This window comes from Pseudoalteromonas galatheae (assembly GCF_005886105.2).
Lineage (GTDB): Bacteria > Pseudomonadota > Gammaproteobacteria > Enterobacterales > Alteromonadaceae > Pseudoalteromonas > Pseudoalteromonas galatheae.
On record NZ_PNCO02000001.1, the window covers coordinates 2,306,787 to 2,422,129 of the forward strand.

Sequence of the window (115,343 nt, forward strand, 5' to 3'; positions counted from 1 at the left end):
AGGTTAGTCGCTTCGGCAATCTTATGAATACGTTTTTGACGCCACGCCCACACACTTGGGCTTACATATTGTATAGTTTTGATTCCAGCTGCTTTCAATGGCTTTTCAACCCGTAGGTTAAAATCTGGTGCATCAATGCCAATGAATACATCAGGTGGATTATCAATAAAGTAGTTTACCAACTGCTTTTTAATTTTTAGCAAGCGAGGTAAACGACCTAGCACTTCGACTAGCCCCATAACAGCCAGTTCATCCATGTCGAACAGGCTTTTACAACCAGCTTGTTGCATTTTAGGGCCACCGATCCCGACAAAATTGGCATTGGGGTAATGAAGTTTTAGCGCATTTATCAGGCCTGCCCCGAGTATATCGCCTGATAACTCTCCTGCGACCACGCCAATGGTGATATTTTTTTCGTTAGCCATTGTTATTTTTCAGTATAAAAAAACGCCATACAAAATGTATGGCGTAAGTATAACCTGTATTGCGGCTCAAGTTTAGCGGATCAAACCGCGATTAGAAGTCGCAATAAAATCAATCATTTGTTGAACTGCTGCGAACTCAGAAGCATCCTCTTTTAACGCTTCTAACGCATCTTCCAAACGCAGTCCCTTACGGAATAACGTTTTGTATGCGCGTCTTGTTGCCATAATTTCATCAGACTCAAAGCCGCGACGCTTTAAGCCTTCGGTGTTAATTGCAACGGGCCTCGCTGGCGTGCCAGTCGTTGTAACAAAAGGCGGCACGTCTTGATTCACACCAGAATACATGCCAATAAAGGCATGTGAACCCACTTTACAAAATTGGTGTACACCTGAATTACCCGCAAGGATAACCCAGTCACCAATATGTACATGTCCGGCTACACTCGCATTGTTAGCGAAAATCACATTGCTGCCAATAACCGCATCGTGTGCCACATGGGTGTATGCCATAAATAGGTTGTTGCTACCAATTCGAGTGATCCCTTCATCTTGAATTGTGCCACGATGAATAGTCGCACACTCACGAATAACGTTGTTATCACCAATAATTAGCTTGGTTGGTTCATCCTTGTACTTTTTATCTTGGCAGGCTTCCCCTACTGACGCGAATTGGAAAATGTGATTGCCTGAACCAATCTCAGATGGGCCTTTGATCACAACATGTGATTCAATCTTACAGTTATCACCAATGATTACGTCATTGCCAATATAACTATAAGGGCCTACAGAAACATTCTCGCCTAAACGCGCGCCTGATTCGATAATTGCGGTAGGATGAATAGCCATTAAAACTCTCTTCTAGCACACATAATTTCAGCTGAACACACCGTCTTGCCTTCAACTTTAGCTTCAGCACTGAACTTCCAAATATTACGACGTTCTTTTTCAAACTTAACATGCAAATGCATCGTATCACCCGGCAGTACAGGTTGTTTGAAACGTGCATTATCAATCGCTGCAAATAAGTATAGTTCATTCTCGCTACGATTCTCGACCGTTTTAAAACCAAGTAAACCGGTTGCCTGTGCCATCGCTTCTAGGATCAATACACCAGGAAAAATAGGTTGCTCTGGAAAGTGACCTGTAAAAATAGGCTCATTAATCGTCACATTTTTAATCGCGTGAAGATATTCGCCTGGCTTAAAATCTACTACTTTGTCAACAAGCAACATTGGGTAGCGGTGTGGAAGAAGTTTTAAAATCTCTTGGATATCAAAGCTGTTTAATTCGTTAGCCAAAATAGCTTCCTTATTCTACATCAGTCTCTTTAAGCTTTGCTGTCAACACCTCAAGTGCCTTCAGGCGCGACTTAAAGTCAGATAAATTGCGTAAGTGTGCAATAGACTTACGCCACTCTTTATTCGTTTGGTGAGGTAAACCAGAAGAGTAGATCCCCGGCTCAGTAATTCCTTTAGTAACCATGCTCATACCAGTAATAACAACCCCATCACAAATTTCGTTGTGACCATTGATTGCCGTCATACCACCAATTTGGCAGTATTTACCGATTTTAACACTGCCCGCCAGTACTGTGCAGCCTGCGATGGCTGTACCGTAACCAACCTCGACGTTATGGGCAATTTGGATCTGGTTATCTAAAATGACGTTACTATGAATAATGGTGTCTTCTAGCGCACCTCTATCAATAGAAGTACTCGCGCCAACTTCGACACGGTCGCCAATAATTACGGTGCCAACTTGAGGGATCTTAACCCACTCGCCTTTTTCGTTGGCGTAGCCAAAGCCATCACTTCCTATTACGGCACCAGACTGGAATAGACATTGTTCTCCTATCTGTACTTCATGATAGATAGTCACGTTTGCCCAGAGTTTAGTCTTTGCGCCTATTTTGGCATGTTTTCCAATGAAACAGCCCGGCCCTATCTCAACATCATCACCAATCACAGCACCATCTTCAATTACGGCATTCGCACCTACGCTGACGTTTTCACCAAGCGTTGCAGTATCTGAGATAACTGCTGTACGATGAACCCCTGATGCTGCGCTAGGGGTTGAATCTAGCTTCTGTGCAAGTTTTGCATAAGCTACATAAGGGTCAGCGATAATGAGTTTATTACCGGCAAAATAGTCCGCGTCCTTTTCACTCAAGATCACGGCCCCCGCAGTCGTATCTTCAAGCTGACCACGGTATTTGCTGTTGGCTAAAAACGCGATTTGGTCGTCTTTTGCCTGTGCGAGAGTGGCGATATTTCGAATTGATTTATCGCCATCACCTTGCAGCTGAGCACCTAGATACTCAGCGAGTTGAGATAAGGTGTGAAGTTTTGTCATTACTTATTGCTAACCGCTTTTACCACATCATCAGAAAGGTCGGCTACTTTATCAGGATTAAAGTAAATTGTCGTATCTTTTACTTTAACTTCGTCAAACTTACCTTTTTTAGCAACGGATTCAATCGCATCCACGATTAACTTTTGTACTTTTGCAAGTTCTTGGTTTTGACGTGCTTTAATTTCTTGCTCTAGTGGACGACCTTTTTCAGCAAGTGTCTTTTGCATGCCTTGGATCTTCTCACGAAGTGCTTCTTTTTGCTCTTCGCTCATTGTGGTCGCTTCGCGCTTGAACTTTTCCGCTTCAAAACGAATGTCACCCTGAATTTTTTCAAGCTCTTGACGACGCTCAGCAAACTCCGCTTGTAGCGTTTGTTCAATTTTCGCCATTTGTGGAATTTGCTTATACACTTCCTGCATATCTACGATGCCTACCTTATGTGCAAATGCGCTACCCGAAGCACCCATCATTAGTGCAGCTGTCATGGCTAGTGTTGATGATTTAATAAATTTTTTCACAATAAAACTCCTTAGAATGTATTACTGATATTGAAGCTGATCGTCTTGGTATCGTCTTCTTCTTCTTTTTTGAGTGGGTATGCAAAACTGATCAGCATTGGACCCATTGGTGAAATCCACTGAATAGATAAACCCGTTGATACTCTGAATCTTGTAGGATCAGAGAAGTCAGAAAGTAGATTGTATTGATCTTCCGTCAAGTTGCTGTAGCGATCAACATCAAATTCTGTGTCCCATACGTTCGCTGCATCTACGAAGAAACTGGTTCTTACAGAACTGGTGTTATCTTCGTCAAGGAACGGTGTTGGTACGATAAGCTCAAGACCTGCTAGCGCTTTCGCGTTACCACCAATACGACCACCAAGACTTAGCGTATCAAACTCAGGGTCACCGCCGATACAGCTACCCGCAGTACCATCTGGTTTAGGTGTGCCCGGAATACACTTAGGCGCACGCTGCACCGCTCGAGGTAGGATTGTGTTTCGGTCGAAGCCGCGTAGTTCTTGCTCTGAAATACGGAAGAACTCTTGGAATGGCAATACTTGCTCAAACCCATTCGTCTCGCCATAACCGTTACCATAGCCTAAACCTGCTCTCGCTGAGAATACCCAACGATGGTCATTACTAATCGGCCAATAGAAACGTGAGTCATAGTTAATTTTAAAGAAGTTCAAGTCAGAGTTTGGTGTAGTAATACTTAAGTTCAAGCTTTGACGAGAACCTGCTGTTGGAAACATACCGCGGTTAATTGTTACACGAGACCAACCTGCACTTAACTCATATTTAGTAAAGTCATAATCTGCATCTGGATCGCTTTCGTTTAAGAAACTCTCACGAAGCACTCGTGTTTGCTCAAAGTCTGAAATTTGCGAAAGGCTTTCTTCTATCCAGCGAATACCAAAGTTAACACGGTTAATCGCATTAATTGGGAAACCAAAGTTAGTGCCGAGGCCATAGCTCGTCGACTTATAATCTACGATACCAAATTCACTCGCATCAAACTTGCTGTAGAAGACACTACTGCCTTGCGACACGCCATCAGGTGTAAAGTAAGGATCGGTATAAGACACACTATAACGCTCTGAACCACGCGAAGTGTTTATATTGAAAGCAACTTGGTTACCAGAACCTAGGAAGTTAGATTCACTGACACCGATGTTAAACTGAAGGCCCGCATAAGAACCATAAGCAACACCTGCTTGGAAACTACCAGCAGGTTGCTCTTTTACTTTGAAGTCAACATCAACCTGATCTTCAACGCCTGGGATTGGCTTGACTTCAAACTCCACCGATTCCATATATGGCAAACGTTGAATTTGCAGCTTTGACCGCTCTAAGTTTTGGTTAGACAACCATGCGCCTTCAAGCTGCGTCATTTCACGGCGTAATACTTCATCCGCTGTATTTTGGTTACCGTTAACTACGATTCGACGCACATACACGCGCTTACCAGGGTCTACCGATAGCGTTAGTTGTACTTCTTTATTTTCATCATCAATTTCAGGAACAGTACGCACTTCAGCGTTAGCATATCCAAAACGCGCCAAATAGCTTTTTATGAAATCTTCAGTTGCCGTCACCACGGAACCATTATACAGCTCACCGGCTCGAAGCGGCACGATTTCCTTAATCAAGTCTTCACGGCCTAGCAAGTCACCAATAAAGTCAAAACCTTTAACGGTATACTTTTCACCTTCAGTGATATTTGCCGTAACATAAACAGACTCACGCTCAGGGCTTACTGAAACCTGCGTTGAATCGATATTAAAACGTAGATAACCACGGTCTAAATAAAAACTGCGGATCTTTTCTAAATCGCCTTCAATGGTTTGCTTTTGGTAGCGGTCATTAGAAAGGAAGCGCCACCATGGTAAGTCCTGTTGAGACTCAATCAGGTTAAGCAGCTCTTCATCTGAGAACAACTCATTACCAACAAGGTTAATTTGACGCACAGAAGCGGCATCGCCTTCTTCAAACTTCAGCATCAGTTTCACACGGTTACGTGGCAGTTCAACAATGCTCACCTCAACCTTAGCGTTATATTTACCAATACTGTGGAAAAACTCCGTTAAACCTTTTTCAATACTATCAAGTACGGTCTTGTCCAGCGGTTCGCCTTGGCGAATATTTTGCTGCTCTAAACTCTCGTTTAGCTGCTCGTCTTTGATGTCTTTGTTGCCATCAAATTCGATTGAGCTGATAGTTGGACGTTCTTTAACCTTAAAAATGATTTGATTGCCATCACGAAATACTGCGATGTTGTCAAAGTGGCCAGACTTATATAACGCCTTGATTGTGCGTGAAATGGTAAACTGATCGACATTGTCACCAACGTTGATCGGAATATGTGTCAATGCAGCGCCTAGTGCAACGCGCTGCAGCCCTTCTACTTTTAAATCTTCTACGATAAAGGAGTTTTGCCCTAAGGCAGCAAAACTAGCGCCCAGTAAACTGGTTACTGCAATGTGTTTTTTTATAGGCATTTTATTATCTTTATCCTTTACAACAATTTGGCGCGATACGCTAAGGCTCACTACATCACAACATTCAAACGTTACAGTTTTGTATTATGTTATCCGTTGTATGCTTGAACAATAATGCAAACATTTAAACTGCATATAATGTGCGCTTTTGAGCACCGCACGGCTTAAAGCCGAGAAACATCATTAAATAGTGCAAAAAACGTTAAGGCAAGAAGAAGCGCCGCTCCAATCTTAAACCCAAACTCTTGTGTCTTTTCAGAGACTGGTTTTCTGCGAATTAGTTCAATTAAGTAATACATTAAATGCCCACCATCTAAGACAGGGAGCGGTAATAAGTTAAAAACTCCTAAGTTTACGCTGATAAGCGCTAAGAAGCCTAAAAATGCAACTAACCCGTAACTAACACTATTTCCGGCACTCACCGCGATCCCCACAGGCCCGCTTAAGTTTTTAACCGAGACTTGGCCCGTGATTAAGTTGCCGATCATGTCGAAACTTAAGGCAATCAAGTCGTAAGTTTTACGAATGCCAAGCACCATACTATCTAGGATGCCGTATTGTCTAGTTTCAATATAACCATTTGGCCATTTTTCCATCACAGGCACAACGCCCAAGTAGCCTTGTACGACACCTTCTGGTGAGGTTTTTGCCTGAGGTGTTACCGTTAGGGTTTGTGGCTGGCCATCGCGCAGAATATCTATGCTTATGGCCTGATTCGCAGACTTTTGAACTCGGTTCACCAGCTGTTGCCACGATGCCAATTTGTCACCATTTATCGCAACCAGCGTGTCTTCGACTTGTAAGCCACCTTTGTCAGCAGCTGCACCTTCTTCGATATAACCGAGCTGCAGCGTCAGTGGCGGCCTAAATGGTGTAATACCTACTGATGTGAGAGGTGCTTCATCTTGCTTTTCTAATTTCCAATCACTCAAACGTAGCGTGCGAATCGCCAAGCTACCCTTTTCATCTTGTACTTTGGCAACCAACGATGGCTCACCTAAATGCGCCATTAACTCAAATGTGACGTCCTGCCATGAGTGCACTAGCTCATCATTCAGCGCAATGATGTGGTCGCCTGATTGAAATCCAGCATCCGCCGCAATACTCGTTGGGGCAACCTCACCAACAACAGGTTTTACTGATTGAACTCCTACCATATACATCACTGCCAACACGACAACCGCAAACAAAAAATTGGCAATGGGGCCTGCTGCTACCACAGCGATACGAGAAAGTACTGGTTTATTATTGAAAGCAAGATGACGCTCTTGCTCTGGCACATCGTCAACGCGCTCATCGAGCATTTTGACATAACCGCCAAGTGGAATTGCGGCGATAACGTATTCAGTTTGATGTTTGTCATACCACTTAACTAAAGGCTTACCAAAACCGATAGAAAAACGTAAGACCTTAACTCCGGCTTTTCTGGCAACCCAAAAATGGCCATATTCATGAACGGTAACTAAAATACCTAAAGCAAGAACAAATGACCCTAAGTGCCAGAAAAATTCAAACATGGTTACCTCAATGTAGCGATAATTTGCTGTGCTCGATGGCGTGCCGTACGGTCTGTTTCCATAATCGACTCGACGGATTTTAATACGCTTAGCGTACTTTGCTCAAGCGTTAAAGCATTGACTCGATAGATATCGCAAAACCCAATTTTACCCTCTAAAAATGCCGCGACGGCAATTTCATTTGCAGCATTCACTGTTGTTGTTGCGGCCTGACCACTACGGCATGCATCAATCGCTAATTTGAGGTTGGGATAACGATTAAAATCTGGTTTGGTAAAAGTGAAATCAACAATCTGAGAAAAATCTAATGGCTCGACACCGGCGTCGATTCTTTCAGGATAAGCAAGCCCATATGCAATCGGCGTTCGCATATCTGGTTGTCCCATTTGTGCCAGCACCGAACCATCGCGATACTGCACCATAGAGTGGATCATACTTTGTGGGTGGATCACCACCTCAATATCGTCAGCTGAGCAGTTAAATAACCACTTAGCTTCAATAAACTCTAGTCCTTTATTCATCATAGTCGCAGAGTCGACAGAGATTTTTCTGCCCATAGACCAATTTGGGTGCGCAACCGCTTCTTCGACCGTTACTGATGCTAAGGAAGCCAATGAACGCTGTAAGAAAGGTCCGCCAGAGCCGGTTAATAAAATCTTACTAACACCGCTGTGACTTAAGTTTGAAGATTGTCCCGTTTGTATAGTCGTTGGTAGGCATTGATAAATAGCATTATGTTCACTGTCGATAGGGAGTAAAGTCGCACCGTGCGCTTTTACTTTATCCATAAACAGCTGGCCACTCATTACTAACGACTCTTTGTTCGCCAGCAGCACTTTTTTACCCGCTTCGACCGCTGCTAAAGTCGGTAACAAACCCGCTGCACCAACGATTGCGGACATCACAATATCCACATCTACGTGACGAGCCATCTCAGCCATTGCTTCAACACCATGGAGTACTTCCGTAGTAGTGCCCGTCAAATGTTGAGAAAGTTGCTGAGCTGCCTGCTCAGAGCTCATAACCGCGTACTTGGGTCGATGACGTGAACAAAGCTCGGCCATTTTTTCCGCGTTTTGCCCTGCGACTAGGGCAAAAACACGATATTGTTCTTCATTGCGGCTGACGACGTCTAGCGTTGATAGTCCAATGGAGCCGGTCGCTCCTAGTACCACCAAGTTTTGCTCGCTCATAGCACAACCGTCCAAGCGTAGCAAAAAGCAAAAATGGGTGCTGCAGCCGTTAAGCTATCTATGCGATCTAGGATGCCGCCATGCCCCGGTAAACAACGGCCTGAATCTTTGAGACCTACCTCGCGCTTAAACATGCTTTCAAGCAAATCACCAACGGCAGAAAAGAGCGCGATAATGATGGTCATTGCAGCGTAGACTGGCCACATATTTAAATCAATCGCGGCGAAGTGACAAAACACTAGCACAAAAATAACCGCGGTTATCACACCACCGACTAGACCTTCAATCGTTTTATTCGGGCTCACTTTAGGCATGAGCTTATGCTTACCTAAGTTCTTGCCAGCGAAGTAAGCACCTATATCAGCACTCCACACTATGCCCAATACCACCATGATAAGGACTGAACCTATGTGCTCGCCATCTTCATATCCGGCACTACGCATCACGTTTAATGCAAGCCACAGCGGCACTAGTGTCAGTACACCTGCGATGGAGCGCATCATGATCCCTTCATTCCATGCACGCGCTGCTCGTGGATATTTAACCACCAAGAAAGTGGCAACCAACCACCACGCAAAAGCTAATGTAAATACATAATTAGCATCAGCGACTAAGCGCCCCTGCTGCCATAAATCCTGTATTGGCCAATGAGTGTTAAGCAATAGAATTAGCACTGCCATGACACCAACAAAAGTAAAACGCTGACGCTTTTGACAAAGGCCTGCAAGCGCCGACCACTCCCATGCACCAAGCAAAACGATTAGTGCGGCAATCGTACTAAACATTGCCAGCGGTGTATAAAACACCAAAAGTAGAGCCAGAGGTGCAAGCACCGCTGACGTTAGAATGCGTTGTTTTAACAAATTTGAACCCTTAACTTGTTGCGTCTTTCTCTGCGAGGAGCTGCTTTATTTGCTCTCCTGTGCATCCGAAGCGTCGCTCTCTAGACACGTAACAAGCAATGGCTTCAGAGAATGCTTGCTCGTCAAAATCAGGCCAAAGCGTGTCGGTAAAATAGAGTTCGGCATACGCAGCTTGCCATAGCAAGAAGTTACTGATGCGGAAGTCGCCTCCCGTTCTGATCAGCAAGTCGAGATTCGCTTGATCGGCCATCGTCATCTGCTCTGTCAAGGCATCTTCGGTTATATCACTTGGTTGCAACTCGCCCTCCGCAACTTGTTTTGCGAGGTGTTGTGCTGCCTGTGTGATATCCCAACGTCCACCGTAATTTGCTGCAATGTTTAAGTTAAGCCCTGTATTGTCCTGGGTCAATGTTTGAGCTTCACGAACACGCTGTTGGAGGCTGTCAGGAAAACGAGAAAGATCGCCAATAATGGTTAGCTTTACGTTGTTCTTATGTAATTTTTTAACTTCTTTAGACAACACATAAATAAATAACTCCATTAATGTGCTGACTTCATCTTCTGGCCTACGCCAGTTTTCACTACTAAAGGCAAATAGCGTCAGAGAATCTATACCTAACTTGGAACAGAATTGTACAGCACTGCGAACCGCATCTACGCCCTTCTTGTGTCCGAAAGCGCGCGGACGCCTGCGAGCTTGAGCCCAACGACCGTTGCCATCCATTATTATCGCAACATGTTTTGGCAATGATTGCTGCGAAATAACCTCTGCTTTTAAAACCATAATTCCAATTTTAGTGAAAAAAAACGCCGCCTAGTATACCCTAGGCGGCGCTTCAAACCTAATAAATTTGTCAGTTTACCTAGCCCCAAAAACGCTAACTGCTCAGAAACAAAGCAGTATTTTCTGCAATACGTAAACAGTGCGTAAATATAAACACTAGGGTAAAGACATTTAGATTTCCATTAACTCAGCTTCTTTCGCGCTAAGCTGTGTATCCATTTCTTTGATGAACTTGTCAGTCAATTTTTGGATATCATCTTCAGCTTGACGTGCTTCGTCTTCAGAAATTTCTTTGTCTTTTAGCAATGACTTAATATCACCGTTTGCGTCACGGCGAATGTTACGTACAGCAACACGACCACCTTCGACCTCACCACGAACGATCTTGATAAGATCTTTACGACGCTCTTCAGTTAATGGAGGAAGTGGAACACGGATCACAGTACCTGCTGACATTGGGTTTAGACCTAAGTCAGAAGACATAATTGCCTTTTCTACCGCTTGTGCAAGCGATTTGTCGAATACGCTAATAGCCAGTGTACGAGAGTCTTCAGTCGTAACGTTTGCTACTTGGTTTAGCGGTGTATCTGCACCGTAGTAAGAAACAGAAATACCATCTAGTAACGCTGGGTGTGCACGACCTGTGCGGATTTTAGAAAGCTGGCTTCCAAGTGCAGCCACACTTTTTTTCATACGCTCTTGAGCGTCTTTTTTAATATCTTCGATCACAATACTTTCCTAGTCTGTTCTTGTTATGCCAGATTATACTCGCAATTTAGAGATTCGCTACTTAACTGCGAGTTGCTGAAATAGTCGTCAGATTATTCTGCTGCTTGAGAAGAGATAAGGGTACCTTCTTCTTCACCCATGATGACATTTTTCAATGCACCTGGTTTATTCATGTTGAATACGCTGATTGGCATATTGTGGTCACGTGCCAATGTAAATGCAGCTAGATCCATCACTTTCAATTCTTTGTCGATAACTTCGTTGTAAGTCAACGTACGGTATAGCGTAGCGTCTGGGTTTTTCACCGGATCGTCGCTAAATACCCCTTCAACCTTTGTGGCTTTAATCACGGTATCCGCTTCAATCTCGATACCGCGCAAACATGCTGCTGAGTCCGTGGTAAAGAATGGGTTGCCCGTACCTGCAGAGAAAATAACAACACGGCCAGATTTTAATAGGCTAATTGCTTCTGCCCAATTGTACGCATCACACACACCATTTAGCGGGATAGCAGACATCAAACGTGCGTTTACAAAAGCACGGTGCAGCGCATCACGCATCGCAAGACCATTCATGACGGTCGCCAGCATTCCCATATGGTCACCCACTACGCGGTTCATGCCCGCTTCTGCAAGTGAACCACCACGTAAGAAGTTACCGCCACCGATAACCAAACCCACTTCTACGTCGAGCTCTACTAACTCTTTGATTTCTTGTGCCATACGATCCAATACTTTTGGATCGATACCAAAGCCTTCATCTCCCATTAAAGCTTCACCACTAAGCTTTAAAAGAACGCGTCTAAAAACAGGTTTTTTATTGATAGTCATAATATCCGGGCCAATTAAAAGTGAGGTAAAAAATAACCGCGCTTATGCTAGACATAAATGCGCGGTTATTTTAGAGAATTTTCAGCAATGACGCAAAGCTAATGTCAGCTTTTACGTCATTAGGCATCACAATAAGTGATTACTGGCCTTTTGCTGCAGCGATTTGTGCTGCAACTTCTGCTGCGAAATCTTCTTCTTTCTTCTCGATACCTTCACCTACTTCTAGGCGAACGAATGAAGAAACAGATGCATTCTTCTCTTTAAGGTAATCACCCACTGATTTCTTAGGTTCCATGATGAAAGCTTGACCAGTAAGAGAGATCTCACCAGTGAACTTCTTCATACGACCAACAACCATTTTCTCAGCGATTTCAGCTGGCTTACCTTCGTTCATTGCGATTTCAACTTGAACCGCTTTTTCTTTTTCAACTACTTCAGCAGGTACGTCTTCTGGGTTTAGGTAGTCTGGCTTAGAAGCAGCAACGTGCATTGCAACGTGCTTAAGTGTTTCTTCGTCAGCATCACCAGCTACAACAACACCGATACGCTCGCCGTGACGGTAAGCAACTAGCTTGTCACCTTGAATGTAAGAAACACGACGGATGTTCATGTTCTCACCGATTTTAGCTACTAGTGCAACACGAGTCTCTTCAAACTTAGCTTGTAAGTCTTCGATAGTTAGTTGCTCAGCTACAGCTGCGTCAGCAATTTCGTTAGCAAATGCAAGGAAGCTTGCATCTTTTGCTACGAAGTCAGTTTGACAGTTAACTTCTACTAGTGCAGCAAAACCTTCGCCTTGCTTGATGATGATTGTACCTTCAGCAGCGATGTTGCCTGCTTTTTTAGCAGCTTTAGCAGCACCACTTTTACGCATGTTTTCGATTGCTTGATCGATATCACCGCCAGTTTCTGTCAGTGCTTTTTTACAATCCATCATACCAGCGCCAGTGCGGTCACGAAGTTCTTTTACTAGGGCAGCAGTTACAGCCATTAGAATATCCTCAAATCTGAATTCAGTTCTTGATAAAACCAACCTTAGGTTGGCTGAATATCAAATCAAGTACAGCTCGCCTCAATTTGATAAAAATCCGTTATCTTTCAAGGTCTGCTTGGCAAACAACGGGATAAGCAGTTAATCGCTTATAAAGAATATCAAGTCTTCATCAATAATTTGATGAAGACTTGATGACAGCTAATACCTAATCAGGTAATTACTCAGCTTCAACGAAGTCGTCGTTTTCTGCTTGAGCAACGATGTTGCTTTCACGACCTTCAGTGATAGCAGTCGCTACTGCACCAGTGTATAGCTGGATTGCGCGGATAGCGTCGTCGTTACCTGGGATGATGAAATCAACACCATCTGGGTTAGAGTTAGTATCAACAACAGATACTACTGGGATACCTAGGTTGTTAGCTTCACGGATAGCGATGTGCTCGTGGTCAGCGTCGATAACGAAGATAGCGTCAGGAAGACCGCCCATATCTTTGATACCGCCAAGGCCTTTTTCAAGCTTTTGCATTTCACGAGTAAGCATTAGCGCTTCTTTCTTAGTAAGCTTCTCGAAAGTACCGTCTTGGCTTTGAGTCTCAAGCTCTTTAAGACGCTTGATTGATTGACGAACTGTTTTCCAGTTAGTCAACATACCACCTAACCAACGGTGATTTACGTAGAACTGCTCACTTTGGATAGCCGCTTCTTTAACTGCTTCGCTTGCAGCGCGCTTAGTACCTACGAAAAGGATTTTGCCTTTGTTAGATGCTACGTTCTGTAAGAACTTAAGTGCATCGTTGAACATAGGAACAGTTTTTTCTAGGTTGATGATATGAACGCGGTTACGTGCACCGAAGATGAACGGCTTCATCTTAGGGTTCCAGTAACGTGCTTGGTGACCGAAGTGAACACCAGCTTGAAGCATATCGCGCATTGAAACGTTTGCCATTGTATATTTCCTCTAAAAGTTAGGGTTAGGCCTCCACATATCCCATAGCACCAACACGAAGTTTTTATAACTGCATGCACCCAAGTGTATGTGTCGATATGTGTGTGTGTTAATATTAATAAGTGTGTTGCCTTAACTACAAACATTCATTCTCATCGTGTGAGGAAGAATTATTTGTAAAAAGACGGCGCGCTTTATACCATATATAAAGAATTAACTCAATCTTATGCGTAAAATTTGTGCATAATAAATGTTCATCTAAATTGACTTGGAGTCTAAATGAGTGCAGTGATCAAAACCCCTGAAGAAATCGAAAAAATGCGTGTTGCCGGGCGTTTAGCCGCGGAAGTACTGGAAATGATCGAGCCGTACGTTAAGCCAGGGGTGACCACCGACGAATTAAACACCATTTGTCACAATTACATTGTTGATGAGCAAGGCGCTGTTCCTGCACCGTTAAATTATCACGGCTTTCCGAAGTCTATTTGTACCTCAGTTAACCACGTTATTTGTCACGGAATCCCGAACGATAAACCGCTAAAAGAAGGCGACATTATCAATATCGACATCACTGTGATCAAAGATGGTTATCATGGTGATACGTCAAAAATGTTTTACGTCGGTACTCCAACGATCCAAGGTAAGCGCTTAAGCGAAATCACGCAAGAGAGTCTATACCTCGCGATAAAAATGGTAAAACCGGGCGTACGCTTGGGTGATATTGGTGCTGCAATTCAAAAGTATGCTGAAGGCTTTAACTACTCTATCGTGCGTGAATATTGTGGTCACGGTATTGGTAAAGAGTTCCATGAGGAGCCACAGGTAATGCACTACGGCAAGCCGGGCACTGGCGAAGTACTTAAAGCCGGCATGTGTTTGACTATCGAGCCTATGGTTAACGCAGGTAAGCGCCAATGTAAGTTACTAAAAGACGATTGGACTGTAGTCACTAAAGACCGTAGCCTCTCGGCACAGTGGGAACACACGCTGCTTGTCACCGATAACGGCGTTGAGATCTTGACGCTACGTAATGATGAGACGATTGACCGCGTTATTACGCATTCAGCATAATTGTAATGTGAATTTCAAAGCCAGCTGTTTAGCTGGCTATTTCCGTTAACATTAACGTTTTCCCACGACATCGCACACAAAACAGATCAGTAAGTTAGCCAAACCATTTGTACAATTTTTTACCAAAGTGATTTTGCATCACAGATATTCATGGGACATCCATATTCCGTCACTGTTAAAGTAATTCTGGTATAAATTACTCTATTGTCATCAAATCTACACTAAATAGCTATTAACATTAGTTATCAATTTAACTCGGCAATATTCAACGCTATTTCTGACGGCTATAATAGCCACGTAACATAGATTCTCTTCCTTACTCCAAACCCTTACCCCTTCAATCAAAAAACCCGTAAAAAACATTTAAAATCATAAATTTAACACCAATCACCTTTGATTTTCACGCTTGGCGTTCAAAGCAAAGCTAACGATGTTTTTTGAATCAACATTCAATGTAGTTAATCGCTACCCACTATAAATAATCAATTGATTAAATAATTTGACCATTGTGAAAAAAAAGACCATTATCACTTTAGGTAAACAAAAAACAAACATTGAATACAAAATGAAACAACCTGTTAAGGAAAGCAACAATGTCAAATACAAATAATGAGCTGATTGTCGTTACGTCCGCGATTGTGCAACTAAAAGCCGCTGCCAAATATAGAAACTTCAACCATGATACGTTCCAAAGTGTTATGTCATTCGCGAATACGGCGGGATTGTACATCGCTTTAATTAAGAAAAAAGAAAGAAGAATTATTTCAGATATGAACGTTTCTGCATGTAATCAATTAGTAAAAAAACTACAAAGTGCAATTTACGATGACGAGTTCGCACTGGAAGAGCTACGCAGTGTCTGCAGAACCAACAGTATATTGTCTGACGTTGCTCTATATGGGCAGGATGACCCCAGTGCTGCATTTATGTCTCTTGTCATTTTTCAAAATAGTCTGTCTAGTACACTGACACCCGCTTCATATCTGATTGACCTGATAACCCCCTACCTACACAAAGCCTATATCACTAGCTTAGAGCCTACATGGGCACAGAATCATCCGCTAGAGTCCCTTACAGCGAGAGAAAAAGAAGTGTATAACTGGATGTCGTCAGGAAAAACAAATAGAGAAATTGGACTTATACTTGGGATCAGTCAGTTTACAGTTAAAAACCATGTTGCTCGTATTCTTGAGAAGCTCAACGCACCTAACCGCTCTGCAGCCTTAGCCTTATGCAATTAATTGAACGATGAGTCCCACTAAAAACACTTAATGGGACTCTCTATAAGGGTCTACCAACCATTCATTACAGCAAGACAGGTATTGCTCACTTGAAGCCAGTAATATCTTTTAGCCATTCTCAGCAGCCCAAGCGATTAAAAACATCGCCCGTAAAAAACCGATATTAAGCTAGCTCTTGACGAGCATACTTGCCATTTCGAGTTAACGGTAATTGAGACCAAACTTGAAGCCTATCAACCAGCATGTACTTTGGTAATAGTTTAGCACAATGCATTTTCAACTCTAACAGCGTCGGCGCTTTATCTTTAATGGTAATATGCGCGTGTAACTGCTTGTCTTCATTGAGAACAACAACACATTCTGCAACATGTTTATGCTTATTGATCGCATGCTCAACCTCACCTAAGTGAATACGGTAGCCCTTTACTTTCACCATATGATCTTCTCGGCCGTTATACATTAGTTCACCAAACTCATTGTAGTAGCCTAAGTCACCAGTGTTATAATATTGGTTTTCCTGAGCTGGTTTACCCCAATAACCAGCAAATACTGTAGGGCCTGATACACAGATGAACCCTCGCAAACCTTGCGCAAGTTCTTCACCAGTATTATTCCTGATTGTAATAATGCTATTGCTAGCTGAAAAGCCAATAGGTAGTAATTCTGGGACATTCTCACCTATTTCATAATAGGTGCAAACATTAGTCTCTGTTGGGCCATAAAAGTTATAAAGTCGAGCTTGGGGTAATGCTGCCCTTAATACTTTTAGCGCTTTAACCTCAAAGGCCTCTCCTGCAAAAATCACGGTCGTTAGCAACTTGCAACGCTCCGCGAAAAGCGGCTCAGCTTCGAGCATTAACTTAAGAGCGGTAGGTACTGAATACCAGACAGTGATCTGCTGCTGCTCTATAAAATCAATTAGCTGTTTTGGAACGTAACTTAGTAATTCAGACACGAGATGAACGCTAGCACCCGCCAATAAAGATACATAGATATCAAATACAGATAGATCGAAATGCCAAGGTGCATGATTGGCAAATCTATCCTGTTTACTGGGCATTAGTTTAGCCTTTGCCCAGTTAATAAATGCTAAGGCATTCTCATGAGTGATTTTCACTCCTTTCGGCGTTCCAGTTGAACCAGATGTATATAACATATAAGCGACATCTTGATAGTCGACTACCGCAGGGCTGTCTGTTGGAACAGCCTTCATAGCTTCGTTCCAACAGGTTAACGAAGCGATAAAGTCGGCAGTGCCATAGTATTCTTCGTTAAGGACAATCACCCGACACTGAATTGATACATCATGAGTGCATTGATCTAGCTGCTCAGCTGAGGTGATCAATACACTTAATTGACAATCGTTTCTTATTTCTTCAACACGCCTTATTGGGTTTGCCGGATCTATCGGTACATAAATCGCGCCAATATGAGTAACCGCAAGCATCGCAGCTAGTGCCCTACAGGACTTATCCACCCACAGGCCAATCCGATCACCAGGCTTTACCCCCAAGCTACTCAAGTGGCCTGCGAAATGGAAGACAGCTTGGGATAATTCATCGTAATCCATACTTAATAGACCATCATGAACGGCTATTTTGTTTTCTCCGGCTGCGGACATTCCAGCTAGCAAAACCTCACTCAAATTTTTCATAACAAACCTAACCTATTACAAATTAGTTCACGTTGAATATCTGATGTACCAGAGAAAAGCACAGATCCAAGTGCATCTTTAATACTGCTATTCACTCCACCTTCGTCCAAATAACCAAGCGCTCCATGCACACGGATCACATCTAGCCCAGACTGTACAAAGGCTTCGCTGATGGCTAATTTGCTTGTCGCCACTGCTTTTGTATTGTCTACCTCTTTTGATTTTTGCCATGCAGCAAAATAAAGCAGCAACCTTGCACTTTGTAACCTAACCTCCATATCCGCGATACGGTGAGAAACAGCTTGAAACTTACTGATCGTCTTATCACCTTGTTTGCGCATATTTGCATACTCGATGCAAAGATCTAAATCGCGCTGCATCACGCCAATAAACAACGCAAATAAACAACAGCGCTCCCAATCCATTGAAGCTGCAAATATCCTAGCGCCTTGACCCTCATCACCGAGCACATATCGCTTATGTACCTTAACCTCATCAAAGAAAACTTGATTCAACTGAGCAGAGTTCAAACCCAGTTTTTTGTAGCTATTTCCAACTTCTATACCAGGTAAATCAGCGGGGATAACAAATGCAGTTTGTCCGAGATATCCAAACTTAGCGTTAGTCGTCGCATAGGCGATAAAATAATCAGCAACACTACCGTTAGTCACGTAAGACTTAGCGCCTTTGATGATGTAATAATCACCTTCTCGGCTCGCCGTTGTTGCTAACTTTGCTATGTCTGAACCTGCTTCAGCTTCCGAAATAGCATTCGCCGCGATTTTTTCTCCAGAGGTGAGTAGAGGTAATAACTCCCGCTTAATCGCTTCGCTTCCATGCTCATAAATTGGCATGACACAAGCAAAGGTATGTGCAGCACCGGCAAACAAAACGCCGGTATCCGCGCCGCCTTGTCCGAGTCCCTCCAGTACCTTTACTGTGGTTAAAATATCCAATCCCGATCCACAAGGTGAGTATTCACTATCAACAGGTAATCCAAAATAACCGAAGTCACCTAAAGATTTCCATAAATCGAGTGGAAACTCGCCCGGTTGATGGCTTGTAGATCGTAATTCTGACGAATAACTTAGAGCATGCTCAAATAGCGACAGCTGCGCCTCATTCCATTCAAAATTCATTTGTATTCCCCACTTATCCTATTTTTAATTATTGGACTTCAGTCTTAACTTGCCATCTGTTTACGGTCGTATTCTTCGATTGCATTTCTGAAAATAGCTGGCGCTTTCCAGTCCTTACAATCAAAACAACAACCGCCCAATAAGCGTATGACTTCATCCCTAAGATCAGGGTTTTGCATTTGATAGCCAAAGAAAATGGGGTAAATCCAAAAGTAGCGAATAAGATCTGCTGCGATTTGTTGACCTCCGTTGCTCCAATCTCGATAAGCGTAAAAAGGGGCTTTCCAGTCTTGACCATTAACAACCTGTTCAATCGCTTCAGCAGCTCTAATCCCTTCTTTCATTGCGAACGAAACACCGTAGGAGAAAATAGGGTCTAGGAATCTATGTGCGTCTCCAATGCAAAGCCAACCATCACCAACAAATGGTTCTATTCGGTAAGAAAAGTCAGCCATTGACTGAGACTCACCTTGACGTTCGGCATTTTTGAAGCGTCGCTTCAGCTCTGGGCTGATGTGCTCCATGCCCCATTCGATTGCATCATCTGGGTTTTTGCACTCTTTATAATAGAGATCCTTCGGTATAACGACTCCTAAGCTGTCCGTATCTGGAGAAATAGGAATGATCCAAGACCAATGATATTGCTTTGAATATAGGATGGTTGTATTGGTGGAAAACGGCGGTAAATCTCTTTCCACCCCTTTATAATGCGCAAATGAAGCAATTTGCTGAGAGAAGAATTCAATCTGGCGTTTTCCTGCAATGCCTTTTCTTGAAAGAAAGGTGTTTTGTCCACTCGCATCGACTAGCACCTTCGATCTTACTTGATGTTCAATGCCATCGGCTTTATACACAGCCCCAACAACCTTGTCACCTTCTCGAATAACATCAGTTACCATACCAAGTTGATATTCAACGCCGTGTTCAACCGCCTTTTGTTTGATCATATTGTCAAAATCGCTGCGACGCACTTGCCAAGTTGGCGCGAGAATTGGGATAAAGAACTCATTTTTTGATAATGAGCCTATAACGTTTACGCCGGGTTTGTCAGGAAATCCAGCAGCATCCATTGCATCTGCAAGGCCTAAGTCACGAATGATCTGCCCAGCATTACCAGTTAACGACTCACCGATGTGGAAACGAGGAAACTGCTCTTTTTCAATACATAAGACCGACATGCCTTTCTTACGGCATTCAATTCCACATAGGCTCCCAGCAGGCCCACTTCCAATTATTACAACGTCATAATGTGTAAATCCGTTCATTACATAGCCACCTTATTTAAGAAATCTTCAACTACCCAAACAAACTCTTCTGGTCGCTCTGACGCTGAGAAATGACCACAGCGAGACAAGCGTGTCACCGTTGCATTTTCGAGTTTTTCAGCTGCTTTTTCGCTCCACTCTGGAGGAATAATCTGATCATGATTACCAGCGATGAATAAAGTTGGTACCTTAACGCCGTCGAACGTGGTTGCCATTGATTTACGCGCATACTCGTCGAGGAATGAGTGATAAGCAGGTCTAGAAAGTACATCATTTAGTAGGTCTTCCAGCGCAGGAGTCATTTTTGGTGGATGGTAATATGCAGCAGCTAAAAACTGCTCAGGGTTTGAAGACATCTTCTTGAGATCTCCCCACCAACTATCAACGTCTTCCACCAAACCAAAGCCTGTACATACGAGCGCTTTCACCTTCTCCGGATAGCGGCGAGCTATTTCAGTCGCTATCATGCTGCCCGCGGAGTTAGCGACAAGTACCCATTCTTGCTCTTCTAATGTTTCTAAAAACTGTAATGTAAATTCCACATGATCTACATATGAAGGCGCATCGTTGCTACTTTGGCTTAGTCCAAATCCAGCTAAATCAAGCGCAATGGCATTGTGACGACCTTGTAATGAGCGTAGCGTTGAAGACCAAGATGTTGATGGGTTGCCAAGCGCTGGAAGCATAATCCACAATGGACCTTTACCTTTAACACGTAAGGTGTGCTGTTTGAATCCGTTACCGGTGTCTATCAACTCTCGCTGAATGCCATAACTCTCTTGTAAGCAAACCAAGCGCTCTAGCTCGGACACTTCAGCTGCACGCTCAGTTTCAACGATCCCTGATAGTGATTTAATCAGCATCGAAAGCGTCTTTATATTCTCAAAATGCACTGGTGTTATATTATTTTCAGGGATCTTTGCACCATACTTTTGATCAACATGTGCAAGCAAACGCACCATTGATAATGAGTTTAATATACCTAATTCAAGCAAGGGCGTATTTTCATCTAAATCGGGGGCGGCGCCTTCCAAAAGGTCGTTATTTATAAAATCGATCAGCTCTTTTTCCACTTTAATCTCCATTAATTTAAAAACAAGTCCCCACAAACAATATAGAAACAAGATAATAAAAAAATAGCTAAGTAGGACTATTAAATTAGTTAGATCGGACTATATGAAAAACCCCAGCAATGCGTAACTTATATATAACTAAATATCAAAACTAAAAAATGGAGTTATTATGCTAAAAATCACATTTGTACAGCACGACGGTTCAACAATAGATACTGAAGTTGAACCTGGAATGTCGATTATGCAGGCTGCAATAGAGAATCTAGTAGAAGGGATCGAGGGTGAATGCGGTGGCTCCGGAAGCTGCGCAACATGCCATTGTTATCTATCTGAACAATGGTCAGGTAAAGTCACGCAGCCTGATAATAATGAAAGCCAAATGCTTGAACTGGTGAACGACACAACCGCATTTAGTCGCCTTAGTTGCCAAGTAAAAATCACTCAAGAACACCATGGCTTGAGCGTTACCTTGCCTGAGTCTCAATACTAAAAAAGGAAAAATCATGAAAAGGTGTATCATCGTTGGAGGTGGCCATGCAGGGGCTGAGGCCGCTTTTGAACTGCGCAAAAGGAACTGGACGGGAGAAATTTTAATCCTCAGTTCGGAGAGCTATCTTCCATACCATCGCCCCCCTCTTTCCAAGACCTTCTTGACTGGTGAATCACCACTGAAACGACTTTACATTAAACCGCCGGCAGCCTATACAAAAGCAAATATTGATATTAAGTTAGAATCTTTTGTTGTCGATGTAATACCCGACGAAAACACCATCAAGCTCAGCTCAGGAGATACATTATCGTACGATAAACTGATCCTCTGTACAGGTGCTTCTCCAAGAAAACTAACACTGCCAGGTGCTGAGTTAGCAAACGTATTTTCGATCAGAACACTTGGTGATATCGAGCAGATCGCTAAGCAGGTAAATTACGAACAAAATAAAAAGAATATCGTTATGATTGGTGGTGGATATATAGGTTTAGAAACCGCTGCCTCGTTCAAAAAGTTGGGACATCAAGTTACTATTCTAGAGCGTAATGAACGCGTGTTAAACCGTATTGCAGCTGAGCCAATAGCGAGCTACGTAACCACCTTACATGCCTCCAAAGGCGTGACGATCCTCACCAATAAAGCAGTTGTATCATTAGCTGGAAATGGCAAAGTGGAGTCTGTTATCTGTGATGATGGGAGTAGTTTTCCAGCAGATTTGGTTGTTGTTGGGATTGGTGCTCATGCTAATTCAGATCTGGCAGATAAAGCAGGGTTAATTACAAAATGCGGCAGAGTGTTGGTCAACGACCAATGCCAAACTGCAGCACCTAATATTTATGCCGCGGGCGACTGCACCTTAGCTATAGAACCTTTCAGCGGTGAGGTAACTGCCATAGAATCCGTGCCTAATGCAGTTCAGCAAGCAAAAATAGCAGTAGCCAGTATTTGTGGAACAGCTCAGCCACAAAGGCAAGTGCCATGGTTTTGGTCTGATATCTATGATTGCAAACTACAAATTGCTGGGCTATATCAAGAGTATGACGCTGTAGTAGAGCGAGCATACAGTTCAGATAGCAAGAGTTACTGGTATGTAAAGGCTAACAAATTGATTGCTGTAACCTGCATTAATTGTCCAAGCGATTTCCAAGCTGCTAAGAAAATCTTAAGAGAAAATATAAATATTTCTCTACAGCGGTTATCGAATACAGCGACCCCTATTGCTATACAAGATACGCCGTTACACGCTTGATATTTTAAGTCTAACAATACTGGATGCTACCTTGCTGGCATCCAGAAAAAGTATTACTTTGCGCCGTTTAAAAATAAGTTATAAATATAGTCTGCCCACTCTTTTCCAAAGATCTGACTATCATTAATATTCCAAACATTCGTTCTGATATCATCAAGTAAAAAAGGAGAAATAATTAAAGAAACTAGGTTGAATGCAGCAAGCCCAGCTTTTTTTTCATCTTTAATAGAGGTCTCAGCAATAATAAGCTTAGGTAGTAATTCAGAAACCTTACCTGGAAAGGCATTAATAAAAGCATAACTTAGTGGTGTAGACTTAAACATGACTTCTTCTTTCAAGATAGAGACGACCGCTGGATTAAACTTCAAAATTTCGCTTACTGATATAATAAATTCATACAACGGTCTTTCTTCTTCTTCAATCTTCTCAAGCTTAGTGAGCAAAGGGGCCGATAAACTTTCAACTACTGAGATAAAAAGGTTCTCTTTACTGCCGAAATAATATTTAATCATCGCAGAGTTTAGCTGAGCTTCATTCGCAATGTCTCTTATTGTAATCTTACTATACGGCTTTTTATCCAGTAACGTTTTTCCAGCAATAATTAACTTGTTTCTTTGCCTGTTTTGCCTTTCACCGTCAACAGGACGACCTTTTTTTATATATTTCATAAGTTAATATCTTATTTTTATTATAAAACTAGTGATACTGTAGATAAATATGATAACTTGTTGAACCGACTTCAGCTGCAATTAATACAAGTAAAAAGCTAACTAGTTGCCCAACGCTAATTTTTGAGCAAACATATGCACCTAGTGGTGCGCCGACAACAACTACGGGAATGGCTGCTAAAAGATATCCTTGAATCTGATGATCAATAACATCTAAATACCACGCATTTATAACACTACCCAAAACCGAAGTAAAGGCCATCACTATTACAGACGTAGCTGTTGCTTTTTTCAAATCTGCGTTACAAAAAACAACCAAAAATGCGAATAATATTATATCTGAACCAGACCCCACCAGCCCACTGGCGATACCACCAATAAACGCAATGGCTGTGATATATCGCTTTTCTGGATTGATTGTTAAGCAAGTGCCTTGGTGGTGCATTTTACGTCTTATTCTGTAGATCATTGTGATCGCAAAACATAGAAGTAAAAAACTAAATATCGCCTTTACTATTGCGCCCTCAACTACCGGGGTAATTAAGATTAAACTAACCGCAACACCGACCGCCGACATAGGCAATGCGACTAAGACCTCTCGACCATAGAACGGGATCCCTCGGCATACAATAGTTAGCGCCGCCGCGGTCATCCCAAAACTCTGAATAGCCAATGAAAACACCTTAGCGGTATGAGGCTCAATGTTGAGTACTTTGGTCATGATGGGAAATGCGACAGCCCCACCACCAAGCGCAGTTCCACCAGCAACGAAAGAGCCAAATACCATAGTTAATGCAATCTGAAACTCATTCACAATTTGAAATAGTGCAGAGTTAAAGCCTTGTATCCAAATCAAAGACAAATAGACTAAGAGAGTAAAATACAAGGGCAAGAAACTTGCCCTATATAGCTTAGTTAAGTAAATCATATTTAAATTTAAAGGAGTTGGTATTTATTTAATAAACACTACACGATAAAATCAAATATAGAATAGTCAATTCGGACCATATTAGATAGATAATTATAAAAGCTCAAAAATTTAATTTAAAATTCAAATAAAACTAAAAATTCAGCTGTTATTTTTTCTGCTTCCGAACTTATCTGTTCATCTATATTCTCTATAGGTCGAGCCAAGATTGCGTTAAAAAAACTGGTACTTTTCGCCCGGGAGATAATAAATTCAGCTGCATACGTTGGATCAACTTGCTTCAAGCAACCCGCTTTAATTTCTATCGCCAGTGAACTTGCGAGCTTAGATACCCCTTTATGAGGACCATATACTAAGAACGCCTCCCCAACCTCATCAAAGTACCCCGAATAATAAATAGCATTCCTAAGTAAGTTAACATACCAAGGATCCGTTATGAACGTTAGATATTCAGTCACTTTCGCGTTGATGAATTCATCCAACGTTTGATCTTCGGCCCGTGGCTCAAACATCTTTTCAATTTGCTTTTCGCACTCACTACTCAAAATCGCAACAAACAACTTTTCTTTCGTTTTATACCTAGAATAGATGGTTGGTTTGCTCACTTTCGCTTCTTTTGCAATATCATCCACAGAAACTCTATCCAGTCCATTTTCTATAAAAAGCCGAGTTGCTGCGTCTTTGATAGCTTTATCTTTCTTTTCTGCTCGAGTACTCAAATATTTTCTTCTCTTGGTGGTGTGAGCTGTTGCTCGTTAAAGTCGATCTGGCTCTCTGTATCTTGTGCTTTTTCTTTGCGTGTTAAGATTTCATACAAGACGGGGATCACGAATAAGGTTAATGGGGTCCCTATCCCTAAACCAAACGCAATTGCAGTCGCCATGGAGAAGAAGAGTACATCATTTGCGACGATAAGCGGTAGCAATCCAACTATAGTCGTTATTGAAGTAATCAAAATAGGCCTCATTCTGACGCTTGATGCCTCTACCAGAGCATCTCTGAACGAAATGTCACTGCGTTTACGCTCTATATCAGCTCGGTCAATCAATACAATTGCATTGTTGATGATTATGCCAGCCAATGCCAACAAACCTAAAATAACAATAAAACCGAACTCTCCACCCATCATTTTCAAACCGCTGCCAGCGCCGAATACAACCAACGGTATTGTCAGCAATATAACAAAGGGTCGTCTGAATCCACCAAATTGAGAAATTAAAATCAACACTATGATACACAAAGCCAATGGAAAATTAGCAGCCAAAGCCGCTTTCCCTTTCTTAGAGTCAGCAATGATCCCATCAAACTCAATCGAGTAGCCCTCTGGTAAATGCTTGTTTAACTCAGTGATCTGTTTTTGCATCTTCGGTGCGAGATCTTCTGGAGAGTATTTCAGGTTTCTCCCTTCAATTGTGACTGTAGGTACACCATCTTCTTTTTCAATCACGGGAAATCCTGTCTCGTAATTTATATTGATAAGTTGCTCCAGCGGTATAGGCTCCCCTGAAATGGGCGAAATAATGGTTTCCGCTTTTAAAGCCACTACATCTAAGTGTTCTGCACCTCGAAGAACCACAGGAACATTATCATCATCCTGCCTAGATACAGAAACAACCGTGCCATTCAAAAACTGAGAAATAGTTGTCAGTACTTGAGCTTCGGAAATACCAGCTTGCTCGGCGAGTATTTTGTTAACACTGATATTCGCTCTCGTCGATAAATTGAACCAGTTTGACCAAATATGGATCATATCTGGGTACCCTTCAAATAGCTTTATCACTTGCTGCGAACCATTAAATACCTGAGCATAGTCCGGCCCTTTGTATTGCACTTGCAGCACGGTGGGATCCGAAGGTCCAGTAAACATACCTGACACTCTAAACTTTACATCAGGCAGTAAGATCCCTGCCACTTTTCTCAACTGTGTCAACGTCTCATCTACCGCTTCGCGTGACTTAACATCAATCAATAAAAAACCAACATTACTAGCAGGGTCTAAAGGCGCGAGAGAAAATATAAACCTAGGTCCTCCAAATCCAATATACGCCATAACATGATTAACGTGAGGAAACGCACCTTCATCACCTAATGCTTCTGTTAACTCTGTGATTGCGGCTTCAGTGACTAAGGTAGAGCTGCCAGCAGGTGTATTAACATAAGCCAATAGCTGATGGCGATCACTTGATGGGAAAAACTGTTTAGGTGTCGATGCGATTAGTTTTATACCTACGGCAAACAATGCGATAGCGCCGAAGATTACCCATTTTTTATGGTTTAGCGCGTAGACCAGTGTAGCTCGATACTTTATTTCTAATTTAGTAAAGACGGCGGTAATTGCCGTTTCCTTTGTCGGTTTATTGGAGACAAACAAATAGCACATAGTCGGTGTCACTGTCATGGCCAAAAGCCAGGAAATCCCCAAAGAAATCAATACAACAAGCGAGATATTACGTGTGAACTCGCCAGCACCATGTTCTGCCATCATCAAAGGAATAAACACAATCACAGTGGTAGCTGTGGAAGAAAGTAACGGCAGAGCAAGCTCTTTCCCAACTTCAGCAAGTGCTCGATATTTATCTTTATGTTCTTCATAGCGCCGTTTAAATTGCTCGGCAACGACAATCCCATTGTCGACCAGTAATCCAAGAGCAATCACCAAAGTCGCAAGGCTCATACGTTCCAACTGCATTTCAAACATTCCCATCACAGCAAGTGTCGCAAGCATTACACATGGAACGATAGCACCAACAATTAACCCCATTCGCACACCTAAAAACAGCATTACTACGGCAAGAACAATAAATAGGGTTTGCAAAACGTTTATAGATACCCCATACACCGCTTTTTCAACTTCGACGCTTTGCTTGGATACGATGTTAAGTGCGATTTCTGGTGATAAATTTTTGCGAATATCACTTAATGCTTCATCAAGACGTCTTGTATAGTTAATGACACTCTGTTCAGGCTGCATAACAACAGACAGTACGACGGCTCGTGAGCCGTCAAAGAAAGCGGCTTGCTGATAAGGACTTTTTGTGGTTTTTGTAACAGTAGCAACATCACCTAATGTAATAATACCATGTGGCGTTGTATTACTTTTATCGCGAATCAAAATGGGTAATCGCAGTAACTTGTCTTCCGTGTCTAAGCCCAGGTTCGCACTGACGAGAATCGAGTATTCGTTAGTATTAACAGCGCCAATGGCTTCATAATTATTGTTCTTTCTGATAATTTGCGAGACGACCCCTTTGGTCAATCCAAATGCCTCTAGGGCAGCATCGTTAAAATCAATGTAAAAAACCTCTTCGGGACTACCATGTAAACCAACGCGACGAGTACCTTCAATGAACACGAGCCTATCTCTGATACTTTGTGCAACATCATATATATCGTCTAGTGCCATTGATTTTGATGTCAGCGCAAAGGTCATCACCGCAACATCACCAAAGTCATCATTAACGATTGGTTTATGTGCACCTTGTGGTAGGCTGCGACTCGCAAACTCTACCGCTTCAGCCAGTTCATCCCATATTTGATCGAGTTTGCTATATTTATCTTCAACCTTGGCGTGAATAATCGACAGGCCATCCATCGATGAAGATCTCACTTCATCTAGCTCAGGTAACGTGACAATCGCAGCTTCTAGTGGTCTGGTTACTAGCCTTTCTACATCTTCCGCTTTCATATTTGGGAAACTTGTCGAGATCACCGCTTCTCTGATTATCACCTCAGGATCTTCTCTAGCAGGTAAACTAAAGAAGCTAAAAATACCAAAACACATTGCTAATAACACAGAAGTAAGTATCAAAGAACGTTGCTTATAAGCGAATACTGAAATGGACATAATTTAAGTCTCTCTTACGCTATGAATTGACTAATTCGACAACTTGCCCGTTCGCAAGTCCCTGCCCACCATGCATGACAATATTGCTATTTTCATCTAAGTCACCGCTAACAAATACCCGACCACTGCGGATCCGCTCGATAAGTACAACCTTCTTAAATACTGTTTGTGTTTTTGGATCTAGAAGCCAAACAAAATGATTATTGCGGGTATCGCGATAGAGTGCAGCAATGGGTATCGAATAGTTATTTCTAGCGTTTCTTATACTGAACGACACATTGACTGGCGCGCCTGGAACAACAAGATCCGTGAACTTATTATCCAATATGATAAGCGCCTCAATTAAGCCATTAGCACTGGCTTGACGATTGATACTCTTAATAACACCTGAGAGTAGGTTTTTCTCTAAGGTATACATAGATACCTGCTGACCTACCTTAATTTGATTAACGTGTTGATATGGGATCCGCGTTAGTACTTCCAATGTAGTATTGTCCGATTTCACAGACAAAACGGCTTGATTAGCTGAAACATGCTGGTTTTTTTGAGCGAACTTTCCTGTCACACTACCGTCGAAAGGCGCAATGATCTGCGTATCGGCCAAGCCTTTTTTAGCCGTATCTCGCTTAGCCTCCAGCAAGTTAACTTGGGCAAATGCACTATCAACCTTCAACTTCCAAAGGTCAACTTCGGTATCCGAAACCAAAGAGCGCTTGCTCAGCGCTTTTCTGCGCTCGAATTCAATCTTTGCATTTTCTAAATCGTATCTCGCCTGATTTAGACTCGCCTCGGCTTCTTTAAGAGCAAGTTTAGACGTAACAGAGTCTAGTCGAGAAAGCACATCACCTTTTGCAAAGCTATCTCCGATGTCCAAGTCTAACGATACGATTTTCCCTCTTCCTTCAAAGCTCAGCTCACCACGATCATGAGCTCGAACATACCCAAGATACGATTGCTCAATATAATCTTTGCCACGGTCAACTCGCGTAATACTCACCTGCGGCTTTTTCTCAGTATTTTCCTTACTTGGTGCTGCACTTCCGCATCCTAGTGTCTGTAGAGTTAAAAAACCAGCTAAAACACAACTACTTATTCTAAATAAATACATAATCCATACCTCACCCTCGTAAGTAAATTCCCTATCGCAAATTGTGGGAAGATTTGCTGTAGCGACACGACTCAAATTTAACGAACACAAAACTATACTATACGGTTTAGTTTAATTTGCAAATAGAACGTTTTTAAATTTCGTACAGGCAAATGAGCAAACTTTGATCATCTCTTTTTCGTCACTCGCAATTCTTATCTATTTAGTGTAAAACGGGGTTCTACTGATTTGCGCGCATGACACAGGATCCTAAGTGGCATTACCGAACAAAGTGAAGACGCTTCTTGATGAAGCACAAGAACTTACCGATTACCGTGATTGTCTTGCTTTTTTCTACAAATGGTTAAGCAATCAATTTGCCAAGCAACCCGTTAGAAATTTAATTAACTCTCGAGCCGAATTTATCGACCGGTTGTTGATTAAACTGTTTAATGAAACCGGATTGGCGCACCAACCAGACTTATCTCTCATCGCCGTAGGTGGTTATGGCCGCGGTGAATTGCATCCTTTCTCTGATATCGACTTTTTGGTGCTGACCAAATCGCCTCCCTGTGAAGAAGTAACCAGCTGTTTGGAGCGTTTTGTCACTTATCTATGGGATTTAGGTCTAGATATTGGTCATAGCGTAAGAACTCATGAACAAGTCCTAGAACAAAAACAAAATGACGTTCACTTTGCCACAAGTCTGCTAGAAAGCCGCCTAATTTGTGGTAACCACATTGAGTATGAACACCTCAAACGACATATCGTTGAAACCCCAATTTGGCAATCTAGTGACTTTTTTATCGCCAAGGTCAACGAGCAGAATATTCGCCATAAAAAATGCCACGGTACCGCCTATAACCTTGAGCCTAATATTAAAGAAAACCCCGGTGGCCTTCGCGATCTGCAAACCATTTTTTGGGTCGCTAAAAAGCACTTTCGCGCTGAAACTTTGGAAGAGTTGATCAATCACGGATACTTGACCCATGAAGAATATCAAGAGCTGTTAGAGTGCATAGAAAACCTGTGGAACATTCGCTTTGCGCTACATCTGGCTGCTGGTCGCAGTGAGAACCGTTTACTGTTTGACCATCAACCACATGCCGCTGAGCTCCTCGGTTTTGGCTCTGAGGGTAAAGCCTCGGTCGAGCGCATGATGAAACGCTTATTTAGGATCATGAGCCGAGTGCGCGAAATGAACCAGATGCTGCTCTCCTATTTCGAACAAAGCATTCTTCCCGAGCAGTTGGAACAAGAAGCCGTGCCACTCGACAGAAACTTTGAGCGTATTGGCAATAAAATTCGCGTTAAAAATCCTTCGGTCTTTTTTCGTCGAGAGAATTTGTTTGTCCTCTTTGAGCATATTGCGGACAACCCTAAAATCACTCACATTGACCCAAGTACCATCCGTACCATGCGCCAAGTAAGACGCCGTTTATTAGGTGATCTACAAGATTACGCAGGCTGTCGTGATGCTTTTTTAAGGTTATTGAAACACCCCAACGGCATGGGCCGAGCGTTTACGCTGATGCACAAACACGGGATCATCGCCGCCTATTTACCGCAGTGGCGTAATATTTTTGGTCAAATGCAGTTCGACCTATTTCACGCGTATACAGTGGATGAACATACCCATAAGCTCATCAATAACATCTACCGCTATTTCGATAAAGAGCATATTAGCGAGTTCCCTATTTGTTCTGAGATTGTTGCCCGCATGGACAAGCCAGAACTACTTTACTTAGCTGGGATCTTTCACGATATTGCCAAAGGTCGAGGTGGCGACCATTCCGAGCTTGGCGCAGTTGACGCCATGGCATTTACCAAAATGCACGGCTTTACGTCGTCGGATGCGAAGCTTGTCGCATGGCTGGTGCAAAATCACCTACTGATGTCTGTCACAGCCCAGCGTAAAGATATTAACGACCCCGATGTTATTGCTGAATTTGCACAAAAAGTGAAAAACGAGCGTCAGCTAGATTATCTCTATTGCTTAACGGTTGCCGACATTCGTGCAACCAACGACAATCTCTGGAACGACTGGAAAAACACCCTCTTACGCGAACTGTATTTGCATACTCAGCGGGCACTGCGCTTGGGCCTTGAAAATCCAATGGATATGCGCGATCAGATCCGTGATAAGAAACGTCAAGCCAAGCAACGGCTGATTAATTTAGGTTACTTCGAAGAGTATATTGACCTTATTTGGTCACGCTTTAAGGCTAACTATTTTACTGCTTTTAGCGAACAGCAGATCTCTTGGCATACTGAGCATCTTTTAAAATCTGATGACTTAAGTCAGCCAAGTGTGATCGTCTCTGACAAGCCTATGCATGGCGGGACGCAAGTATTCGTATACAGTCCTTATGAATCGGCGCTATTCGCCAAACTAGTCAGTGTAATTGGCTCTAAAAAAGCACAGATCCAGCATGCTCAGGTCATGACCACAAAAGATGGCTATGTTGTCTTTAGCTTTGTTATCCTAGAAGTGAATGGCGATCCGCTCAGCACCAGTCGTGCAGCGGGGATCAGAAGAGGTTTAGAGACGCTCCTAAAAGATCCAAAAAAGAAAATCAGAGTAAAAAAGAATCGCTCACAGAAGTTTAAAGATTTTAATATTAGGCCAAAAATTATCTTACGCCCTCATGCTAGAGCAAACCGTAGCCTTATTGAAATTCAGGCCATTGATATTCCGGGGTTGCTGACTAAAATTGCTGAGGTATTTCAGGCCTATTCACTACATATTCATGCCGCGCGCATTACAACCGTCGGCGAACGCGCAGAAGACTTTTTCGTCGTCTCAAACAAAGATTACAAGGCACTAGATGAAGTCCAAAAAGCCGAGCTTCACCGTGCTCTACTCAAGAAATTAAATGCTGAAACAGATTAACGAGGAATTTATGTCTGATTTAAAAACGACTATTGAAACCGCATGGGAAAACCGCGATACCATCACCCCAACCACGGTATCAGACGAAGTAAAACAAGCGATTGTCAACGCGTTAGAAATGCTAGATTCAGGTGCGGCGCGTGTTGCGGAAAAAGTTAGCGATGAGTGGGTTGTACATCAATGGTTGAAAAAGGCGGTGCTGCTGTCTTTTAGAATTCGTGACAACCAACCAATGAGCGATGGTGTTAACCAGTTTTATGACAAAGTACCATTAAAATTCTCAGACTACACGCCAGAGCAGTTCCAACAAGGTGGTATGCGCGTGGTACCAAACGCGGTAGCACGTCAGGGCAGCTTTGTCGGTAAGAACGTGGTACTTATGCCGTCCTACGTTAATATTGGTGCATATGTTGATGAAGGCACTATGGTAGACACTTGGGCAACCGTAGGCTCTTGTGCACAGATCGGTAAAAACGTACACCTATCTGGCGGTGTGGGCATTGGTGGCGTATTAGAGCCGTTACAAGCCAATCCAACGATTATTGAAGATAACTGTTTCATCGGTGCGCGTTCTGAAATCGTCGAAGGTGTGATTGTTGAAGAAGGTGCGGTCATCTCCATGGGTGTCTATATTTCACAAAGCACTCGTATTTATGACCGTGAGACTGGTGAAATCCATTATGGTCGTGTGCCAGCCGGTGCTGTGGTAGTGCCAGGTTCACTCCCAAGTAAAGATGGATCTCATAGCCTGTATGCAGCAATTATTGTGAAAAAAGTAGATCAGCAAACTCGCGAAAAAGTTGGGATCAATGCACTACTTCGCTCACTAGACGACTAATTGTCACGACAGTTTCGAAAAGGGAGCTTTCTGCTCCCTTTTTCATGTGTTACCAGCGGTAGTCCAATGACACTAGAATGTTTCTTGGTCTTCCTGGAAAGTACCTTTCACCACTAAATGAAGTGTAATCGGCACGCTCAGCGTAGCGTTCGTCGGTTAGATTTTTCACTCTCATCGTCAACGCCAAATGCGGATTTACCTGCCACTTTCCTCGTAAGCTCAGTACATCGTGACCAGAATAACGATGAAGATTTTCGGGGTCAGTAAAATACTCTCCTACATGATGCCAAGCTAAAGACCAACTGAGGTTATCTAGTGCTTGCCAGTATAATTGGGCGTTAAAGATGTTCCTTGGTGCTGAATCTAGATCGTTGCCATTAATATTGATACCACTAAGAATATTATCTTGTTCATAAGTATGCTTAGCATGGGTTGCGGCGAGATCTAGTTGCCAATGTGCTGAGAATGAATAACTCAGCTCCAACTCCACACCTCGGTGCCTTGAGCGACCATCGTTGATATAGAAAAAGTCACTATCTCGGAAGATCAAATTTTCTTTTTTCATATCATAAATCGCGATCTGATAACCAAGACTATCTGCTCTCCCCTTTAGTCCAAGCTCGATATTATCCGCCTTTTCCTCCTCTAGCGAGGCTTTTAACTGCGCTCGCTGCAATTGGTAAAGCTCAGCAGTTTGTGGCGCACGATAACCTTGAGACACGTTAGCATAGGCAATATGTCGCTCAGTGAACGCATAGCTTAGGCCAAATTTTGGTGAAAAATAAGCAAAGCTATCTTTGCCACTGGCTGGGCGACTATAACGACATCCTCCCATTGCACATACTGAGCCATCTTCTTTAGTACGCCCAGTAGGCAAAAAGTTGCGATAATCGTATCTCATTGACTCAAAACGAGCGCCCAGTTCAACTAACCAGTTACCTTGTCGCCAACTGAGATTTGCAAAAGGCGCGAGTTGCATCGCATCTACTTCATAGTCGTAATGCTTTCCTGTGGGAATAGTTGAACGCAAAAATGCAGAGCCTTCAGTCGGCGTAGGCTGATACTGCAACATCTCGCCTTGGGTATACTCCGTATCCACTCCCCAATCTAGTTGTATTGAGTCACCTAATTCAGTGTGTATAAGCGTTTGCAGCCCCACACCAGTTTGACCATTTTCTTCAAACGGCTTACCCGGCAAGAAATGCTTAACAAATTCCATCTCTTGCCAGCGAACATAAGGTTTTATCAGCACAGTGTTGCTATCGTCAAAGTACCCGGTTATTTCTGTCCAAGCTCTAAATGACTCCGCCTTTCTAAATGCTTCAGGGTTTTCGTTTTGCTTCGCCAATTGCTTATTTTTATAACTATCCACTCCTGTTACATAACCCGCAGTTTGCTGATCTAAGTGGGTGTATGTCATTCCAGATACGACACCAATCTTCTCGCCTTCATATTGGTGTTTGACGCTCAACTTTTGTTGCTCAACGCTTTCATCGTCACGATAACCCGTATCTTTTGTAAGGGTGAACGCGGCGCCCAAGCCAAGGGCATTATCGCCAGCTTGTATCCGAGTTCGGCTATAACCATAGGAGCCGATATCTAGTGCAACCCTAGGTGCTTTTTGAATATTATTTGAAGTGATCACATTAACCACTCCGTGCACCGCATTAGAGCCATACAACACGCTATTTGGCCCTTTTAGCACTTCAATACGCTCTGCCGCTTCATAGTGCGATTCAAATAGTTCATTGATATTACAAAAACCTGCGGCTCTGAGTGCAATACCATCTTCAGCCATTAAAATGCCGCCACATGCGCCTGCACCAGATAGCACTTGTGAGCGCAATGCAGGTAGATACTCTTGACCATTACCATGTTGTATATTTGCACCAGCAACAAGCCTCAACGCTTTTTCGATATGCGTGACGCCTATGTCATCTAACTGAGCTTCCGTGAGCAAAGAGAGGCTTACAGGGCGCTCTCCTACCGTCTCAGCTAACCTGGATGCCGTAGTAGTGATGATTTCAAATTCGTTGTTCTCTGTCGCTTCGCTAAGTTGTGGTGCAAGGGCACAACTTGCAAAGACCAACACCATTTTTTTCATTTTGATACCTATTGTATTAGGGCCTGTTGATCTTTGCTGTTTGATTTTTGTTCTCCTGAGTGTATTTTGGTCGCGACGCTCGACTTGCCGCCTAGTAATCTAGGCAAAAGTTGAGCAACAATGAACAAAGCCCACTCAGGTGAACCCAAAGGGCAGCGCTTGATTAGCATTTCTACTGTGTTCTCGCCTGACTCACATAGAATAACTATGCTACGCAGGCTCTGCCTTGTACAAATACCAATCAAACTGCTGCAAAAACAAACTTGAAAGGTAAACAGGCCCTAACTCGATTACAAGGCAAAAAGAAAGGGCTACACAGCCCTTTCGTTTTCTTTACCACTAAGCGTTATGCCTGTCTTGCCTCTAACATCAAACGCTTCATATCTCGTACAGCCTTTTCAAGTCCATCAATTGCCGCTCGAGCAACAATAGCATGACCGATGTTAAGTTCGTAGATTTCTGGCATTTGTGCAATCGGTTTAACATTATGATAATGCAAACCATGGCCTGCATTGACAATAAGACCTAAGCCATGAGCATACTTAACGCCTTCACGAATGCGTTCAAGTTCAGCGCTCATTTCGGTGTCGCTCTCAGCATCCGCATAAGCACCAGTGTGGATCTCAATGTAAGGCGCACCGGTTTGCTTTGCAGCATCTAGCTGCTTTTTGTCCGCGTCGATGAACAAGCTTACTTTGATACCTGCATCAGCTAGACGCTGAGTTGCCGCTGTGATCCTATCTAGATTACCCGCAACGTCTAAGCCACCTTCCGTCGTTAACTCTTCGCGTTTTTCTGGCACTAAGCAAACATATTCTGGTTTTACTTCGCAAGCGATGTCGAGCATTTCATCAGTTACTGCGATTTCTAGATTCATACGTGTTTGGATGGTTTTTGCCATCACGTAAACATCACGATCTTGAATATGGCGACGGTCTTCACGTAGGTGAATAGTAATGCCGTCAGCACCTGCGTGCTCAGCTACTGCTGCTGCATGTGCAGGATCTGGATAGCTAGTGCCACGCGCCTGACGAAGTGTTGCAATATGGTCTACGTTGACGCCGAGTAAAATATCTTTCATCGTTTATCCCTTGATAATATGACGTAGCAAGTGGTTAATCCACTTATTACTGCGATACCAATTTTTCGATTTATAATTTTGATCAAATTGGTATTATTTCTTTGAAACAAATAGTTCTCTACTTTTCAGCCCTTGCTTACCAACTAGCGGTGCCATTAACCTTCGTGTTAATTGCTTAGCCGCCCTCCTCACCGCAAGGTCTTGGAAATCTTGATTGGCAATAGCCAACAACATACTGCCCGGTATCGTATCAGGTTCACGACCGACTGCAATAAAACCATACTCAGATATATACTTATACGCGGTTTTTGGCTTCACTGGATTACCTTCTGCGTCAAACTCCAGTTCCACACCAAACCCAAGTTCACCCAATAATTGCAACTCAAAGCTGCGTAAGATAGGCTCGACATCTTCATCTTGGGCCAAACGCATTAAATGTAACTGATAGAGCGCAAAGATCTGCTCTAGCGGTTCGTTAGTTGGTACTACGCGTTGCGTTAGCTCATTGAGATACAAGCCACAATATAACTGCCGCCCAACGAGTTGGACTTGGTTGTCCGTGGGTTCAAAACGATTTACGTATTTAAAGTCGTATCTGCCTGCATATTGCAGTAAAAGTAATGAAAATGGCCGCAACTGGGCATTATGTTTGAGGGATTGCTTGCCCTTTACTCGGGCAAGCATTTTGAGTTGTCCAACGCCTTCGACCAGTACGTCAAGCAGTACCTGAGAATCGCTGTAAGGTCTGCGATGTAACAGATAGGCTCGTCGAAAGTCGCTATCCAATCAGTCTTCTCCGTACCCTAAGCTACGAAGAGCACGTTCGTCATCAGCCCAGCCAGATTTCACTTTAACCCAGCATTCGAGATAGACTTTGTTGTCTAGCATGTTTTCAAGATCTTTACGCGCTTCGCGGCCGATCACTTTAAGCTTTTCGCCTCTGTTGCCGATCACCATGCGTTTTTGCGATTCGCGCTCAACAAGGATCAACGCGTTGATCTGCCAAACGCCGTTGTCTTGCCACTTAAACTGCTCGATCTCAACCGTCACCGAGTACGGTAGTTCATCGCCCATAAAGCGCATCAGTTTCTCACGCACGATCTCTGCCGCCATAAAACGCATTGAGCGATCGGTAACGTAATCTTCAGGGAAATAGAATTCACATGCAGGTAAACGCTTGTGCACTTCTTCTCTGATCATATCAACGTTCTTACCTTGCTTCGCAGAGATAGGTACGATCCCGATAAAATCCCCCTGCTCACTCAACCACTGAATATGCGGCATCAACAAGTCTTTATCTTTTACCTGATCGGTTTTATTCATCACCACCAAGATAGGACGGCCGCTGTCTTTAACTTTAGCCAGTACCATTTCGTCATCAGGCGTCCAATGCGTCCCTTCTACAACGAAAATAACCAATTCAACGTCGCCGATTGAGCTTGATGCTGCTCGGTTCATTAACCGGTTAATTGCACGCTTTTCTTCAATATGAAGTCCTGGCGTATCAACGTACACCGCTTGATAGTTACCCTCTGTATGGATCCCCATGATGCGGTGACGAGTAGTTTGTGGTTTACGCGAGGTAATACTTACCTTTTGCTCAACCAATTTATTTAATAGTGTCGATTTCCCTACGTTAGGTCTACCGACAATGGCAATCATGCCGCAATGTGTATCAAGCGTCATTCTTTAATATCTTAAGCGCTTTTTCGGCAGCTTTTTGCTCAGCTTTACGTCGCGAGCTGCCTACTGAAATTATACTTTCCATCCCTTCCACTATACATTCGACCGTGAATGTTTGGTTGTGAGCTTGCCCTTTGGTATCTATTACAGTGTAGCCCGGTAAAGGTAATTTTCGAGCTTGTAGATACTCCTGCAGCAGCGTCTTCGGGTCTTTTTGATTATGACCAGGTGAAATCGCAGTTAAGCGTGATTCGTACCAACTTAGTACCAAATCTCTGCACACGTCGATGTCAGAGTCTAAGAAAACGGCACCAATTATGGCTTCTACTGCATCTGCGAGCGTTGACTCACGGCGAAAACCGCCGCTCTTTAGCTCACCTGGACCTAGGCGCAGATAATCACCCAGCGCGAATTCCACACCGAATTCCGCCAGCGTTTGACCACGCACTAACGTTGAGCGCATGCGGCTTAAATCACCTTCACGCGCTTTTGGAAACTTGTGATACAAAGCATTTGCAATCACAAAGCTTAAAATAGAGTCGCCCAAAAATTCGAGACGCTCGTTGTGCTGGCCTTTGTGACTGCGATGCGTCAAAGCCTGCTCAAGCAGCGCCTTATCAGAGAAGTTGTACCCTATTTTATTATAAAGTTCTTCTACGTTTCTTTTCATTTTTACTGAATACTACCTAGGCGTTCAAAACGAACACCAGTTGGAACCCACCCTGGCAAAATGCTGTCTGGGCCATTATCAAAATCAAAACTTAACCAAATAAATACCGCTCTTCCAACCAAGTTTTCATCAGGTACAAAACCCCACATACGGCTATCTTGGCTGTTATTACGGTTATCACCCATCGCAAAATAACTTCCCTCTGGTACAACCCACTCATCGCGGCGAGTACCTGGTTGTTGATAGTAGCGATCTGTTAACTCTAACACTTCAGGATTAATTAAAATATCATGTTCTACATTTGGCAAATGCTCTGTTAGACGCACTAACTGCATTGGGCCTTGCGTAAATTCGTCACGATTTACAATGTCTACATCAATCTTGTTATATTCGCCACACGTTAAGCCATTCGCTTCGCTCTGCCCGTCTTCACACTTAGGCTTAATGTAAAGCTGACGATTGCGATAAACAATGTGGTCACCCGGTAAACCAACAATACGCTTGATGAAATCAATACGCTCGTCTAGCGGAAACTTGAACACTGCAATATCACCGCGCTCTGGAGTGCCCGTTTCGACGATTTTGCTGCGCCACACAGGGTCTTTAATCCCGTAAGCATATTTTTCCACTAGAATAAAATCGCCATCCAATAAGGTTGGCATCATTGAGCCTGATGGAATTTGAAACGGTTCAAAAATAAACGAACGGAAAATTGTGATTGCGGCAATCATAGGAAAAATAGATTTCGCGTTTTCAACAATGGCAGGTTCAGGTGCTATTTCCGCTATGATGTCGGCATCTAACTGAGTGTCAGACGCACCTTGCGCAATAGCAAGCCTAGCTTGTCTTTTCGGTGCATACACCAAATGATCGATCAACCAAATAAGGCCAGAACCGACCGTGAGTAGCACCAATAAAATTGAAAAATAACCTGCCATTTGTATTTCCTGTTACTTACCTACTTTCAATATTGCTAAGAATGCGTCTTGTGGCACTTCAACGTTACCAAGTTGCTTCATACGCTTCTTACCTTCTTTTTGCTTTTGCAGTAGCTTTTTCTTACGGCTCACGTCACCACCATAACATTTTGCGATTACGTTTTTACGTAACTGCTTAACTGTACTACGCGCAATAACGTGATTACCAATTGCAGCTTGAATAGCAATATCAAACATTTGGCGAGGGATCAATTCTCGCAGCGCTTCAGCTAACTGACGGCCACGTGTTTGTGAACCATCGCGGTGAACAATTATTGCAAGCGCATCAACGCGATCGCCATTGATCAGAATATCAACACGCACCATGTCTGATGCTTCAAAACGCTTGAAGTTGTAGTCAAGTGATGCAAAGCCTCGGCTGGTCGACTTCAGCTTATCAAAGAAGTCCATCACTACTTCTGACATTGGCAATTCATAGGTTAACGCTACTTGCTTACCGTGATAGGTCATCTTGGTTTGCACACCACGTTTTTCAACACACAGCGTAATAACGTTACCTAAATATTCTTGAGGAACGAGAATATTTGCTTCAACAATTGGTTCGCGAATTTCAATAATGTCGTTTACTGGAGGTAAATCCGATGGATTATCGATTTTCACCACACCGTGCTTAGTTTCTACTTCATAGATTACCGTTGGTGCCGTGGTAATAAGATCCATATCATATTCACGTTCAAGGCGTTCTTGAATGATCTCCATATGAAGCATACCAAGGAAGCCACAACGGAAACCAAAACCCAGTGCCGTCGAGTTTTCAGGCTCGAAAAATAATGATGCATCGTTTAGGCTTAATTTATTCAGTGCATCGCGGAAGTTTTCATAATCATCAGATGAAATTGGGAACATTCCCGCATATACCTGAGGTTTTACCTTCTGGAAACCAGGCAAACGGTCTGTTGCGGAATCGCGAGCCATAGTAATGGTATCACCAACAGGTGCGCCATGGATGTCTTTGATACCTGCGATAACAAAACCTACTTCACCCGTTTTCAACACTCCGGTATTGGTCTGCTTTGGTGTAAAGATACCAACCTTGTCTACTTGGTGAGCTTGCTCTGTAGACATAATCTTGATCTTCTCACCCGCTCTCAATTCACCGTTTTTAATACGCACCAATGAAACTACGCCTTGGTACGGGTCAAACCATGAATCGATAATCAGTGCTTGTAGTGGCGCATTTGGCTCACCTTCTGGCGGCGGAATATCACGTACGATCACTTCAAGTACTTCATCAATGCCGATACCTGTTTTAGCGCTACAACGCACCGCTTCTAATGCTTCAATACCGACGATATCTTCAATTTCTTCTGCTACGCGAAGCGGATCGGCCTGTGGTAAGTCAATTTTGTTCAAAACTGGAATAACTTCCAAGTCCATCTCAAGTGCTGTGTAACAGTTCGCTAGCGTTTGTGCTTCAACACCTTGACCTGCGTCAACCACTAATAGCGCACCTTCACAAGCGGCAAGAGAGCGCGAAACTTCATAAGTGAAGTCAACGTGTCCTGGAGTGTCGATAAAGTTTAGCTGATACGTTTCGCCATCTTTTGCTTGGTAGTTAAGTGTTACACTCTGTGCTTTGATGGTAATGCCACGCTCACGTTCGATGTCCATCGAATCCAGTACCTGCTGCTGCATTTCGCGGTCTGTTAAACCTCCACAAACTTGGATTAAGCGGTCTGATAGCGTCGATTTTCCATGGTCAATGTGGGCAATAATAGAAAAGTTACGGATATGCTTCATATACTGGATTCAATACTTCTGTTAGTCACAAATAGAGATTAAGGGCTCGATTTTACATTTTATTTAGTACAATCACCATCTATTTGCGTTATTGGTAGGCTAATTGGGTAAATTTTTATCACTTTTACCTGATGTTTGAGCTTATCCCCTTGAACTCTGGCGAAAAATAAACCTAATGCTGCACTCATAAATGCGAAGAGGATCTGTAAAGGTTCATTAAGACCCAGCACGAGGGCTGCGATAAACATGCCGGCAAAAGCAAAAAGTAATGGCATCATGTAAACATAAAACGCATGTTTCACCACATTAGAGTCGTCTAATGCCAACTTAATTTTTTGGCCAATTTCGACAGGTTCCGTCAAATCTACACGGAATTGTTTTTTGTGGGTGCCAAAGAGTTTGGCGAATACTTGGGAGCCGCATTTGCCATTACAGCCTTCACAAGCGAGTTTTGGCTGTGCTTCTAAAAAGACAGTTGCGCCTTTTATAGCGGCAACTGTCAGAGTTTGTTCTATCATAAAGGTCTTTTCACAGACTCAGCGATTGCTTTTGCGGTCATTGCTGGAATATTTCCAACTACAGATACATCAAATGCACCTGTGTTGTGTACGTACACTGTTGTCGCACCTGACGAGAGCGCGCCACTTGGGCGCTGACCCGGTAAAGGACGTTGTACAAATACCGAAATATCAACAAGGCCGTCAGAAAACAAGTAGTAGTCTGCCAGCTCATTGTTTAAATCTAACTTATGTCTGTCGGATTTTAGCAGCTCAAAGCCTTGAGGTAACCAACCAATTTGCCAGTTGTTTTTTGTGCCGTTCTCAAGGGTCTTTAATAACCCTGAAACAGCTTCAGGAAACTGCTTTTGTGACAGTTCTAACAATTGCTCAGCTGGGGCTTCTGTCACGCTGATATGGGTAAGCTGAAGCTGTTCTAGTAACTCGCCTTGTTGGTTTACATAAGCGGATTTTAGTAACAGAGATGACTCTGTATCGATCCACAACCAGTAGTTGTACTTAGCGTCGTCCTTTGCTTCTAGTCTGACAAGCTGAGCAGGTCTATCAACAATCCGACCTTTGCCACCTAAGACAAAATCATAGCTTTCTTTGAGGCTGTCGATATTTTTGAATAAAACTTCGGGAATAGGACCTGCTATCGAGTCTGTTTGGATGGTGTAAGGCTCTGACTTTGGCTCAAAATAAGTCACTTTGTCACCAACGCGTATCATTTCAAGACCAGCACCATTGAGCAAACTTAAAAGCTCAAATTCAGTTCCGTTTTGGTTGCCATGAAGCCAACGGTAAGGCTCCATAGATTTTCCTTTCACCACCACAAACGACGCATCAAAATTTCTTTGATGCACCGCCTCGGCCATATCTTTTAGCAGTTGCTTGGCTGATACGCTTTCATTTGCCCACAGCCAACTAGAGAAAAATACACTTACTACAACTAACAGTGCTCTCATTTATTGCTCTTTTTCCTCTTGCTTTTCAGCGGTGTTGTTTTCACCAGATTGCTGCAGCGCATACGCCATGCGAGATTGTCTTTGGTGCTCTAAAACCAATGCACCAATGCGCTGTTGCTGTAACTCTCTAATGCCTTTAGCCGCTGATTCAAGCGCAGGCTCAGTTGATAAGCTCACAGGAGAAACACCTCCGGCAAAAGGAGTAGATTGTAACTGTAACGTCTCACCTGCAGGTATAGTTGCGTCTGTACTTAACGTATTAACACCTAGTACAGCGAATAGCGACACGCTTGCTGCAATAGCTACTTGTGCAAATGGCTTACGCCAAGCGCTTAGCTCAATCACATTGCTCTTAGGCGTCGTTTCTTTCACTTGCTCGGACGGCTCACTATATGTTTGCTCTTGTTCAAGTGCCGCTGCAAAGCTGCTGGTGATATCGATGCAAGGTGTGTCTTGCTTTTGACTACGCATTACATCACCAATCAAGGCATACCGAGCAAACTTTTGTTCGTCTAAACGAACATCAGTTTCAGCGTTGAGTGACAGATCACCGTCAAAGATTTGCGATGTCATTAAATCTTCTGTCACTTGTTTTTCAGCTTGTGCCATATTAAGACTCACCTATTAATGGGTTCAAATTGTTATCTATCGCTTCCCTTGCGCGAAAAATTCTCGAACGAACTGTACCAACCGGACAATCCATAATGACAGCTATTTCTTCGTAGCTCATGCCTTCAATTTCACGCAAAGTAATTGCGGTTTTTAAGTCATCAGGCAAGCGCTCGATAGTTTTGAAAATCACTGCTTTCACTTCGTCGCTTAACAATAGATTTTCCGGTGAAGCATTCGATCTTAATTGGTCTGCACCATCATAAAACTCTGCTTCTTCCGCATCTACGTCGTTTGCTGGCGGCTTTCGACCGAGCGCCACCAAATAATTTTTTGAACAGTTAACCGCGATTCTATACAACCAAGTATAAAATGCGCTCTCGCCCCTAAAGTTAGGTAACGCTCGATAAGCTTTAATGAACGTTTCCTGTGCCACATCTGCCACATCGCCTTGATTCGCTACATAACGAGAAATCAGCGCTGCGACTTTGTTTTGATACTTGGCAACTAACAGGTTGAATGCGTTTTTATCTCCCTGTTGAACGCGTTTAACTATATCTAGATCTAAATCCTGCTCGCTCATTCGAGCCGGTACTCCTCTTTTTGCTTTTCTAAATCGTATCTAGTTGCCATCATTCACAGCTACTCTGACTTAGTACTGAATAAAAAGTTCTGTTTTTTTGTATTTTTTTTTAAAATAAACGAATTCATCCATCTTTGCGTACTATTTCTTGGCTGCTTTTTAGCATTATTCCATTAGCAGTCACACAAAATGTTCTAAATGATTCTCATTAAACGGAACAAACTCTCTGCCTTCTATGATAGCAGATGTGGTATAAATAGCAGAATTAAACGCAAAAACAGTAAAGATCTTCGAATATGAAAAATACGACTCACCACAATACTGATGTAGTCATTATTGGCAGTGGCGCTGCAGGGCTCTCTCTTGCGCTCTCTTTAGCAAACCACTGTAAAGTTACTGTAATAAGCAAAGGAGCATTAAAAGAGGGTTCCACGCTTTATGCTCAAGGTGGCATTGCCGCAGTATTCGATAAGAAAAATGACAGTATTGAATCTCATGTCGAAGACACGCTTGCGGCGGGAGCTGGTTTATGTGACCGCGATGCGGTGCACTATACCGCATCAAATGCAAAAAATTGCTTGAAGTGGCTGATTGAACAAGGCGTACCATTTGATATGGAAGTGGATAGCAAAGGCAAAGAACGTTTTCATTTAACCCGCGAAGGTGGGCATTCACATCGCCGTATATTGCACGCAGCTGATGCAACAGGTAAAGCCGTTCAAACCACATTAATTAGCCAAGTACAGTTACACCCAAAAATTAATATACTAGAGCAATACAATGCTATCGATCTCATTAAAGATAAACATGGTGACTCCGGCGATATTAAAGGTGTTTACGTCTACAATCGCAAAGCAGATAGAGTTGAGAGTATCTCGGCCAAGTTTGTCGCTTTAGCGACTGGCGGCGCAAGTAAAGTTTACTTATATACCTCAAATCCAGATGTTTCTTCTGGTGACGGCATCGCAATGGCGTGGCGCGCGGGTTGCCGGGTAGCAAACATGGAGTTTAACCAATTTCACCCGACCAGCTTATACCATCCTGAGCTACAAAACTTTTTAATAACCGAAGCCATGCGTGGTGAAGGCGCTCTGCTTAAACGTCCTGACGGCACACGTTTTATGCCTGATTTCGATGAGCGCGAAGAGCTCGCCCCTCGCGATGTAGTCGCCCGTGCCATTGACTATGAGATGAAACGATTGGGTGCAAATTGTGTCTATCTGGATATCTCTCATAAAGACAAAGAGTTCATCATTGAGCATTTCCCTACGATTTATGCTAAGTGCTTAAGTGTTGGTTTGGATATCACTAAAGAGCCAATCCCCGTAGTACCGGCGGCGCATTATACTTGCGGTGGTGTGATGACTGACTTTAACGGTCGTACTGACATCGACAATCTATATGCAATCGGCGAAGTGGCTTACACAGGTCTACATGGCGCAAACCGCATGGCGAGTAACTCATTATTAGAATGCATTGTGTTTGCTCACGCTGCCGCAAAAGATATTTTAGCTAAAATTGATAAACGTCCTGAGCCATCTACGTTACCAGATTGGGACGAAAGCCGTGTCAGCGACTCGGATGAAGAAGTTGTGATCACCCACAATTGGCATGAACTTAGATTGTTTATGTGGGATTATGTTGGCATTGTTCGCTCAACTAAACGGTTAGAACGTGCGCTACGCCGTGTTGAGTTATTGCAGCAAGAGATCCACGATTATTATGCCAACTTTAGAGTAAGTAACAACCTGCTTGAATTACGTAACTTAGTACAAGTAGCTGAACTTATTATTCGCAGCGCGTTAGAACGTAAAGAAAGTCGCGGACTTCACTACACCATTGACTTCCCAGACATGGCTGAAAACCCCACCCCCACCGTTTTGTCACCGACAAAATAATAATATTTGAATGTAGAGCATGTGCTGATTTTTATCGCCATGCTCTCTTCATGTTTTTAATTCGCTTGAAGTGCAGTGCGACAAAGTAAACGCCAGTCCGCTTCAGGTATTGCCCGCCGAGTCAAAAATATTTGCTGCTTAGCTTGGTTCGAAGCCATGATTTTTAGCGCAATTTGACTGTCAAACCATATGGTGGCACCAATAAGCTGCCCTTTGAAATTTATCGTTTGCGACTGTATTTCAACAAAGTTTTCCTTCGGGAGCATGAGTACAGTACCCTCCCTTGGCGTACGAGATAGAACTGTTCGCCAACTGCAATAACCAGTAACGGCAGACACGATTGCGACTAACCACGACAGCATCGGAAACAGTAGAAAAAGGATAAAAGCGAGACAAGAAAAAAGAACCACAAAGAAGGTGTGGTTCTGAAGATTGTGTTGAAAGTCGATTCTATACGCGGATCCGATCAAGGATTAACTTCACCATACGTTTTAGCTCTGGATCTGGACATTCTTCATGACCCATAAACCAAGCAAATAAATCTGGATCCTCACAGGTAACTAGACGCTGAAACACGTACTTACCTTCGTCGGAAAGCGCGTCATAAGCCTGCTCAACAAACGGCCCCAAAATAACGTCCAGCTCTAACATGCCACGACGGCAAGCCCATTTAACTCGAGCTTTAGGCAGTAACTCAACCATAAACTGATTAACCCCTCATAAACTATTGAGAAAATTATACCCACTGCGCAGGACATATGCCATAAAACTTATAGAAATGGCACATTGAAATCACCCGTCCCTATCTCCACTTATGATTTTACGGTAACATTACGAAAACACTTTAATAGGGATCAACATTATGTCAATTGCTCGTGCTTATTCGCTTCCGTTCAAAGTTATTCGCATTTCAGGACAAGATAAACTTAGCTATTTGCACGGTCAGGTTACTCAAGACATCAACCTTATCAAAGAAGATAATTTTATGTGGTCTGGGCATTGCAGTCCTAAAGGCAAGCTTTGGTCTGTGTCGCGCTTAACTCAATATCAAGGCGACTATTTGATGCTTGCAGGTGTTGCTGAAGCTGAAGCATCACTTCGTGAGCTAAAAAAGTACGGCGTTTTTGCTAAAGTTGATATAGATTTTGCTGACTGCCAAGTCTTTGGCTTAATCACTCAAGACAGTGAAGCGCTTGTCAAAGCTTTTGGTGTTGAGCTTTCGTCTGACGCAAGTGCTGTTGATGTTACCAACGGCAAACTGTTAAAACTCACAGACGAGCGCTTTGCTTTCATCGCGTTCGAAGGCGCAAGTTTACCCGCGGACGTAGAACAACAAAGCAATCCAGCTCCCTTTATTGCGGCCAGCATTTTAGCAGGAGAGCCAAGTCTTGATGCTGATCACGTGGATGAATTTGTGCCACAAATGGTTAACCTTCAAGCCCTTAAGGGGATCAGCTTTAAGAAAGGTTGCTATACTGGTCAAGAAACCGTAGCTCGAATGCGCTATCTTGGTAAAAACAAACGTGCTATGTACATAGTGACAGGCAACACTGCAGAGCACATTGAGGAAGCTGACATTGAACTGCAGATTGAAGACAACTGGCGCCGTGGTGGCAAAGTTATTCAACAAACCTTTGATGCTAACAGCGGCCGTTATTACGCGCTGGCTGTGATGCCAAATGACACACCACAAGACGCGGTGCTAAGAGCAAAAAATTCACCAGAGGTGAGCCTTACTATTCAACCTCTACCTTATTCTTTAGAAGACAACTAACGGGATCTTATATGATTATTGGCCCTAACTCGGTAGTGACAATCCACTACTCAGTTCAAGACAAAGACAACAATACGATTGATAGCACATTTGATGATGAGCCAGTGATAGCGATGCTTGGCTCAGGCTATCTGATCCCAGGTCTTGATGATGCCCTACAAGGCAAACAAGCTGGTGACACTTTCAGCGTGACCATAGAGCCACAAGAAGGCTATGGTGAACGCTTTGACGAACTGACTCAGGCGGTTCCTAAATCTATGTTTGAAGGCATGGAAATCGAAGTGGGTATGCAATTTAGAGCTACCACCGACGAAGGCGACCAAATCGTTGTGATCATCGGTATCGAAGATGAAGAAGTCATTGTTGACGCGAATCACCCACTTTCTGGGATCACACTGAATTTTGACGTTGAAGTGCTTGAAGTACGTGAAGCGACAGCTGAAGAAGTTACCCACGGCCATGTTCATGGCGAAGGTGGTTGTGGCCACGACCACTAAGAATTAGTCGAACGACCAATAGAAAGCGCTGATCATTCAGCGCTTTTTTCTTGTTTAAGTTTACTTTCCATAGCCGAAACCAAATTTTCTTGATCATTGGTGCCTAAACGATATTTAGTTCCGTCCTTCATCACCACTTCAAGCGCCTTAAACCCAGCAACTGTGTATACCCAACCATCTGTACTGATCCGCATGCCAATGCCATGGCGTAAAGAATTAGTCACAGGTTGAACATAGTCGATATCGTCAAACTTTAAGGTCATTTTAGCGACTGAAGGTCCAAACCACCAGCTTAACGTTTGTTGCTCTTGGTTCACTTGAATAGTTAAACCATAAAAGATAAAGGCAACAATCGCTAGGATCACCAAAAAGCTAACAAAAGCGAGATTGCTACCTGTTAGAAAAATTGCCAATACGGTAAAACTGGCGATAAAGGCTAGAAACAACCATATAACCCATGCAAATTGTGTATTTTTATACATCGATAGTCTTCTTTAATCAAAGCTGTAAACTAATGTAGCACCAAGCTCGGTGTCTACTTTTTCTTTTTCATCTTCTGGCTGCGAGTTATAACGGTAAATAAACGCAAATTTCAACGCAATACCGCCTATCACTTGTGTTACTAGTGCAGATTCGGCAAACAGTCTCGAGTTTAAACCTGATAGTGAGCGCTCAAAACTGATATCTTGATTAAAGCGGGTGCGCTTTGAAACGTTTCTTTCCCATTGCAATGCCATTCGCAAAAGCTGGCCTTTTTCCGTTCTATCCTCTTCCGCTTCAAGCTCGACTTCATTATCCAGACGGGAGATGGACATACCTGGACCTATGTCAATATCTACCGTGTTCTTTCGTCCTTCGTATACACGGTTGCCATAACCTAGCGCAAATGTCGTGGTGTATTCCTTGCCATTGAATCTATCACGCTCGTAGTCACCATACATAAAGAACGAGGCGTTATCATCCCCTAACTTGTAGTTCCCTTGCGCTGAGCCAAAGTAACGCGACGCTGAGACATCTTCGACATCCGCTTCCGTATCCTGCTCGCGGCGATAAAGGCCATTAAATTTAAATTGATTACGCCACTTGGGGAAATCTTGGTAAAGATTACTTTTAAACTTAAATGACGTATTTTGCGTATTGCCTTTGTTGACGATAAAGCCAAATTCAACGTCACCGTAAAGCATTTCACCCTTGTGTTTTTGATGAATTTCATCATCGGGCATTTTGCCATATTCGTGAAAATCTTCGAATGGATCCGTAGCTTGGCTTGGTTGCGAAACCAAGCCAATTGCAAGTAAGGCGAAAGTTCTAAAAAATGGCACTGACAACTACTTTCCGGTTATTGCTTCCAAATGATATGACAAAACGGCGCATCTAAATCTCTGCTAATTAGAATTTTTGCGTACACCTGATCCGAGTCATCAAACTCGATACCAACCAGAACCTGAATGAAGTGTTCCGGTTCCGCTTCTTGTTCATACGCGGTTATGTTCGACCAACTATCATCCGGCTCACTTTCTTCAATGAAGCCACGATCTTCGCGATGTTCGTTGAACATATTAATATCGTGTTCTTCAAGATTATCAGGAGCCAACTCAAGGAAGATATCATATGCTTGGTGAGTGGCTTCTTCGATGCTACAAAGTCTTGCTGTCATGGACGCTAGCCTATTGTTTTAAAGTTGGCGCAATAATAGCAAAATGAGGTAAAACATAAATACATAGTCGCGATAATCAAACAGAAAATAACGCTAAATGACGAACAAATTATCGTTAAAAGTTGAATGTTACGTCGCTTTTAAGTTATTACTCTAAAACTATCGCATAAAACCGCAGGGAGCATCTCATCATGATTTTATTTTCCGAAGCAAACAACATCGCATTTGTGACCTTATCTCGACCAGAAAAACAAAACGCGCTGTCTGTTGAAATGTTTGTTGGTTTAGATAACGCGATAAAGAAAATTAGAAAAAATAAATCAATTAGAGCTGTTGTGATCCAAGGTGAAGGCGCACATTTTTGTGCAGGTCTAGATGTAAAAAGCGTGCTTAACAAACCTTCTGGGATCATCAAGCTACTTAAAAAGTGGTTACCCGGCAATGCTAACTTAGTACAAAGAGTCGTACTTGGCTGGCAAGCTTTGCCTGTTCCTGTTATAGCCAAGATCACGGGCAACTGTTTAGGTGGAGGCTGTCATATTGCATTAGGTGCAGATATTCGTTTAGCCGAAAGCAGTGCGCAGTTTGCCATTATGGAAGCCAAATGGGGACTTTGCCCTGATATGGGCGGCAGCTTGCTTTTGCCTACCACAATGAACAAGGATAAGGCACTGCTGATGACAATCCATGCACAGCGAATAGACGCCCTGCAAGCACTAAAGGATGGTCTCATTACCGAGCTCTGTGATGATGTTGACGCTAGACTCTCAGAACTACTCACTCAATTTACCGCTCGCTCGCCAGATGCCATTGCAGCAATAAAAAAAGTGTATAATCGAGCCTACAACCAACCTGCCCGTAAACTGCTATGGTTAGAAACTTGGTCACAAATCAAATTACTCGCGGCTAAAAATACCAAAATTGCAATGAAAAATGCCTCTCTAGCAGATGAGAATAAAAAGCCATTTTTGCCTCGCATGAAATGGTAACGCTTGATTGAATGCCTATTTGCCCAAAAGTATAATGGCCATCGCAATACGAAGGCGTACAATTAACCGTCAACATACATGCTAGAGCCACTGTAGCGCTGAGGATTTACATTTAATGGTACACAGAGCGAAGTTGATATTACGATTTGCACTAGGCTTTGCCATCATTTTGGCGTGCCTCTTCAGCGCTAAATGGATAATTCAGCTTAGTGATTTACAGATCCCAGCCGCCCTACTTGGCATGGTGTTTCTTGTTATACTCCTTGTAACAAAAGTCATTAAAGTAGAATGGTTAGCCCCCGCAGCTGAGCCCATTTTAAAATATATGGCGCTGTTTTTTATTCCAGCGGGAGTGGGCTTGGTAGAACATCTTAGTTTGTTTCAATCCCACTGGCTTATGCTACTGTTATTGCTAATTGGTGTACCAACAATAAGTCTTATATTGTTAAGCCCTATCGTTAAGAGCATCAAGTTTCGTGATTAATATGATTATGGCGTCAGCGCTCACCGTCCTGTTATTTTTTAGTGCTCGCAAACTATATCAGCGCATCTCCGTACCGATATTAAACCCTGTGCTGATCTGCATTTTGGCCATTTCGGCATGTCTGCTACTCACGAAATTTGACTACAAGGTATATCAACAAGCAACGCTACCAATTCATTACTTGTTAGAGCCAGCAGTAGTTGCACTCGCCTACCCCTTGTATAAACAATTTCACCAAATTAAACCGGTATTTTTTGCTCTATGCTTAACTAGTTGGTTGGGTGTTTCACTGTCTACGTTAAGCGCTTTTCTTATTTGCCAGTTTTTTGCAGCCGATCCGCAGCTTTCAGCTTCAATGGCGGCTCTGTCGGTTACAACACCAATCACCCTACTCATTAGTGATTATCTCGGGGGGATCCCCGCTATTGCAGCGATTATGGTGATATTGATTGGTGTATTTGGTGGTGTGTTTGGACTACATATTTTGCACTGGTGTAAAGTCGAACCTATGCAAGCGAAAGGCACAGCGCTTGGTGTTGTCTGCCATGCCATCGGCACAGCCACAGCGATAGAACATCATCCCTTGGCTGGTGCTTTTGCTTCAGCGGCGATGACAATTACCGCCATGATAACTGCACTTTGGGTGCCTTTGTTTTATCATTGGTTAGCTACTCTAATTTAATAACTCGGGATACGACTGTGATCAATCAAGAAATCGAGCAAATAGAACACTATTACAACATTATTCGAGAGTATCTGGTGACGTACAGCTTCCAACTACTCGCTGCGATATTCATTTTCCTTCTCGGTTTGTGGTTATCAAGAAAGCTGTCTAAAGCGACTGAAAACTTGATGCTAAAACACAATATCGATCCTGCTTTAACCAACTTTATTGGCAATGTGATCAAAGTGCTGATTATTGCCATGTTTGTGATTATTTCTCTTGGCAAGGTTGGCATCAGTATCACACCATTTGTCGCCGCCATCGGGGCTGCGTCTCTAGGTGCTGGTCTTGCGCTACAAGGGATGCTGGCAAACTACGGCGCAGGGCTTGCAATCATCGCTACCCGCCCATTTGTGATTGGCGATACCATCAGTATCAAAGGTGTTAACGGCCAAGTTAAAATGATTGAGCTTGGACATACCACGCTCATCAACGAAGACAAGGTAGAGATCACTATTCCCAATAAACATGTGGTGGGAGAAATTCTCCATAACTCGTTTGCAAACTCTCTGGTTAAAGGCGAGATAGGGATAGCCTATGATGCTGATCACCAAGGCGCATTAACACTTATCAATCAGGTACTCGCTGACAATACTAAAGTCAGTCAAGACCCTAAGCCTCAAGTCGGAATTGAGGAGTTTGCCGACAGCGCAGTGATATTGAGCTACCGCTACTGGGTGCCTACTACGTCACTTATCGAAACTAAATTAGAAGTGAATAAAGCGGTGTTTGCCGCGATTAAAAATGCGGAAATCGAGATTCCATTCCCGCAACGAGTGGTTAAAGTCATTCAGTGAGCAAACGGCTAGTACCCTAGCCGTTATTCTACCCTCAGTTTTCATCAGGCTTTTCCATAGAAAAGCCACTGCGCAAATGAAGATCGCGCTGTGGAAACGGGATCTCGATTTGATATTTTCGAAAGGCATCATCAATAGCCCAAAGGTAATCTGAAACCAGTGCTGTTGGCCGCTTTACCTGCTCAGGTTGCACCCAAACCCCTAACGTGAAATTCAAGCTACTATCACCAAACCCGGTCATCCATACCGTTGCTTCTCGCCCCGGCGTATTCAAGGTGTATTGGACATTTTTGGCCGCTTCCAATGCGGCACGCTTCACTTTCTCTTTGTCGCTACCGTAGGCTACTGAAAAAGGAATACGGAAACGACGATATTTGTCCGACATTGTCCAATTGGTAATTGTATTTGACACCATTTCCGAGTTTGGAATAAGCAGGTCGACGTTGTCATTTGTACGGATCCAAGTTGAGCGCATGTGAATGGCTATAACTTCCCCCACCACCCCGTTGGTCAGCTCAACAAAGTCCCCAACTTTGACGGTTTTCTCTAGCAGTAACACAAGGCCAGAAACAAAGTTATTCACGAGACCCTGTAGCCCCAAACCAATCCCAACGCCAAGTGCACTGGCCACAAGCGCCAGCTCAGTTATCTCAAAACCTAAGGCGGTCAGAGCAATAATAAGACCAATAAATAACACGATGTAGTGAATGATCCTGCCTATCACATAGGCGGAAGTATGCTGGATCACCCCTTGTCTTGAAGCGAGACGATTAAATGCTAGTCGCAGGATCTTAGAGATCACCAAAGTCGCAACGATCACAGCGATAAAGGAGAGTGCCTCTCCCACCTCTAGTGAAAATTTACCTAATGAAAATAGCTTTTGGTCAAGCCACGGAATATCTACGTCTATATCTATTGGTGCTTTTATCATGGTTCTATTTTTTGTTATCTCGTGAAGTTAAGTGTGTCTGCCATTTTTATTCATTACAAGTTTTTATATCTACTTTGCTCCTTCAAATTGAGCAAGTATTAAGAGTACTTAGTATTAGCTCTTCACTTGTGGATAAAAGGCAATAAAAAAGCCCTCACAGTGTTGTGAAGGCTTTTTTATTTTACATATACGCCATTTTTATTAAGCTTTACGCCAAGTCGTTTTACCCGCGCTATCTTCTAAAACAACGCCTAAGGCAGTTAGCGCATCACGCGCCTCATCCGCTGCGGCCCAATCTTTATTTTCGCGAGCGCTGCGACGCTTTTCAATCAATGCTTCGATTTGCGCTACTTCGTCGTCGTCTTGCTCACCTTGTAAGAAAGATTCAGGCTCTTGCTGTGCAATACCCAAGATTTCCGCCAGTTTCACAAGAATAAATGCGTGCTCACCAGCGGCTTTTGCGTCACTATCTTTTAAGCGGTTCACTTCTTTTGATAATTCAAAAATCACTGGCAGTGCTTCTGGCGTGTTGAAGTCGTCGTTCATTGCTGTCTCAAAACGTTCAGCGTAAGCATTACCTTTCAGTTCGACTTCCACTAGCTCAACGCCACGTAGCGCAGTGTAAATACGCTCAAGCGACGAACGTGCTTGTTCAAGGTTTTCTTGTGAGTAGTTTAGCTGGCTACGATAGTGACCATTGATCAAGAAATAGCGTACTGTTTCTCTATCAAAGGCTTTAAGCACTTCACGTACGGTAAAGAAATTGCCAAGAGACTTAGACATTTTCTCTTTGTTAACTTGTACCATGCCGGTGTGGATCCAAGTGTTCACATAACGGCCGTTATTTGCGCAGCAAGATTGGGCAATCTCATTTTCATGGTGCGGGAATTGCAGATCTGACCCCCCACCGTGAATATCAAAAAATTCACCCAAATGCTTTGAACTCATTGCGCTACATTCAATGTGCCAACCTGGACGACCTTCGCCCCACGGAGATTGCCATGCAGGCTCACCCGCTTTGGCTTTTTTCCACAATACAAAGTCGAGTGGATCATCTTTGTCTTGCGCTACTTCAACGCGCGCACCCGCTTGTAGCATTTCTAAATCTTGCTGAGATAACTGACCATATTGCTCAAACGTTGAGACATCAAACAATACATCCCCGTCTTTCGCAACGTAAGCATGGCCTTTTTCAATCAAGCGCGCGATCATCTCGATGATTTCGTCCATATGCCCTGTTACAGTCGGCTCAATATCCGCAGGTAACATGTTCAATGCGGTAAAGTCTTCATGCATGGCTTTAGTCATACGAACCGTTAGGTCATTAATCGACTCGTTGTTTTCCGCGGCGCGTTTAATGATTTTGTCATCCACGTCAGTAATATTACGCACATATGTGACGTCATAACCTAAATAACGTAAATAACGGTTCATAACGTCAAATGAAACATAAGTGCGTGCGTGTCCTACATGACAGAAATCATAGATAGTGATACCACACACGTACATATCAACCTTGCCTTCTTTGAGCGGTTTAAAAGGGGCTTTTTGGCGAGTGAGTGTGTTGAAAATCTGCAACATGTAGTTTTCTTCCTAAGTACGGTTCATTTTTTAACAAAAGTGCTTTTAATCATACCACCTGCATAGCAGCGCCTCTAGATTTTAATAACGAATTACAGCAGTTTTTTGATTTTTTACGCAGATTTTCAAGGAATGCTTTTTCACAAAAGCCCAGTTGATATAAAATAGGCTTTTATCATTCAACACGATGGACACTAACATGGTTGTTTTAGAAACAAATCACGGCGAAATCCGTATTAATCTTTTCGCTGACAAAGCGCCTGAAACGGTAGCTAACTTCCTAAACTACGTAAACAGCGAGTTTTATAACGGTACTATTTTCCACCGTGTAATCGACGGCTTTATGGTTCAAGGTGGCGGATTTGCATCAGGTATGGAACAAAAACCAGTTGAAGCACCGATCAAAAACGAAGCAAACAACGGTGTTGCAAACAAAGTGGGTACCCTAGCAATGGCACGTACGCCAGATCCACACTCTGCAACTGCACAATTTTTTATCAATGTTAACGACAATGACTTCCTTAACTTCTCTAGCGAAACATCGCAAGGTTGGGGTTACTGTGTATTCGGCGAAGTTGTTGAAGGCATGGACGTTGTAAATAAGATTAAAGGTGTTGCTACTGGTTCTTCTGGTTTCCACCAAGACGTACCGCTTGAAGATGTGATCATCGAAAAAGCATACGTTGCTGAGTAATATCCTACTTTTTATTCAAGGCCAGTATTTATGCTGGCCTTATTAGTTTTGAGGTCCCATGGGTAAAACCTATTTTATCGCCGACTTGCATTTAACCGAGCACCGCACTGATATCACCGACGCATTTTTCGCTTTTCTCGACCATCATATGACCGCTGATGTCGACGCTTTATATATTCTGGGTGATTTTTTTGAAGTGTGGATTGGAGACGATGAAAAAGACCCCTACGCCCTAAGTATTGCACAAAAACTGCGAAGCTTGAGTCACCTTGGCATTCAAGTATTTTTTATTCACGGTAACCGTGACTTTTTAATCAAACAAGCCTTTGCTGACGAATGCCAAATGACTTTGCTCCCTGAACAAGCGGTAATAGATCTATACGGCACACCGACGGTGATTTTGCACGGCGACGAGATGTGTACACAAGACGAAGCCTATCAAAAGTTTCGTAAGAAGAGCCGCGGTTGGTGGTGGCCAAGACTGATGCTTGCTATGCCACTTTGGTATCGTCGCAGAGTCGCTGCAAATGCAAGACGTAAGAGCATTGAAAACCAAAAAGGCAAGCCCCTCGAGATTTTAGATGTCACCGAAGAAGCGGTGGCAGACATGTTCGCAAAACATGGCGTAAACAATATGATCCACGGCCACACCCACAGACCAGAAGTGCACACCTACCAAGATGGCAAGGTACGTACTGTACTTGGCGATTGGTATTCACAAAGCTCATATATCGTCGTTGACGAAAGCGGTAAACAGCAGCTCCTTTGCCATCCTTTTGAATAAATGTAGTGCTTAATTAAATAGGCGCACCTGAGTGAAACTTGAAATCGGGGTCCGGTGAGCTGATAAGCTCGTTTTCCACTTGCTGAAATAGTTGAATGCGCCCAACTACGTCACAGCGCTTAGGATCGGTTGCGTTGGCAACTTGATGCGCTAAATCAATATAGTCTTGGTAATGTCTGGCTTCTGAGCGCAATAGCGACACATAAAACTTAGCAATTTCTTGATCTAAGTGTGGCGCAAGTTTAGCGAAACGTTCACATGAACGAGCCTCAATGTAAGCACCAATGATCAGTTTATCAACCAAGGCTGCGGGTTCATAAGTGCGAATGTGTTTGATCATTCCAGACGCATAGCGAGATGCTTGTACGTACTCAACAGGAATATCACGTGCCCTTATGATTTCTAGCACCTGTTCAAAGTGATGTAGCTCTTCTTTAATAAGCCTCACCATCTTACTCAAAATATCTTGATTGTAAGCATATTCAGGTCGTGCAGTTAGCTCACCTATCAATTCATTTTTACTGCCTGAAAACTCGCCATCACCAACACTGCGATAAATAAAATCTTCGTAAGGTTGCAACCAACTTAACAGTGTTTTTGCAGACGCATCATCTATTGCATATTTGCGAATTAAGAAGGCCGCGCTTTGTGCCGCTTTTAGCTCACAATGCATATGATCGATAAGCAATAATGGTAAGTGCTCGCTTTGCTTTGCTTTTTCAATCCAAGCTTGCGGGGTTTCACAACCCAAAAACTGGTTAATAGGCGTAAGTAAATCTGTGTACTTTTCTAACATAACAACAAAAGACTAATGTGTTTGCGCCATTTTATCATAACTTCTCGCTGCAAGGTGCACCACAAGGCTATTCCCCAAGAAGTTTTAGATCATTCTGAAAATAGTAATATTGCTATTCAACTACATTTTCTTGACAAAAATTAACTCATCTCTCATAACTTAATTGAATTGTACAAAAATAGTACAAACCTATATTTGAGGGGCTAACTATGATCTTTAATCATCTATGGGGCTTATATGCTCACCCGCACGAAGAGTGGCAAACAATTGATAACCGTCACGAAAGCATGTTTTACAGTTTGTCACATATCGCACTAATTGCGCTTATTCCCAGTATTATGGGCTACTATTCTTCCGTTTACTTAGGCTGGAGTGTAGGCACCGGAGAAGCTGTCTATTTAACTCATGAGTCGGCACTCTTGATTGGCGTTGCTATGTATTGTGCGCTCATCGCTGGTGTATTTATTTTGGCATATCTAGCGCATTGGATGGCCATTACCTTTGGTTCTACACCAACTTACACTCAAACACTTGAGCTTTCTGCCTACACCGCAACTCCGATGTTTATGTCAGCTTTTGCTGCGTTTTATCCTGAACTTTGGTTTGTGGTTTCAGTTGGCATGGTAGCACTTGCTTATTCGGTTTACCTGCTGTACACCGGTGTGCCCATTTTGATGCATATTCCAGAAGAGCGTGGCTTTATTTATGCAAGCTCAGTGGTTACTTGTGGTCTTGTGTTGCTGGTTATCATCCTTGCCGCTACCGCGATTTTGTGGACAAATGGCATCATTAGCCCAACTTTCACTTAATAGCCAACTTTCACTTAATAGCCAACTTTCGGTCAAAGTGATATTACGCGCTTGAGCTTAGGTATTTTAGTGAATTAAATAATTTTAATTTTCCATCTCACGCAAAAACGGTGCTCAGATAGCACCGTTTTTTACAAAAGCATTCGCTATATCAGCTCCAGCTGAACAAAAAAGCGCAGTACCTAAGCGGAGCTGCGCCTTTTCTACCAACTGGCTACGATTATAGCGCCTCGAATACTTCGTCCGTTTTAGCGGCACAAATAAAATCGTTCTTGTGCAGACCTTTAATTGAATGGCTCCACCAAGTCACGGTCACTTTACCCCACTCGGTAAGCAAGCCTGGATGATGGCCTTCTGCTTCAGCCATATCGCCCACCTTGTTTGTGAACGCAATTGCTTGTTTAAAGTTTTTAAACTTGTAAACACGCTCAAGTTGCATAATACCATCGCGTACTTCAGGTACCCAATCAGGGATCTGTTTGATTAGAACCGCTAGTTCTTCATCTGATACTTTAGGCGCATCCGCACGACACGCTTCACATTTTTGTGCACTTAAATCAGACATTGATAATTCCTTAACTTGCTAGTTTTTCTTTTGGCGGAAACTTAGGTTCAAATAACCCTAGCTCTTTTGCTTGTTCAACCAGCGACATGATATCCATTTTAGAGATCTCAAATAAGTCGTTGATTGAGTTAATTGTATAGTAAACAGGTTGCATAATGTCGATGCGATAAGGTGTACGTAACACATCTAACACGTTAAGCGGATTAATTTCTGGTTTGTCAGAGTAGACATATTGAGTCTCACCTGGACTTGACAGCACACCGCCACCATAAATACGCAGACCTTGCTCTGTTTGCATCAAACCGAATTCGACGGTAAACCAGTATAAGCGTGCAAGGTATACACGGTCTTTCTTCTCCGCGGCGTAACCTAGCTGACCATACTTGTGTGTAAACTCGGCGAATGCTGGATTCGTTAGCATTGCACAATGGCCAAAAATCTCATGGAAGATATCTGGTTCTTGCAGGTAATCAAACTCTTCTCTTGAGCGAATAAAGGTCGCTACAGGAAACTGCTTGTTGGCAAGCAATCGAAAGAACTCATCAAAATCAATCAGTGCCGGCACTGGCGCTACCTGCCAACCCGTTTCTTTCGCTAGTGCTTCGTTTAACTCACTTAGTTGTGGAATGCGGTCTTTTGGTAAGTTAATTTTCTCAAGGCCTGCCAAATATTCATCACAAGCTTTGCCTTCGATACACGCTAGCTGACGTGCAACTAACTCTGACCAAATTTGATTCTCTTCATCTGTCCAAGCAATAACACCATTTTCATCTGGCTGCTTAGATACATATTTACTTGCTTTAGCCATTTTACATTCTCACTTACTTCACCCCGAGTTGATGATCTTGCAATTTCAATTGCTGTCCTGTTGATGATTCGGAGCGCTTCAACTTGTGACTTTGATACTAAGTAAAAGTGAAGGAAAGTTTAATAGTGAGCACGTTTATCACATTTCGCACAACAAGCACTTTCGTAAACAATAAAATACACTCGCGTAAAATTAATATTACACACATAGTAAAAAGGGGCTAAACCCAGCCCCTTTGTAAAAATTAAATTACAGTTATATTTTATTAAACGCCTGCTTCAGATCGTCAATAATATCTTCTACGTCTTCAAGCCCCACTGAAATCCGAATTAGTCCATCAGAAATTCCCGCAGCTAACCTTTCCTCTTGTGTATAAGGAGAGTGTGTCATTGATGCCGGATGTTGAATGAGCGTTTCTGGGTCACCTAAGCTTACCGCTAACGTACACAGCTCTGTCGCATTGATAAATTGTTCCCCCTGCTCTAGCGAGCCGTTGATTTCAAAAGCAATTACCCCACCTGCTCCTTTCATCTGTTCACCAAGAAATTGGTAACCAGGATGCGAAGGTAAACCTGGGTAGTAGACTTTATTCACTTTAGGGTGCGCTTCTAGGAACTCTGCTACCGTTTGTGCGCTTTGACAGTGACGTTGTACACGCAAAGCTAAAGTTTTCAACCCTCGATTGATTAACCAGGCATCATGAGGACTGATTGTAGCGCCAATATCTTTTAACACGGTTAATTTGATAAGCTCTATGTGCTCTTTTGAACCGCACACGAGTCCAGCTACCACATCCCCATGACCATTTAGATACTTGGTTGCGCTGTGCACAATAAGATCAGCGCCATAATTCACAGGCTTTTGTAAAAGCGGTGTCATAAAGGTATTGTCAACGACAAACAAGAGCTCATGCTGTTTCGCGATCTCCCCTAACATTTTCAGGTCTAATACCGTCATGTTGGGATTGATCGGCGTTTCGGCAAACAATAGTTTTGTATTTTCCTGTACCGCATCACGTAGCGCTTGCTCATCGGTTAAGTCAATAAATGACACCTCAATACCAAATTTAGGCAACATATGCGCAAATAGTGCGAAGCTACAGCCATACAATGCGCTTGATGCAATCATATGATCGCCTTGCTGTAAAAAGCTCAGCACCGATGCAGACACGGCCCCCATGCCAGTGGCGGTCGCCGCAGCATCTTCCATTCCCTCAAGTCGAGCGACTTTTTCTTCTAGCTCTCGCGTCGTAGGGTTGCCTAAGCGAGTATAGATATAACCGGGCTCTTCACCAGCGAACCGTGCGGCTCCTTGCGCTGCATCTTTAAAGTGGAATGTTGAGGTTTGATACAAAGGAGCGGTTAACGCCCCATGTGGGTCATCAAAATGATTGGGTCCGTGAATACACTGACTGTCATCTCTTAATTTTTTCATACTTGCCTGCTGATTTTATTATTGCCAATCAAATAAACATGGTAGTGAATTAATTAGCGTCGTTTTTGTGTAATAATCAATATGTAGGGCAGTTTAGAAAAATAGACAAGCATGCCAGATGGGGAGACGGCTAGTTCACTTATTGTGACTAGCCAGTTTTACTTAAAGAGGTGTATAAAATTGTTGCCGTTTAATCTTTTTTGCTACGCCTTAATAGCACATCTACAACTGAGCTAATCGCATTTTTCAAAAGACTTTGTTTGTGCTCCAAACGTGGCAATGGTCGACAAAGTTCCATCGCCTTGTAGCCCAAGCGGGCTGTAAATATCCCAGCACTTAGACCCTGTGCCGAACGGGTAGAAAGCTTGCCAAGTAATTCAGCCCCCACACTGGTCGCAGCAAGGTCGCTTACCAGTTCACTTGCGCCAACAAATACCATTTGCTTCAACAACATTTTATACAAGGTGATGCGGCTGCGATACGCTAATCGAATACCATAATGTTTGCTGATCTTTTCCACCAGCACGACTCCGCGCCAAAGCACCGCCAGCATATCCACAAGTGCAAGTGGACTTAAAGCAACTAAGAGCGCCGATGTTGTCGCATGCTCCTGAATTAGTTTTTTAGCTTCAGCATCTTGACCTCGGAGCAAAGTTTTTTCATATAAAGTGATGACTTCTTTGTCTGTGTGGTGAGGCTGTAATGCCTCTTCAAATACGGCAACCTTTTGTTCTGAATGCGCTTTTAATAGTGGCGCAAGCCAAGCTCGCGCCTCGCCAATTTGATCACTTTGTAATAAGCGCTGGGCATCATGTTTAATTTGCTGATGTTGTTTAAGCTTGCTAAGTGCGATGACTTCCGAAAATAAGAACTTAAATAGTGCAAGTAAACCAAGAGACAACACCGTGGTGTATAGACTAAACAGCAGAATATTTTGATCATAACTTTCTATCAATGTCAGTGCTGCTTCAACAATGATAAGTACTAATAGCGCAAGCAAAAAGCACTGCTTAAATCCAAATCGCCAAGGCGATTCGTAGATACGTTCAATTTTCGGTAACTCGGGTTCAGGCACAGTATCAAGGCTTTCACTCACAATCAGCTCATTGCCGAGAACTTTACCTTCTCCACCCAGTTGAGACTCACCTTGGCTTTCAGTGTCGATGTTTAAGCGCCTACCCGAACCTTGGTAAGATTTTGTCTGATCTGTCATCTTAATTTATCTCCAATTAAGAACTGCAAAGCATGATCAAGCCTGATATGCGATAAGTTTCCTTGCCTCGCGGGTAGCGGCTCAAACGCTAGAAACTCAAACCCACTTTGGGGCCAAGCCTGCACCTTTGGAACGTGATCAGGTGGAGTTGGTGGCACATAATTAATAAACTGCTGCTCGCCGACTGGCTTGCCGTAAATACATTGCACATGTTGCGCCCCCTCTTTCACCGCTCTCGACTCAACACTTCTCACCGAAGAGAGAGACATCGTGTCCACGGTTACCCCGTTGAAGCGAAGCTCATTGGCGCTGTCCACCAACATTTCATTTAACAACCTTGTCAAATTGGTCTGCTGCTCGTTCAAGACGCCATCACATTTGTTGGCGGCAAATAGCACCTTATCTATTTTTGGGTTAAATAAACGAGACAAAAAGCCACTTTTACCATGAGAAAACATGGCGAGGATCTGCTTTAACGCAACTTCTTGCTCTTTCAATGTGTCATAGCCATCACTTAAGCTACCCAATAAGTCGACTAACACGACTTGGCGGTCAAACTGGCAAAAGTAATCTTTGTAAAATGGCGCCACTACTTGCTTTTTATAGGCTTCAAAACGCTCCACAAGCTGTTGATATTGTGAATGCTCAGTAATGTCGTTTGGGTGAACTTGCACAGGGAAAAACAACAATATCGGCGCTCCCTCAAGGTCACCCGGGATCAACGCCCGGCCAGGTTGCAAGTTAGATAAACGAGTGTCCCGCTGCAACTGCGCTAAAAGCGCATGGTAACTTTGTGCAAGCATTTTCAGCTTACTTTCATCCACCGCTTCAGTACCATCAAACTGCTCGAGTAGCTGTAAAAACGTTTGTGTAAATGGCTGATATTTAGGCTTATTCAATAATGCAAATTGCTGCTCACACCACTCGGGAAAAGTCATTTTAAGTAGCGGCAAGTCCATTAACCATTCACCTGGGTAATCATATAGTTCAAGGTATAGTGTATGAGTTTGCGCTAAGTGTTGTTTGAGTCCGCGTTCACTATGATACCTAAACGCCAATGTTAAGGTATTGATACGTTTGGTTGACGCAGGCCATGTTGGCGGCTCTTCCAACAAACAAGTTATTGCTTGCTGATAGTCAAAAGTGGGTACCGCCAGTGCCTTCTGTGGCTCAGGACGACACGCAACAAGACGCCCTTCACTCACGACGTCTAAAAACGGTAAGTTGTCGGTGCTCGTTTGGGTAGTCAGATGCTTGATAAGCGCCGTGATAAATGCGGTTTTCCCGCTGCCACTAAAACCGGTTACAGCAAGCTTTATGTGCTTATCAAAAGAGCGGTGGAGCGTTTTTTTGGCTTGTTGTTTTAATTTATCTAAGGAAGATGGGGTTCGAAAGCGTGACGTAGTCATAAATAGAAAAGTGCCCCTCAAGAAAATGCCAAGGCGGCCAATACCGCCTTATAGCTTGTCAATTTCTCTGCTAACCGTAAATTCAGGTGAAGTTACGTAGCGTTCCATGTTTTGAATGCGACCATCAAGTCGTGATAATCTGTCTTTTAGGTCATAAAGTGCCTGTCTTGGCGGTTCACCTTTTTGCCACACCTTAAACTTCACTGATACCTTATCTTCATCTTTCGCATCAGGTGAACGATTTGGCATCGTTTCACGCTTATCTAAAATAAACCAGCAAGCCACATACACCACGATAAATAATGGACCACCAGATAATAGCACAGCTGTGATGAATAAAATCCGAACAAGCCATAACTCCATGTTGAAATAATCACTAAGACCAGCGCATACTCCAGCTACCTTGCCACGACTTGGGTCACGATATAGCTCTCGCTTTAGTCTACTCATAACTTGCGTCTCCATTGTGGTGACTCTTGATCAAGTAAAGCTTCTAACGTTTCAACACGATCTGCCATTTTTTCTGCCTTGCTGGCTAATTCGATAAGCTGACGATGCTCGTGCTCACTTAACCCTTGGCTTACCTGCTTTTTGCTACGGTAGTGTAAAATCAACCAAAGTGGTGCCACGATGACCATAAAAATAATCAACGGAGCCATCAAAACTTCTGCGTCAAACATAATCTTCTCCTGCCTTCAACCTGGCTGTTATTATTGTAGTTGGTTAGCACCTACCCTGACAGTAGGTGCGATTATTTTCACTTTTCAGCCATTTTCTTTTTCAGCTGTTCAAGCTCATCGTCAATCTTTTCATTCTTTTGCAGATCAGCAATCTCATCCGCTAAAGATTTCTTACCTAAATCGTAAGATTCGATTTGTGACTCTAGGCCATCGATTTTGCTCTCATAACGCTCAAAGCGATTTAGTGCATCATCTACTTTACTGCTGTCTAGTGCCTTTTTCACCTCTAAACGAGATTCAGCTGAACGCTGGCGCAGTACAATCGCTTTTTGGCGCGCTTTTGCGTCGGCCAGTTTATCTTGTAATGTACTGACTTCTTGCTGTAGCTTTTCAATGTGCGTGTCTACATGCTCTAGCTCTTTTTCAAGGGCTGCAACATCCTCCGCAGACTTTTGCTTTTCAAGTAAAGCAGCACGTGCTAAATCTTCACGCTCTTTACTTAGTGCAAGCTCTGCTTTGGTTTGCCAATCATCTACCTGTGCTTTTAGCTGATCTAGACGGCGTGTTAACTCCTTTTTCTCAGCAAGTGTTTTTGCTGAGGTCGATCTTACTTCGACTAGTGTATCTTCCATTTCTTGGATAATTAGGCGAACCATTTTTTCTGGGTCTTCGGCTTTATCCAAAATAGCATTGATATTAGAATTCACTATGTCTGCAAAACGAGAAAAAATTCCCATAGTGGTTACCTCTTTGGTTAATAGCTAAATTGCTTACTGTCTATGTATCAAATAGCTTGCCAACTTTAACAAATTTAAAAACACAATAAAATCATAAGGTTATTTTATTTTTAAAAGTCCTTTAGTTATCCCTTTTTTTGAAATACACTAGTTATTAGTAAAAACCACTAAGAGTTAGGCAATATGAGCCGGTTTCGCCAACAGGATAATTTATTAGGCCAATCTGACAGCTTTTTAGCTGTGCTAGACAAGGTTTCACAGCTCGCTCCCTTAGAAAAGCCCGTGCTTATTATTGGCGAGCGTGGCACAGGTAAAGAGTTAATTGCAGCACGTTTGCATTATCTCTCAGAGCGGTGGGATCAGGAATACGTCAAACTAAACTGCGCAGCCCTAAACGAAAACCTCTTAGAGAGCGAGTTATTTGGTCACGAGAGCGGTGCCTTTACTGGTGCAAGCAAGCGCCATGAAGGTCGATTTGAACGCGCTAACAGTGGCACACTGTTTTTAGATGAGTTAGCCAATACTTCTGCAATGGTGCAAGAAAAGCTCTTGCGTGTAATTGAATACGGCGAGTTCGAGCGAGTTGGCGGCAAGCAAACCGTAAAAGTAGATACTCGACTGGTATGCGCTACCAATGAAGATCTCCCCACTCTCGCCGATGCAGGAGAGTTCAGACACGACTTATTAGACCGCCTCGCATTTGACGTCATCACCTTACCGCCATTAAGAGCAAGAAAAGAAGACATCTTATTATTGGCCGAGCATTTTGCGATAAATATGGCTCGGGATTTAGGATGGGAGTTATTTAGCGGCTTTACCCGTAGAGCCATCGAAAAACTGCTTGATTACCCGTGGCCCGGTAATATCCGTGAGCTCAAGAATGTAGTTGAACGTAGTTTATACCGTCATGGCAACGACCAAATTCCGGTTCATGATATTGTGTTTGACCCCTTTGCTAGCCCATTTAGGCCGAGTCAACGGATCAAAGCGCCAAATGCCCAGCCAACAACTTCAACCACTCATACAGTTGAGCCTTTACCTGTGGCACAACCGAGTAATGAACAGCGGGCAGATACAACCCTCGAATTTGACTTCCCTTGTGATTTAAAATCGCTTTCCAACGACTATGAAATCACAATGCTACAAAAAGCGCTTGAATTTAGTCAATTTAATCAAAAGAAAACTGCACAAAACCTTGGTTTGACGTATCATCAACTGAGAGGTTATTTGAAAAAATACAACCTACTGGACCAAAACCAAAAACAAGAGGCATAGTGGTGCGTAAATTGTTTTTTGGTGTGCTGTGTACCGCTTTATTTGGCTGTACAGATCAGGCGCCAAATAAAGTGAATGATAAGTCACAAGGCTTAGTATATTGTGCAGAAGCGAACCCTGTGTCATTTAATCCACAAGTGACCACAACAGGGTCTACGATTGATATTATTGCCAATCAGCTTTATGACACCTTGATCAGTATTGATCCTGAAAGCGGCGAATTCTTACCAGAATTGGCAACGTCTTGGCAGGTCAGCGAAGACGGTAAATCTTTCACTTTTACCCTGAGGGACGATGTCCAATTTCACGATACCCTCTACTTCACACCAACAAGAAAAATGAATGCCGATGATGTGGTATTCTCATTTAACCGTTTATTTGATGTTTACAATCCGTACCACTTTGTTGGTGATGCAAATTATCCTTATTTTCAAAGTATTGGACTCGACCAACTGATCCGCCAAGTGAAAAAAGTGGATGAACATACCGTTCGCTTTGATCTGTTCAATGCGGAAAGTAGCTTTTTATCCAATATCGCCACCGACTTCGCTGTCATTCTTTCAAAAGAATACGCCGATCAGCTTATAGAACTTGAACACAAACAAGACTTTGATCAAAAGCCCGTCGGCACAGGTCCGTATAAGTACCGTGAATTTTTACGTGATAATTTGATCCGGTATTATCGCCATGAGGATTACTGGAAACACCCCGTATACATGGAACAACTGGTCTACGACATCACCACCAATGGCACTAGCCGCATTGCGAAAATGCTAACTAAAGAATGTGATATTACGGCGCACCCCAGTGCCACACAACTCACCGTGCTTGAACAAAGAAAAGACATAGAAGTTGAAAAGGCCGCTAATCTGAATATAGGTTACTGGGCATTCAACACCGAAAAGCCACCGTTTGATAATCCGCTGGTCCGAAAAGCGCTAGCGCACAGCATAGATTTTGAAAAAATCATGCAAGCGGTATTTTACAACAATGGGATTTTAGCCCGCTCGATGCTTCCCCCTTCTTCATGGGCGTTTGAAGCGCAGCAAAAAATGCCAACATATGACCCTGAAAAAGCCAAAGAGTATTTGAAACAAGCCGGTCTTGAGGGTGGTTTTTCCATGACCTTATGGGCCATGCCGGTGTCGAGAATTTACAATCCTAACGCGCGGAAAATGGCAGAGCTTATTCAACGTGATTTACGTGATATTGGCGTCAATGCCAGAATCGTCGAGTACGAATGGAATACCTTTATCGAACGTGTTGGCCGCCATGAGCACGATAGCGTGTTACTAGGCTGGGCAGCAGATACCCCTGATCCAGATAATTTCTTCAGCCCATTATTGAGCTGTACTGCGACATTTAGTGGCAAAAACCCATCCAACTGGTGTAATCCGGAGTTTGACTTATTGCTCACTCAAGCGTTAGACACCAACGATATGGAAGAAAGAAAATACTATTATCAGCAGGCACAAAAAATGGTAATTGAGCAGCTGCCTCTCGTTCCAATTGCTCACGGGCTACGGTTCCAAGCAACCAGCTCTGATATCAAAGGCGTCTCACTTCGTCCATTTGGTGGTATTTCACTCGCTGAGGCAAGGAGAGACTAACATGTTTGCAAAATATGCTTATCGACGACTGAGCTTGCTTTGCTTTATGTTGTTTACCCTAACGATATTTACTTTCGCCCTCAATTACCTGTTTCCAGGTGAATTAGTCACCAACTTCAGTGGTGAAGTCAACTCAAGCTATGCCCAAACGCAGGCGCTAGTTGAAAAATACCGTATTGAAGAAAATATCTTTGTGCAATATGGCGCATTTATGGCTCGTATGTTTGAGGGCGATTGGGGTTTATCTTTGTCGTCAGGCCAACCTGTTCTTTCTCATGTACAACACCTATTTCCGGCAACGCTTGAGTTGTGTTTATATGCTTTGACGGTTGCGGTCATTATTGGTGTACCAAGTGGGGTAATAGCCAGCGCTTATCATAAAAAGTGGCCAGATAAGCTCATTAACTCATTAAGCTTGATGGGGTTTTCCATTCCAGTTTTTTGGTTAGCACTGCTGCTTATTATGGCATTTTGTCTGGGCCTTGGGCTTTTCCCCATGTCCGGTAGAATAGGCTTACTTTATGAAATACAACCCGTCACGCATTTTATTCTGATTGATATTTATCTTGAAGGGTTTCCCTATGGTGGTGCCGCATTTTGGGATGCACTTCATCATTTAGCGCTGCCAACCGTTGTGCTGGCTATGTACCCAACGACAGTTTTAATCCGCTTTACTCGCGACTCTATGCTCGAAGTCCTCGACCAAAACTATATTAAAACAGCTAGAGCAAAAGGCCTTAATCGCAGCCAGCTGATCATCCACCACGCGCTGAGAAATGCGCTGCTGCCAGTGATAAAACAAATTGGCCTCCAGTTTAGCACCCTCATCACACTTGCGATGATCACAGAGGTGATATTCTCTTGGCCTGGGATCGGTCGATGGTTAATTGAAAGCATCTATCAACGTGATTACCCAGCTATCCAAGGGGGACTGCTCGCAGTGTCTTTCTTTGTTATCATTGCCAACATGTTGTCTGATTTTATTCACTCGATACTCGATCCGCTCGCAAGGAATCAGGCTCATGGCAAAGTTTAACTTATTTACCGAAGAGTCTAACCGCTCACCCTTATTTAGGTTATGGCGTAAATTCCGCTCAAACCACATTGCACTAGTGGGTTTGTGGCTGTTTGTTGCCTTGACCGTATTGGCTTTAACAGCGCCGCTGATCGCGCCCTATGGTGTTAACCAGCAGCATGCTGATGCTCTGTTGCTGCCACCTTCTTGGCATGATGATGGCGATGTGCGCTTTATACTCGGTACAGATGATTTGGGACGAGACATCTTATCTCGCCTAATGAACGGGGCGACCTACACGTTTGGTTTATCTATCATTGCGGCCTTAGTTACCACGGCACTCGGCGTCGTACTTGGTACGCTTGCTGGCGCTAGTCGAGGCTTAAAATCCAGCTTTCTTAATCACTTATTGGATATTACGCTCGCCATTCCTTCGTTACTGCTGGCCATTATCATCATTGCTATATTAGGGCCAGGTTTGATGAATACGGTGTGGGCGATTATCTTCGCGTTACTGCCACAATACATCCACTCGATAAGAAACTTAGTGGTCACTGAGCTGAGTAAAGACTATATCATTGCCTTTAAGCTTGATGGTGCAACACGCTGGAAACTGCTCGTCCGTGGCATACTGCCTAACATTTACGAGCATATCGTGGTTATCTTCACCATGGCGCTGTCGACTGCTATTTTGGATATTGCGGCACTTGGTTTCTTAAAGCTCGGTGCGCAGCCTCCATCGACCGAATGGGGTGCTATCCTCCAAGAAAACTTAAGTTTAATTTATCTCGCGCCTTGGACTGTAGGCCTCCCAGGTGTATTGCTCTTTTTGGCAGTACTGTCTACCAACTTGGTTGGTGATGGACTGCGTGAAGCGCTGAAACAACGTAAGGCAGATTAATGCAATTGCTAGACATTAAGAACCTCACCATTGAACTACATACAGAAGACGGCGTTATTCGCGCAGTTGATAAGGTCAACCTTAGCCTTAAAGAAGGCGAAGTACATGCGCTTGTCGGTGAGTCTGGCTCTGGTAAAAGTCTAATCGCCAAGGCCATTGTGGGGGTGCTCAATCAGCGCTGGACAGTAACCGCAGATCGCATGCACTGGCGTGGTGTAGACCTTATGCGCTTGTCTTCAGAAAAGCGCAGAAAGCTCGTCAGCCAAGACATTGCGATGATTTACCAAGAGCCAAGTCGAAGCCTTGACCCAACCGCCACTATTTTCGATCAAGTCGCGGAATCTATCCCCGATAGCGTCTTAAAAGGTGGTTTTTTTGGTCGTAGAAAAGCTCGAAAAGAAAAGGTCCGAGCACTCTTGCACAAAGCTGGGATCCGAGACGATAAAAAGATCTGCAGCAGTTACCCACATGAGCTTTCAGAAGGAATGTGTCAAAAGATCATGATTGCGATGGCCATAGCCAGAAGCCCTCAACTACTGATAGCCGATGAGCCCACCACAGCACTTGAGAGCACCGCTCGCGCGCAAGTATTTCGATTGCTCAAAGCATTAAATCAACTTAAGAACATGTCGATATTAATGATTTCACATGAGTTGGAAGAAATCTCAGACTGGTCCCATGCAATGCATGTACTCTACTGCGGGCAGATGGTTGAAGCAGGTCCTACTCAGGCTATTTTTAAACAGCCATTACACCCCTATACCCAAGCGCTGGTTAAGAGTTTGCCTGATTTTGGTCAAGGACTCGGCCATAAAGAAGCATTTTATGCCTTAAAAGGGACTATTCCCCCTTTACAACACTTACCCATAGGATGTCGCTTGGGACCTAGATGCCCTCAAGCACAAAAAGAATGTGTCGTCACGCCAAGGCAAAGTCGCTCGCATGGTCATAGTTATGCTTGCCACTTCCCGTTAATTAAGGTGAAGCAAAAATGCAACCCGTCTTAAAAGTACAGTCTTTAAACAAGTCCTACACTTCTCGCCAAGGGCTGTTCAGACGCCGCTCGTTGCAGGTACTCAGAGATGTGTCGTTTGCGCTTGCTCCCGGACAAACCCTCGCAATCATAGGCGAGACCGGCTCTGGTAAAAGTACGCTCGCCAAAGTACTTGCCGGCGCCGACATGGCCGACTCTGGACAAATATTACTGAATGGCCAAATTGTAGAAGACGCTGGTATTCGCAATCATGACTGCCGTACTATTCGCCTGATCTTTCAAGACCCAACTCGCTCGCTCAACCCGGGTCTCACCATTGGGGATATGCTTGATGATTGCCTGCAATACAATACTGAACTCACCGAAGAGCAGCGTTATAAGAAAATCCGCATCACACTCAGCCGAGTCGGGCTACTTGGCGAGCACATAGACTATTATCCTCATATGTTTAGTGGCGGGCAGTTACAACGAGTTGCCTTAGCGAGAGCCCTTATTTTGGACCCTAAAGTACTGGTATTAGATGAAGCGCTGTCATCATTAGACCCATCCGTACGCGCACAAACCGTGAATCTGCTGCTAGAGCTACAAGCAGCAACGGGACTTGCGTACGTACTTATCACACATCATTTGAGTTTGGTTCGTCATATGAGTGATGAGATTTTGGTGCTAAATCGTGGCAAAGTCGTCGAATATGGCGAAACCGAGCGTGTGTTCAATACACCAAAATCTAAAACCATGCAGAAACTGCTATCAGCTTAATTTAGCGAGGGAATGAGAAATGGATTTTAGTGCCCATCTGTTATTTTTCTTCTCACTTGTTGGAGTATTTAACGGCTTTATTCTCAGCGCCCTACTGCTAATAAAATTTCAGGAGGCGAATGCACTGCGCTGGGTGTCGGTGCACCTCATTTTACTTTGTATTCGAATTGGTAAATCAGTCCTTTTTTACTTTAACCCAGAGCTAGATAAAACGATTCTGCAAATAGGTCTGAGTGCCTACTTTTTGCTTGGTCCCTGCCTGCTCAATTTTGTACTCGCAAGCTACAGTAAAACCAAAAATCGTTATCTAGCAATACATTTTTTAGCATTAAGTGGTTTTATTATTGGATTTGGTATACTTATGCCCTATCAGCTTCACCCTGAAATTTGGCAAATGTGGGGTTACAAAGGCACATCCTATTTTTGGCTGGGTTACTTATTGACAAGTTCTTATACTTTTTACCACCTAACAACTTCTAAAAACGCCAGTGGCAACGCTGAGTTTCATCTATCTTTGGTTGTGATCTGCGGTTGCTGGCTCATTTGGGCCGCGTATTTCTTTTCGTCATTCACTTCTTACATCACAGGAGCACTCACGTTCAGCTTTGTGCTCTATTTAAGCATCCTTTTCGCACCCAAATTACTACGAAAACCAACGGCTAATGAAAAGAAATATGCCAATACGCACATAAGCGACGATGAGTACAATCAGCTCATAGCCAAACTGGAGTCGCTAATGTCAGAAAGCAAGCTATTTACTGAACCGGATTTAACGCTACCCCGATTAGCCAAACGATTAGGCACGAGCCACAACAAATTATCGCAAATAGTAAATCGCCACTATCATTGTAACTTTAAACAATATCTCAATGGCTTGAGAGTGGAATATGCGAAACACTTGCTTTCGAGCACCAACATGCCGCTGGAACACCTTGCACTGGAGTGTGGTTTTAATTCTGCATCCACATTTTTTGCCGCATTTAAGAAGCTCACGGGGTACTCTCCAAATAGCTTTAAGCACTCCGAGAACATACTCTCAGACTCCTAAAACATACTCTAGGTGACTGCTTTAATTAAATAAGTTTATGTTTCTTCTGAGTCATTACAGGAGAAGCTTATGACCCTATCAAAACTAGTACCATTGTTATTTTTACTACTTATCCAAACCAGCATCGCCATCGCTTTTGAGGATGAGACCGCTAAAATTACCGCTACATTAAACCACTACATCGGTGGCACCGCGAATAACCAGCCTGAAATGATAAGAAAAGCGTTTCATCCCGATGCGATACTTATTTTAGAAAAGTCAGACCAAGCGATGTGGCAAGTCCCGTTGAAAGAGTATTTGAGTTGGTATAAAGGTCCGAAAAAAGACACAGGCAGGCGCGCAAAAATTCTAAATATCAGCGTGAATGAGCACCTTGCACAGGCCAAAATCCGCATTGATATATTGAAGTCAAACGTGCAGTACATCGATCACCTACTCCTAAAGAAAATAGCTGGCACATGGAAAATCATCGGTAAATCGGCGCAGCAAACCACGCTAACTTCCGAGCAAGTAACGAACTTGGGTCGCCGAGTGCTCATTGTCGCATCAAGCAAGGCCTTTCACGGCGATAGTCAGCTGTCAGCTGGCACGAGCTTCGAAGAGCTGCTCAGTGCCTATGCCGTATTTACTCAAGCAGGGCTAATCGTTGATTTCGTCAGCACACAAGGTGGCGCGTTAAACCTGAGCTATATAAATACTTCAAATGGCGAACATAAAAAGTACCTTTACCAACCTGACTATATGTATGCGCTCAGCAACACGATGCGTCCAGCTGAAGTCGATCCAAGCCAATATAGGGCAATCTATTATGTTGGCGGCAGCAATGCCATGTATGAAGTAGCGGAAAATCCGACTCTACAGCGTATTGCTATGCATATATATGAACAAAACCAAGGTGTTGTTGCCGCAGTATGCCATGGCACAGCTGGTATCGTTAATTTACGCTTGAAAAATGGCGAGTATCTCATCAAAGGAAAACAAATCACCGGTTATCCTACTGCTTTTGAGAACCCAGATAGAGCCTATTTCAAGCATTTTCCTTTTCAAATTCAACCTAAAGTGGAAGAGCTCGGAGGGAATTTTGTGTATGGAGAGCGGGACGCATCTTTTATTAAGGTAGATAGCCGTATAGTGACAGGGCAGAACTATCAGTCTTCACTGGCGGTTGCAAGCACTGTACTTGAGCATATTCAATAATACCAATATCCCTGCGCTTAAGTAGCACAAGGTATAAAAAAGGCGCCGTGTTGGCGCCTTTTTTTATCTAAAAACGATTATTGCTGCTCTGTGACCTGTAGCTGTGGTCTTTTTACTTCAGACTTAGCTTCAAGTGCTGCTAGTAGCTCAAGGTAGTTTTTATTTGCGTAGGAAGCAGTGATTGACTGCTTCTGCTGCGGATCAACCTTGTCGTCAACTTCAGGTGTAGTTACGGACTTAAGAACCACAAATGCCGAGTCGCCATTACCAAGCTCTACAAGTGCAGATTCTGTCTCTGCTACACCTGGCTGAGGTAATTTAAATGCTTCAGCTGCAATAGCTGGTGGTACATCGTAGCTGCGACGCTTAAGCTCAGTCACGCTCTTCACTTCGATGCTTTGCTCTTTAGCTATCTCAGCTAACGTAGAACCACCTTGTAGTTGCTCAAATAGCGACAGTGCTTTCTCTGCAATTAATGTTGAAGCTTTTTCATTACTCAACTGCGTTTCGATCTGCGTGCTGACTTCCTCTAGTGGCTTAGTCGCAGCCGCTTTATGCTCAGCAACACGAACCACCACGATATGCTCTGGTGCAACTTCTAACACTTCTGAGTTTACGCGGTCTTCTAACAGCTCTGGCGTGAAGATAGTATTGCTTATCGCTGGTGAATTCAGTGGCTCAGGAAGCGCATTACGGCTTACTAGTTCAGTTGATTTGATTTCAACGCCAGCGGCTTCAGCAGCGTCTTGTAGTGAGTCAGCCATTTCAAAAGCAAGTTCTGCTACACGGGTTTGCTTTTGATAAAACGCATCAATCTTGGCTGCTTTTTCAAGCTCTGCACGAAGGTCGTCTTTTACGTCTTCAAAAGACTGAGCTTGTTGGCGCTGAATGTCTGTGAGCTTGATAATATGGAAACCAAACTCAGATTCAACCACTTCAGATACATCACCTACTGCGGCAAGCGCAAATGCAGCATCTTCAAAGGCAGGATCCATCATGTCTCTTTCAATCCAATCTAAATCACCGCCAAGCTCAGCACTCACCACGTCGTCAGATTTTTCTTCTGCAACGACGGCAAAATCAGCACCGTTATTCAATTCAGCCAGAATTTCATCTGCTTTTTGCTTTGCGGCTTCAGCATCTTCGCTTGCATCAACAAGAATGTGTGACACGCGGCGTCTTTCAGGCTCAAGGTATTGGTTTTTTTGCTCTTCGTAATATGTTTTTAACGCTTCTTCAGCAACCGGCTCTGCTGGCTCTAGATCTTCGGCTTTTAACTCAATATAGTTAACCGCCACCAATTCTGGAGCCTGGAACTGAGTTTGATTCAAGTCGTAGTAGTTCTGAATCTCTTCATCTGAAACCGACACTTCATCTTTTACCAACTCTTTGCTTAATACCGCGTAGTCGATAGCGCGAGTCTGTTGCTGAAGCGCAATAGATTGCTGAAGTTCGTTTTTCAGTACAAAATCAGTGCCTGCCACCGCTGAGATTAGCTGTGCACGAGTCATCTCGTCACGAAGGTATTCACGGAAGCTATCTGGCTGGAAGTTCATTTGACGAATGACTTGTAAATAACGGTCGTTACTGAACTCTCCACCAATTTGAAAATATGGCATTTCAACAATCGCTTTTTTAACCTGCTCATCGCTCACACGAAGACCAAGCTCTTTAGCTAGTTGAGTTTGTAATTCTTGTTGTACTAATTGGTCGACAACACCTTGGCGAATTTGCGCCATATAATTAGGATCGGCTGCAATCTGCGCAAAGTATTCGCCAAACTGTTGCTCTAGTCGTGCACGTTCATTTGAGTAAGCACGAGAAAACTTAGTTTGTGAAATCTTTACTCCGTTCACTTCTGCGACAGGCTGCTCTGTGGTTTGACCTAGGTAACCACCGATCCCTGCTAACGCAAAAGATAAGATGACTAAACCTAATACGATTTTAGCCGCCGGGCCTTGCGAGCCTTCTCTGATCTTTTCAAGCATTTATTGTTTCTCTTATCTAAGTCAAAGCACCTAAGCACTTTGTATTTGCTAGATTTGGGTTAAGCATTACACCAATCAGATTAGTGATGGTATAAAAAAAGCGTATCTTAGCAGATACGCCTTTTATCTTGAAGCAGTTCGCGATGACTCTGCATCGCCTAATTCAAATTAAATTAGTTTACTGCGTCTTTAAGCGCTTTACCCGCTTTGAAAGATGGGATGTTAGCTGCTGCGATTTGAATAGTCTCACCAGTTTGTGGGTTACGACCAGAACGTGCAGCGCGCTCGCGCACTGAGAAAGTACCAAAACCTACCAGTGCAACAGAGTCACCTTCTTTTAGTGCACCTGTTACAGACTCAATGAATGAATCTAGCGCACGACCAGCAGCCGCTTTAGAAATGTCAGCATCAGCTGCGATTTGATCGATTAATTGAGATTTATTCACAATATCATCCTCTTCCATATTTATTGTCAAAAGTTACTTTTTACTGAGAACTTTTGCTATTCATTTAGAGACATCACAGCGACTCTCTAATTCTCGAAATCTTTGTCAAGCCTAGTAATTACGGGGCTTCCGAACCAGTAGGCTTGAATACAGTGCCTAACTTAACACACCTTTTAGATTTGAAAAGCCTTTTCACTCAATTTTTTGGCTTTTTTCTTAGTTTTTTTGCGATTCCACGCTAAAACTGTCTATTGGGTGCGCTAACGCCAGTGATAATACCTCATCAATCCATGACACGGCATGAATATCAAGCCCTTCAAGTACATTCTCAGGAATTTCTTTTAAGTCACGCTCGTTCTTTTTCGGTATTAAAACTCGTTTAATTCCACCGCGATGAGCCGCCAATAATTTCTCTTTCAGACCGCCGATAGGCAGAACTTCGCCACGCAAGGTAATTTCACCTGTCATCGCGACATCTGCACGTACTGGATTACCAGTAAGGCTTGATACCAAACCAGTAACCATCGCAATACCGGCACTCGGACCATCTTTCGGTGTCGCGCCTTCTGGAACGTGAACATGAATATCACGTTTCTCGTAGAAATCGTCATTTATGCGTAGTTTGTCAGCTCGGTTGCGCACCACGGTCATTGCCGCTTGAATTGACTCTTGCATCACATCGCCCAAGGAGCCGGTGTAAGCGAGTTTGCCTTTACCTGGTACTGCAGCACACTCGATAGTGAGTAAGTCACCCCCTACTTCCGTCCATGCAAGACCGGTAACTTGGCCAACTCTATCACCGTCTTCCGCCTTTCCGTAATCGTGACGTTGTACACCTAAGAAGTCTTCAAGATTTTCTTGATTAATCACAACTTGCTTAACGTTTTTGTCGAGCAAGATGTTCTTAACCGCTTTTCGGCACAACTTAGACACTTCGCGCTCTAGATTACGTACGCCCGCTTCACGCGTGTAATAGCGAATAATGCCAATGATCGCGCTGTCTTCTATATTGATTTCAGATTCTTTTAATCCATTGCGTTTAACTTGCTTTGGAATTAAGTGCTGCTTAGCAATATTCAGCTTTTCGTCCTCGGTATAGCCAGAAAGACGAATGACTTCCATACGGTCTAACAATGGACCCGGAATGTTAAAACTGTTAGAGGTTGCAACAAACATAACATCAGACAGATCGTAGTCCACTTCTAAATAGTGGTCTGCAAAGTTGCTATTTTGCTCTGGGTCTAACACTTCCAGTAGAGCTGAAGCAGGGTCGCCGCGCATATCCGATGACATCTTATCGATTTCATCTAATAAGAAAAGCGGGTTCTTCACGCCAACTTTCGACATACTTTGGATCAGTTTACCCGGCATTGAGCCAATATAAGTTCTTCTGTGGCCGCGAATTTCAGCCTCATCGCGCACGCCACCAAGCGCCATACGTACATACTTACGGCCAGTCGAACGCGCGATGGATTGCCCTAAACTGGTTTTACCAACCCCCGGGGGGCCAACTAAGCATAAAATAGGACCTTTTAGCTTATTAGTGCGCTGCTGCACCGCTAAATATTCGATAATACGGTCTTTCACTTTCTCGAGACCATAATGATCGGCATCTAGAATCTTTTGCGCACCAGCTAGGTCTTTTTTCACCTTAGAGCGCTTTTTCCAAGGCACATTGATCATGGTCTCAATATATGAGCGCACAACCGTCGCTTCAGCAGACATAGGTGACATCATTTTAAGTTTATTTAGCTCTGAAAGCGCTTTTTCTTCCGCCTCCTTCGGCATATTCGCTTCGCTAACACGCTTTTTCAGGGCTTCAAATTCGTCAGGTACATCATCCAGCTCGCCAAGTTCTTTCTGAATCGCTTTCATTTGTTCATTCAGATAGTACTCGCGTTGGGATTTCTCCATTTGCTTTTTAACACGTGAGCGGATCTTTTTCTCTACTTGAAGTAAGTCGATCTCGCCTTCCATCAACGCCATCAAATACTCAAGACGCTCAGTCACATCGTTAATTTCTAGCACCTTTTGTTTTTCAGGTACTTTAATTGGCATATGAGCAGCCATCGTATCAGCTAGACGTGCAGCCTCATCGATACCCGATACTGACGTTAGGACCTCTGGTGGGATCTTTTTATTTAGCTTCACATAGCCTTCAAATTGGCTAATTGCACTGCGAACTAATATGTCTTGCTCTTGCTCATCTACATCCTCGGATGAAATATACTGAGCTTGCGCCAGAAAATATTCGTCTGTAATTAGAAACTCATCGATTTTTGCGCGCTGAGTACCTTCAACCAGCACTTTCACTGTACCATCAGGTAGTTTGAGTAACTGTAGTACCGTTGCAATGGTACCAGTCTGATAGACATCATCAGTGCTTGGGTCATCAACTGAGGCGTCTTTCTGCGCAACTAAAAAGATTTGCTTGTCATTGTCCATCGCTGCTTCTAGGCATTTTATTGATTTTTCTCGGCCTACAAACAGCGGGATCACCATATGCGGATACACCACTACATCACGTAGCGCTAGCACTGGAATTTCTACTCGATCCATTCTTTCAAGCGTCATTATGTTCTCTTCGCACTTCAATTAATTTTGGGAATACTGAGCTATATGGGGATAACGCAGATAAAGTTCAATAGTTTATAGTAATCCGCATCAAGTAGAGATCAATTCAGGGCAAAAAACCACGAGAGAGAAATACAAATATGGACCATTAAGTAATCTACTTTAAGACAAGAAAGCGCCATGAGCACCACTAAAAATTATTATTTAGTCTTACAAAAAGAGAAATCTTTAATGCTATTCGTAAATAGGTTTGATCTCTCAAATCAGTTACTTATCAACCCAGATTAATATCTCTTTGCAGGTTTAAACGAGAAAGCTTACCCGTTTAAGAGCTTTTCACTTTAATAGTAAATCGGTTTCTATCTGATGTGGACTAAGAAATAAAAAGGAGCACTAGGCTCCTTTTTCAATCATATATTGAGCTATTCAGACGCCGCTTTTTCTTTACCGTTATTCTCGTAAATCATAATCGGATCTGATTCGCCTTTGATCACCGTTTCATCAATGACGACTTTACTCACTTCTTCTAATGAAGGAAGCTCATACATAGTATCGAGTAATACGCCTTCGACAATTGATCGTAGGCCACGGGCACCCGTCTTACGCTCCATTGCCTTATGAGCAATCGCTCTTAGCGCATCTTCACGGAATTCAAGGTCAACACCTTCCATCTTAAATAGCGCCGCGTATTGCTTAGTAAGTGCATTTTTCGGCTCATTTAAGATTTCAATTAATGCGTCTTCGTCCAGCTCGGTCAAAGTCGCAACAACTGGCAAACGACCAATAAATTCTGGAATTAAGCCATATTTAACTAAATCTTCAGGCTCTACGTCTTTAAACGTTTCGCTTAATGAGCGCTCAAAGTCCTTAGATTTAACTTCAGCACCAAACCCAATCCCCGTATTTTTTGTACTACGCTGCTCAATGACCTTATCGAGACCTGCAAACGCACCACCACAAATAAACAAGATCTTAGAAGTATCTACTTGTAAAAATTCTTGTTGCGGGTGCTTTCTGCCACCTTGTGGTGGAACAGATGCAACCGTGCCTTCAATCAGCTTTAATAGTGCTTGTTGTACACCTTCGCCTGACACATCACGGGTAATTGATGGGTTGTCAGATTTTCTTGAAATTTTGTCGATTTCGTCAATGTAAACTATACCACGTTGTGCTTTCTCAACGTCGTAATCACATTTTTGCAGAAGCTTTTGAATGATGTTTTCAACATCTTCACCCACATAACCAGCTTCGGTTAATGTCGTTGCATCTGCCATTGTGAATGGAACGTCAAGTAAACGTGCAAGCGTTTCTGCTAGAAGGGTTTTACCACTACCCGTTGGACCAATTAGTAGAATATTACTCTTGCCAAGTTCTACATCACCTTTTCCGCCTTGGTTACGCAGGCGCTTATAATGATTATAAACCGCAACAGACAAGACCTTTTTAGCATGGTCTTGACCTATCACATAGTCATCTAAGTGATTTCTGATCTCTTTTGGCACGGGTAATTTATCAGACGCGTCATGCTTAGGCGCAATATCTTTGATTTCTTCCCTAATAATGTCGTTACAAAGTTCAACGCACTCGTCACATATATAGACAGATGGACCGGCAATTAACTTACGAACTTCATGCTGGCTCTTACCGCAAAATGAGCAGTAGAGTAGCTTGCTATTCTTATCGCCGTCTGTTGGAGTGTCTGACATTCAGCTACCTCATTCAATTGCTGTTATCTTTAGATAACATCGTATTTCTTTTAACTATACCAAAGAAATTTGGCTTTGGCACAGTAGAAGCCGATGAATTCAACTCATCGGCTAATTCATAATCACTTCAGCTCTCGACGAGAGTGAACCGCATCAATCAAGCCATACTCTAACGCTTGATCTGCAGTCATAAAGTTGTCTCGATCTGTGTCACGCGCAACCACATCATAAGGTTGACCGGTGTGATCCGCCATTAAGCGATTCAATTTTTCTTTGATCGCCAAGATTTCACGGGCATGAATTTCAAAGTCAGAAGCCTGACCTTGGAAACCACCTAAAGGTTGGTGGATCATCACACGCGAGTTCGGCAAGCAATAACGTTTACCTTTAGCACCGCCAGATAGCAAAAATGCGCCCATACTCGCAGCTTGACCAACACAAACCGTACTAACGTCAGGCTTGATAAAATTCATCGTGTCGTAGATTGACATACCAGCGGTCACAGAACCACCTGGCGAATTGATATACAAGAATATATCTTTGTCTGGGCTTTCCGATTCCAAGAACAGCATCTGCGCCACAATTAAATTGGCCATGTGGTCTTCGACTTGACCAGTTAAGAAAATAATACGGTCTTTTAACAGTCGTGAGTAAATATCATAAGAACGCTCACCTTTAGCCGTTTGCTCCACGACCATAGGTACTAACGCATTGATTGGATCGATCATACCATCATTCATGTTTTTTATTCCTTATTAGCACAGAATCTATTGCCTATTCGCTGCAACTTTATTGGACTTAGCGCGGCCCATAAAAACATTCTGTGATAGGTGTTTAGGCTAATACTTTTTTGAGCGAATTGAAACGAGTAGATATAACTGTATCAGTCATACTCAATGAAACCTGACTCGTAAAATAAGTATAGCTAATAAAATAAGCCATGCCTCAAGATATAAGCACTTAATGCTTCAATATCAAGGCTTAAAAACAAAAATGGCCCGAATTCTCTATTAGAGTAACTCGAGCCATTTAAACTTCAGCTTAGCTGTAAGTCAATGATTTGTTCAAAGACTTATTGAGCAGCCTGTGGATTCATGATGTCGTCGAATGACTTTTCAACATCAGAAACAGATGCAGCTGCAAGCACAGCTTCAACAGCTAGCTCTTCCATTGCTACATTGCGCATTTGCTGCATAAGCTGGTCGTTAGCTTTGTAGTATGCAACTACTTCGCTTGGATCTTCGTACGCAGAAGCAACAGTCTCGATTAATTCTTCAACTTTTGCATCGTCAGCTTTGATGTCGTTCGCTTTGATTACTTCACCTAGAAGTAAGCCAGTCTTAACGCGCGTTACCGCTTGCTCGTGGAAAAGCTCAGCTGGTAGCTCAGGCATGTTTTGTGCGTTGCCGCCAAAACGCTGTGCAGCCTGTTGACGAAGTGCGTCGATCTCTTGGTCGACTAGTGCTTTAGGCACTTCAACTTCGTTAGTTTCTAGAAGACCTTTGATCGCTTGATCTTTCACGTTAGCTTTAACCGCTTGGTTCAGCTCACGTTCCATGTTCTTCTTAACTTCTTCTTTAAGTGCGTCAACACCGCCTTCAGCAACACCAAACTTAGTTGCGAACTCGTCAGTTAATTCAGGAAGTTCTTGAACTTCAACTTTCTTCACAGTGATAGTGAATTGAGCCGCTTTACCTTTTAGGTTCTCAGCATGGTAATCTTCAGGGAAAGTTACGTCAGAAACTACTTCTTCACCTGCTTTTTTACCAACGATACCGTCTTCGAAGCCTGGGATCATACGACCTTGACCAAGCTCTAGAGGGAAGTCTTCAGCTTTTCCGCCTTCGAACTCTTCACCGTCAATTGTACCAACGAAATCAACCGTTACACGGTCTTTTTCGCCAGCTGCAGCATCACTCTCAGTCCAAGAAGCGTGTTGCTTACGAAGCGTTTCAAGCATGTTAGCAAGATCTTCGTCAGTTACTGAAACTGCTGGTTTCTCAACTGCAATTTTTTCTAGATCTTTAAGCTCAACTTCTGGATATACTTCAAAAGTTGCATCAAATTCTAGATCTTTACCTGCTTCTAGAGATTTAGGAGCAAAGCTAGGTGCGCCAGCTGGGTTGATTTTCTCAGCAATGATTGCCTCGATATAGTTACGCTGCATAAGATCGCCAGCAACTTCTTGACGTACAGCTGCGCCGTAACGCTTAGTGATGATTGACACTGGAACTTTACCAGGGCGGAAGCCATCGATACGCTGTGTTTTTGACAGTTGTTGTAGGCGTTTTTTAACTTCAGTCTCAACGTTCTCTGCAGGAACGGTGATGGTCAGACGGCGCTCAAGGCCTTGAGTCGTCTCAACAGAAACTTGCATGATTTACCTCAATCTTCATTTTTGGGCGACAAAGCGCCTTCCTTACTAACAAGACAACCATCATGCTTTTTATGGGCCTTCGGCTAAACTGCCAAACTCTCCGTTGCATGTGACGCTTGTTGCCTGCCCTACGGGCACTACGTTAATTAATAGACGCGGCATTATAACCTATTCAACGACGGAGTCGAGCAATCAGGTTAAATAATTAGGCATATTGGTGCTAATTGATTAAAAGTTAGTAAATTTGAAATAAATGACTGAGATACTGGGGAGAAAGTGGTCGGCGATGCAGGATTTGAACCTGCGACCCCTTGGACCCAAACCAAGTGCGCTACCAAGCTGCGCTAATCGCCGACTAATTTTGGCATGTAGATGGGGCGACTGATGGGACTTGAACCCACGACAACCGGAATCACAATCCAGGGCTCTACCAACTGAGCTACAGCCGCCACTACATGTGGATTAAAATAAGATGGCGCACCCTGAAGGATTCGAACCTTCGACCGACGCCTTAGAAGGGCGTTGCTCTATCCAGCTGAGCTAAGGGCGCAAACTCGTAAACATCTTCATGCTACTTTCTTATTTTAAAAGTGGTCGGCGATGCAGGATTTGAACCTGCGACCCCTTGGACCCAAACCAAGTGCGCTACCAAGCTGCGCTAATCGCCGACTGTGACCTTGGAGAACTAATAACCTTTTTATCGGTGAGTCCTCGTTGGCAACGGGGTGCATAATAGTGATTTGCCCGAAGTAGGTCAAATATTTTTTTTAGTTTTTGTTTCAACTGCCTAATTTTGCCACAAATTGTTGATAAAACAGCTGACTTAAACAATTTTTGAACGCTTCTTGTAGAGCTGATCATGAAAACCTTTGCTTTTACGCAATGCAAACTTGGCGGGATGGCTGTTTTTTGCGAAAATAGCGGGCAAATGTCCTCTATCAAACTAATTAGCAGGGCATATAAATAGAGCAACCCCATTATTTTTCTCTACAAGCAGAGTCATCACTCAATAAAAGTACTTGTATAGAAGAATTTAAAGGCTCTATCATCGTTCAAGTTTTTTAACCCTTAATATAGGTCAATCATGACGGCAAACATCATTGATGGCAAAGCTATCGCGAAACAAGTTCGTTCTACTGTTGCACAACGAGTTCAAGACAGACTAGCGCAAGGTCTAAGAGCGCCTGGCTTGGCAGTGGTATTAGTAGGCCAGGATCCTGCGAGCCAAGTTTATGTTGGTTCAAAGCGTAAAGCCTGTGAAGAAGTCGGATTTGTTTCTAAATCTTTCGACTTACCAGGTGACACAAGCGAAGAACAATTACTTGCGCTTGTTGACGAGCTTAATGCAGATCCTGAAGTTGATGGGATCTTAGTGCAGTTGCCGCTACCTGAAGGCCTAGACGCTGAAAAAGTGTTAGAGCGTATTGATCCTCACAAAGACGTCGACGGCTTTCACCCATATAACGTCGGTCGTCTTGCACAAAGAATGCCTGCATTAAGACCGTGTACTCCAAAAGGGATCATCACCCTACTCGATTCTACTGGTGTTCGTTATAAGGGCATGCATGCGGTTGTGGTTGGTGCTTCAAACATCGTTGGTCGCCCTATGTCGCTGGAGTTGCTACTTGCCGGTTGTACTACAACCGTTTGCCATAAGTTTACGCAAGACCTCGAAACCCATGTGCGTCGTGCCGATCTTCTGGTTGTGGCGGTAGGCAAACCAGAGTTTATTCCGGGCGACTGGGTTAAAGAAGGCGCGATTGTTATTGATGTAGGTATTAATCGCTTAGAATCTGGCAAACTGGTAGGTGACGTGCAATACGACATCGCAGAACAGAGCGCGAGCTTTATTACCCCGGTGCCAGGTGGTGTGGGTCCAATGACCGTAGCAAGCTTAATCGAAAATACGCTAGAAGCGTGTGAAAAGTATCACAGCTAAACGCTATTAGTTTATGAGTATGTAAAGGCCTCAGTTGAGGCTTTTATTCTTTTAAACCTCACTAACTCATTAGCGTGTCCTTGTTCGCTTTGTTTTCTTCCTGAGTTACCGCATCTCTCATTGCCTCTTGTAAAGCAGCCATTCGCTCTTCTAATTCTTCAGGTGAAATTTTCCCCTCAGCCGCAAGCTTTTCAAGCTCTGCCATTTTCTCTTTTAATTCGTCTATTTTCTCTTTATTTGCCCCCAAGCGGCTAAACATTACCGCTTCTCTCATTTTTTCGAGAAATGTTTCATTACGCTCCACTACTTCATATTTAAATGGCTCGTCTACTTTATTATCGAGTATAGGAGATGATTGGGCTGCGATGTTAGCAGCAGCGACATAGTCTTGCTCCTGCGCAGCGTTGGTTCGAGTAGAACTATGCGCCTCTGAGACAGGCTCAGTAGTGCGGATTGCGGAGTGGGTTTGGTAAGTGATCATGATTGCTCTCCTTGATTTGTCCAAGAAAAGCAATCACTGTGCCAAAAATTAGCTTACTTGATATTGGCTAGATATGACCAGGAATTGACTTATGCGGCAAATTGACGTCTTGGTTTTGACCACGGTGACGCAATAAATGATCCATGAGTGTAATTGCCAACATGGCCTCTGCGATTGGAATGGCGCGAATACCAACACAAGGGTCATGACGACCCTTCGTCACAACTTCTTGCGGTTGGTTGTGGGTATCAATACTCTGCCCCGGCACCGAGATACTTGATGTCGGTTTTAGCGCAATTGACGCGATAATATCTTGTCCTGTAGAAATACCCGCTAACACGCCGCCTGCATGATTAGAGGTAAATCCCTGTGGCGTTAGTTCATCTCTATGCTCGGAGCCCTTTTGCTCAACCACATCAAAGCCATCACCAATCTCGACTCCTTTTACGGCATTGATGCTCATCAAGGAGTGCGCTATCTCGGCGTCCAAACGGTCAAACACTGGCTCACCTAAACCAACAGGCACATTTTTCGCCACGACTTTTACCTTTGCGCCGACTGAATCACCTTCTTTTTTCAGTGTACGCATATATTCATCTAACGCTTCAAGCTTAGATTCATCGGGAAAGAAAAATGGATTGGTTTCAACGGCTGACCAATCATAATGCTCGGCTTTAATCGGGCCTAATTGAGAAAGACAGGCATTGATTTCGATGCCATGGACTTGCTTGAGATATTTTTTCGCGATGGCACCTGCAGCAACTCGAATAGCAGTTTCACGTGCCGACGACCTGCCACCACCGCGATAATCTCTATGTCCGTATTTGTGCCAATAGGTATAGTCGCCGTGACCCGGACGAAACAAATCTTTGATGTTTGAGTAATCTTTTGAACGTTGATCGGTATTTTCAATCAATAACCCGATGCTCGTACCCGTAGTCTTGCCTTCAAACACACCCGAGAGAATTTTTATCTCATCGCCTTCTCGACGCTGCGTTGTGTAACGGCTTTGACCTGGTTTGCGTCTATCTAAATCGATTTGTAAATCAGCTTCAGTGATCTCAAGCCCAGGTGGTACACCATCCACCACGCCACCAAGCGCGGCACCATGACTTTCACCAAAGGTCGACACCTTAAATAATTGGCCAATGCTATTGCCTGCCATCGTTTTTCCTCATTCCTAAATAGACGATAGAGAGCATTGGCTCCCTATCAGTTTTTAAAGTATTCCAATAGTTGTTGTTTGGATACGACAAAAATCCCTAAACCACCATGCTCAAAGTCTAGCCAAGTGAATGGTGCTTCAGGAAATTGCTGTTCCATATGTACCATAGAATTACCAACTTCGACAAATAACAAACCATCATCATTTAAATGATCTGCCGCTTCTGCCAGTAATGTGCGGGTCACATCAAGGCCATCTTCTCCTGACGCCAATCCAAGTTCTGGCTCATGATGGAACTCCTCTGGCAGATCTGACATATCTTCTGCATCAACATAAGGAGGATTTGCTACGATTAAATCGTACTTTTGACCCGGTACACCACTAAATACATCAGACTGGATAGCGAAAACCCTGTCTTGCATCATATGCTGATTGATATTGTGATCAGCCACTTCTAAGGCTTCAAAAGAAATATCTACTGCGTCGACTTGTGCGCGCTCAAATGCTTTAGCCAATGCAATCGCAATACAACCAGAACCCGTACACATATCTAAGATACGCGTTACTTTATTCGGTGTAGCTACCCAAGGGGAAAAATGTTTTGCGATTAACTCTGCAAATGGTGAGCGTGGTACTAATACGCGCTCATCAACATAAAACGGCATACCAGCAAACCAAGCTTGATTGGTTAAGTAGGCGACGGGAATACGCTGCTCGATACGTGCTTTGATAAACTCCATCAGATGCGCTTTCTCACTTTGTGTCATGCGCGCATGCATGATTTCTTTGGGGGCATCAATTGGCATATGCAGCACCGGAAGCACCAAACTGACCGCTTCGTCCCAAGGATTATCCGTACCATGACCAAAAAATACCTCGTTACTCACAAACTGGCTCGCTGTCCAGCGTACCCAGTCCTGAATGGTATGTAAGTCTTGAAAGGCCTCAACGGCCATTTCTTCGGTAATAAGTGGTTGCGACATTTCCGTCATGGTGACTCTCTAAAGATCAAACTATATGGCGCTATTGTAGCGGTTTTTAAGCTAGGTTTTTATGCTTTTTTTATTTAAAATGTCACCATGAACAGAGAATCTAACACTAATGCTGACCTAAATGACGATTTCGCGATGTTTCGTGAGTCTTTGAATGGTGTAAAACCCCTCAAACAAGATCAGGTGCAGCTCAAACAAAAGAAAAAAATTCAGAGCATTGAGCTGAAGCAACAAGTCAAGCAGCAGCAATCTGAGTTTTACTTTTCTGACGAGTATATTCCAGATATTGATACGTCGGGAACCATCAACTTCGTAAAGCCCGGAGCTGATCGCTATTTAGCAAAGCAGCTAAGGCGTGGTGACTACGCGCCCGAACTCATCTTAGATTTGCACGGGCTAAATAAAGAAACGGTAAAACAAGAACTGGCAGCATTAATTCATGCTTGCAAGAAGCAGCATATTGCCTGTGCGTGCGTGGTTCATGGAATTGGTGAGCGTGTGCTTAAACATAAAGTACCGCAGTATCTTGTCCAGCATCCAGATATACTGGCGATGCACCAAGCACCTTTAGAATATGGCGGTAAAGGGGCTGTATTAATCTTGGTTGACTTACCTGATGACCCTAACTTTGGCCGTTAGTTCGGCCCAAACATTGTTTTTTACCCTCTCTTACTTCGCTTAATCCAGCCTTAATAGTTTTAACTAAATCTTAGCCATTTCACCCATCCATTACTGGTCAAATTCACCACCTTATTAATTCCCCTGTGCCAAGAAAAAATTAAAATACATAAAAATCAATAAGATAAAAATTAAATTTATTTTGGCACAACCTTTGTAATAGTTATTGCGACTAACAAATTACAAGGAAACTTATTATGACTACTTTAGCGAAAATCACCATGACAACTTTACTGTTTACAGCGAGCATGACAACAACAGCTGCACAAATTGATGCTTCTTTACTTCAAGAAGTAAAAACCAAAGTAACGCAAGCTATCGCTGAGTCAATCAAAGCGAATCTAGAGGAAATAAAAATTGAGACCAAACAGTCTCTAGAGAAAGCGTTTCAAACAACCAATAACAACGAGCAAGTAAAAAAGGAAGAGACTAATGATTAATGAACTCGAATTTCTGAGTCTGCTCGCAACTCCCGTGATCAGTTTATTCGCCGCTTACTTAAGCATTCAACTGATAAAGTCACTGGGTCAGTTTATTAACTTTAACTAGCATAGCACTTGCTAAAGTAGGCAAGGTAGCCAAGTAGTCAAAGTTTTACCCTCTGAAAGCTATTGAGGTATCAGTAGCCATTAAAAAACCCGCCAATTGGCGGGTTTCTTTTTTGATATCAGCGAGATATCACAAAGTCGACACTAAATTATAGTGCGCCTTCGTTTTCAGATAGGAACTTAGCAACACCTTCAGGGCTTGCATCCATACCTGCTTTACCTTCAGTCCAACCAGCTGGACATACTTCACCGTGCTCTTCGTGGAATGCTAGTGCATCAACCATGCGTAGCATTTCGTCGATGTTACGGCCTAGTGGTAGGTCGTTAACTACTTGGTGACGAACATTACCTTCAGCATCGATTAGGAAAGAACCACGGAAAGCAACACCAGCTTCTGGGTGCTCAACGTCGTATGCTTGACAGATTTCGTGCTTAACGTCAGCGATTAGATCGTATTTAACTTGACCGATACCGCCTTCGTTTACTGGAGTGTTACGCCATGCGTTATGTGAGAATTGAGAATCGATTGAAACACCGATCACTTCAACACCACGCTTTTGGAACTCTTCGTAACGCTTGTCGAACGCGATTAGCTCTGAAGGACAAACAAACGTGAAGTCTAGTGGGTAAAAGAAAACAACCGCTTTTTTACCTTTAATACGCTCGTGCAGGTTGTAGCTATCTACGATCTCACCGTTACCTAGTACTGCTGCTGCTGTAAAGTCTGGTGCCTTGCGGCCTACTAATACACCCATTTTTATCTCCAATAGTTAGGTTTATTTCCAATCTTATTTGGTATCTCGTGTCGAGACCAAAATATCTTGTTCATAATATTGTGGCGTGCTTATGAAAAAACAACCCTAGCTAGATTCATAACCAAAGTATCTTTGTCATTCTCACCACCAAAAACTGCGCCTAGTGTATTTGGCAAGTGCCATAATTAACAATCGAATTTAGCGATAGCATCAATCTATAAATTCGATGAGACTCAAATACCTCCGCTCAGGACGCCATTCGGAGATCAAAAAAGGCTTCACGAAGAAGCCTCTTTAACATGTATATCACTCGATAGACATTAGTCCATAATGTTTTCTGGCATATCACCGCGGATCTGCTGCCAAATTTCACCCGATTGATGACCATACTTACGCATTAATGAAATAGCCCCATCGTGTTCTTGATTTTCCGCCAGTTTGGTTAAATCTGCATAAAACTGTCTCGCCAGTCCTCGCGTTCTAGGATCTGAGAAGTAATGACAACCAATTTTTGAGTATAAGCCTCTGAAGCCATTTAAAATAAGCACATAAATTTTGTTTTGCCCTGCACCTGCCAGTTCATGGTGAACTTGATAATCGTAATCGGCAAAGGCTTCTGCGGTGTCTTCTAGCTCTTCATGCTTAGACAAAATATCGATAACACGCTGCGGGTTGAATTTTATCGCCGCACGCGTATAGATAGCACTAATATTGGTACGCGCTGACAGCAGCTGATCGGTCAGCTCGGGCATCTTATCTTCATCAAGACGCGCTAAAGTTTCTAATATATTAAGACCCGACGTTTCCCAAAAGTTATTTACTCGGGTTGGCTTACCATGTTGGATAGTCAACCAGCCATCACGAGCTAGCCTTTGTAATACTTCGCGCAGTGTTGTTCTTGTTACACCAATGAGTTCAGAAAGCTCACGCTCAGCAGGTAGAATGGATCCCGGAGGGAATTCGCCGTTCCAAATTGACTCAACAATATATTCTTCAGCAAATCCAGCTGGGCTCTTGGCTTTGAAAATTCTCATCTCACACCACTTTATTATTACATCAATGCCTTGATTGGCAGGTTGTGCTTGTTAATCCACTGATTGTACCAGATGAAGCTCAACTAACAAGCTACAAATCACCCTAGCTGAAAATAGCCATATTCAATGTAGGTGAGATTGTGATGCGGTGTGAGACTTAGAACTCAATTAAGGCGATATAGACTTGGCGAGAACGAGCTCATCTTCGCTAAACACTGAGCTGTTAATGTAAACAAATTGCTCCTCATCAGACCATCCAGCCTCTGCTTTCATTTTGTATAATTCAAATGCTTCGTAGTACGGATCGGTATCGTATTCGTTTTCTACCATTGCCCATGCTATCCAATGCGAAACGGTATAATCGCAACCAACCAATTGGTATAACGGCTCACTTAAAAAGAAAAGTGCTTCGTAACCTTCTCCACCACAGTGTTTCTTGATAATTTCAGACAGTGCATCATCTAAATGTATGGTGGGTGGATCCGCATTTTTAAACACTTCACACCTTAGCGTTTCACTGCCCCGATAAACACGACATTTCTTAGTGGAAGACTTTTCTCTATTTAACTCAATAAGTGCTTGGTCGCCGAATGCTTGAAGCACAATCTCTATATTTTCATTGAGTTGATTTAGCTTGTTTAAGAGAGTTTCATCATCAATTTCTGTAGATTGCGGATACACTTTTCTGACTTCATTCACTCTTTTAAGTATTCGCTTGCCATTAGGAAATATTGCAAAGCAAGCTTCTAGTTTTTCATCATCCAGTTTCCATATGTCGAAGTGGAGAATATAATCCTCCTTGATATCAGGCATGGATTCTGTCGACTCTCCTAATACTTCCCTCCACTGCCTTTGCCACTTTTGTTGATTGCTCATATTTATTTGATACTTTTAGTACGTCGCTTAGTCAGAATAAATATCAGACTAAAATTTAGCAATGACGAAGACTTACCCTCCATTTGCATCTCAGAGGGTCTGGGCGCCTGTGTTCAAATTTTCTAACTCTGCTGATTGAATCGTTGTAGCAATGAGGTCTTCAAAAAGCGCTAATTGCCCAGCTGGAATTAACTGATTTTGTATATTCTTCCGTTTATCTGAGTCAAACAACCGCTCTGCCAACCAGCCGATTAGATACATTAGCGAGAGGCAGCCTCCAGCGGTGGCGATGTTACCGTTTATGACAAGGGGTAAGTCCTGAACATCTCCTCCCATACTTTGCAAAACACCCTTAGCATCTGGATTCGTCGTTAACGACTTACCTTTAAGCAAACCAAGCTCATGAAGGATGAAAGATCCCGCACAAATCGAGCCTATTAGCTGCCTATTTGGGTCAAGGTTCAGCGCGGACATAAACTCAGTGTCTTTCATAGCTGCAGGAATACCACGTTTGCCACTCGTGATCAGAACTGCATCTTGATTAATTACTTCTGAAATATGCCCGTCTGTTTTAACTCGCATGCCAAGGTGAGAACTATGCTCTGGCTTCGTTCCTAATACACTCACAACCCAACTGTCGGTTGTTCGACCAAGCAAGTCATACATCAAAAAGAAGTCTACGTCTGTGAAATCGTCAAACAGAGCAATGCCTACTTTATACATAATGTTTTTTCCTTCGCTGCTTTCATTAGTCGCAAACATATGTGTTATTTATTCTTTGCGGTAGTGGGTGTTGTTTATTCTATTTTTTATTCTTTTAATTTACCACTTGCGGCTGCCAAACTAACTCGATGATACGATTGATACTCAGAAGCTCTGTATTCGCATAGACCACCACCAAAGTTTCATCCCTGTTGGGGTGGTAATATATTCACGGCTAGGTGGATACTCCACAAGCCGGCTCACTTGGTGATACAACATCAATTGATTTAATCAAGTGATCTATTTTGATATTTTCGAACTTCTACTAACAACAAGAGTCGAAAAATCGTCGCAAAGATAGCGCACACTGCCGAAGTAAGGTTGCCCTAACGCAACCAGATAAAGCATAATAAAACAAAAAGGGTTTCTCGATAATGAAGATTTCATCTTTTCACCTCTCTAGGCAATCATGGGGATTGCTGGCACTGTCCGCTGCTATTTTCGAAGCTGTCGCACTGTATTTCCAATATGGTATGGGTTTAGAACCCTGTATTATGTGTATCTATCAGCGTTTTGCTATGTTGGGGCTGTTAGCGGCTGGTTTAATCGGTATGATTTCGCCTCGCTCCTTCGTGCTACGCAGTTTTGCCTTTGCTTCTTGGGGTGTAGGCAGTATTTGGGGCTATTTTATCGCCCGTGAACATATCAGTATGCAAACCACAACGGATCCATTTGCTTTTACCTGTGACTTTGTACCAAACTTTCCTGCGTTTATGCCGCTTCATGAATGGCTGCCAAGCTTTTTTGCTGCAACGGGTGACTGTGGCAATATAGACTGGTCTTTCGCAGGATTATCTATGCCAGGATGGATGGAAATTATCTTTGCATTTTATAGTATCGCATTTATTCTTTTCTTATTTTTCCACGTTACTAAAAGAAGCTGAGATTTCGTATTCATGCATTTTAGGTTAAGCCAAATTGAGCAGCTAAGAGAATTTAAATTACGTGACAAGCAGATTATCTTACGTCTTGCACTTAGCCGTCTCGACGCGAAAACAAAAGTCGTATTAAGAATAGTAAAGTTGCTATTACTCACACCATTTTTTGCCTCATTAGTCGTCTTTGAAGGCTGGCTGTTATTACCCGTCTTACTCGTAGCCGGATTAGTTTATCCACTACTAACTACACCGGTGGAAATACAGTTTGGCAAACCCAAATTGGCTCGAGCGATCGCTGAGTTTAACGCCTCGAATAAGCCCTAATTTTCAATCTACCTGTGTGCGAGCAGCTAAGCTCGCACACAATAACATCAACTAGACTCTAATCTTTCCCTCCAGCTTTGCCAATATGCCTTTCCCTATTCCTTTTACTTCGAGTAACTCAGCTGTGCTCTTAAAGCGTCCCATTTTTTTGCGATACTCAACAATGGCTTCAGCTTTACGAATACCAATCCCTGGTAAACTTGAAAGCGCTGAAGCATCTGCAGAATTAATATCAAGCGCAACACTTTGCTGCTGTGTTTGAGAGACTGATTTTGCTTGCTCCGCAGGTTTTGCGAGCACACTTGAACAGCTTAAACCTAACGCCAATAAAATAGAAAGTATGGTGGGTTTATTGAACATATATACACTCCTTGTGCGTAAAAAGTATCCGAAGCTTACTGCATTCACCTCGGTGAGTGATTGCAGTACGCTTTTTAAATAAAGATTGGAGTATCAACTTTGTCAAAAATTTTCATTCTTTCAAAAAAGAAAATTAATATTAACCTGTTGTTTTTAAAAAATTTTGTTAATTCTCTTTTGTTCACCTATACTTGAAAAATTTTCAAAATAGCTTGCTTAATCACTCAATTCAATTTACTGTATAAAAAAACAGTGACTAGGGGAATAACCATGGCCGTTATCATCAAATATGTTGTTGAAAGAAATGGAGTCGAGCGTATGACTTTCACATCTAAAAAAGAAGCTGATGCTTACGATAAGATGCTAGATGTAGCTGAGGCATTGGAAGATATGCTAGCAAAAGTTGACGTACCGCTGAGTGAACAACAAGTTGAATCCCTAGCGCTTGAAATTGCAAAACAAAAAGATGACTTTGTGTCTGTATTAAAAGGTGGAAAAGTAGCACCAAAGGCCAGTACCAAAAACAAATCTGCAGACGAAAAAGCGTCAGATTCAGAAAAAGTGACCAAAATTAAGCAAGCCTAAGTGATAATAGCTACTTATACCAATTGAATTAATTCTCTAATCAATTTGAAGGGTGAAATAGCATATTAGCTTCGTTAAAAATTTCTCATTTAGAACAACTAAATAGCAAGATTTTTGCCTTGCCTATATGGATATAGGTACCTTAGCGGCAGCAGGACGCGAGAGCGGTGCTACTAAAGCTATTTCCCCGCTTAAAGATAGATCATTTACTTAATACAACTGGTATTACTTCAGTAAGTGATGCTGGGTAAAAATAAAAAACCGCACATTTTGCGGTTTTTTATTTTGTTTTGTATAGCGCGGTATTACTTAATCACGCTTGCCACTGCGTCAGCAAAATAGTCAATATTGTCCTTGCTTACACCAGCTACGTTAACGCGACTAGAACCTACCATATAGATAGCATATTCAGTGCGCAGCCTGTCAATTTGCTCTTTATTAATACCTAAGAAAGAGAACATACCATGCTGACGGTCGATGAATGAGAAGTCTTGCTCAACACCTTTTGCAGCTAGGCTTTCTTTGATCAACGTACGTAGACCATTGATACGGCTACGCATTTCATCAAGTTCGTCATACCACATTTGTGTAAGTTCAGAACTACTTAATATGGTATTTACAATATCAGCACCGTGTGCTGGTGGCATTGAATAGATACTACGCACAACACTAAGTAATACTGAGTTTGAAACGTCTGCAGTTGCACTGTCTTTTGCAATGATTGAGCACGCACCGATACGCTCGCGATAAAGACCAAAGTTCTTAGAACAAGATGAACAGATGATCATTTCATCAACCGTATCCGCAACTGTTCTAAGGCCTTGTGCATCTTCTTCAAGGCTGGTACCAAAACCTTGGTATGCGATATCAATTAATGGCGTAAAACCTTGTTCTTTCGCAAGTTCAGCAACTACTTTCCATTGCTCTTGATTTAAGTCCATACCACTTGGGTTATGACAACATGCATGAAGTAGTACCACATCACCTTTAGATACTTGCTTCAGTGCATTGATCATCTCATCAAATAACAACCCTTTATTTTCGTAGTCATAGTAAGGATACTCTTTGACTGTTAGACCAGCAGCTTCAAATAGGCTGATATGGTTTGCCCAAGTTGGAGTAGTAACCCAAACAGTCGCATTGGTGTTGCAACGTTTAATAAATTCGGCAGCAACACGTAATGCTCCCGTGCCACCAGGTGCTTGCGCCGTGCGTACACGGTTTGCCAACAATGTACTATGCTCTCCAAGTAACAGTGTTTCCATCTTTTGACAGAAGTCTAAGTTACCAGCCAAACCAATATAAGATTTTGTCGTTTCGTTTTCTAAACGAAATGCTTCCGCTTTTTTAACCGCTCTAAGTACCGGCGTATTTCCCTGTTCATCCTTATAAACACCTACACCTAGGTCAATTTTATTTGGATTAGTGTCCTGCTTATAAGCGGCCATCAGGCCTAAAATAGGATCTGTTGGAAGTGGTTTTAGCTCTGAGAACATGGCTTATCTCTTTTATTTTAATTAATGCAAACTCGAGCGGCTGACGCTCGATTCCAGTAGACTTGATGGTAACATAGAGACTTGTATCTCAGTTACCATATTTATCTAGAATTTTATTCATTTTTGTAAACTTGTTAGCACCGCAAAGGCTTTAAGTTTACAGTCCCACTATTACTAGGGCCTATAGTTATTCAGGTAAATATTCAGGAATTCTCACACACGCAGCTGCAAGTAATGCTAAAATTTCTTCACTGAAAAATGACTCAGAGAACGCTTCTGCATCAATAATTCCAATACAGTTTTGATCATCATCGAATAATGGCATACAGGTTTCTGCTTTAACCTTAGGATCGCAAGTGTAGTACTCTCCTCCACTGGCGACATAATGAGGAATGTCATTAATCACCCGAGCTTTAGCACTCAAGACCGTCTGGATATTATTTGAGGTAGCGGCAAAGGCCTCCGTTATTGGAAATAGCGGTCTACTCGGCGCCCCAGAGTAAGCTAGTTTGAGGAGTTGTTTGCCTTCATTTGTCGCTCTTGCTTGATATATACCAAACCAGTCAACGCCTGTAACTTCAACTACCGCTGACACTATCGTTTGCAGTTTGGCAAGCGATTGTTCATTCACCGTGTTCTTTTCAACATAGTCACTCAATAAAAAAGGTGCCTCCTGAAGGTGACCAAACAAGCTACAAGCACCACCTTCACCGAGCTCAGGGATCTGATATGACCACACTGCAGGGCTTGAGTTTTGCTCAATATAAGCATCTAGTTTTTCTAATTGCAGCAAGAGCAATTCGCGGGGGATAGATAATCTACTCAATGAAATATAATCTGACATTTTAGCCATCTAAACATCTAAATTTAATGCAACTTTACCACGCTCTTTATACCTTGCCAATACTCAAAAACAGGTACATAAGGCAATACGAGTAGATAGTAAACCTAAAGCAAAAGTAAAAGTAAAATACGTTTGAGTGGAATTTAGATCGATTTAGAGGTAAGTGAATAAGTCATTTCTACTTCGTTCCCTGCGTTGTTGTAACTAACACTTTGCGCTATTTCGTTCAGCAAGCTAACCCCCCTACCATGACTATGCTCTTGTTTCGCTTTGTTGCGCTCACTTGATTCAAAACCATTACCTGAATCACAAATATTGAAATATAACTTTAACTCTTCAGGGCTATAACGCACTGAAATAATAATGAGCGCTTCTTTCAACTCTTTCAAAACACTCTCTCGCAGACTATAAAACTCAAAAAAGCCATCTTCTTTATTTTTAATTTCAGAATCTAGTCCCAGCACCCCGTGGTCTAAAGAGTTATTATAAGCCTCAGAAAGTAACAAGAATATATTGGAGCGATGTGCCGAAATACCGTCAACCTCACTAAGTAAATCCACCAGCTCAAGCACAGGATCTGTGCTTTTGATCTGCTTGGCATCTAAAGATAACGAAATATTAAACGGCAAGCTTGAGTAGTGGTGAGGCGCAGACGCTATTGACTCACTGGCAACACAATTAATAATCGCGATGCTTAAGTCATCTTGCTGTTCCGTATGACCAGAAAAGTCACGAACTTCTGAGATAATCTGCTCAGTGGAAATATGCTGTCTACTTGCTAATAAGCGCTTTAACCGTCGCTCGCCATACATTTCGCCTTGCTCAGACTCAGATTCGATAATGCCATCTGTCGCCATCACAAGGCGTTGATTTGGACTGACTTCAAAATGCAGCAAATTACGCTCAAATTCATTGATTTCTAATATGCCGAGCGCCATATGTTGGCTTTCGATGGTTTTAATAAGGCTGCCATTTTGATCAATCAAATATAAATCTGGCAAACCACCAAGCCAAGCAGAAATACTTTTACCTGAGCTACTCAATTCTATGATTGCAGCAGCACAAAACATGTGACCAGGCAATAGCTCATTAAGGGCGGCATTGAGCTCAACAGCGATATCACTTACCGCCATCCCTTTTTGCACCATAGTATAGAAAATGCGCGAAGCGGGAAGCGCGCCAACTGCAGCGGCTAAGCCATGGCCGGTAAAATCACCGAGTAAACAATAAAACCCTCCCATCGGGCTCTTAGCCATTAAAAACATATCGCCATTAAACATTGACGCGGGTGATAAATGATATTCGCAAATCTCAGGATATTCTGACTGTTGTGCAAGCGCGTTACTAAATATGTGCTCAACAATCTCGTGCTCCCGCTCTATCTGGTTATAGTGATATTCGAGCTGTCGGCGTTGCTCATTGCTTTGCTGACTGAGTCTGCGGGTTCTTGCGTGCGCTTTAATTTTGGCTGATAGGATAACTTTATCGAACGGTTTGTGAATGAAGTCATCGCCTCCTACAGCAAGGCATTTTTCAAAACTGCTTTGATCTTCAAGTGCGGTGATAAAGATAATAGGCAAATATACGTCGCCAGCATATTGCTTTATTTTGGGCGCAGCCTCAAAGCCATCCATAACAGGCATGATGACATCCAACAACACAATGTCAATGTCTTGAATTTCAAGAATCTTTAACGCATCACGACCATTGTTCGCACAAAAAACAGTATAAAACTGCTGCTCGAGCATTGCCTTAAGCAGCTTGCAATTTAAAACCTGATCATCGACTACCAAGATATTCATGAGGGTCTTATCTATCTAAAATTAGTCAATATCAAACTTCTTATCAAAACGAGAGATCTGGAGGATTTTCTTTAGTTGTGGGCGACAATTACTAATTTGAATGCTAGAAACAGAGCTTCCCAGCGTTTTTTTCATATTTAACAACATACCCAAAGCGGAGCTGTCCATATAATCGGTTTCACGCAGGTCTACAACAACCTTTTCGGTTTGATCATTTACTTCCGCATATGCCTGACGAAACGATTGTACTAAATTGAAGTCGAACTTGCCCCTAATTTGAATGGTCAGTGTTTTACCGTCAGCAGAAGCGTTTTTACTCAAGCTCATCATTAAGCTCCTAAATTATTTTAATTTGTTTCCCCTCACCAATTTAAATATAACGCTTAAAAATCATTTAGCAAAAAATAAAAAACATCTAATCTGCTTTTTGCTATGATCTCCGCAAAGAACCCGCAAGAGGACCAAAATCAATGTCAGAATCAAGACTTGTGTACTCCACAGATGTAGGCCGTATCGACACCAAAGAACCAAAACAAGAAGTTCAAGGGAAAGTTTTCAAAGACGGTGCCGTTCGTATTGAAAGACAAACTAAAGGGCGTAAAGGCAAAGGTGTTATGCTTGTTGTTGGCATCGATAGTGAACAGCATGATCTAAAAAAATTGGCAAAAACGCTTAAATCTAAAATGGGTCAAGGTGGCGCAGTTAAAGAAGGCGTAATTGAAATTCAAGGCGATGACCGAGAAAAACTTAAGCAACTATTAGAAGGTCAAGGCTTTAAAGTGAAAATCGCAGGCGGCTAATTTGTAGCCCCAACCTTTGGGGCTAGAAAACTACATAGCCGGGGCAAACCTCAAAATCTCGGCTTCACTCAACGGCGGACTGTAATAATAGCCTTGCACGATATAACAGTTATTTTTAGCCAAGAACGCCATTTGAGCCTCTGTCTCCACCCCTTCAGCAATAACCTGCAAATTTAATTTTTGCGCCATTGCAATGATCGCAGCAGTGATCTCCATATCATTCGGATCTTCAGGAATATCCTTTACAAAAGAGCGGTCAATTTTAAGTATGTCGACTGGGAAACGTTTAATATAACTCAAAGAAGAGTAGCCGGTACCAAAGTCGTCAATGGAGAGTGAAACGCCAAGTGCTTTAATATCTCTAAGCTGTATGATGGCCGCTTCCACATCTCCCATTAACATACTTTCTGTTAGTTCAAGGTGCAATAGAGTCGGCTCCATCCCTGTCCTGTGAATAATATCTGACAACGTACTGATCAGTTGCGCGTCTTTAAACTGCCTCGCAGAAAGATTGATGGATATATTGGCTGTCTTGCCTGCGGCTTTTAAACGGCGAGAGAAATGACAGGCTTCCTCTAACACCCATGCACCAAGCTCTACAATTAAGCCTGTCGCTTCAGCGATCGGAATAAACTTGCTTGGCGGAATGTTTCCCTCACTCGGGTGGAACCAACGAATAAGCGCCTCATAACCTAAGACCTCTCCACTTTCACTATTGACTTGTGGCTGATAGTACAGAGTAAATTGTTGCGCTTTGATTGCTATACGCAGCTCGTTTTCTATGTATAAGCGCTCGTTAGCAGCTTCATCTAAATCTTGGCTATAGAAATGGTAAGTGTTCCGTCCCTTTGCTTTGGCCTGATACATGGCCAAATCAGCATGTTTTAGCAGCTGCTCTTCTTCTTTACTGTCAAATGGAGCCATCGTGATACCAATACTCGCACTGACGATAACTTCGTTATTACCCAGTTTTATCGGCTCTGCCAATGTTTTTTGAATGATATTGGCAACCTCCATGGCGTTTTCTCGCTCATTGATGCCACTCAGTAATACCGCAAACTCATCCCCGCCCAATCTAGCAATGGTATCTTCTGCACGGAGCCGCTTTTTCAATCTCGTCGCGACTTCAAGTAATAAGCGGTCGCCAGCGTCATGCCCCAAGGTATCATTGATGCGTTTAAACTCGTCTAAGTCAAAGTAAAATAGAGCAAAGGCGTAATGACCACGTTCAGCAAGCGCCATAGATTTACGCAACTGCATCCTAAAAAACGTCCTGTTGGCAAGCCCGGTCAAGGTATCAAAGTAAGCCAACTCTTCCATTTTTCGCTGGCTTTCTTTTACAAACGAAATATCTTGTGCTGAGGCGACATAACTTGAAATTGCACCACCTTCTTCACGGATAGGTGACACACTCAAACTGACCCAAATAGGCGCTTCTTTATTACCCGCTAACATGGTATCACCACGCCAATAATTGCGGCTGCGTAAGTCAATATCGATATCATCAATGAGAATTGCCATGTCTTTTGAAATAATACTCAAAAGCGGAGAGCCAATAAAATGCTGCTCATCATAGCCGGTCATTTCCTGCATTTTTGGGTTGACGTACTCAATTTGAAAATGCTCATTGGTCAACACAACGCCTGTGCCGGAGAAAGCGACGGCTTTCGACAAGCGGTTTGCCGCCTTTTCAGCAATTTCTTTTTCTGTAATGCGTTGATTTAGACCATTTACAAGCTGCTTAATTTCCACACTCATGTCGTTAAATGAGGCATTTAACTGCCCAATTTCATCATCGGTATGTGGTAAAGTTGGTGTATCCCATTGCCCTCGACCAAATCCCTTTACCGCTTTAACGAGCGCATTAATGCGTTTGAGCACTAATTGGTATAAAACCTGATGCAGTAGTATTGCGACAAAAATGGCATACAGAATAAACAAACCAAAGAACTTTACTTTGAGCTCTTCAATGGCCGAGATAGCCGATGCCCGCTTCTTATAAATTCCAATATACCAATCTAATTTGGCAATATGGGTCACGTGCATAATATGCCAGTTATCTTTATATCTAAACTCATCTTGGATATTTGGCAGCTTAGTAATGAGTGCGGTTTGTACTATTTTACTCAAGTCTTCAGGTAATTTGCTGTGATCTAACAACTGCCCGGTCGCAGCTGTGGTTTTAAACAGACCAGGAGCCGCCAATAGTCGCCCCTGTTTATCAAAAACGATAAATCCTTGTTGGTGATCAGATTTAGGTAGTTTTTCGAGTAAAGTGGTCAGCTCTATGTCGCTACCCGTTAATCCAAGGTATTTGTCATGTAAGTATAAAGGCACCAAAATACTCACCACCCACTTGCTCCAAACCCTATCAAAATACACGCCCGACCAAACAGCTTCCCTTGTTGGGTTTTGTTCAGCATGTAAAACAGGCAAGTTATGAAGCTGATTATTTACCAGCCTTGGATCTTTCGCTAATAAAGCATTTGGAGGCGCAACACGAACAAAACCGTCACTTGTAGACAGGTAAAAATTAAAAAAATCCTGTAAAAGTGGAGGCGCAAGAATATTCCAGAGCAATTCTGATTCAGAAAACAACTTTTGCACTGACTGTAACTTTAAATCGCCGGTATACATAGCTGCAGAGAGGCCGTTTTTAGCCGTGCTCGCTAAATTTTCGCCACGCTTGTCGACGCGAGCTTGTGCGCCAGATAAATCATGAACGCCGTATAGTAGATGTTTGGAAACCACTGAGTTGGCTTGTTCGGCCAAGTTAGCTTTAAGATTAAGGTAATTTGAAAACTGATTGTTCACCTGCCCACTAAAACGCCTGAGTTCATCATACTCTTCATAGATTAACTGCTTTTCTTCAGATTTTAGCATCAATGCTGCTGCAAAAACGCCCGCGATCAGACACACAGCCGAAATCAGCATCGACAGCTTTACACTTAAAGAGCTTGCACCATATCTTGATGGGGGACGACGATTGCCCACAAGTTAACCTATTCTTCTATTTACAGTGGTGGTGTTGCCTGAATATACCAGAATATTTTTCGACTCGCCAATAAGTTACGTTTGATTAACCTACTTAAAGCACCGAGGAAGGTATGACCATCTACTAGACAGGTCTGTTTTTTTGCCCACTCATCCAAAGTAGTACTTGTTTTATCGTTTAGTTCTATGCTAATAATGTATTCAATTTCAAAGTAAGGTTTGAAAAAATGAATTTCATCACACGCAACACATATTTCTTTTTTGGCTTCTTTAGGTGAGGAGGCTTGACTGTTCGCGAGTGAAAAAGAATAGCTAAGCCTCCCAACTTCGGGAGGCTTTTTTTTGGCTAAATGGGAGTGAGGACCTATGACACAAAACACATTGGATGCCCTTAGACATGACATCAATGAGATAGATTCAGAGTTATTAATTCTACTGGCAAAACGACGCCGTATCAGTCACGGCGTGCTGGAGTATAAAATTGCCAACAATAAGCCAATCCGTGATGAAGCGCGTGAACAGGCACTGCTAGAGAAACTGATCCGTTATGGTAAATCTTTGGGTCTGGATGCATTTTATATAAATAGCGTTTTCCAAACTATTTTAGAAGACTCTGTACTAAACCAGCAAGCCATGCTGCAAAAGAACTTAAACCCCGATACCGTAGGTGATACTCATCGCGTTGCTTACCTTGGCGGGCAAGGGTCTTACAGCCAACTAGCATGCCATAAATATTTTAGCCGTCGTCCCGGAAAGCTTGTGGAAATGGGTTGCCAAAGCTTTGAGCAAATCACCGAGCAGGTAGAGAAAGGCCAAGCGGACTTTGGTATCTTACCTATTGAAAATACCAGCTCAGGCAGCATCAACGAAGTGTTCGATTTATTGCAACATGCGCAAGTATCCATTGTGGGCGAAGTAACGCATACCGTTGAGCATTGCCTCCTAGCTTTACCAGACACAGAATTACAAGCGATCGACAAAATTTATGCGCACCCTCAACCTTTTGCCCAGTGCAGCCGTTTTATTCAAGGCCTTGGGGATATTCAGCATGAAACTTGCGACTCGACCTCTAGTGCATTAAAGCAAGCAGCAGAGCACCCAAATAGTGCCGCGATTGGATCTGCACAGGCCGGTAAGAATATGGGCCTAGAAGTGGTGAAATCAGGCCTTGCGAATCAGACCGAAAACCATAGCCGTTTTATTGTAGTAGCAAGAAAAGCACTTCAAGTGTCCACTCAAATCCCAACTAAAACCAGTTTAATTATGGCTACCAAACAGCAAGTAGGCTCACTTGCCGACGCACTAATGGTATTTAAACAGCACAATATCAATATGGTTAAGTTGGAGTCACGCCCAGTACCTGGTAACCCTTGGGAAGAAGTCTTTTATGTAGATTTGCTTGCCAATATTGCAGACTCACAAGTCCAAGTGGCACTTGAAGAGTTAAAAGATCATACCCAGTTTGTACGCTTACTGGGCTGCTACCAGAGCGAGTCTTTGCAAGCCGTAGATGTATTATAATAGATCATACTAAGTCACTCTCATTGAGAAAAATAAAAAGCCAGAGCGCAAATTGCACTCTGGCTTTTTTTGGTTGAGATTTATTTAATTCAGGCTATTCGCCGCTAAGACCAAGGAGCTCAATTTCTGAGATCTGTACTAGGCCATCGTTATTCGCATTTTTGCTAATGTTTAGACGATAACTGCTATAGGCAAAAGCATTGGAGAAAGTAAATACTCTTCGTTGTAAGCGCTCATCCCAACTCTCACCTACCCAAACCGCGACTTCTGTCCACGTCTCACCGCCATCATTAGATCCCAGTAACTGGAAGTTTTCGGGATCGCGCTCTGGCGCATCATTGGCACTGGTGATAGCCAAACTACTCACAATCTGTGACGCAGTAAAATCAGCTTGGATCCAAGATGGTGATTCCTCTGTTGGCGGGCCTTGCCATTCATTGTGATCTAGCCATTTTGTCTCGGTATCATTATCAAACGCTTTTCGTTCACTTTCCGCATCTCCAATACGATTACGCGCGGTAAAACTTGTTCCAGCCAAGTCAGACAAGTCTTCAAGTGCATACTGAGGTCCAGCGAGTTCAATTTCAGCTATTTGCACTAACCCATCATTATTCGCATTTTTACTGATAGACAAGCGATAATGTGTGTAAGCCAAGCCATTAGCAAACGCAAAGGCTCGACGTTCAAAACGCGATTCAAACGACTCCCCTACCCAAGTATTTAATACTTGCCATACTTCCCCATCGTGAGATGCCAAAAGTTGGAAGTTTTCAGGGTCACGCTCCGGCGCATCATTGGCACTGGTAATGTACAAAGTATTTACCGCCTGTGCCTGTGGCAAGCTAACTTGAACCCAAGCTGGATTTTCAACAGTAGGAGGCCCCTGCCAATCGTTGTGATCGAGCCACTTAGTTTCAACATTTTTATCAAATGCTTGCGCTGCGCTCTCTGAATCACTAATACTAAAACGCGCCGTGTAACTCGCACCTTGAACTTGTGCATGATCTAATCCAGAGATTTCTGGGCCGATTAATTCAATCTCAGCAAGCTGCATCAAACCATCATTATTTTTGTTCTTGGTTATCTCAAGGCGATAGCTTTGATATGGCAATTGATTCGCTACCGCAAAGCTTTGGCGCTCTCCTCTTGCTTCAAAAGATTCACCAACCCAATTACTCAACCGCTGCCATGTAACTCCGTTATCGTTAGAGCCAAATAAAGCAAAGTTCTCAGGATCTCGCTCTGGAGCATCATTGGCGCTCGTTATCGCAAGCTGATTAACCGCCACCGCCTCATTAAAATCTACTTGGACCCATGAAGGCGCTTCGACAGTAGGTGGGCCTTGCCAATCATTATGATCCAGCCACTTAGTGGTTGGGTCGTTATCAAATGCCTTATCTTGGTTTTCTGCATCACCAATACTGTTGCTTGCCGTGACCGCAAACGTCTCAGTATCCGTATGGTCAACGCTCGGATAAACCGGCCCAACAAATTGAATTTCTCCAATTTGCAGTAAACCATCGTTATTTTTGTTTTTTGTCACTGCAATTCGGTAGCTTGTATATTTTTGCGCATTACCAAATACAAAGCCTTGACGTTCAAAGCGCGCTTCAAACGACGCCCCAACCACATTGCCCAAATTAATCCAACTCGCGCCCTCATCGTTAGAAGCTAATAACGAGAAGTTTTCTGGATCTCGCTCTGGGGCATCATTAGCGCTGGTAATGTAAACACCGCTAATTGCTTGTTGAGTGGGAAAGTCCACTTGGATCCAAGATGGTGCTTCCTCTGTCGGTGGCCCCTGCCAATCATTGTGGTCAAGCCATTTAGTTTGCGGATCGCCATCAAATGCTTTGTCTGCACTCTCGGCGTCACTAATCGCATTTCTTGCTGTAATAGTGGCACCTGATGTCACGACTTGCTGCATGGGTCCGGTGGATACCGGCTCATCAAATAGTGGTAGTGCTAAGTCCATAATACTATCGGCACTGAGACCTAGCTGCGTCGTTAATGGGTGAGCTTGCAGCGCGTTGTAGATTGGCAATCGAAGCGCTTCAAGTGCAGCTTCATCACCGCCAAGTGCGGCGCTAAGATTGCTAGCAGAGTCGCTTAAGACACTTTGTAAGGAGCCTTGCTCGTCAAACTGTGCAAATGCCGCATTGAATAGGGAAAGCTTTTGCACACTGTCAGCAACATACGTCATCTCGCAACTTTGCTCACCAGAGTCAGAGGTTGTGCAAGTTTCCCCTAATTCAAAATTCGTTAATTGATCAGCGCTAACCACAGGTAACTCAAAAACATTAGTGTTCCCTGTTTGCCAGCCAAGAGCCCGAAGCAATAACGCAGACATCTGAGCTTTTGCCAGTGCCATTAATTCGGGCGTAGAGACATTACGCCCCTCGGCAATCTGCTGCTCCACCAGCATGGTTGCTAGTGTCGTCAAGGCGTTGATTTGTAAGGTAGCATCAGCACTACCATCGGCATTTGAACCAAACGGCACGGCAACATGACTCAAGGTAGCCAAAGTCACACCAGCAATGTAATCGCCACTTACCTGCTCCCCAATTCCTACTGAGCCACAGCGACTCGCGTCGCAACGCATCTGCGAGCCTTCGCTCGTTGTGGCGGTCACTTTAATGGTAGAATTAATACCAAACCCGGCTTTCCCCGTCAGTTCTATAAACAACTCCCCCATTTGACTGGTTGCCGAATTCTCATCCATCATCATGCTAGAGCCATTGAGCGCCGTCACCGAAATGCGGGCTTGACTCAACGCGCCTTTTATCACTGAACCTGATACTTCAGCCGTCGTCACAGCGGGGGTTACTGGCACTTCTTCAACTTTTGGATCATCGCTCCCGCCGCCACATGCAGCCAATAAACTGCTAACGGCAATGAGCGGGATTGCATTTCTTATTTTATTTAACGTTTTCATATTTATCCCTTCTTACATATCAACCAACTTATGTGACTAGGTTGATATAAACGCACCACAAGCAGGTGATAAGCCGTGATATTATTTCTCGTTGTGCTAACACGACTTCACCCTGTTTGCATTACTTTATGGTTATCGCCAAAGTTAAAATCGATAGGTGATCCCAGCATAGTAGCGCTGGCCGGTGTAACTGCTGCTGCGCAACCTCGCTTTAGAGTCTTCACCATAAAAGGTTCTCGGTTCTTCTTTGGTTAAGTTGATCACAGACGCGGTTAGGATCAAGTTTTCCATCAAGTTATAAGAAGCGTTCACATCAACTTGTTGGTATGGTTCCTGATATACAGTGAGCCCGTCCGCAAGCCCCAGAGCGGTTTCTCCTCGACGGTTATATGATGCCCTGACACTGAAAGTGTCATTCTCGTAATAGGCGGAGAAGTTAAATTGATTATCTGCACTACCGACAAGTGCAGACTCACCGACCTTTTCACCGTCTACGCTAATGTCTGCCTGATTGGTATCGTTTAGGGTGTAGTTAACGTTGAGACCAAAGCCATTATCGAATGCATGTTGTGCAAACAGCTCTATTCCCCGAGAGGTTGCGTTTGTACCATTGGCGGTGGTGGTAAACGGCGTGACGGTAATATCACCCGGTGGCACAATTTCAACACCGGTAAAAGGGTTATCAAAGCCTTCAAATGGCCTTACTGAGGTAATGATCAAGGGCACGATAAAGTTATCTACGTCTTTATTGAATACTGCAATCCCAACCGCAGATCCTTCGCCATAATAATACTCCGCAGATAAATCCATCTGTACCGATTCAAATGGTTTTAGGGCCTTGTTACCCCCTGAGCCACTCCATCCTGGCTCCACAGGGTTCCCCCTAAACTCGAGCCTGTCGTCTGCCCATTCTTGAGAGATAAAGGTTAACTGCTCGGGCGCTCCCATGTCGTTGAACGGAGCTCGAGACATCGTTTTGGCGATAGCACCTCGTATAACAAGATTGTCGCTGGCATCCCAGACAATATTGAAGCTAGGCAAAAATTGCGAGTCGGTTACGGTACGCACGGTGGTGGTTTCAACGTCAATAAGGCGCTCATCACCTAAGATATCCTCTTCGGTGACATCATCAATGTCATCTAAAAAGTAGTTAATTTTATCCGATGACATAATCTGCGTTTCAGTCTCGACATAGCGTACCCCGATGTTTCCTCTAAAATCTCCAAAAGAAAAATCGGCTTGTAGATAGGCGGCCATGATCTCTTCTTCTATGTCGAACACAAAATCAGGCTCACGTCGCGTGTGCTTAACATATTCACTGGTCACGATTTCGCGGTATCGATCCCAATTGATCGTTGGCATGGTATTTACTTCAAAACCGCCTGGGATATTTTGTTCAGACGTTGCATTCAAAATATCTTCCAGTTTTGGCATACCACCAATCCACTGATAAGACACCTCATCAATGGCACCTTGACTGAATGGATCAAGCTCGCCACTGGCAATTCTGTCAGCCCCATCTTGAGTGATGAAGAAGGTGTTGTTAGTTTCGCGATGCAATGTCGCTTTACGATATTTAGCACCGACACGCAGCGTATCAACGATGCCGTACCCGACGCGATAATCAAGATCTAACTGAGCATAGTCCTCTTCTAAGTCACTGACGACAAAGCTTGAACCTGTCGAACCCGGATCGGGATCGCCGGCAATACCAGCCTGAAGGTTAGACAGCAAAGCGGGATCGGCGTACAACGACACTCTGTCGCCTAATCGCCACCCTGCAAATGAAGCGGCGTTTTCAACCTGTCCGGAATCGCTGCGACTCGCAGGTTGGCCGCTTTTATACGCCGCGCTCCAAGATTCTGAAGGTCCTCCGCTGGCTTCAGTGTGACCAAATTTACCGCGCAAATCATATAAGTCACCAGCATATTCAAAAGCAAAGTCGTAGGTATCCGAGGTATCTTTTTCTACCGTATAACTACCAATGATCCAAGGAAATTCAAGATTCCCTTCAGTGCCACCAGCGCCACTGGTAAAGTCCATGCCAGTCACAATCGTACCGGTCTCGTCTAGGGTAATACCGGTAAGATAATCTGGGTTGTACTTCCACTCTGGGATCCACATTTGTGACGTGGTGCGATTTTGCCCAAGCTCAAAATGAAAATGATTGAATGTTAAAGATAAATCATCTATTGGTCGCCATTGAATGGTGGCTTGTAACCCCTGACGTTCACGTTTTTCTTTGGTTACCCCAACACCTGCAACTTGCGGTGCCCAAACACCATCATAAACGTTACCATAAGCATCTTCTAACGCTGCAAATCGACGTGTACTATCGGCAATCACATTGCCCGCCGTGTCCGTTGCTGACAAGTCTGAACTTGTTGCCCAACGCCAACCGCCACCGCCCGACATATCACCGCCTAAAGAGCGGTTGGTGCGGTCTTGTTTGGTATAACCCACTAGCAAGCCAAAGGTTTCTTCTTCGTTTTTCCAAGAATAAACGCCGCTAAAATTAGGCTCGTACTCTTCAGTCACATCAGCGTAGGTATATTCAACATTCAACGCCCCAGAATTTGCCTCCATATCCAAAGGTTTACGGCTGTGTAGAATAACCGTGCCGCCGACCCCACCTTCATCTAAACGCGCTTCAGAAGACTTAAACACTTCAACCGATTGCACCATGGTAGAAGGCAACAAAGAGTAACTAAAAGAGCGCGACGGCGAGCCCGGAGAAGAAGCGATAAAATTGCCGTTTAACTGCGTAAAAGTAAGATCAGAGGAAAGGCCACGAATACTGACGTTTTCCCCTTCCCCGCCACTACGAGAAATCACCACACCGGGTACGCGTTGCAGTGAATCCGCCACATTTTTATCGGGAAACTTGCCAATATCTTCTGCTGTAATGGCATCCACAATCGCGTTTGATAAACGCTTAATCGCCAAGTTTTCGGCCATAGATGCGCGGATCCCGCGCACCTCAATCGTTTCGATTTCCTGCGCTTCCTCTTTTTCAGTTTCTTCAGCCATTGCCCAGTTAGTAGCTGATAACATAGCGAGGACCAGCGCAGACTTGCTAAATTGCCGTGACCTTCCTGTCACGTGGCGTCTGTTATTATTATTGGCCATTCCTATCTCCAAGTTTTTTATAATTTGTAAAGCCACGACGTCCCTTGCTGCTCCATGACGCATGACTTTGTGACGACCCTTTTTTGTTTCCCTATAGGGGTTAATAGTTTGTGAAACACTCGTTCAGAATAGGAGCGCTCTACAAAAAGTGATAATAAAATTTCGGTTTGCACTAAGACAAAATCGGCGTTTAGGTCAAAAAAAGATCCAATTTCAATTTCCTTGGTTTATAGTCTGATTAACATAAAAACTCATTATTAGTTTCTATATCAGGCAATTTAAAAACGTTCCAAACATGTGTAACCAAATGTTTTTATTGAACTAATTAAATATTCAAAACTAAGCATTTTAAACTTTAAAATTATTCAACTTCAAGAGTGAAATATGAATTCGGCAAACTATTCAGGTAAAAACTTGGAAATATGCCTCAGCAGCGATAATCCTCATTTGTTGCAGCGAAATGCACAAATTGCTTTTGCATCTGGGGCAACAAGGATAGAACTCTGTGGTGTACTGAGTTGCGGTGGCTTGACGCCAAACCCCACAGCGATACAGGCAGTTGCCCAGTATTTACCAAGCTTTGGCGAATGTATTGTGATGTTACGCCAAGCACCGCATTTTTTTATTGATGACACCATGCTCTATCAGTTACAAAAGGGGATAGATGGCATTGCTTACGCGGGCGCAACCGGTATTGCGCTTGGTTTTATAGACGATAACCAAGAGATAGCGGCTGACCATTGTCGAGCACTCATTGCCACGGCAAAATCCTTAGGCCTTTCTGTCACCTTTCATCGCGCCTTTGACGCCGCTGCAAACTGGCAGCAGGCGGCCGAGACGCTGCTAGAGTTAGGCGTTGAGCGGGTCTTAAGCGCCGGCAATACATGGCAAAGTGGCAAAGGCGCAGTGTTTGGTACCAGTCAGCTCATTGCCTTACTGAAAAAACTCAATGCTGAAGTCGAAGTTGTGATCGGTGGTGGGGTCAACACGAAAAACGCAGCGGATCTTTGGCTTTTAAGTGAATTTGGTCCACTCTCTCTACATACTCACTCTGGCGTGCACCATGGCGATGAAGTTTGCCCAAGGCTAGTTAATGCAATACTCACCGGATCAGAAAAGGCAATACAATGACAGCATCGAAGCTATTTTTAGGGATTGATGGTGGCGGGACGAAATGTAAAGTCCGCCTCGAGGATCAACATGGACAGCTCCTTGCCGAGGCCACCAGCGGCCCTGCAAACATAGCAACATCAATACATCAGGCCCAAGAGTCAATGTTGAGCGCAACAATGACAGCGCTGACAAATGCAAAAATCCCCCATCACGATATTGCTAACATCAGTGCTTTTGCAGGACTTGCCGGCGCGAATGTCACGACGGCTTGTGAGGCGATGCAGCAATGGCGTTCCCCTTTTGCACGTTTTCAATTTTCAACCGATGCACACATAGCTTGCCTTGGTGCGCATCAACACGAAGATGGCGGTGTAATCATTCTTGGCACCGGATTTTGCGCGGGTCTGGTGACGCATGGACAATTTAGGGAGTTCGGTGGCCACGGATTATTACTCAGTGATGGTGCAAGTGGCAGTTGGATCGGTTTGAGTTTAGTGAAGCATGCCATCGAGGTGCTTGATACACTGTCCCCTAGCAGTCTGATGATTGAGTCGTTTTTGACTGCCATGAATTGCCACAGTACCGAGCAGTTAGTCAAACTCACGCTAAACGCCACTCCACAGTATTTTGCCCAGTTTGCTCAACATGTTTTTGCCACGCCAAACGATCCCTATGCCGAGCAGATCTTAAGTACCGCGGCACGATTTATAGAGCGTTATGTCCGTCATTTGCAGAGCTTAGGGGCACAGAAAGTCGCGCTAGTCGGGGGCATTGCTATGCCTATACGTCCCTGGTTAGCTGCCGAGTACGCAGATACGCTGGTGACACCGGCACTACCACCAGAAGTCGCAGCGTTAACGCTCGCTCGACGTTAACTCTTTACGTAATTGCGACGGGATTTCACCAAATAAACGACGAAACTGCTTGCTAAAATAACTTGGCTCTGAAAAGCCACACTGATAAGCGACTTGTGATACTGGTAAGCGTGTTTCGACCAATAATTTACGGGCATTTTCCAATCTTACTTCGTTGATAAATTGATTGGGAGTTTTGGCTAAATGCTTTTTAAATCTGCGCTCCAGTGCGCTTACTGAAAGGTGAGCAAGTTCCGCCAATTCTTCGATACAAATATGACGATGGTAATGCGCCCGAATAAATTCAACGGGCGCTTCAATGGCTCTTACGTGAGACAACGCCTTTGACGTTTTCGCTAGATGTCGCGTAACACCATAAGTGCCCATAATCGCATTTTCGCCGTCAAGTAGCACTTTTTTTGACGTGGAAAACCATGCCAATTCCCCATTTGTGGTTTGGTTGAGTTCTAATCTATCCGTCACGATAAAGCCTTCCATCACTCGTTTATCATCGTTAACGTATTGGAATGCCAAGTGTTGCGGTGAAAAGTCAAAATCGGTTTTCAGTAAGATTTGATCTAGGGTTTTATAGCCCTGATGTTCAACAAAGTGTTGGTTCGCATGCACTATTCTACTTTTTGTGTCTTTGACCCAAAAGAGAATGTCTGGGATCAGGTCAAATGCTGCAATCAATTGATTTACCCCAGCTTTATTCAATATTGTTTGCTCTTCCATTGCCCTAATTACCGCCTTTTTATAATTATAATAATTTATTTTAAACGCCGATTTTGTTGCATTGTCAACCGAATTTTTATTATCACTTTGGCGCCACTGTTACCTATTATCAATAACATCAGATTAACTTACCTCGATAACTCGACGGAGCTAAACGATGGATAATAACAAAATCCGCATGGCCATGATCGGTGGTGGAGAAGGCGCTTTCATAGGTGCAGTGCACCGCATAGCTGCGCGTTTAGATGGTCAAATTGAACTTGTTGCAGGCGCATTTAGCGCCGATCCAAACAAAAGCCTAGCAATGGGCCAGCAACTCGGGCTTAACCCATCACGTTGCTATGCCAGCTACCAAGCACTCTTACAACAAGAGGCGGAACTACCAGAGTCGGAGCGCATCCACTTTGTTGCCATCGTGACCCCAAACCATTTGCATTTTCCGATTGCCACAGCCGCTATCGAACACGGCTTTCACGTCTTGAGTGATAAGCCTGCAACGCTCAATTTATCTGAGGCTCTACGTCTACAAACACAGATTCAAAAGAGCAATTGCTTGTACGGATTAACACACACCTATACCGGCTATCCGATGGTGAAAGAAGCACGCCACCGCATCGCAAATGGCGAACTTGGCAAAATACGCAAAGTCGTCGTTGAATACAGTCAAGGATGGCTTGCAAGTGCTGATGACGAAAACAGCAAGCAAGCCAGCTGGCGACTAGATGCAAGCAAGTCTGGCGTGAGTTGTTGTATGGGCGATATCGGCGTACATGCAGCGAACCTTGCCGAATATGTGAGTGGTTTGGAGATAGAGGCGCTTTGTGCGGATTTAAACACGGTTGTGTCCGGCCGACAGCTCGACGATGACGGCACAGTATTACTGCGCTTTGGTAACGGTGCTAAGGGCGTGTTGATGGCAAGCCAAATAGCCCTTGGCGAAGAAAATAATCTCACCTTAAAAATCTATGGTGACAAAGCTAGTATCGAATGGTCACAAATGGAACCTAATAGTTTGTGGTTACGTGCGGCAAATGCTCCAGCTCAGTTGATCCGCACAGGAGTGGGCTCACTTAGCCAAGCAGCCATTAGCGCAACCCGTGTGCCAGCCGGTCACCCTGAGGGATATCTGGAAGCATTTGCAAATATCTACCTTAATTTCGCCAACCTTATTCGTGCACATCAGCAGCAAGCCAATGTGCAACACGAAGAATTTGACGTGCCAAGTATTAACGCTGCAGTCCGTGGCATGGCATTTATTGAAAACGCGGTCGCAGCTAGTGCAAAAGACACTAAGTGGCACCCCTTTACTATTGGATAAAATAAGAATGAAGCAAATTAAAGGACCCGCTATTTTTCTCGCGCAGTTTGTCTCGGACGAGGCGCCATTTAACAATTTTAATAGTATTTGCCAGTGGGCAAGTAGCCTAGGTTATCAAGGTATTCAGCTACCAAGTTGGGAACAGCGACTGTTCGATCTGCAAAAAGCCGCTGAAAGCCAAGATTATTGTGACGAGATCACTGGTATTGCCGCAGAGCATGGCCTTACTATTTCAGAGCTATCAACCCATTTGCAGGGTCAATTAGTGGCGGTGCACCCAGCTTATGACCAAATGTTTGACGGCTTTGCACCAGCAAAAGTGCATGGCTCTCCTCAGGCTCGAATGGAGTGGGCAACAGAGCAACTAATGCTAGCGGCCAGTGCCAGCGCTAAGCTTGGGCTAACCAGTCACGCAAGCTTTTCTGGCGCCTTGCTCTGGCATACTTTTTATCCGTGGCCACAACGCCCAAATGGCTTAGTGGAACAAGGATTTGAGGAGCTTGCAAAACGCTGGTTGCCTATTTTAAACCGCTTTGACGAGGTTGGAGTCGATGTGTGCTATGAGCTTCATCCAGGTGAAGATCTACACGATGGCGTGACTTTTGAGCGCTTTTTAGCAGCGACGAATAATCACCCGCGAGCCAATATTCTTTATGATCCAAGTCACTTTGTTTTACAGCAATTGGACTACTTAGCGTTTATCGACATCTATCATGAACGTATCAAAGCGTTTCATGTAAAAGATGCCGAATTTATCCCCAATGGCCGCTGCGGTGTTTACGGCGGATACCAAGGATGGCAACAACGGCCAGGACGGTTTCGTTCATTAGGTGACGGACAGGTCGACTTTAAGAAAATATTTAGTAAGTTAACACAGTACGGTTTTGATGGTTGGGCTGTATTGGAATGGGAATGCTGTATTAAGCACCCTGAAGATGGGGCCAAAGAAGGTGCTGAATTTATCAAACAGCACTTGATCAAACCAACCGAAAAAGCCTTCGATGATTTTGCAGGAAGTAGCACCGATACCGAACGCAATAATCAAATCCTCGGCATAAAATAAACAGGACTACGACCATGAATAATAATAATCATAATCGGACCGTGTTTCAGCTCTGTTGCCTTGCACTGGTCGTCACATCGATGACATTTGCTATTCGCGCAGGTATTTTGGGGCAATTAGGTGAGCAATTTGGGCTGTCAGATACGGAACTTGGTTGGGTTAACGCCATGGCATTTCTGGGCTTTCCCGTCGCAACCATGTTAG

Annotated in this window: 110 protein-coding genes and 4 tRNA genes (2 of these 114 cut by a window edge); 37 read left to right on the forward strand and 77 right to left on the reverse strand. The window is 43.3% G+C overall.

The window, feature by feature from the left end:
• From lpxB to rpsB, 14 genes are all read right to left on the reverse strand, one after another.
• Nucleotides 1-425 carry the 5' end (the start) of a lipid-A-disaccharide synthase gene (lpxB, locus tag CWC29_RS10090; RefSeq protein ID WP_138523122.1) on the reverse strand. It extends 730 nt beyond the left edge of the window, so 425 of the gene's 1,155 nt are visible here — the first part of the coding sequence; it begins with the start codon at nucleotides 423-425; its stop codon lies off the left edge, out of view.
• Between the two features lie 72 nt (nucleotides 426-497).
• Complete coding sequence (lpxA, locus tag CWC29_RS10095) at nucleotides 498-1,271, reverse strand: acyl-ACP--UDP-N-acetylglucosamine O-acyltransferase (RefSeq protein ID WP_039497145.1); 774 nt, start codon at nucleotides 1,269-1,271, stop codon at nucleotides 498-500.
• Nucleotides 1,271-1,723 (reverse strand): 3-hydroxyacyl-ACP dehydratase FabZ, encoded by a 453-nt coding sequence (gene fabZ, locus CWC29_RS10100; RefSeq protein ID WP_010371351.1) that lies wholly within the window; start codon nucleotides 1,721-1,723, stop codon nucleotides 1,271-1,273. The genes lpxA and fabZ overlap by 1 nt, the downstream gene beginning before the upstream one ends.
• 10 nt (nucleotides 1,724-1,733) lie before the next feature.
• The gene (gene lpxD, locus CWC29_RS10105; protein WP_138523124.1) at nucleotides 1,734-2,777 is read right to left on the reverse strand and encodes a UDP-3-O-(3-hydroxymyristoyl)glucosamine N-acyltransferase; all 1,044 of its coding nucleotides are present in this window, start codon (nucleotides 2,775-2,777) and stop codon (nucleotides 1,734-1,736) included.
• On the reverse strand, nucleotides 2,777-3,295 hold the full coding sequence (locus tag CWC29_RS10110; protein ID WP_128726469.1) for an OmpH family outer membrane protein: 519 nt from the start codon (nucleotides 3,293-3,295) through the stop codon (nucleotides 2,777-2,779). The genes lpxD and CWC29_RS10110 overlap by 1 nt, the downstream gene beginning before the upstream one ends.
• A gap of 11 nt (nucleotides 3,296-3,306) precedes the next feature.
• Complete coding sequence (bamA, locus tag CWC29_RS10115) at nucleotides 3,307-5,778, reverse strand: outer membrane protein assembly factor BamA (protein WP_128726468.1); 2,472 nt, start codon at nucleotides 5,776-5,778, stop codon at nucleotides 3,307-3,309.
• Nucleotides 5,779-5,942: 164 nt separating this feature from the next.
• A complete protein-coding gene (gene rseP / locus CWC29_RS10120) occupies nucleotides 5,943-7,295 on the reverse strand; it encodes a sigma E protease regulator RseP (protein ID WP_138523126.1) in 1,353 nt (450 codons plus the stop codon).
• Nucleotides 7,296-7,297: 2 nt separating this feature from the next.
• Nucleotides 7,298-8,488, reverse strand: a complete 1,191-nt coding sequence (gene ispC, locus CWC29_RS10125) for a 1-deoxy-D-xylulose-5-phosphate reductoisomerase (RefSeq protein WP_138523128.1) — start codon at nucleotides 8,486-8,488, stop codon at nucleotides 7,298-7,300.
• Nucleotides 8,485-9,351 carry a phosphatidate cytidylyltransferase gene (locus CWC29_RS10130; RefSeq protein WP_138523130.1) on the reverse strand — a complete coding sequence of 289 codons (867 nt, stop codon included), beginning with the start codon at nucleotides 9,349-9,351 and terminating at the stop codon, nucleotides 8,485-8,487. Before CWC29_RS10130 ends, ispC begins: the two co-directional genes overlap by 4 nt.
• 10 nt (nucleotides 9,352-9,361) lie before the next feature.
• Nucleotides 9,362-10,135, reverse strand: coding sequence for an isoprenyl transferase (locus CWC29_RS10135; protein WP_138523132.1), 774 nt, complete (start codon nucleotides 10,133-10,135; stop codon nucleotides 9,362-9,364).
• Nucleotides 10,136-10,306: 171 nt separating this feature from the next.
• Nucleotides 10,307-10,864, reverse strand: a complete 558-nt coding sequence (gene frr / locus CWC29_RS10140) for a ribosome recycling factor (RefSeq protein WP_010371327.1) — start codon at nucleotides 10,862-10,864, stop codon at nucleotides 10,307-10,309.
• A 92-nt stretch (nucleotides 10,865-10,956) separates the two neighbouring features.
• A complete protein-coding gene (gene pyrH, locus CWC29_RS10145; RefSeq protein WP_010371324.1) occupies nucleotides 10,957-11,694 on the reverse strand; it encodes a UMP kinase in 738 nt (245 codons plus the stop codon).
• Nucleotides 11,695-11,833: 139 nt separating this feature from the next.
• Nucleotides 11,834-12,685: a translation elongation factor Ts gene (gene tsf, locus CWC29_RS10150; RefSeq protein ID WP_102057110.1), complete on the reverse strand. Its 852-nt coding sequence runs from the start codon at nucleotides 12,683-12,685 to the stop codon at nucleotides 11,834-11,836.
• A gap of 220 nt (nucleotides 12,686-12,905) precedes the next feature.
• The gene (gene rpsB, locus CWC29_RS10155; RefSeq protein WP_010371318.1) at nucleotides 12,906-13,634 is read right to left on the reverse strand and encodes a 30S ribosomal protein S2; all 729 of its coding nucleotides are present in this window, start codon (nucleotides 13,632-13,634) and stop codon (nucleotides 12,906-12,908) included.
• A 279-nt stretch (nucleotides 13,635-13,913) separates the two neighbouring features.
• Between rpsB and map the strand changes: the two genes are divergently transcribed.
• Both map and CWC29_RS10165 read left to right on the forward strand, forming a co-directional pair.
• Nucleotides 13,914-14,705 (forward strand): type I methionyl aminopeptidase, encoded by a 792-nt coding sequence (gene map, locus CWC29_RS10160; RefSeq protein WP_045964223.1) that lies wholly within the window; start codon nucleotides 13,914-13,916, stop codon nucleotides 14,703-14,705.
• A gap of 593 nt (nucleotides 14,706-15,298) precedes the next feature.
• Nucleotides 15,299-15,946 carry a response regulator transcription factor gene (locus CWC29_RS10165; protein WP_128726463.1) on the forward strand — a complete coding sequence of 216 codons (648 nt, stop codon included), beginning with the start codon at nucleotides 15,299-15,301 and terminating at the stop codon, nucleotides 15,944-15,946.
• Nucleotides 15,947-16,109: 163 nt separating this feature from the next.
• On the opposite strand, the gene CWC29_RS10170 is transcribed toward CWC29_RS10165, so the two are convergent.
• Genes CWC29_RS10170 through CWC29_RS10185 form a run of 4 tightly spaced genes read right to left on the reverse strand, consistent with a single transcriptional unit; the run spans nucleotide 16,110 to nucleotide 21,077 of the window.
• On the reverse strand, nucleotides 16,110-17,600 hold the full coding sequence (locus CWC29_RS10170) for an amino acid adenylation domain-containing protein (protein ID WP_138523134.1): 1,491 nt from the start codon (nucleotides 17,598-17,600) through the stop codon (nucleotides 16,110-16,112).
• On the reverse strand, nucleotides 17,597-18,739 hold the full coding sequence (locus tag CWC29_RS10175) for an acyl-CoA dehydrogenase family protein (protein ID WP_128726461.1): 1,143 nt from the start codon (nucleotides 18,737-18,739) through the stop codon (nucleotides 17,597-17,599). The genes CWC29_RS10170 and CWC29_RS10175 overlap by 4 nt, the downstream gene beginning before the upstream one ends.
• 44 nt (nucleotides 18,740-18,783) lie before the next feature.
• Nucleotides 18,784-20,004 (reverse strand): NAD(P)/FAD-dependent oxidoreductase, encoded by a 1,221-nt coding sequence (locus tag CWC29_RS10180; protein ID WP_128726460.1) that lies wholly within the window; start codon nucleotides 20,002-20,004, stop codon nucleotides 18,784-18,786.
• The gene (locus CWC29_RS10185; protein WP_161568678.1) at nucleotides 20,004-21,077 is read right to left on the reverse strand and encodes an alpha/beta fold hydrolase; all 1,074 of its coding nucleotides are present in this window, start codon (nucleotides 21,075-21,077) and stop codon (nucleotides 20,004-20,006) included. The genes CWC29_RS10180 and CWC29_RS10185 overlap by 1 nt, the downstream gene beginning before the upstream one ends.
• A gap of 169 nt (nucleotides 21,078-21,246) precedes the next feature.
• Between CWC29_RS10185 and CWC29_RS10190 the strand changes: the two genes are divergently transcribed.
• The gene (locus tag CWC29_RS10190; protein ID WP_128726458.1) at nucleotides 21,247-21,567 is read left to right on the forward strand and encodes a 2Fe-2S iron-sulfur cluster-binding protein; all 321 of its coding nucleotides are present in this window, start codon (nucleotides 21,247-21,249) and stop codon (nucleotides 21,565-21,567) included.
• 13 nt (nucleotides 21,568-21,580) lie between these two features.
• Nucleotides 21,581-22,816 (forward strand): NAD(P)/FAD-dependent oxidoreductase, encoded by a 1,236-nt coding sequence (locus tag CWC29_RS10195; RefSeq protein WP_128726457.1) that lies wholly within the window; start codon nucleotides 21,581-21,583, stop codon nucleotides 22,814-22,816.
• A 53-nt stretch (nucleotides 22,817-22,869) separates the two neighbouring features.
• Here CWC29_RS10195 and CWC29_RS10200 read toward each other — a convergent pair whose 3' ends face one another.
• The 5 genes from CWC29_RS10200 to CWC29_RS10220 all read right to left on the reverse strand — a co-directional run bounded on the left by CWC29_RS10200 (nucleotide 22,870) and on the right by CWC29_RS10220 (nucleotide 29,364).
• Entirely contained in the window at nucleotides 22,870-23,484 is a 615-nt protein-coding gene (locus CWC29_RS10200) for a TetR/AcrR family transcriptional regulator (protein ID WP_138523136.1), read from the reverse strand.
• 28 nt (nucleotides 23,485-23,512) lie between these two features.
• A complete protein-coding gene (locus tag CWC29_RS10205) occupies nucleotides 23,513-24,340 on the reverse strand; it encodes a sulfite exporter TauE/SafE family protein (RefSeq protein WP_235956559.1) in 828 nt (275 codons plus the stop codon).
• Nucleotides 24,341-24,528: 188 nt separating this feature from the next.
• Nucleotides 24,529-25,131, reverse strand: a complete 603-nt coding sequence (locus tag CWC29_RS10210; RefSeq protein WP_128726454.1) for a TetR/AcrR family transcriptional regulator — start codon at nucleotides 25,129-25,131, stop codon at nucleotides 24,529-24,531.
• Entirely contained in the window at nucleotides 25,128-28,256 is a 3,129-nt protein-coding gene (locus CWC29_RS10215; protein WP_138523138.1) for an efflux RND transporter permease subunit, read from the reverse strand. Before CWC29_RS10215 ends, CWC29_RS10210 begins: the two co-directional genes overlap by 4 nt.
• A gap of 19 nt (nucleotides 28,257-28,275) precedes the next feature.
• Nucleotides 28,276-29,364, reverse strand: coding sequence for an efflux RND transporter periplasmic adaptor subunit (locus CWC29_RS10220; protein ID WP_138523140.1), 1,089 nt, complete (start codon nucleotides 29,362-29,364; stop codon nucleotides 28,276-28,278).
• A gap of 253 nt (nucleotides 29,365-29,617) precedes the next feature.
• On the opposite strand from CWC29_RS10220, the gene glnD reads away from it, so the two are divergent.
• The gene (glnD, locus tag CWC29_RS10225; protein WP_128726451.1) at nucleotides 29,618-32,236 is read left to right on the forward strand and encodes a [protein-PII] uridylyltransferase; all 2,619 of its coding nucleotides are present in this window, start codon (nucleotides 29,618-29,620) and stop codon (nucleotides 32,234-32,236) included.
• A gap of 10 nt (nucleotides 32,237-32,246) precedes the next feature.
• On the forward strand, nucleotides 32,247-33,074 hold the full coding sequence (dapD, locus tag CWC29_RS10230; protein WP_138523142.1) for a 2,3,4,5-tetrahydropyridine-2,6-dicarboxylate N-succinyltransferase: 828 nt from the start codon (nucleotides 32,247-32,249) through the stop codon (nucleotides 33,072-33,074).
• 49 nt (nucleotides 33,075-33,123) lie between these two features.
• On the opposite strand, the gene CWC29_RS10235 is transcribed toward dapD, so the two are convergent.
• The 11 genes from CWC29_RS10235 to rpoE form a co-directional block, all read right to left on the reverse strand.
• Nucleotides 33,124-35,178, reverse strand: coding sequence for a TonB-dependent receptor (locus tag CWC29_RS10235; RefSeq protein WP_138523144.1), 2,055 nt, complete (start codon nucleotides 35,176-35,178; stop codon nucleotides 33,124-33,126).
• 346 nt (nucleotides 35,179-35,524) lie between these two features.
• A complete protein-coding gene (pdxJ, locus tag CWC29_RS10240) occupies nucleotides 35,525-36,259 on the reverse strand; it encodes a pyridoxine 5'-phosphate synthase (protein ID WP_138523147.1) in 735 nt (244 codons plus the stop codon).
• Between the two features lie 93 nt (nucleotides 36,260-36,352).
• A complete protein-coding gene (gene recO, locus CWC29_RS10245) occupies nucleotides 36,353-37,045 on the reverse strand; it encodes a DNA repair protein RecO (protein ID WP_128726447.1) in 693 nt (230 codons plus the stop codon).
• Complete coding sequence (gene era / locus CWC29_RS10250; RefSeq protein WP_128726446.1) at nucleotides 37,046-37,945, reverse strand: GTPase Era; 900 nt, start codon at nucleotides 37,943-37,945, stop codon at nucleotides 37,046-37,048. It lies immediately after the preceding gene.
• Complete coding sequence (gene rnc / locus CWC29_RS10255) at nucleotides 37,935-38,612, reverse strand: ribonuclease III (protein ID WP_010371291.1); 678 nt, start codon at nucleotides 38,610-38,612, stop codon at nucleotides 37,935-37,937. Before rnc ends, era begins: the two co-directional genes overlap by 11 nt.
• 2 nt (nucleotides 38,613-38,614) lie before the next feature.
• On the reverse strand, nucleotides 38,615-39,550 hold the full coding sequence (gene lepB / locus CWC29_RS10260) for a signal peptidase I (protein WP_010371286.1): 936 nt from the start codon (nucleotides 39,548-39,550) through the stop codon (nucleotides 38,615-38,617).
• A 12-nt stretch (nucleotides 39,551-39,562) separates the two neighbouring features.
• Nucleotides 39,563-41,350 (reverse strand): translation elongation factor 4, encoded by a 1,788-nt coding sequence (gene lepA / locus CWC29_RS10265; RefSeq protein WP_128726445.1) that lies wholly within the window; start codon nucleotides 41,348-41,350, stop codon nucleotides 39,563-39,565.
• 59 nt (nucleotides 41,351-41,409) lie between these two features.
• Nucleotides 41,410-41,868 carry a SoxR reducing system RseC family protein gene (locus tag CWC29_RS10270; RefSeq protein ID WP_138523149.1) on the reverse strand — a complete coding sequence of 153 codons (459 nt, stop codon included), beginning with the start codon at nucleotides 41,866-41,868 and terminating at the stop codon, nucleotides 41,410-41,412.
• Entirely contained in the window at nucleotides 41,865-42,815 is a 951-nt protein-coding gene (locus CWC29_RS10275; RefSeq protein WP_128726443.1) for a MucB/RseB C-terminal domain-containing protein, read from the reverse strand. Before CWC29_RS10275 ends, CWC29_RS10270 begins: the two co-directional genes overlap by 4 nt.
• Nucleotides 42,816-43,424 carry a sigma-E factor negative regulatory protein gene (locus CWC29_RS10280; RefSeq protein WP_128726442.1) on the reverse strand — a complete coding sequence of 203 codons (609 nt, stop codon included), beginning with the start codon at nucleotides 43,422-43,424 and terminating at the stop codon, nucleotides 42,816-42,818. It lies immediately after the preceding gene.
• A gap of 1 nt (nucleotide 43,425) precedes the next feature.
• The gene (gene rpoE / locus CWC29_RS10285) at nucleotides 43,426-44,007 is read right to left on the reverse strand and encodes an RNA polymerase sigma factor RpoE (RefSeq protein ID WP_010371267.1); all 582 of its coding nucleotides are present in this window, start codon (nucleotides 44,005-44,007) and stop codon (nucleotides 43,426-43,428) included.
• Nucleotides 44,008-44,303: 296 nt separating this feature from the next.
• Between rpoE and nadB the strand changes: the two genes are divergently transcribed.
• The gene (gene nadB / locus CWC29_RS10290; RefSeq protein ID WP_128726441.1) at nucleotides 44,304-45,905 is read left to right on the forward strand and encodes an L-aspartate oxidase; all 1,602 of its coding nucleotides are present in this window, start codon (nucleotides 44,304-44,306) and stop codon (nucleotides 45,903-45,905) included.
• A 56-nt stretch (nucleotides 45,906-45,961) separates the two neighbouring features.
• On the opposite strand, the gene CWC29_RS24095 is transcribed toward nadB, so the two are convergent.
• Nucleotides 45,962-46,315 (reverse strand): protein YgfX, encoded by a 354-nt coding sequence (locus CWC29_RS24095; protein ID WP_328820776.1) that lies wholly within the window; start codon nucleotides 46,313-46,315, stop codon nucleotides 45,962-45,964.
• Nucleotides 46,316-46,355: 40 nt separating this feature from the next.
• Entirely contained in the window at nucleotides 46,356-46,607 is a 252-nt protein-coding gene (locus CWC29_RS10300; protein ID WP_128726439.1) for an FAD assembly factor SdhE, read from the reverse strand.
• Nucleotides 46,608-46,767: 160 nt separating this feature from the next.
• Here CWC29_RS10300 and ygfZ point away from each other — a divergent pair, with 160 nt between their 5' ends.
• Together ygfZ and CWC29_RS10310 are read left to right on the forward strand one after the other, a co-directional pair.
• The gene (gene ygfZ / locus CWC29_RS10305) at nucleotides 46,768-47,679 is read left to right on the forward strand and encodes a CAF17-like 4Fe-4S cluster assembly/insertion protein YgfZ (RefSeq protein WP_138523153.1); all 912 of its coding nucleotides are present in this window, start codon (nucleotides 46,768-46,770) and stop codon (nucleotides 47,677-47,679) included.
• An 11-nt stretch (nucleotides 47,680-47,690) separates the two neighbouring features.
• Complete coding sequence (locus CWC29_RS10310) at nucleotides 47,691-48,176, forward strand: FKBP-type peptidyl-prolyl cis-trans isomerase (protein WP_138523155.1); 486 nt, start codon at nucleotides 47,691-47,693, stop codon at nucleotides 48,174-48,176.
• A 32-nt stretch (nucleotides 48,177-48,208) separates the two neighbouring features.
• Here CWC29_RS10310 and CWC29_RS10315 read toward each other — a convergent pair whose 3' ends face one another.
• From CWC29_RS10315 to CWC29_RS10325, 3 genes are read right to left on the reverse strand one after another with little or no spacing between them, the layout of a single operon-like run.
• Nucleotides 48,209-48,658 carry a hypothetical protein gene (locus tag CWC29_RS10315; RefSeq protein WP_138523157.1) on the reverse strand — a complete coding sequence of 150 codons (450 nt, stop codon included), beginning with the start codon at nucleotides 48,656-48,658 and terminating at the stop codon, nucleotides 48,209-48,211.
• Between the two features lie 12 nt (nucleotides 48,659-48,670).
• Entirely contained in the window at nucleotides 48,671-49,498 is an 828-nt protein-coding gene (locus tag CWC29_RS10320) for a DUF481 domain-containing protein (protein ID WP_128726436.1), read from the reverse strand.
• A gap of 17 nt (nucleotides 49,499-49,515) precedes the next feature.
• Nucleotides 49,516-49,833, reverse strand: a complete 318-nt coding sequence (locus tag CWC29_RS10325) for a DUF440 family protein (protein ID WP_128726435.1) — start codon at nucleotides 49,831-49,833, stop codon at nucleotides 49,516-49,518.
• Between the two features lie 191 nt (nucleotides 49,834-50,024).
• Here CWC29_RS10325 and CWC29_RS10330 point away from each other — a divergent pair, with 191 nt between their 5' ends.
• The 4 genes from CWC29_RS10330 to CWC29_RS10345 all read left to right on the forward strand — a co-directional run bounded on the left by CWC29_RS10330 (nucleotide 50,025) and on the right by CWC29_RS10345 (nucleotide 52,827).
• Nucleotides 50,025-50,822, forward strand: coding sequence for a crotonase/enoyl-CoA hydratase family protein (locus CWC29_RS10330; RefSeq protein WP_138523158.1), 798 nt, complete (start codon nucleotides 50,025-50,027; stop codon nucleotides 50,820-50,822).
• A 115-nt stretch (nucleotides 50,823-50,937) separates the two neighbouring features.
• A complete protein-coding gene (locus CWC29_RS10335; protein ID WP_138523159.1) occupies nucleotides 50,938-51,306 on the forward strand; it encodes a CidA/LrgA family protein in 369 nt (122 codons plus the stop codon).
• Nucleotide 51,307: 1 nt separating this feature from the next.
• Nucleotides 51,308-51,988: an LrgB family protein gene (locus tag CWC29_RS10340; protein ID WP_209319126.1), complete on the forward strand. Its 681-nt coding sequence runs from the start codon at nucleotides 51,308-51,310 to the stop codon at nucleotides 51,986-51,988.
• A gap of 17 nt (nucleotides 51,989-52,005) precedes the next feature.
• Entirely contained in the window at nucleotides 52,006-52,827 is an 822-nt protein-coding gene (locus CWC29_RS10345; protein ID WP_138523160.1) for a mechanosensitive ion channel domain-containing protein, read from the forward strand.
• 34 nt (nucleotides 52,828-52,861) lie between these two features.
• Here the strand turns inward: CWC29_RS10345 and CWC29_RS10350 are convergent, their stop codons facing one another.
• The gene (locus CWC29_RS10350) at nucleotides 52,862-53,758 is read right to left on the reverse strand and encodes a mechanosensitive ion channel family protein (protein WP_138523162.1); all 897 of its coding nucleotides are present in this window, start codon (nucleotides 53,756-53,758) and stop codon (nucleotides 52,862-52,864) included.
• A 201-nt stretch (nucleotides 53,759-53,959) separates the two neighbouring features.
• A complete protein-coding gene (gene cysS, locus CWC29_RS10355; protein ID WP_138523164.1) occupies nucleotides 53,960-55,339 on the reverse strand; it encodes a cysteine--tRNA ligase in 1,380 nt (459 codons plus the stop codon).
• Nucleotides 55,340-55,538: 199 nt separating this feature from the next.
• On the opposite strand from cysS, the gene CWC29_RS10360 reads away from it, so the two are divergent.
• Complete coding sequence (locus CWC29_RS10360) at nucleotides 55,539-56,033, forward strand: peptidylprolyl isomerase (protein ID WP_010371206.1); 495 nt, start codon at nucleotides 55,539-55,541, stop codon at nucleotides 56,031-56,033.
• Between the two features lie 58 nt (nucleotides 56,034-56,091).
• Nucleotides 56,092-56,817 (forward strand): UDP-2,3-diacylglucosamine diphosphatase, encoded by a 726-nt coding sequence (locus tag CWC29_RS10365; protein ID WP_138523166.1) that lies wholly within the window; start codon nucleotides 56,092-56,094, stop codon nucleotides 56,815-56,817.
• 13 nt (nucleotides 56,818-56,830) lie between these two features.
• Here CWC29_RS10365 and miaE read toward each other — a convergent pair whose 3' ends face one another.
• Nucleotides 56,831-57,613: a tRNA isopentenyl-2-thiomethyl-A-37 hydroxylase MiaE gene (gene miaE / locus CWC29_RS10370; RefSeq protein WP_138523168.1), complete on the reverse strand. Its 783-nt coding sequence runs from the start codon at nucleotides 57,611-57,613 to the stop codon at nucleotides 56,831-56,833.
• 209 nt (nucleotides 57,614-57,822) lie between these two features.
• Here miaE and CWC29_RS10375 point away from each other — a divergent pair, with 209 nt between their 5' ends.
• A complete protein-coding gene (locus CWC29_RS10375) occupies nucleotides 57,823-58,422 on the forward strand; it encodes a Yip1 family protein (protein WP_128726427.1) in 600 nt (199 codons plus the stop codon).
• Nucleotides 58,423-58,642: 220 nt separating this feature from the next.
• Here CWC29_RS10375 and CWC29_RS10380 read toward each other — a convergent pair whose 3' ends face one another.
• The 8 genes from CWC29_RS10380 to pspA form a co-directional block, all read right to left on the reverse strand.
• Entirely contained in the window at nucleotides 58,643-58,987 is a 345-nt protein-coding gene (locus CWC29_RS10380) for a 4a-hydroxytetrahydrobiopterin dehydratase (protein ID WP_138523170.1), read from the reverse strand.
• 10 nt (nucleotides 58,988-58,997) lie between these two features.
• Nucleotides 58,998-59,795 carry a phenylalanine 4-monooxygenase gene (phhA, locus tag CWC29_RS10385; RefSeq protein WP_039497094.1) on the reverse strand — a complete coding sequence of 266 codons (798 nt, stop codon included), beginning with the start codon at nucleotides 59,793-59,795 and terminating at the stop codon, nucleotides 58,998-59,000.
• A gap of 255 nt (nucleotides 59,796-60,050) precedes the next feature.
• Complete coding sequence (locus tag CWC29_RS10390) at nucleotides 60,051-61,229, reverse strand: trans-sulfuration enzyme family protein (RefSeq protein ID WP_039497091.1); 1,179 nt, start codon at nucleotides 61,227-61,229, stop codon at nucleotides 60,051-60,053.
• 190 nt (nucleotides 61,230-61,419) lie between these two features.
• Nucleotides 61,420-62,442 carry a TIGR01620 family protein gene (locus tag CWC29_RS10395; RefSeq protein WP_128726425.1) on the reverse strand — a complete coding sequence of 341 codons (1,023 nt, stop codon included), beginning with the start codon at nucleotides 62,440-62,442 and terminating at the stop codon, nucleotides 61,420-61,422.
• Nucleotides 62,439-63,851 (reverse strand): YcjX family GTP-binding protein, encoded by a 1,413-nt coding sequence (locus CWC29_RS10400; RefSeq protein WP_138523172.1) that lies wholly within the window; start codon nucleotides 63,849-63,851, stop codon nucleotides 62,439-62,441. The genes CWC29_RS10395 and CWC29_RS10400 overlap by 4 nt, the downstream gene beginning before the upstream one ends.
• 48 nt (nucleotides 63,852-63,899) lie before the next feature.
• Nucleotides 63,900-64,301, reverse strand: coding sequence for an envelope stress response membrane protein PspC (pspC, locus tag CWC29_RS10405; protein WP_128726423.1), 402 nt, complete (start codon nucleotides 64,299-64,301; stop codon nucleotides 63,900-63,902).
• Nucleotides 64,298-64,531: an envelope stress response membrane protein PspB gene (gene pspB / locus CWC29_RS10410; protein ID WP_010371190.1), complete on the reverse strand. Its 234-nt coding sequence runs from the start codon at nucleotides 64,529-64,531 to the stop codon at nucleotides 64,298-64,300. Before pspB ends, pspC begins: the two co-directional genes overlap by 4 nt.
• A 77-nt stretch (nucleotides 64,532-64,608) precedes the next feature.
• Nucleotides 64,609-65,268: a phage shock protein PspA gene (pspA, locus tag CWC29_RS10415; RefSeq protein WP_010371188.1), complete on the reverse strand. Its 660-nt coding sequence runs from the start codon at nucleotides 65,266-65,268 to the stop codon at nucleotides 64,609-64,611.
• Nucleotides 65,269-65,451: 183 nt separating this feature from the next.
• Here pspA and pspF point away from each other — a divergent pair, with 183 nt between their 5' ends.
• From pspF to CWC29_RS10455, 8 genes are all read left to right on the forward strand, one after another.
• Complete coding sequence (pspF, locus tag CWC29_RS10420) at nucleotides 65,452-66,543, forward strand: phage shock protein operon transcriptional activator (RefSeq protein ID WP_138523173.1); 1,092 nt, start codon at nucleotides 65,452-65,454, stop codon at nucleotides 66,541-66,543.
• Nucleotides 66,544-66,545: 2 nt separating this feature from the next.
• Nucleotides 66,546-68,153, forward strand: coding sequence for an ABC transporter substrate-binding protein (locus CWC29_RS10425; protein WP_408004172.1), 1,608 nt, complete (start codon nucleotides 66,546-66,548; stop codon nucleotides 68,151-68,153).
• A gap of 1 nt (nucleotide 68,154) precedes the next feature.
• Complete coding sequence (locus CWC29_RS10430) at nucleotides 68,155-69,189, forward strand: ABC transporter permease (protein ID WP_128726420.1); 1,035 nt, start codon at nucleotides 68,155-68,157, stop codon at nucleotides 69,187-69,189.
• A complete protein-coding gene (locus tag CWC29_RS10435; protein ID WP_128726419.1) occupies nucleotides 69,176-70,069 on the forward strand; it encodes an ABC transporter permease subunit in 894 nt (297 codons plus the stop codon). The genes CWC29_RS10430 and CWC29_RS10435 overlap by 14 nt, the downstream gene beginning before the upstream one ends.
• Nucleotides 70,069-71,076, forward strand: coding sequence for a peptide ABC transporter ATP-binding protein (locus tag CWC29_RS10440; protein WP_128726418.1), 1,008 nt, complete (start codon nucleotides 70,069-70,071; stop codon nucleotides 71,074-71,076). The genes CWC29_RS10435 and CWC29_RS10440 overlap by 1 nt, the downstream gene beginning before the upstream one ends.
• Nucleotides 71,061-71,822 carry an ATP-binding cassette domain-containing protein gene (locus tag CWC29_RS10445; RefSeq protein ID WP_128726417.1) on the forward strand — a complete coding sequence of 254 codons (762 nt, stop codon included), beginning with the start codon at nucleotides 71,061-71,063 and terminating at the stop codon, nucleotides 71,820-71,822. The genes CWC29_RS10440 and CWC29_RS10445 overlap by 16 nt, the downstream gene beginning before the upstream one ends.
• Nucleotides 71,823-71,841: 19 nt before the next feature.
• The gene (locus CWC29_RS10450; RefSeq protein WP_138523176.1) at nucleotides 71,842-72,870 is read left to right on the forward strand and encodes a helix-turn-helix domain-containing protein; all 1,029 of its coding nucleotides are present in this window, start codon (nucleotides 71,842-71,844) and stop codon (nucleotides 72,868-72,870) included.
• A gap of 69 nt (nucleotides 72,871-72,939) precedes the next feature.
• Nucleotides 72,940-74,067: a nuclear transport factor 2 family protein gene (locus CWC29_RS10455; RefSeq protein WP_138523178.1), complete on the forward strand. Its 1,128-nt coding sequence runs from the start codon at nucleotides 72,940-72,942 to the stop codon at nucleotides 74,065-74,067.
• Nucleotides 74,068-74,144: 77 nt separating this feature from the next.
• Here CWC29_RS10455 and CWC29_RS10460 read toward each other — a convergent pair whose 3' ends face one another.
• From CWC29_RS10460 to CWC29_RS10505, 10 genes are all read right to left on the reverse strand, one after another.
• Nucleotides 74,145-76,055 carry a SurA N-terminal domain-containing protein gene (locus CWC29_RS10460; protein WP_138523180.1) on the reverse strand — a complete coding sequence of 637 codons (1,911 nt, stop codon included), beginning with the start codon at nucleotides 76,053-76,055 and terminating at the stop codon, nucleotides 74,145-74,147.
• Nucleotides 76,056-76,228: 173 nt separating this feature from the next.
• Nucleotides 76,229-76,501, reverse strand: a complete 273-nt coding sequence (gene hupB, locus CWC29_RS10465; RefSeq protein ID WP_125253533.1) for a nucleoid-associated protein HU-beta — start codon at nucleotides 76,499-76,501, stop codon at nucleotides 76,229-76,231.
• 216 nt (nucleotides 76,502-76,717) lie between these two features.
• Nucleotides 76,718-79,075 (reverse strand): endopeptidase La, encoded by a 2,358-nt coding sequence (gene lon, locus CWC29_RS10470; RefSeq protein WP_138523181.1) that lies wholly within the window; start codon nucleotides 79,073-79,075, stop codon nucleotides 76,718-76,720.
• A 422-nt stretch (nucleotides 79,076-79,497) separates the two neighbouring features.
• Entirely contained in the window at nucleotides 79,498-80,781 is a 1,284-nt protein-coding gene (gene clpX / locus CWC29_RS10475; protein ID WP_128726413.1) for an ATP-dependent protease ATP-binding subunit ClpX, read from the reverse strand.
• Between the two features lie 122 nt (nucleotides 80,782-80,903).
• Nucleotides 80,904-81,521 (reverse strand): ATP-dependent Clp endopeptidase proteolytic subunit ClpP, encoded by a 618-nt coding sequence (gene clpP, locus CWC29_RS10480; RefSeq protein WP_128726412.1) that lies wholly within the window; start codon nucleotides 81,519-81,521, stop codon nucleotides 80,904-80,906.
• A 332-nt stretch (nucleotides 81,522-81,853) separates the two neighbouring features.
• Nucleotides 81,854-83,158 carry a trigger factor gene (gene tig / locus CWC29_RS10485; protein ID WP_128726411.1) on the reverse strand — a complete coding sequence of 435 codons (1,305 nt, stop codon included), beginning with the start codon at nucleotides 83,156-83,158 and terminating at the stop codon, nucleotides 81,854-81,856.
• A 277-nt stretch (nucleotides 83,159-83,435) separates the two neighbouring features.
• Nucleotides 83,436-83,512, reverse strand: a tRNA-Pro gene (locus CWC29_RS10490).
• A 19-nt stretch (nucleotides 83,513-83,531) separates the two neighbouring features.
• Nucleotides 83,532-83,607 (reverse strand) — tRNA-His (locus CWC29_RS10495).
• A 24-nt stretch (nucleotides 83,608-83,631) separates the two neighbouring features.
• Nucleotides 83,632-83,708, reverse strand: a tRNA-Arg gene (locus CWC29_RS10500).
• Between the two features lie 41 nt (nucleotides 83,709-83,749).
• Nucleotides 83,750-83,826: transfer RNA gene (locus CWC29_RS10505), tRNA-Pro, on the reverse strand.
• 416 nt (nucleotides 83,827-84,242) lie between these two features.
• Here CWC29_RS10505 and folD point away from each other — a divergent pair.
• Nucleotides 84,243-85,097, forward strand: coding sequence for a bifunctional methylenetetrahydrofolate dehydrogenase/methenyltetrahydrofolate cyclohydrolase FolD (gene folD, locus CWC29_RS10510; RefSeq protein ID WP_128726821.1), 855 nt, complete (start codon nucleotides 84,243-84,245; stop codon nucleotides 85,095-85,097).
• 61 nt (nucleotides 85,098-85,158) lie between these two features.
• On the opposite strand, the gene CWC29_RS10515 is transcribed toward folD, so the two are convergent.
• The 3 genes from CWC29_RS10515 to prmB form a co-directional block, all read right to left on the reverse strand.
• Nucleotides 85,159-85,578, reverse strand: a complete 420-nt coding sequence (locus tag CWC29_RS10515; RefSeq protein ID WP_138524633.1) for a glycosyltransferase family protein — start codon at nucleotides 85,576-85,578, stop codon at nucleotides 85,159-85,161.
• A 67-nt stretch (nucleotides 85,579-85,645) separates the two neighbouring features.
• Entirely contained in the window at nucleotides 85,646-86,743 is a 1,098-nt protein-coding gene (gene aroC, locus CWC29_RS10520; protein WP_138524631.1) for a chorismate synthase, read from the reverse strand.
• A gap of 47 nt (nucleotides 86,744-86,790) precedes the next feature.
• On the reverse strand, nucleotides 86,791-87,726 hold the full coding sequence (gene prmB / locus CWC29_RS10525; RefSeq protein ID WP_138524635.1) for a 50S ribosomal protein L3 N(5)-glutamine methyltransferase: 936 nt from the start codon (nucleotides 87,724-87,726) through the stop codon (nucleotides 86,791-86,793).
• Nucleotides 87,727-87,822: 96 nt separating this feature from the next.
• Here prmB and smrB point away from each other — a divergent pair, with 96 nt between their 5' ends.
• On the forward strand, nucleotides 87,823-88,374 hold the full coding sequence (gene smrB / locus CWC29_RS10530) for an endonuclease SmrB (protein WP_010371129.1): 552 nt from the start codon (nucleotides 87,823-87,825) through the stop codon (nucleotides 88,372-88,374).
• Nucleotides 88,375-88,610: 236 nt separating this feature from the next.
• Nucleotides 88,611-88,853: a hypothetical protein gene (locus CWC29_RS10535; RefSeq protein ID WP_128726825.1), complete on the forward strand. Its 243-nt coding sequence runs from the start codon at nucleotides 88,611-88,613 to the stop codon at nucleotides 88,851-88,853.
• Nucleotides 88,854-89,110: 257 nt separating this feature from the next.
• On the opposite strand, the gene CWC29_RS10540 is transcribed toward CWC29_RS10535, so the two are convergent.
• The 4 genes from CWC29_RS10540 to CWC29_RS10555 form a co-directional block, all read right to left on the reverse strand.
• On the reverse strand, nucleotides 89,111-89,716 hold the full coding sequence (locus tag CWC29_RS10540) for a peroxiredoxin (protein WP_010371125.1): 606 nt from the start codon (nucleotides 89,714-89,716) through the stop codon (nucleotides 89,111-89,113).
• A gap of 320 nt (nucleotides 89,717-90,036) precedes the next feature.
• Nucleotides 90,037-90,750: a fatty acid metabolism transcriptional regulator FadR gene (fadR, locus tag CWC29_RS10545; protein WP_128726826.1), complete on the reverse strand. Its 714-nt coding sequence runs from the start codon at nucleotides 90,748-90,750 to the stop codon at nucleotides 90,037-90,039.
• Nucleotides 90,751-90,918: 168 nt separating this feature from the next.
• On the reverse strand, nucleotides 90,919-91,626 hold the full coding sequence (locus tag CWC29_RS10550) for a hypothetical protein (RefSeq protein ID WP_235956561.1): 708 nt from the start codon (nucleotides 91,624-91,626) through the stop codon (nucleotides 90,919-90,921).
• 90 nt (nucleotides 91,627-91,716) lie between these two features.
• Nucleotides 91,717-92,349 carry a DJ-1/PfpI family protein gene (locus CWC29_RS10555; protein ID WP_128726827.1) on the reverse strand — a complete coding sequence of 211 codons (633 nt, stop codon included), beginning with the start codon at nucleotides 92,347-92,349 and terminating at the stop codon, nucleotides 91,717-91,719.
• 413 nt (nucleotides 92,350-92,762) lie between these two features.
• On the opposite strand from CWC29_RS10555, the gene dsbB reads away from it, so the two are divergent.
• Both dsbB and CWC29_RS10565 read left to right on the forward strand, forming a co-directional pair.
• Nucleotides 92,763-93,272 carry a disulfide bond formation protein DsbB gene (gene dsbB / locus CWC29_RS10560; protein ID WP_128726828.1) on the forward strand — a complete coding sequence of 170 codons (510 nt, stop codon included), beginning with the start codon at nucleotides 92,763-92,765 and terminating at the stop codon, nucleotides 93,270-93,272.
• A 12-nt stretch (nucleotides 93,273-93,284) separates the two neighbouring features.
• Nucleotides 93,285-93,590, forward strand: coding sequence for a hypothetical protein (locus tag CWC29_RS10565; protein ID WP_128726829.1), 306 nt, complete (start codon nucleotides 93,285-93,287; stop codon nucleotides 93,588-93,590).
• Between the two features lie 51 nt (nucleotides 93,591-93,641).
• Here the strand turns inward: CWC29_RS10565 and CWC29_RS10570 are convergent, their stop codons facing one another.
• Entirely contained in the window at nucleotides 93,642-93,950 is a 309-nt protein-coding gene (locus tag CWC29_RS10570) for a ComEA family DNA-binding protein (RefSeq protein ID WP_128726830.1), read from the reverse strand.
• A 270-nt stretch (nucleotides 93,951-94,220) separates the two neighbouring features.
• On the opposite strand from CWC29_RS10570, the gene CWC29_RS10575 reads away from it, so the two are divergent.
• Nucleotides 94,221-94,535 (forward strand): YebG family protein, encoded by a 315-nt coding sequence (locus tag CWC29_RS10575; protein ID WP_128726831.1) that lies wholly within the window; start codon nucleotides 94,221-94,223, stop codon nucleotides 94,533-94,535.
• 305 nt (nucleotides 94,536-94,840) lie between these two features.
• Here CWC29_RS10575 and CWC29_RS10580 read toward each other — a convergent pair whose 3' ends face one another.
• The 4 genes from CWC29_RS10580 to CWC29_RS10595 all read right to left on the reverse strand — a co-directional run bounded on the left by CWC29_RS10580 (nucleotide 94,841) and on the right by CWC29_RS10595 (nucleotide 99,004).
• Complete coding sequence (locus CWC29_RS10580) at nucleotides 94,841-96,031, reverse strand: amino acid aminotransferase (RefSeq protein ID WP_128726832.1); 1,191 nt, start codon at nucleotides 96,029-96,031, stop codon at nucleotides 94,841-94,843.
• A 187-nt stretch (nucleotides 96,032-96,218) separates the two neighbouring features.
• The gene (locus CWC29_RS10585; protein WP_128726833.1) at nucleotides 96,219-96,884 is read right to left on the reverse strand and encodes a GAF domain-containing protein; all 666 of its coding nucleotides are present in this window, start codon (nucleotides 96,882-96,884) and stop codon (nucleotides 96,219-96,221) included.
• A 134-nt stretch (nucleotides 96,885-97,018) separates the two neighbouring features.
• A complete protein-coding gene (locus tag CWC29_RS10590) occupies nucleotides 97,019-98,677 on the reverse strand; it encodes a fused response regulator/phosphatase (protein ID WP_128726834.1) in 1,659 nt (552 codons plus the stop codon).
• A gap of 21 nt (nucleotides 98,678-98,698) precedes the next feature.
• The gene (locus CWC29_RS10595) at nucleotides 98,699-99,004 is read right to left on the reverse strand and encodes an STAS domain-containing protein (protein WP_010371095.1); all 306 of its coding nucleotides are present in this window, start codon (nucleotides 99,002-99,004) and stop codon (nucleotides 98,699-98,701) included.
• A 143-nt stretch (nucleotides 99,005-99,147) separates the two neighbouring features.
• Here CWC29_RS10595 and CWC29_RS10600 point away from each other — a divergent pair, with 143 nt between their 5' ends.
• Entirely contained in the window at nucleotides 99,148-99,477 is a 330-nt protein-coding gene (locus CWC29_RS10600; RefSeq protein ID WP_017216143.1) for an SUI1 family translation initiation factor, read from the forward strand.
• A gap of 30 nt (nucleotides 99,478-99,507) precedes the next feature.
• On the opposite strand, the gene CWC29_RS10605 is transcribed toward CWC29_RS10600, so the two are convergent.
• Complete coding sequence (locus tag CWC29_RS10605) at nucleotides 99,508-102,471, reverse strand: bifunctional diguanylate cyclase/phosphodiesterase (protein ID WP_138523230.1); 2,964 nt, start codon at nucleotides 102,469-102,471, stop codon at nucleotides 99,508-99,510.
• 20 nt (nucleotides 102,472-102,491) lie between these two features.
• Nucleotides 102,492-102,851 (reverse strand): hypothetical protein, encoded by a 360-nt coding sequence (locus tag CWC29_RS10610; RefSeq protein ID WP_128726836.1) that lies wholly within the window; start codon nucleotides 102,849-102,851, stop codon nucleotides 102,492-102,494.
• Between CWC29_RS10610 and pheA the strand changes: the two genes are divergently transcribed.
• Nucleotides 102,838-103,992: a prephenate dehydratase gene (gene pheA, locus CWC29_RS10615; protein ID WP_128726837.1), complete on the forward strand. Its 1,155-nt coding sequence runs from the start codon at nucleotides 102,838-102,840 to the stop codon at nucleotides 103,990-103,992. The genes CWC29_RS10610 and pheA overlap by 14 nt on opposite strands.
• Nucleotides 103,993-104,086: 94 nt before the next feature.
• On the opposite strand, the gene CWC29_RS10620 is transcribed toward pheA, so the two are convergent.
• On the reverse strand, nucleotides 104,087-106,927 hold the full coding sequence (locus tag CWC29_RS10620) for a discoidin domain-containing protein (RefSeq protein ID WP_138523228.1): 2,841 nt from the start codon (nucleotides 106,925-106,927) through the stop codon (nucleotides 104,087-104,089).
• Nucleotides 106,928-107,071: 144 nt separating this feature from the next.
• Nucleotides 107,072-110,056: a TonB-dependent receptor gene (locus CWC29_RS10625; protein WP_128726839.1), complete on the reverse strand. Its 2,985-nt coding sequence runs from the start codon at nucleotides 110,054-110,056 to the stop codon at nucleotides 107,072-107,074.
• 384 nt (nucleotides 110,057-110,440) lie between these two features.
• Here CWC29_RS10625 and CWC29_RS10630 point away from each other — a divergent pair, with 384 nt between their 5' ends.
• The gene (locus CWC29_RS10630) at nucleotides 110,441-111,187 is read left to right on the forward strand and encodes a copper homeostasis protein CutC (RefSeq protein WP_128726840.1); all 747 of its coding nucleotides are present in this window, start codon (nucleotides 110,441-110,443) and stop codon (nucleotides 111,185-111,187) included.
• Nucleotides 111,184-112,044: a BadF/BadG/BcrA/BcrD ATPase family protein gene (locus tag CWC29_RS10635; protein ID WP_138523226.1), complete on the forward strand. Its 861-nt coding sequence runs from the start codon at nucleotides 111,184-111,186 to the stop codon at nucleotides 112,042-112,044. Before CWC29_RS10630 ends, CWC29_RS10635 begins: the two co-directional genes overlap by 4 nt.
• Here the strand turns inward: CWC29_RS10635 and CWC29_RS10640 are convergent.
• A complete protein-coding gene (locus CWC29_RS10640; protein ID WP_128726842.1) occupies nucleotides 112,024-112,758 on the reverse strand; it encodes an AraC family transcriptional regulator in 735 nt (244 codons plus the stop codon). The genes CWC29_RS10635 and CWC29_RS10640 overlap by 21 nt on opposite strands.
• 157 nt (nucleotides 112,759-112,915) lie before the next feature.
• On the opposite strand from CWC29_RS10640, the gene CWC29_RS10645 reads away from it, so the two are divergent.
• The 3 genes in view from CWC29_RS10645 to CWC29_RS10655 are tightly spaced (at most 14 nt apart) and all read left to right on the forward strand, a layout consistent with a single transcriptional unit that may run on beyond the window.
• On the forward strand, nucleotides 112,916-114,076 hold the full coding sequence (locus CWC29_RS10645) for a Gfo/Idh/MocA family protein (protein ID WP_138523224.1): 1,161 nt from the start codon (nucleotides 112,916-112,918) through the stop codon (nucleotides 114,074-114,076).
• 7 nt (nucleotides 114,077-114,083) lie between these two features.
• Nucleotides 114,084-115,139 carry a sugar phosphate isomerase/epimerase family protein gene (locus CWC29_RS10650; protein ID WP_138523222.1) on the forward strand — a complete coding sequence of 352 codons (1,056 nt, stop codon included), beginning with the start codon at nucleotides 114,084-114,086 and terminating at the stop codon, nucleotides 115,137-115,139.
• Between the two features lie 14 nt (nucleotides 115,140-115,153).
• Nucleotides 115,154-115,343: the start of an MFS transporter gene (locus CWC29_RS10655; protein ID WP_045964393.1), read on the forward strand. Its footprint extends 1,028 nt past the window's final position; the window shows 190 of its 1,218 coding nt (coding positions 1-190); its start codon is at nucleotides 115,154-115,156; its stop codon lies off the right edge, out of view.

Bases quoted from the DNA above. Each gene is read 5' to 3' on its own strand.
- lpxA (WP_039497145.1), bottom strand. From the start codon at position 1,271: ATGGCTATTCATCCTACCGCAATTATCGAATCAGGCGCGCGTTTAGGC.
- lpxD (WP_138523124.1), bottom strand. From the start codon at position 2,777: ATGACAAAACTTCACACCTTATCTCAACTCGCTGAGTATCTAGGTGCT.
- bamA (WP_128726468.1), bottom strand. From the start codon at position 5,778: ATGCCTATAAAAAAACACATTGCAGTAACCAGTTTACTGGGCGCTAGT.
- rseP (WP_138523126.1), bottom strand. From the start codon at position 7,295: ATGTTTGAATTTTTCTGGCACTTAGGGTCATTTGTTCTTGCTTTAGGT.
- ispC (WP_138523128.1), bottom strand. From the start codon at position 8,488: ATGAGCGAGCAAAACTTGGTGGTACTAGGAGCGACCGGCTCCATTGGA.
- CWC29_RS10135 (WP_138523132.1), bottom strand. From the start codon at position 10,135: ATGGTTTTAAAAGCAGAGGTTATTTCGCAGCAATCATTGCCAAAACAT.
- pyrH (WP_010371324.1), bottom strand. From the start codon at position 11,694: ATGACTATCAATAAAAAACCTGTTTTTAGACGCGTTCTTTTAAAGCTT.
- tsf (WP_102057110.1), bottom strand. From the start codon at position 12,685: ATGGCTGTAACTGCTGCCCTAGTAAAAGAACTTCGTGACCGCACTGGC.
- rpsB (WP_010371318.1), bottom strand. From the start codon at position 13,634: ATGGCAAACGTTTCAATGCGCGATATGCTTCAAGCTGGTGTTCACTTC.
- map (WP_045964223.1), top strand. From the start codon at position 13,914: ATGAGTGCAGTGATCAAAACCCCTGAAGAAATCGAAAAAATGCGTGTT.
- CWC29_RS10165 (WP_128726463.1), top strand. From the start codon at position 15,299: ATGTCAAATACAAATAATGAGCTGATTGTCGTTACGTCCGCGATTGTG.
- CWC29_RS10170 (WP_138523134.1), bottom strand. From the start codon at position 17,600: ATGAAAAATTTGAGTGAGGTTTTGCTAGCTGGAATGTCCGCAGCCGGA.
- CWC29_RS10175 (WP_128726461.1), bottom strand. From the start codon at position 18,739: ATGAATTTTGAATGGAATGAGGCGCAGCTGTCGCTATTTGAGCATGCT.
- CWC29_RS10180 (WP_128726460.1), bottom strand. From the start codon at position 20,004: ATGAACGGATTTACACATTATGACGTTGTAATAATTGGAAGTGGGCCT.
- CWC29_RS10190 (WP_128726458.1), top strand. From the start codon at position 21,247: ATGCTAAAAATCACATTTGTACAGCACGACGGTTCAACAATAGATACT.
- CWC29_RS10195 (WP_128726457.1), top strand. From the start codon at position 21,581: ATGAAAAGGTGTATCATCGTTGGAGGTGGCCATGCAGGGGCTGAGGCC.
- CWC29_RS10200 (WP_138523136.1), bottom strand. From the start codon at position 23,484: ATGAAATATATAAAAAAAGGTCGTCCTGTTGACGGTGAAAGGCAAAAC.
- CWC29_RS10215 (WP_138523138.1), bottom strand. From the start codon at position 28,256: ATGTCCATTTCAGTATTCGCTTATAAGCAACGTTCTTTGATACTTACT.
- CWC29_RS10220 (WP_138523140.1), bottom strand. From the start codon at position 29,364: ATGTATTTATTTAGAATAAGTAGTTGTGTTTTAGCTGGTTTTTTAACT.
- dapD (WP_138523142.1), top strand. From the start codon at position 32,247: ATGTCTGATTTAAAAACGACTATTGAAACCGCATGGGAAAACCGCGAT.
- CWC29_RS10235 (WP_138523144.1), bottom strand. From the start codon at position 35,178: ATGAAAAAAATGGTGTTGGTCTTTGCAAGTTGTGCCCTTGCACCACAA.
- pdxJ (WP_138523147.1), bottom strand. From the start codon at position 36,259: ATGAAAGATATTTTACTCGGCGTCAACGTAGACCATATTGCAACACTT.
- era (WP_128726446.1), bottom strand. From the start codon at position 37,945: ATGACGCTTGATACACATTGCGGCATGATTGCCATTGTCGGTAGACCT.
- rnc (WP_010371291.1), bottom strand. From the start codon at position 38,612: ATGAAAAGAAACGTAGAAGAACTTTATAATAAAATAGGGTACAACTTC.
- lepB (WP_010371286.1), bottom strand. From the start codon at position 39,550: ATGGCAGGTTATTTTTCAATTTTATTGGTGCTACTCACGGTCGGTTCT.
- lepA (WP_128726445.1), bottom strand. From the start codon at position 41,350: ATGAAGCATATCCGTAACTTTTCTATTATTGCCCACATTGACCATGGA.
- CWC29_RS10270 (WP_138523149.1), bottom strand. From the start codon at position 41,868: ATGATAGAACAAACTCTGACAGTTGCCGCTATAAAAGGCGCAACTGTC.
- CWC29_RS10275 (WP_128726443.1), bottom strand. From the start codon at position 42,815: ATGAGAGCACTGTTAGTTGTAGTAAGTGTATTTTTCTCTAGTTGGCTG.
- CWC29_RS10280 (WP_128726442.1), bottom strand. From the start codon at position 43,424: ATGGCACAAGCTGAAAAACAAGTGACAGAAGATTTAATGACATCGCAA.
- rpoE (WP_010371267.1), bottom strand. From the start codon at position 44,007: ATGAGCGAGCAGGATTTAGATCTAGATATAGTTAAACGCGTTCAACAG.
- nadB (WP_128726441.1), top strand. From the start codon at position 44,304: ATGAAAAATACGACTCACCACAATACTGATGTAGTCATTATTGGCAGT.
- CWC29_RS10300 (WP_128726439.1), bottom strand. From the start codon at position 46,607: ATGGTTGAGTTACTGCCTAAAGCTCGAGTTAAATGGGCTTGCCGTCGT.
- ygfZ (WP_138523153.1), top strand. From the start codon at position 46,768: ATGTCAATTGCTCGTGCTTATTCGCTTCCGTTCAAAGTTATTCGCATT.
- CWC29_RS10310 (WP_138523155.1), top strand. From the start codon at position 47,691: ATGATTATTGGCCCTAACTCGGTAGTGACAATCCACTACTCAGTTCAA.
- CWC29_RS10315 (WP_138523157.1), bottom strand. From the start codon at position 48,658: ATGTATAAAAATACACAATTTGCATGGGTTATATGGTTGTTTCTAGCC.
- CWC29_RS10325 (WP_128726435.1), bottom strand. From the start codon at position 49,833: ATGACAGCAAGACTTTGTAGCATCGAAGAAGCCACTCACCAAGCATAT.
- CWC29_RS10330 (WP_138523158.1), top strand. From the start codon at position 50,025: ATGATTTTATTTTCCGAAGCAAACAACATCGCATTTGTGACCTTATCT.
- CWC29_RS10335 (WP_138523159.1), top strand. From the start codon at position 50,938: ATGGTACACAGAGCGAAGTTGATATTACGATTTGCACTAGGCTTTGCC.
- CWC29_RS10340 (WP_209319126.1), top strand. From the start codon at position 51,308: ATGATTATGGCGTCAGCGCTCACCGTCCTGTTATTTTTTAGTGCTCGC.
- CWC29_RS10350 (WP_138523162.1), bottom strand. From the start codon at position 53,758: ATGATAAAAGCACCAATAGATATAGACGTAGATATTCCGTGGCTTGAC.
- cysS (WP_138523164.1), bottom strand. From the start codon at position 55,339: ATGTTGCAGATTTTCAACACACTCACTCGCCAAAAAGCCCCTTTTAAA.
- CWC29_RS10360 (WP_010371206.1), top strand. From the start codon at position 55,539: ATGGTTGTTTTAGAAACAAATCACGGCGAAATCCGTATTAATCTTTTC.
- CWC29_RS10365 (WP_138523166.1), top strand. From the start codon at position 56,092: ATGGGTAAAACCTATTTTATCGCCGACTTGCATTTAACCGAGCACCGC.
- miaE (WP_138523168.1), bottom strand. From the start codon at position 57,613: ATGTTAGAAAAGTACACAGATTTACTTACGCCTATTAACCAGTTTTTG.
- CWC29_RS10375 (WP_128726427.1), top strand. From the start codon at position 57,823: ATGATCTTTAATCATCTATGGGGCTTATATGCTCACCCGCACGAAGAG.
- CWC29_RS10380 (WP_138523170.1), bottom strand. From the start codon at position 58,987: ATGTCTGATTTAAGTGCACAAAAATGTGAAGCGTGTCGTGCGGATGCG.
- phhA (WP_039497094.1), bottom strand. From the start codon at position 59,795: ATGGCTAAAGCAAGTAAATATGTATCTAAGCAGCCAGATGAAAATGGT.
- CWC29_RS10390 (WP_039497091.1), bottom strand. From the start codon at position 61,229: ATGAAAAAATTAAGAGATGACAGTCAGTGTATTCACGGACCCAATCAT.
- CWC29_RS10395 (WP_128726425.1), bottom strand. From the start codon at position 62,442: ATGACAGATCAGACAAAATCTTACCAAGGTTCGGGTAGGCGCTTAAAC.
- CWC29_RS10400 (WP_138523172.1), bottom strand. From the start codon at position 63,851: ATGACTACGTCACGCTTTCGAACCCCATCTTCCTTAGATAAATTAAAA.
- pspC (WP_128726423.1), bottom strand. From the start codon at position 64,301: ATGAGTAGACTAAAGCGAGAGCTATATCGTGACCCAAGTCGTGGCAAG.
- pspB (WP_010371190.1), bottom strand. From the start codon at position 64,531: ATGTTTGACGCAGAAGTTTTGATGGCTCCGTTGATTATTTTTATGGTC.
- pspA (WP_010371188.1), bottom strand. From the start codon at position 65,268: ATGGGAATTTTTTCTCGTTTTGCAGACATAGTGAATTCTAATATCAAT.
- pspF (WP_138523173.1), top strand. From the start codon at position 65,452: ATGAGCCGGTTTCGCCAACAGGATAATTTATTAGGCCAATCTGACAGC.
- CWC29_RS10430 (WP_128726420.1), top strand. From the start codon at position 68,155: ATGTTTGCAAAATATGCTTATCGACGACTGAGCTTGCTTTGCTTTATG.
- CWC29_RS10435 (WP_128726419.1), top strand. From the start codon at position 69,176: ATGGCAAAGTTTAACTTATTTACCGAAGAGTCTAACCGCTCACCCTTA.
- CWC29_RS10440 (WP_128726418.1), top strand. From the start codon at position 70,069: ATGCAATTGCTAGACATTAAGAACCTCACCATTGAACTACATACAGAA.
- CWC29_RS10445 (WP_128726417.1), top strand. From the start codon at position 71,061: ATGCAACCCGTCTTAAAAGTACAGTCTTTAAACAAGTCCTACACTTCT.
- CWC29_RS10450 (WP_138523176.1), top strand. From the start codon at position 71,842: ATGGATTTTAGTGCCCATCTGTTATTTTTCTTCTCACTTGTTGGAGTA.
- CWC29_RS10455 (WP_138523178.1), top strand. From the start codon at position 72,940: ATGACCCTATCAAAACTAGTACCATTGTTATTTTTACTACTTATCCAA.
- CWC29_RS10460 (WP_138523180.1), bottom strand. From the start codon at position 76,055: ATGCTTGAAAAGATCAGAGAAGGCTCGCAAGGCCCGGCGGCTAAAATC.
- lon (WP_138523181.1), bottom strand. From the start codon at position 79,075: ATGACGCTTGAAAGAATGGATCGAGTAGAAATTCCAGTGCTAGCGCTA.
- clpX (WP_128726413.1), bottom strand. From the start codon at position 80,781: ATGTCAGACACTCCAACAGACGGCGATAAGAATAGCAAGCTACTCTAC.
- clpP (WP_128726412.1), bottom strand. From the start codon at position 81,521: ATGAATGATGGTATGATCGATCCAATCAATGCGTTAGTACCTATGGTC.
- tig (WP_128726411.1), bottom strand. From the start codon at position 83,158: ATGCAAGTTTCTGTTGAGACGACTCAAGGCCTTGAGCGCCGTCTGACC.
- folD (WP_128726821.1), top strand. From the start codon at position 84,243: ATGACGGCAAACATCATTGATGGCAAAGCTATCGCGAAACAAGTTCGT.
- CWC29_RS10515 (WP_138524633.1), bottom strand. From the start codon at position 85,578: ATGATCACTTACCAAACCCACTCCGCAATCCGCACTACTGAGCCTGTC.
- aroC (WP_138524631.1), bottom strand. From the start codon at position 86,743: ATGGCAGGCAATAGCATTGGCCAATTATTTAAGGTGTCGACCTTTGGT.
- prmB (WP_138524635.1), bottom strand. From the start codon at position 87,726: ATGTCGCAACCACTTATTACCGAAGAAATGGCCGTTGAGGCCTTTCAA.
- smrB (WP_010371129.1), top strand. From the start codon at position 87,823: ATGAACAGAGAATCTAACACTAATGCTGACCTAAATGACGATTTCGCG.
- CWC29_RS10535 (WP_128726825.1), top strand. From the start codon at position 88,611: ATGACTACTTTAGCGAAAATCACCATGACAACTTTACTGTTTACAGCG.
- CWC29_RS10540 (WP_010371125.1), bottom strand. From the start codon at position 89,716: ATGGGTGTATTAGTAGGCCGCAAGGCACCAGACTTTACAGCAGCAGCA.
- fadR (WP_128726826.1), bottom strand. From the start codon at position 90,750: ATGAGAATTTTCAAAGCCAAGAGCCCAGCTGGATTTGCTGAAGAATAT.
- CWC29_RS10550 (WP_235956561.1), bottom strand. From the start codon at position 91,626: ATGAGCAATCAACAAAAGTGGCAAAGGCAGTGGAGGGAAGTATTAGGA.
- CWC29_RS10555 (WP_128726827.1), bottom strand. From the start codon at position 92,349: ATGTATAAAGTAGGCATTGCTCTGTTTGACGATTTCACAGACGTAGAC.
- dsbB (WP_128726828.1), top strand. From the start codon at position 92,763: ATGAAGATTTCATCTTTTCACCTCTCTAGGCAATCATGGGGATTGCTG.
- CWC29_RS10565 (WP_128726829.1), top strand. From the start codon at position 93,285: ATGCATTTTAGGTTAAGCCAAATTGAGCAGCTAAGAGAATTTAAATTA.
- CWC29_RS10570 (WP_128726830.1), bottom strand. From the start codon at position 93,950: ATGTTCAATAAACCCACCATACTTTCTATTTTATTGGCGTTAGGTTTA.
- CWC29_RS10575 (WP_128726831.1), top strand. From the start codon at position 94,221: ATGGCCGTTATCATCAAATATGTTGTTGAAAGAAATGGAGTCGAGCGT.
- CWC29_RS10580 (WP_128726832.1), bottom strand. From the start codon at position 96,031: ATGTTCTCAGAGCTAAAACCACTTCCAACAGATCCTATTTTAGGCCTG.
- CWC29_RS10585 (WP_128726833.1), bottom strand. From the start codon at position 96,884: ATGGCTAAAATGTCAGATTATATTTCATTGAGTAGATTATCTATCCCC.
- CWC29_RS10590 (WP_128726834.1), bottom strand. From the start codon at position 98,677: ATGAATATCTTGGTAGTCGATGATCAGGTTTTAAATTGCAAGCTGCTT.
- CWC29_RS10595 (WP_010371095.1), bottom strand. From the start codon at position 99,004: ATGAGCTTGAGTAAAAACGCTTCTGCTGACGGTAAAACACTGACCATT.
- CWC29_RS10600 (WP_017216143.1), top strand. From the start codon at position 99,148: ATGTCAGAATCAAGACTTGTGTACTCCACAGATGTAGGCCGTATCGAC.
- pheA (WP_128726837.1), top strand. From the start codon at position 102,838: ATGACACAAAACACATTGGATGCCCTTAGACATGACATCAATGAGATA.
- CWC29_RS10620 (WP_138523228.1), bottom strand. From the start codon at position 106,927: ATGAAAACGTTAAATAAAATAAGAAATGCAATCCCGCTCATTGCCGTT.
- CWC29_RS10625 (WP_128726839.1), bottom strand. From the start codon at position 110,056: ATGGCCAATAATAATAACAGACGCCACGTGACAGGAAGGTCACGGCAA.
- CWC29_RS10630 (WP_128726840.1), top strand. From the start codon at position 110,441: ATGAATTCGGCAAACTATTCAGGTAAAAACTTGGAAATATGCCTCAGC.
- CWC29_RS10635 (WP_138523226.1), top strand. From the start codon at position 111,184: ATGACAGCATCGAAGCTATTTTTAGGGATTGATGGTGGCGGGACGAAA.
- CWC29_RS10640 (WP_128726842.1), bottom strand. From the start codon at position 112,758: ATGGAAGAGCAAACAATATTGAATAAAGCTGGGGTAAATCAATTGATT.
- CWC29_RS10645 (WP_138523224.1), top strand. From the start codon at position 112,916: ATGGATAATAACAAAATCCGCATGGCCATGATCGGTGGTGGAGAAGGC.
- CWC29_RS10650 (WP_138523222.1), top strand. From the start codon at position 114,084: ATGAAGCAAATTAAAGGACCCGCTATTTTTCTCGCGCAGTTTGTCTCG.